The organism is Brevundimonas sp. TWP2-1 (assembly GCF_049897645.1).
GTDB lineage: Bacteria > Pseudomonadota > Alphaproteobacteria > Caulobacterales > Caulobacteraceae > Brevundimonas.
Map to the genome: position 1 here is coordinate 220,743 of NZ_JAFCWR010000002.1, position 113,550 is coordinate 334,292.

Consider the following 113,550-nt stretch of genomic DNA (forward strand, 5'->3'; position numbering starts at 1 on the left):
TCCGGTGAAGCGGACCAGCGATCAGCCGGTCTCGACCTTCTCCATCGACGTGGACACGGCCGCCTATTCGAACGTCCGCCGCTTCATCGACGAGGGGCGCACGCCGCCCAGGGACGCGGTGCGGGTGGAGGAACTGATCAACGCCTTCGACTACGACTACGCCCGGCCGACCGCGCAGAGCCGGCCGTTCGCCATCACCACGGCGGTCGCCGCCTCACCTTGGGCTGAGGGCCGGCAGATCGTGCATATCGGCCTGCAAGGCTATGAGCTGCCGGCCGGGGAGCAGCGGCCGCTGAACCTGACCTTCCTGGTCGATGTTTCGGGATCGATGGGGTCGGCCGACAAGCTGGACCTGGCTAAGAAGGCGATGAACCTGGCCATCGACCGGCTGCGGCCGCAGGACACCTTAGCCGTGACCTATTACGCGGAAGGCGCGGGCACGACTTTGCAGCCGACGCCGGGCGACCAGAAGCTGAAGATGCGCTGTGCGGTGGCCAGTCTGCGCGCCTCGGGCGGCACGGCCGGGGCCACCGGCATGACCAACGCCTATGACCAGGCCCAGGCCAGCTTCGCGCGCGACAAGGTCAACCGCATCCTGATGTTCACCGACGGCGACTTCAACGTCGGCGTCACCGACGACAAGCGGCTGGAGGACTATGTCGCCGACAAGCGCGGGACCGGCGTCTATCTGTCGGTATACGGCTTCGGGCGCGGCAACTATCAGGACGCGCGGATGCAGACCATCGCCCAGGCCGGCAATGGGGTGGCGGCCTATGTCGGGGATTTGCGCGATGCGCGCCGGCTGTTCGGCCCGGCCTTCGACAAGGGCGCCTTCCCCATCGCCGACGACGTCAAGATCCAGGTCGAGTTCAACCCCGCGCGCGTCGCCGAATGGCGTCTGATCGGATACGAAAACCGGCTGCTGAACGAGGAAGATTTCAACAACGACCGCATCGACGCGGGCGAGGTCGGATCGGGCGCCAGCGTCACGGCCCTGTATGAGATCACCCCCGTCGGCGGCCCGACCCAGGTTCCTGAGCGGCGTTATCCAGACAACCGGATCGGCGTGGGCGGCGGCGATCCGAACGGCGAGATCGGCTTCATCCAGGTGCGCTACAAACAGCCGGGCCAGAGCCAGTCGGAGCTGATCCAGCAGCCGCTGACCAATCACGCCTCAGGCCCTGTCGGCGCCCAGCCGCCGGAAGCGACGCGATGGGCCATCGCCGTCGCCGGTTTCGGACAGAAGCTGCGGGGCGATCCGTGGATGGCGGCCGACTATGGCTGGGATCGGATCGTCGATCAGGCGCAGGGGGCCAGGGGCGAGGATCCGTACGGCGACAGGGCCGAGTTCGTACAGATGGTCCGTGCGGCCGAGAGCCTGCCTTCGCTACGAACGCCCTGATCGGAACCGCTACGCTCGCGGCGGGTTTCCAGCGCAACGCTTCAACCAAGGAAACCCGCCATGAAGATCCGCGACGTGATGACCAAGGACGTGCATCTGGCCCGCCCCGCCGACACCATCCAAGATGTCGCCAGCCGCATGGCCAAGGGCGGCTTCGGCTTCGTGCCCGTCGCGGACGGCGACCAGCTGATCGGCACGATCACCGACCGCGACATCGTGGTGCGCGCTCTGGCGACCGGCGCGGCCTCCAGCGCGGCGGTGGTGGAGTTCATCACCCGCGATCCGCAGACGGTGCTCGACACCGACGACCTGAAGGTCGTGCTGGACCTTATGGGCGCCAAACAGATCCGCCGCGCGCCGGTGGTCGATAAGCATGGCCGCGTCGTCGGCGTGGTCTCGCTGGGCGACCTGTCCACGCGCGTGAAGGAGAAATACGCCGGCGAGGCGCTGGAAAGCATCTCGCGTTAAGACCTGCGTAACCGCGCCCCGACACCGGGCGTCAAGGATCGTCGTTCATCCTGTCCGTTGAAGTTCGGAGAGGTCTATGGCGCGCGCGCAGTTCCAGAAGGGTCAGAAGGTCTGGGTCGAATGCGTCGGCGCCTGGGCCTTCATCGAACAGGTCCAGCCCGTCTGGGCCAAGGGCTTCGACGAACCCGTGCGGGTCACCTATGACGTCGGGCTGGGGCGCGAGTTCACCGCCAGCGAGCTGATGCTGGCGATGGACGATCCGTCGGCGAAAGAGGGCGTGGGCGAATGGCGGCTGCTGCGGGCGCGCAACAAATGGCAGTTGCCCGAGGACTGCCTGCACCATCCCCACCCCGGCACCTATCCCGTCGTTGTAACCGACCGCGCGGACTGGGGCGGCTGGCGCGTGCCGGGCGCGGAATACGACCGCGACCCGCAGCAGATCGAGCTTCAGGCCCGGCTGATCGCCGCCGCGCCGCAGCTGATGCAGATCGCCCAGGGTTTGGTGGACATGGTGTCGGAGGCGCCCGACGACGCCCCGCCCGCTGTGCTGACCCTGGCCAGCCAGGCGCGCGATACGCTGCAAGGCGTGACGCGGGTTCTGGAGCCTGCGCCGGACCGCCTGTCAGCGCCGGTCACACCGGCTTAAAATACCGTTAAAAGCGCGCGCCAAGCCTCGACAGGAATCCGCGACGCAGCCTAGATTCCCCTCACAGCAGATTTGCCGGAGGGACGGGGCTTGCGCGACGAGGAGCGGCGGGAAAATCGGTCGGGGCGTCGCGCCTCCGACCGCGCCCCCGGCGCGCCCGCCTGGTTGCGCATTTCCGTGCTGGTCCTGGCCCTGATCGCCACCGGCTATGTGCTTCTGGCGTCACGCGAAATCACCAGACCGACGCGGGACGTCAGCCGGCTGGAAGCCGAGAACCTGACACTGAACACGCAGCTGGTCGCCAGCCAGACCGCCGTCCTGATCCAGTCCGCCGACGCCGGCCTCGCCGCCGGCCAGACGGTCATTCGCGCCGGTCGCCCGCCCATCGAAGTGGTCGAGGCCGCGCGACGGGTTGCGCCTCAGGTCGGGTTTTCGCTGATCGGTCCCGGCGAAACGGTTCAGGCGACCCAGGGAGAGGGCGCCGTCGTCGCGTCGTCGGCCAGCGTCGACAGGGTCCGGCTGGAGGCGCGGATCGACCCGGTCCTGCCCGCGTCCAGCGACGCGCGGATCGTCTCGGCGGCCGGGGTTGTGCTGGCCTCACGGCGCGCCGCCGAAGTCGGTCAGCCGATCCGGGCCTTGATCGGGGCCGACGCCGCTGCCCTGGCCGGCGATGGGGCGCCGCGCACCGTGACGGTCGGCGGCGAGACACGGATGGCGACCGCCGCCCGCACGACCGCAGACGGTCCCTATGTGGTCACCCTGTCCCAGGGCGACGCGACCTCCTTCTTCGACGATGCCTGGCTGGTGGGCGTGCCGCTGCTGCTGGGTCTGGTGGTCGTCGCCCTGTTCGTCCTCTACGGCTTTCGCCAGACCCGTCAGCACCGCGAGCGCATCGCCACCGAGAAGCGGTTCCGCATCGCGGTCGAGGCCGCGCGTTGCGGCGTATGGGAGTGGGACCTGAAGAAGGACGAGGTGTCCCTGTCCGACTATATGGCCGCGCTGCTGGGCTTCGAGCGCGGCGGGGTGACCTCGGCCGACGACGTGATCGCCCGCGTCCATCCGCGCTTCCAGGAAGACTTCCGCCACGCCCTGCGCCAGGCCGCCGCCTATGGCGCCTTCGAGATCACCTTTCCCGTGCCGGGCGCCGACGGGCGGGCGCGCTGGATCGATGCACGCGGGCAGGCGCGCGGCCCGCGAGGCGATGCGGGCTTCACAGCCATCTTGGGGGTCGCCCTGGACATCACCGAGGCCCGCCGCGCCAAGGCCGCCGCCCAGGCCGCCGAGAGCCGGCTGCGCGACGGGGTCGAAAGCATCTCCGACGCCTTCGTCCTGTTCGACCGCCAGGGCCGGCTGATCCTGTGGAATCAGGCGTTCGAGGACGCCTTCGGCTTCGAGCACGGGATCGTGCGGCGCGGGGCCTTGAAGGACGAGCTGAACCGCATCGCCGCCCTGGCCATCAAGGCCGAGCATAAACCCGCAGGGGGTCGCGCCGGTCTGCGCGAGGTCGAACTGCACGACGGGCGCTGGCTGCAGCTGTCCGAACGGTTCACCTCGGAAGGCGGCTCGGTCGTCACCGCCGCCGACATCACCGCCATCAAACGCCAAGAGGCCGAGCGCCGCCGCGCCGCCGACGACCTGCGCGTCACCGTCGATCAGTTGGAAGCCAGTCGTGAGACGCTGGCGCTGCTGGCCCGCAAATACGAGGTCGCCATGACCCGCGCCGAGGCCGCCAACCAGGCCAAGTCCGAATTCCTGGCGAACATGAGCCACGAGCTGCGCACGCCCCTGAACGCCATCAACGGCTTCTCGGAGATCATGGCCAGCGAGCTGTTCGGGCCGCTGAACGAGAAATACAAAGGCTATGCGGGCGACATCCTGAAGTCAGGCCAACACCTGCTCAGCCTGATCAACGACGTGCTGGACATGGCCAAGATCGAGGCCGGCAAGATGACCCTGCACTATGAGCCGGTGTCGCTGCGCGAGGTGTGCGAGGACGCGGTGCGCCTGATGCGCGGCAAGGTGCAGGAGGCGGGGCTGAAGATCTCGGTCGAGGGCGGCGACCTGCCCGACATCGAGGCCGATCATCGCGGGGTCAAACAGGTGCTGCTGAACCTGATCTCCAACGCCGTGAAGTTCACGCCCGACGGCGGGTCCATCACCCTGTCGCTGAACCGGTTCGCAGGCCCGGCGGGCGAGGACCGTATCCGCGTCGCCTGCGCCGACACCGGTATCGGCATCGCCCCCGACGACCTGGTGCGCCTGGCCCGCCCGTTCGAACAGGTCGAGGGCCAGCACTCCAAGACCACGCAAGGGACAGGCCTGGGTCTGGCCCTGACCAAGGCCCTGATCGAGATGCACGGCGGCCAGCTGACGATGGAAAGCGAACCGGGCGTCGGCACGGTGGTCAGCTTCGACCTGCCGGTGAAGCGGCCGGACCAGACGGTGCAGCCGATCCGGGCGGCGTTCGCGGCTTAGGGCGTTCGCCTGACCCGAACGCAGCCGTTTCGCATCATTCGCTCGTGATGAACGCCATTGCCGCCCCCATCTGCGGATCCCGACCCGAGGCGATGTCTTCGGCCGTCGTCTGAACCAAGACGTCGGGCTGGATCGCGGCGTCCGGCTGGGGCGTATCGGGGAAGCTGGCGATCAGCGGCAGGTCTATCTCGATGCCCGACGCCGGAAGCTTGAGGAAGAAGAAGGCGCCGCCGTTGATGCCGCGCCGATTGCCGCCGGTCGGCTGGCCGATCAGGGTGGCGGCGCCGCTCTGTTGCACAGCCTGGGCGAAGGCGAAGGTGGCGGAGCTGTTGGAGGCGTCGCAGAGGACCGCGACCGGTCCCGTGAAGCGCGTTCCGGCCGGTCGGATGACCGTGCCCTCCGCATCGTCGTCGTAGCGGGTCAGTCGATAGAAGCCGGGGCGTTCGGTGGAGGGTTGGGCCTGGTCGCCCCAGTCCAGGAAGCTGCGGTCCCAGGTGTGAAGATAGGGCCGGACCGACGCAGGGGCGCTGCGGTAGCGGGTCCAGCGCTGGTTGCGCGACACAGGCAGATCGCGGTCGATCAAACGGCTGAGGATGAGGGCGCCGCAGTCGAGGCCGCCCTCATTGCCGCGCAGATCGATGATCAGGCCTCGCGCCCGCTCTGAGCTCAAGGCGTCCACGGTCTCGCCCAGCCAGGCCTCCCAGGCGAAGGTCGAGTTGAACAGGGCCCAGCTCGGCATCGTCAGGCGGCGGAAGCCGTCGGGCAGGCTTTCCAGCGTCCAGGGATTGGCGTCGCCGGTCGGGCTGGCCGACGGCGCCAGGCGGGACTGCCGCTCCGCAAGGGTGAGCAGCGGCGCACGCACGATTCGTCCGTCCGCGAGGGTGAAGGCGGCCTCGTCCTTCAGCGGCAGGATGAGCGGCAGGTGGATGTCGAAGGTCTCGAAGCGGTCTTCGCCGCGAACCTCCATCAGATTGATCCGCTTGGCGTCGTTGCCGCCGTCGGCGCGAGCGAGCGGGACCAGTCGGGCCAGAAGCGTTTCGGTGGCGACGCCGTCGATGGCGCTGACGACAGTGCCACGCGGCAACGCGCTCGAAGTCGTGTGATCCTCGGTGATCACGATGCGGTCGTCGATCCAGCGAAAGCGGAAGGGCACGAGGGATCGGTCCGGATACATGGCCGCGACCATGGCGTCGTCGCCGTTATAAGGGCTGGGATAGGTGTGGCCGCAGCGGATCGAGGCGGTGACCCGCGTCAGCGCCAGGAACCGCTCACGAAAAGACCCAGGCGCCCGCCAGGTCTCGCCAAGCGCGTCGAGGCGCGTCGTGATCTCGGCCGGCGTGCTGTAGCGGTAGAGGCCCGGATGCATGGTCTCCCAGACCGCGCGCAGGATGGCGACATCGCCGCTCCAGTCGTCGGACCGGGACTGCGCCCAGGCCGGACAGGCCGAGGCGAGGGATAGGCCGGCGGACATCTGGAGCAGGCGGCGGCGGTTCAGCGACGGCATGGGATATCCTTGATCTCGATCGTGTCGAGGATGTGCGGCCTCACGCCTTTGCGCGCCTCAGATCATCGTCACACGACACAAAAACAGGATCTGAGACCTGTTGGCGGTACCGGGAGGGTGGCAGGCCATAGCGGGCCTGGAAGGCGCGGTTGAAACTGGCCTTGGAGGCGAAGCCCATCTCGAAGGCCAGGTCGAGCAGATCGGCGTCCGTGCGGGCCGCGAGCGCCTCAGCCACGCCCTCGGCCCTGAGACCATTGACGAAGACAGAGAAGTTGACGCCGAGCCCGAGGTTGATCGCTCGGGACAGCCGCCCGCTGTTGGTGCCCAGACACCGGGCCAGACGCGGCAAGGTCAGCGCCGGCTCGCGCCACCAGCCTTCGGCACGGGTGCGGGCTGCAAAGTCGGCGGCGATGGCGCCCCAGTCCGGCGCGACGCGCACGGGCTCGTCGGTCACCGGCGCATCTTCAGGGACGAACGTCTCGGGGAGGCCGGCGTGGCGCCAGCCCGAAACCCCGAGATAAAGGCCCAGTGCGCCGAGCGCGAAATACAGGCCGGCCTGTTGGAAATAGTCGATGCCGCCGGTCAGGGCGGACCAAAGCCAGAAACCGACCTCGACGAGGAGGCCGAGGACGATGGCGGCTCGCACTCGCCCAAGCCAGCGCGCGGAGAACAGGTCGTCGTCGCTGCGGGCGTCGGCCAAGCGACGGCGATAGTCCGTGAGCACCCGGCCGATGGCCCAGGCGTAGGCGCCGAGGCTGGCCATGGCGAGCACGTCGAGGACCGGGGCCGCCACCTCGCGGTGAACGCCTGTGTACCAGGCCCATTTAATGTCCAGCGGCAGGAGGAAGCAGGCCCCGAAATAGAGGAACTGCGCGAACGGCGGGGCCATGTGCCAGGCCATCCGGCGAGGCAAGCGACCGGCCTGTAGCGCATGGGCATAGGCGTAAAGCAGGGGGCCCAGAACCAGGGGGATTGCGAAGGGCGCGAAGGTCAGGCCGCGCCAGAGATCGTAGGCGCCCGCGAATCCGATGGCATAGGGGATCAGAAGGCCTGCAATGACCAAGAGGGCGCCGGCCAAAAGGCGGTTGGCCATCCGTCGCGTTGAGGCGGTGACGAGGGCGATGGCGAGGGCGGTGATCTGAACGGCGATTAGGCCGAGAAGCGCCGTTCGCCATCCGAAATCGAGTTGGAGTTGGTCCATCACCCGACGCTAGAAGCTGGCGCCGACGAGAGGAAGCCTACCTCGCGCGACTGACCCAACTGCGAAGAGCCTACATCAACTCCACGCCCATCGCGGTCGCTTCGCCGCCGCCGATGCAGAGGGCGGCCATGCCCTTGGTCTTGCCGTGGGCTTTCAGGGCGGACAGGAGGGTGGTCAGGACGCGGGCGCCGGAGGCGCCGAGCGGGTGGCCCAGGGCGCAGGCGCCGCCGTTGACGTTGATCTTGTCGTGGGGGATGCCGAGTTCCTGCATGGCGATCATCGGCACGATGGCGAAGGCCTCGTTGACCTCCCACAGATCGACGTCGTCGGCGCTCCAGCCCGCCTTCTTCAGCGCCTTCTGCAAGGCGAAGACCGGGGCGGTGGTGAACAGGCTGGGCTCCTGGGCGTGGGCGGCCTGGCTGACGACGCGGGCGACCGGCGTCAGGCCCAGGGCCTGGGCCGTCGACTGGCGCATCATCACCAGGGCGGCGGCCCCGTCCGAGATCGAGGCGGCCGAGGCGGCGGTGATGGTGCCGTCCTTGCCGAAGGCGGGCTTCAGGTTGGGGATCTTGGAGGGGTCGGACCTGGTCGGCTGTTCGTCGCGATCGACGATGACGGGGCCCTTGCGCGTCTTGACCTCGACCGAGGCGATCTCGGCGTCGAAGGCGCCTGAGTCCTGGGCGCGCTTGGCGCGGCCGGCGCTTTCGATGGCGTAGGCGTCCTGCTGCTCGCGGGTGAACTGATAGACCTTGGCCGTGTCCTCGGCGAACTGACCCATCAGCTTGCCGGGGGTGTAGGCGTCCTCAAGCCCGTCCAGATACATGCTGTCGGAAATGACGTCGTGGCCGATGCGCGCGCCACCCCGGTGCTTGGTCATCAGATACGGAGCGTTGGTCATGGACTCCATGCCGCCCGCCACGATCACGTCGGCGGACCCGGCGGCCAGGGCGTCATGGGCCATCATGGCCGCCTGCATGCCCGAGCCGCACATCTTGTTGATGGTGGTCGCCTCGGTCGTGACGGGAAGGCCCGCCCCCATCCCCGCCTGACGCGCCGGCGCCTGGCCCAGGCCGGCGGGCAGGACGCAGCCCATGATGATCTGCTCGACCTTGTTCGGGTCCAGCCCGGCGCGCTCCAGCGCCGCCTTGACCGCGACGGCGCCCAGGTCGGTGGACTTGGCGTCCGACAGCACGCCCTGGAAACCGCCCATCGGGGTTCTGGCGTAGGAGACGATGACGACGGGATCGGACATGGAGCGGTTCCTCTTGCTTGCGGCGACAGATAGCGATCCGCCCGATCAATTCAAAGCGTCAGGAGAAGTGCAGCCGCCGATACTTGCCCCGGAAATAGAGCAGCGGATCGCGTCGCGGTTCGAACCGCGCGCGCGTGACCCGGCCGATGATGACCAAGTGATCGCCGGCCTCGACGATCTGTTCGGTGCCGCATTCGAAACTGGCCAGGGCGCCCGACAGGATGGGCGCGCCGGTGTCCCAGGTCTCCCATGCCACGTCCTGGAACCGGTCGGCCTGGGACCGGGCGAAGACGCCGGAGGTCGGCTGCTGGCCGATGTGCAGGACGTTGATGGCGAAATGCTCGGCCTGACGGAAACGCTCCACGTTGGTGGACGAGCGGGCCAGGCAGAACAGGATCAGCGGCGGGTCCAGCGACACCGACGAAAAGGAGTTGGCGGTCAGGCCCACGGGCTGTCCGGCCTCGTCCAGGGTCGTCACCACCGTCACCCCGGTGGCGAAACAGCCCAGAGCGTCGCGCAGGGTGCGCGGGTCGGACCCGGCCTGATAGTGCAGGGCCTCGCGCGGGGCCTGGCGTTCGAGGAAGCCCAGCAGGGCGGCGTTCTCGGCCTCGACATCGGCGAACGTGTCGGCGCGCGAGATGATCTGCGTCGGCACGCCGGCCAGCAGGACCTCCACGTCGGGCGACAGCGCCCCCTGCCCTTCTGCGGCGACGATCACCACGCAACTGGCCAGGGCCGGGCCGGTGACGGCCAGGGCGGGGGCCACGACCGGCAAGGTCTCGTCCGCACAGACGATGGCCGGGCGCGACGGGATTTCGGTCAGCAGACGTCTGAGCGCCGCCGGGCCGTCCTCGGTCTTATCGAAATCGGCGGCCAGGACGACATGACGTCCCGCGTCGACCAGCGCCCGCACAGACCGCCGCCAGTCGCCTGACAGACGCTCGGGCGCGCCGATCAACAGGACGATGGGATCCTCCGGGTCGCCCCAGCTTTCGACGTCCAGGCCTCCGATCCGGGGCGGCGATGCGGTCATGGGGCGGGGCGGTCCGGTCAGTCGTGAAGCGAAGGGCGATCCCTAATAGGGGAAGTCCGGCGGCGGACGCCAGAGACGTCTCAGCCGCCGTAGCTCCTGCCGCCGCCGCCGAAGCCGCCGCGCGAGACGACGGTGGTGCGGCTTTGCACGCGGCTGGGCGCCTGACGCGCCACGTCGCCGTGCTCGCGCCCGTTCGTCAGGGTCTTGCCGGTGCGGTAGTCGCGGTAGGTGTAGCCGCCGCCGTAGCCGTTCGACAGCCGGCCTTCCCGGTCGCGATACAGCGGTCCGCCGCCGCGATAGCCGCCGCCGTTCAGCATTTGCCCGATGATGAATCCGGTCAGCAGGGGGGTAAAGAAGGAGCCGTTGCCGCCCTGATTGTTGGGCTGGCACTGGGATGGTCCCCACTGGCCTTCGCATTCCTCGCGCGTGGCGTATCGGGGCGCGGTCTTGGCGGCCTCTTCCTGGGCCTTGGTCTGGGCGGCGTCGCACTCGTTGTCGGGGATGTCGTTGGCGGCCTTGCACTCGTCCAGCGACTGATAGGCCAGGGTCGGCTCGGGCTCGGGCGGCGGGACGCGCTGGGGCGAACCGCAGGCGGCCAGGGAGAAGCTGGCCGTCGCCATCAGGCTGCTGACGTGCAGGACGCGCGAGCGCTTCAGCCGGCGCATCGTCTCGGTCTTGGGCAGATCTTTCGGATCGGTCATGGCGGTCACGACGTCATGCAGGCGGCGTTGAGAAGGCCGACGCAGATGGAGATGGAGGCCAGATAGACGGCCGCGGCGATCTCGCCCGCCTCAATGCGGACGACCAGATTGCGGAAGGCCATGCGGCTGATGGCGACGAAGACGACGATCTGGATGATCCCGGCCAGCAGGGCCCAGGCGGCGAACTCCATCAGGCTGACGGTGTGCGACAGGGCCGAGGCCAGGGGCAGGACATAGCCGATAAGCGCGCCGCCCAGGGCGATGGCGGCGGCGGTGTTGCCTTGCCGGATCAGCGTATGCTCGTGATACGGCGTGACCCACTGGTAGACCAGCTTGAAGGCCAGGGTGAAGGCGCCCGCCATGGCGAAGGCGATCAGGAAGGCGATCGCCCCCTGCTGAAAAATGAACCAGTCGAACATCTGTCTTGCCCCTCGGATTGCGCGCTCAGGCGCGGAACTCGGCCATTTCCAGTGGAATGCCGATCATGATTTCGTGCGTCGTCTCGCCGCCCTCGGGCTGCTGCTCCAGGGCGATCATCAGTTCGCGCCCGCCGCCCAGCTCGCGGGCATACAGCATGCAGGTCTGGAAGATCTTCGCATAGGGGGTGGTCGCGGCCCGGTCGTCCCAGATCGTCTCCCAAAGAGTGACCGGCGGCTGGACGGCGTCGCTCTCGGCGAACCAGAAGCGCGGATAGTCCGGCAACTCCTCGGCCGCGCCGTGGAAGACCGGCGCCGACAGCCGGTCGCGCCAGATGCGCCGTTCCCGCTCGCCCGGCGGATAGGCCGAGGTCCAGGGAATGAACAGGCTGAAGTCGTAGCTTTCCAGCCCCGCCTCGTCGTCGCTCATGGCCTGAAGCATGACGTGGTCGTCGGTGTAGAAGCGATGGACGAACTGACCGCTGTCCAGACTGACCAGCCCCTGCGCCGAGATGTCCAGCACGTCGCGATCCAGGACGAAATGGGTCTCGTCGCCCAGCCGGCGCCAGGCCAGCGGGTCCAGCGATACGGTGCGGCCCACGGTGATGTTGCGCACCGTCGCCAGCCGATTGGCGGGGGCGGCCTTCTCCGACGATCCGAAAAGCTTCTTGAACATGGGACGATCAGTATCCGGCCAGGCTCGGCTGGCTCAGCCGGGCCGCCGAGACATAGAACAGGCGGTCGCCGTCTTCCACGCCTGTTTCGGGCGACGGATTGAAGCGCGGCGTTTCGGCGCCGTGGGGTTGATGCGCCAAGAGGGTGGCGCGGTGATGCAAAAGCCGTTGCGTCAGGTCGCCGACCGACCGGCCCGCACCCGCCCATCTCAGACTGAACAGGGTCGCGCCGTCATCTAGATGGCTGGTCAGGGCGCTGATCACCTGGCTGGAGCCCGGATCGCGCGCGGCGCGGGCCAGCATTTCCGGCGCCGACGACAGAACGATCTCGACCCGAGGACAATGTTGCGCCAGCAAACGCGCGCTGTCGGCGTCATCGAAGAAACACACGATGTGCGCGGCGTCCGGCGCCATCGCCGAGACAGCCAGGGTCGCGGTCAGGGTGTCCGCATCGCTGCTGGCGTAGATCAATATGCGGCTGGCGTTCGCCGCACCGGCTCGCGCGAGGCCTGTTGTCGAGGTCAGGCTTTCCGTCTGGACATAGCGAATGCGCGGATCGACGTCCGCCACCGCCTGCCGCGTGAGCAGCACCAGGGTCTGGGACCGATTCAGCTCCGCACACAGTTCCTCGACCATCTTGGGCGTCCGGACGGGGTGATAGCCGACCAGCAGAATCGTATCGGTCATCTTCGAATAGTCTCCCTTGCCGGATCGCCGGATGCGCCAGATGTCTCCGATCCCGGCCAGAACCTTGGCCACGACGGTGGTGAAAGCTGCGATGGCCCCTGGAAAGATCCACAAGGCCGTGACCAGCCGCCCGCCGACGCCTTGCGGACTGATGTCGCCATAACCTACGGTGTAGGCCGTCGTCGCGTACCAGTAGAAGAACGTCAGCGGATCATGCAGCTCCGCCTCTCTTGCGATGGCGAGAAACAGCCACGACGAGACCGCGTGAAAGAGGATCAGGCCGATCAACATCCGCCAGTGCATGTCGGCCATGGCGTGGAACGCCCGGTCGAAAATCACGGCCAGCTTCATTCGCGGCAGCAGCATGCGTTCCCTCTTCAGGTCAGGATGAGCCCAGAGCCCTAGGCGAAGTCAAGCGTTCATGTTACGCGTTGCATGAAACATGCCCGTGACCGCCCCGCCCTCGTCAGCCGCCAATGATCGCATCCGTGCGTGGCGACAGGCGCGTCGCGAGGCGGGGCTGGTCAAGCTGGAGCTTTGGGTGCCCGAATCCGCCCGCGACGACGTGAAGGCCGCCGTGCGCGCCATCATCACCGATTCCACACGCGGCCCACAGCTTGCGAGCCAACCGCGCCGCCCCACTTCTCATTCCATCACCCCTGGAGACGACCACCACATGGACGCCGTGATCGAGACCCCCTGGACCGTGCCCGCCATCAAGTCGGCGCTGGACGGTTCCGCCCTGCTGCGCGAGGGCGAAATGACCGTGCGCGTGGTCGAGGGCGCCGAGCCCGTGTTGCTGGCGACCATGCACGAATACGGCGACCTGCCGGTCTATCTGAGCGTCGGCGGCGCCCAGATCGTCTGTTCGGTCCTGCTGTGGCCCGTCGCCGAACAGGCCGACCGCCACGCCTTCAACGAGTTTCTGCTGAAGGCCCAACGCGTGGTGCCCCTGTCCAACTTCGCCATCACCAACGTCGGCGGCGAAGACGTGTATGAGCTGATGGGCGAACTCTCTTGCAAGACGACGCTGCAGACCATCCTCATCGAACTGCGCACCCTGGCCGAGAATGCGATCGACGCCACCGAACTTCGTGAAACCTTAGGCGCCGACGCCGCCTGATCCGGAAGACCGACCATGTCCATGCTCAGAAAACTGTCCGCCCTGTTTCGGGGTTCGGCCCATGACGCGGCCCAAGGCGTCGTCGACGCCAATGCGCTGAAGATCCTCGACCAGGAAATCCGCGACGCCGACAATGCTCAAGGCAAGGCGCGCGACGACCTGGCCGGCCTGGTGGCGCGCCGCCGCATGGCCGAAAACGAGATGGCCAGCTTCCGCGACCAGATCGCCAAATACGAAAGCTCGGCCCGCTCGGCCATGAGCCAAGGCAAGACCGACCTGGCCCGCGAAGTCGCCGGCCGCATCGCCGAGCTGGAGGTCGAGATCACCAGCCGCGGCCCGCTGATCGAGGACATGAAGACGGCCGAAACGCGCCTGCGCACCGCCATCTCGGCGACCGACCAGAAGATCGAGACGCTTCGTCGCGAGATCGACATCGTCAAGGTCAACGATTCCGTCCAGAAGGCCCAGACCTCGGTCGCCCTGAACTCGGCCGGCGCCCAGTCGCGCATCGGCTCGGCGGCGGACAGCCTGCAACGCATCAAGCAGCGCCAGGCCATCCAGGAAGAAAAGCTGAACGCCAATCAGGCGCTGGAGGATCGCCGCACCGGCGCCGACCTGGACGCCAAGCTGCGCGAGGCCGGCATCCTGCCCGGCCATTCGTCGGCCGACGACGTCCTGGCGCGCCTGAGCCAGCCGGAGGTGACGGTGGTCACGCCGCGCATCGGGCAGTCCACGCCCGACAAGGACCCGGCCTGATCCATGGAGCGTCTGCGCTTCGATCCCCGCACCGACTGGGACGCCAAGGCCGAGGAACTGGGCTTCACCTGGCGCCATACCGATGGCAAACCCTATTGGGACGAGACGGCCGCCTACGCCTTCTCGCTGGCCGAGATCGAGGAGGGGATCGAGGCGCCGACCGAGGAACTGCACGGCCTGTGCCTGGAGCTGGTCGATGAAGCCGTTCAGTCCGAGCGGCTGATGGAGCAGCTCGATATTCCCGAGACCATGCGGGACTATGTGGCCGACAGCTGGAAGCGGGGCGATCCGTCCCTCTATGGCCGGTTCGACTTCGCCTACGACGGCACAGGCCCGGCCAAGCTGTACGAATACAACGCCGACACCCCGACCAGCATCTATGAGACGGCGGTGTTCCAGTGGCTGTGGCTGGAGGACCAGATCGCGGCCGGCGCCCTGCCCGCCAACGCGGATCAGTTCAACAGCCTGCACGAAAAGCTGGTGGATCGCTTCCGCGCCATCTTCCCGAACGGCGGTTTCGTCCATTTCGCTTCGGACGCCGAGTTCGTCGAGGACCGCCAGACGGTGCGCTTCCTCGAAGACCTGGCGCGTCAGGCCGGGCTGGACCCTCAGTTCGTCGCCATCGACCAGATCGGCCTGAACGCCGACGGCCGGTTCGTGGACCACGAGAACTGGATCATCCAGGCGATGTTCAAGCTGTATCCGTGGGAGCAGATGCTGCGCGACGAATACGCCGCCCCCCTGCCCACCGCCGACGTGACGGTGCTGGAACCGGCGTGGAAGAGCATCCTGTCCAACAAGGCCATCCTGCCCCTGTTGTGGGAGCGGCACGGGGGCCACCCCAACCTGCTGGAATCCTATTTCGAGGGCGATCCGGCCGAGAGCGCGCTGGGGTCGTCCTATGTCCGCAAGCCCCTGTTCTCGCGCGAGGGCGACAATGTCGAACTGATCGACCAAGGCCTCAGCGCAGCCGAGGTCGTGGACGGCGGCTATGGCGAGGGGCGCTACATCCGCCAGGCCCTGTGCGACCCGCCGCTGTTCGACGGCAACCACGTCATCGTCGGATCATGGGTGGTCGGGACGGAGCCGGCGGGGATCAGCCTGCGCGAAGACACGGGCCGGATCACCCGCAACACCTCGCGCTTCGTGCCGCACTTCATCCGGGGCTGAGGCGATCGGCGTCGTAGGCGGCAACTAACGGTGACGCTCGCCGTTACCGTGGCCTTACACAGACGCCCGAAAGCCGCATCCATGTCCCATATCCGCCTCGCCCTGGTCGCCACGACCGCCCTGACCCTCGCCGCCGGGGCCGCCGGGGCTCAGACGCAGTATCCCTCCACGACGCAGGACCGCCTCGGCGCCGTGGTCGGCGCGCTGTTCGGGGATCGGCTCGGCTTGTCGGCGATGGACCAGGCTTGGCTGCGCGGTGGACGCCCTTTGCGTGACGGCCAGAGCCAATTCTCGACCCAGGTGGACGCCAGCTTGAGAGCAGGCTCAGTGTCCAGCTCGGCCGCGACGCGGTTGCGGTCAGACTACACCGCCTTGGTCGATCTGGAGACCCGTTACGCTGCTGACGGCATCAATACTCAAGAGCGCGCGGACCTTAACGCCCGCTACACGGCCCTGACCCAGACATTGCAATCCGGCGCTTCGGGTTATGAAGAGACCGACACGGTCGCCCAGGGTCGCGCCGCCTTCAATGCGCGCGTGGACGCTGCCATGACCGCACGTCGCCTGACCCGCACCGAGGCTACCCGCCTGAAAACCGACTACCAGGCCCTGATCCAGATCGAGACCCGCTACAATTCGGACGGCGCGATCAACGCGACGGAACGCGCCGATCTGGACGCGCGCCTTGATGCGCTGGACCTGCGTGTCGGCGACGGCCCGACCGGCACGACGCCAGCCGCCAATCTGACGGCGCGCGCGCGACTGACGAACCTGGAGACGACCCTGACCGCCGCCGAGCGCTCTGGCGCCGTCATCCGCGCCGAGGCCGCAGACATCCGCGTCGAGGCCGGCGACCTTGCGCGCCTGGACGCCGCCTACGCCCGCTCCAGCCCGTCGGCCGACGACACGGCCTACCTCAGCCGCCGCATCGGCGAACTGGAAACGCGCGCACGCCGCTAAGAGCTGCCCCAACCCTACCGCTCCTTCAAAAGCGGCTGCTCGTTTTCAGCGCTACCAGTTCAGCTCCAGCCCCACCGAAAGTTGTCGGCCGGCGGAGCCGATCTGGAGCAGGCGGGCGGGGGTGCGTTCGTAGGCCAGGTCGCGGGTGTCGGTTAGATTGGTGGCGGCGATGGACAGGCGGGTGCGGGCGTCGATCCGGTAGGTGGCCTGGGCGTCCAGATAGCCGGCGGGCCCGACGATGAAGGCCGAGACGCCGCCGCCCTGCAGGTCGGCCTCGGAGCGGAAGGCGGATCGCCACGACCAGGACAGGTTCAGCGCGAATGGGCCGCGTTCCAGGTAGGGATTGATCGACCAGGCGAGGTCCGACACGCCGGTCAGACGCTCGCCGTCCGCCAGGCGGCTGTCGGTCAAGGTGGCGCTGGCCCAGACGCCCAGTCCGCCGCCCAGCCGGTGGTGAAGGCCCGCCTCCAGCCCGTCGATCCGGGCCTGGCCGACATTGCGCGGTCGCGACATCAGGACCGGCGCCTGGACCGCCGCGCCGGCTCGGGTCTCGAACGTCAGGGTCTCGATCGCCCAAGTCGCCTGGATGAAGTCGCGGATCGTCTTGTGGAACAGGGCCAGGCTGAAACTGGTCCGGCGGCCGGTGACCTCATAGGACAGATCCAGATTGGTCGAGACATAGGGCGTCAGTTCGGGGTTGCCGCCGATCCCGCTGAAGATCACGCCCGGTTCGGGGCTGTCGACGGCCGCCAGCCCGTATTGGTAGATGGCCGAGACCAGGACGCTGGCGGGCACCGTCGAGGCGCGCAAGTCGGCCAGGGATGGGCGGGTTATGGTGCGCGACGCCGCCAGGCGCACGACGGCGTCGTCCGCGATGTCGAGGGCCAGGTTCAGGCTGGGCAGCAGGATCGCATCCTCGCCATCGTGGGTCAGGGGCGTGACCTGCGCCACGCCGCCGACGCCAGCCATGCGCGCGCCCTCGACATGGGTGCGTGTCCCGACCAACCGGAGACCCGCGTTGCCGAAATAGGACAGGCCGCCCCCGCGCCCGTCGAAGTCCGCCCGGACATAGGCCGCGGCGACCCGCTCCTCGACGCCGTAGGAGTTCTGCAGGTCCGAGCCGGTCGGCGTCAGGTCGTCCGGTCGAAACACCACGTCGTCGCGTTCGCCGGGCAGGACGAAGGCGGCGCGCAGCCGGTCGAACGCCGGCGTGATCCACGGACCGGGACGCGCCGCGATCAGGTCGGAAAAAACGTCTCCCGGCGTGACGCCGTCATAGAGGGCGGCGATGTCGCCCTGGCCGGGGCGCAGGGCCGCGCGTCGGTCGCGGCGCTGATAGTCGCGGCTGCGCGCGCTGAACTGGCCGCCCATCTGAACGGCTGAAAACCGAAGGCCGCCCCAGGTTCGGTCCAGGGTGCGGCGGGCGTCCAGGACGGCGGTCACGTCCTCGTCGCGGGACTGGACCGCCCTGATGCTCAACTGAGCCAGAACCAGCCGGGAGGGATCAAGCAGGTCGAATTCGGTCGTCAGTCGGTCCGTTCGACGGGCGTCGGCGGCGCCCTCCAGATCGAAGGCGTAGGCGACGCCTTCCGGCGACTGGGCCGACAGTCGCTCCAGCGGCGTGTCGAGCACGGAACGGGCGCTGGAGACGCTGAGGCGCGGGGTCAGCCGCCAGTTCCCGCGCCGCAGTTCGGCGCCCAGCGAGGCAGCGACGTTCAGGTGCGACTGGTCCGAGAACTCGGTGTTGTTGTCGATGCGGCCGGCGTCGATCCGTCCCGCCGTGACGACCCCGTCCTGAACCCGCTGAATCGCGCCCGGCGTCGCCAGCCGCTCGCCTAGGCCAAACACGAGCCGGTCCTCACGTATGGCGTTGTCGAAGGTCGAGACCAGGGCGTCGAAGTCGAGGCGCAACGCGGGCGAAACCTGCCAGTCCGCGCCGACGAAGCCGCTGCGGCGGCGTCGATCCTCGCTTTCGACCGTGGTGCGCAGGTCGTTGGGAACCGCCAGGGTGCGGCCGTCCAAGACGATCTCTCCATAGCGCATGACCTGAAACCGATCATAGCGGACCGATCTCTGTTCCTGCGAAAGACCGGCGACCAGGCCGGCGGAACCGCTGGACGACACCCATCGTCCGCCTACGGACAGATCGGGGCTGATGCGTCCATCGCGCGTCGTGGTCTCGCCGCCCAGCCGCAGCGTCAGGAACGGATCGCCGTCCAAGCCGCCGGCCGTCTCGATGTCGATGTTGGAGCCGATGCCGCCCTCGGTCAGGTCCGCCGTCGCGGACTTGGTCAGGCGCGCGCCCGCCAGCAGGTCGACGGACAGGGCGCGAAACCGGAACTGCCGCCCGCTCTGGGTCGAGTTGCGGATGTTCTCGTTGAAGGCCACGGGCGCGCCGTTCAGTGTCACGGACTGGAACAGCGGCCCCAGACCCCGCACGCTGACGAACTGACCCTCGCCGACCTCGCGTTCGATGGCCACGCCCGGCACGCGCTGCAGTGCTTCGGCCAGATTGGCGGAGGGCAGGTCGCCCATCCGTTCGGACGACAGGCCGTCGGAGATGACGTCGGCGTCGCGCTTGCGTCGCAAGGCCTCGTCGATCCGGTCCGACAGGCGGCCGACGACCTCGACCGCTTCCAGTTCGGTCGTTTCGGGCGGGGGCGGCGCGGCCGGTCTGGCGGTCGGTCGGGCGGTCGGGGCGGCGACCCAGATGCGCACGCTCCGCGATCCGACGAAGCGATAGCGCAGGTCGGTCCCCTCCAGCATCCGCGCCAGGGCGGCGCGCCAGCTCATCCGTCCGTTGACTGGGCGCGTGCGCACGTCCCGGCCGGGCCGTTGGACAAAGGCCAGTTCGCACCCCGCCTCCAGGCACAGGCGCAAAAGCGCGGAGGAGGCGTCCTGGCCGGCGATGTCGAAGGTCTGAACGCGCGATGCAGACTGGGCCCAAGCCTGGTGTGCAAAGGCCGGCTGGGCGAGCGCCGAGATCACGGCGACGGTCGCAAATCCGCAGACGACGCGCCATGGCTTGCGTCGCACGCCGGCGGGCAGCGATGCAGCGAGCGGTTTCAAACAGCGAGCCTCGGGGAGATGTTCCGTGAAGCCCTTAGCGCAGTCCCATGACAGGTCTGCGATACGGCCGCCTCACTCCGCGCGGATCAGCCGACGGCCGTCTTCGTCCTGCACGATGCGGATCGGCAGCAGGGCCGCCATCCGGTCCTCCAGCGCATCCTCGCCCTCAAGCGGCAGGATCACCGTCACGCGCGTCCGGCCAAGCGCGGGATCGGCCAAGACCAGGGGATGGTCCGAGTAACGGGCGACGGCGGCGACCACGGCCGACAGGGGCGCATCCTGGAACACCAGACGACGCTTGCGCCAGGCCGTCGCCATCTCGACGTCGGCGGCGGTCTTGCGGATGCCCGGCTTGCCCGGCTGGAAGTCCGCGCGTTCGCCCGGCGACAGCGTAAGGGCGCCGTCCAGCGCACCTTTGGCCGTCGCGTCGCGCGTCCCGACCGCGACCCGCCCCTGCAACAGCGAGATCTGCGCACCGTCGCCGGTCAGGGCCGTGACGAAGCGCGTGCCGGTCACGATCACGCGGCGATCCCCAACCGCCACCTGGAAGGGTCGGGCGGTGTTGTGGGCCACCTCGAAATAGGCCGCGCCCCGCTCCAGCGTCGCACGGCGCGCGTCGTCGCCCAGGTTGACGCGGATGGCGGACCCGGCGTCCAGCGTCACCCGCGACCCGTCGTCCAGGGCGATGTCGGTGATCCGGCCGGGCGCCGCCTCATAGAGCCGACCCTGTTCGGCGCCTTTCAACATCGGGACCAGGACCACGGCGGCGGCGACCGCCGCCGCAGCGAGACCCGACGCCAGCAAGGGACGGCGCGTCGTCGACTTGCGCTTGGTGCGGCGCAGGGACGCCAGATCGCCGGCGAAGGCGCTGCGCAGGGGCTCCAGCGCGGCCTGGTCGGCCTTGGCCTGTTCATACTGACGCAGATGGTCGGGGTCGGCCTCCAGCCATGCCAGCAGCGCCGCCTGCTCGCGCGCGCCCGCGCCCGGCCGCGCCATGCGGGCCAGCCACGCCTCGGCCGTCCTTGGACGAGCGGCGATCAGGATGTTCAGGCGCTTCAGCATCAGCGTGGCGATTTCCTTTCACACGCGCGGTGCAGGTCGCTTTTGCGGCCTGCCTCAAAAAGCACAACGATCCAGCGGCGAGACACCTCAGTCGCCCCGCGATTTCTTCAGTTGACGGAGGGCTTCGGCGATATGTTTTTCGACCATGCTGACGGATACGCCCAGTCGTCCGGCGATTTGGCGATAGGTCAAAGCCTCGAACCGATGCAGCAGGAAGGCGTCGCGGGTCTTGGGCGGCAGGGCCCGGATCACGGCGGCGGCGGCGGCCAGGTCCTGGCGGCGGATCAGGCCTGTCTCGGCGTCAGGCGTCTCGCTGGCGATCGCGCGCGGGCCCTTGTCCAGGTCATGGATGTCATGGGCGCTGCGTCGGGCGGTCTCACGGCTGTCGGCCTTCCAGCGGTCGAGCTGGATGTTGCGGGCGATGACGAACAGCAGGGGGCGGGCGTCGGCGCTGTTCAGATCGTGGCCAGCGCGGTGGAAGCGCACGAAGGCCTCCTGAACCACGTCCTCGGCGTCGCCGGCGCCGCGGGTCTTGCGCAGCAGATAGGCGACCAGATCGGCCCGCAGACGGTTCACCTCGGCCTCAACGTCGGTGTCCGGCGCACGCGCAAAGACGCCCCCTCCTGAGAAGGAGGAGGCGTCACGGCGAGGCGAGCGCGCGGGGATCACGCGCTCGCCTGACAGTCAGGGCAGGGGTTCAGGTCCACGAACGGATCAGAACTCCATCCGCAGGCCCAGATTGATCCGGCGTCCCGACATTTCGTACATCGTGGGGAAGGACGGATCCATCGTGTAGCCCTTGGTCGCCTCGTCGGTGACGTTGATGCCTTCCAGGTTGATCTGGATGGCGTCGGTCACGCGATAGCTGGCCGACAGATCGACCTGGCCGTAACCCTCGCGCCAGATCGGATACATTTCGTAGCCGATGGCTTCGACGTATTTGTCCTTGAAGTTGTAGGACGCACGCGCCTGGAACCGGGCGTTCTCGTAGAAGAGGGTGACGTTGTAGGTGTTGTCGGCCAGGCCGACCGGCGGGGTGGGAATGCCCAGCTTCGACGTGCCGGTCAGCGAGCTGTCCAGAACGGTGTAGTTGGCGTTGATCCCGAACCCTTCCAGCGGCGCGTAGAACTGTCCGAACGGCACCACGGCGACCAGTTCGACCCCGCTGACCTCATAGGAGCCCGCCTCGTTGATCGGCTGGTAGACATCGAAGGTATAGACGCCGTCGATCGTGCCGTTGGCGTTGTATTTGGTCACGTTCGGCACGGTGCCCGTCAGGGCCTGACGCACCACGCCCTCGATTTCCTTCCAGAAGTACGAGACCGCCAGAAGGCCGCCGTCGCCCAGATATTGCTCCAGCCCGACTTCCCACTGTTTGGCGTAGGTCGGCTTCAGGTTGGGGTTGCCGTCGGTGAAGCGGAACGAGTTGAAGCTGGCCGTGCGCTTGTAGGCCAGATCGGTCAGGGCAGGGCGGATGAGGGTCTCGGACGCCGCTGCGCGGAACACCAGGCTGTCGGTCAGTTCGGCCGTGAGGTTCAGGCTGGGCAGCACCTTGTCATAGCCGCCGTCGCTGGAAATCGGGGCGGGGGTGAAGCCGGTCGTGCCGTTCGGGTTCTGGATCTGGTGATAGCCCGACGAGGTGATCGCGGTGTCGACATAGCGCGCCCCGCCGTTGACCGAGACCGGCACCGGACCGATGTCGAAGTTCAGGTCCGCCATGGCGTAGAGCGACAGGACCTTTTCCGAAACCTCGTAGTAGTCGCCGGGCGTGAACGGCGTGGAGAAGCCGTCGTAGCGGAAGGTGCGACGGGCATAGTCGTTCGACACCTGGCTCCAGGTCAGGTCGCGGATGCTGAAATCGCCGCCGGGCACCAGTTCGCCGATCGGCGTCAGTTCGCTTTGCGACATCGGACGGTTCAGATAGTCGACGCGGCCCGGTCCGGTGCCCTGGATGTTAAGGGCGCCGTACTGACGCTCCTTGGACTTGTCGGTATAGCGCGCGCCGAACTGGACGCTGGTCAGGGCCGGGAAGAAGTCCAGTCCCAGGTATTTGGTGAAGTCGATCTGGGCGGCGTATTTGTCGTCGGTGATCTGTTCCAGCGACGTCTCATAGGCTTCGAACAGATAGCTCTGAGGCGAGTTGTACATGTCGATCGAGGCGGGGTTGGCGCTCTGGATCGTCTCGCCGCCATCGGTGGTCCAGCGTGTCCGCGACGGCGCATAGGCGACGTGCTTCAGGTTCGAGTAGTCCAGCGTCTTCTCGGCGCCGGAATAGCCGGCCAGGGCGTGCAGCTTCCAGCTGTCGCCGCTCCAGTTCAGCTCAGTCCCGAACTGGCGATAGTCGGTCTCGTTGATCTGCTCCTTGCTGAGCATTTCGTGCTGGGTGGCGGTGTATGAAACGTCGCGCAGCACCACCATGCCGTAGTCGGCTAAAGTGGTCTTGTCGTACTCGTGGATCGTCTCCAGCGTCGAACGGCTGGAGGCCGAATAGGCGGCCGCATCATACTGGTCTTCGGTCGTCTCGTAGCGGCCGATCAGGGCGTCGAACGCCAGGCTGAAGTTGGCCGACGGCCGGTATTGCAGCGAAAGAGAGCCGCCCCACTGGTCCTGGGTGTTCAGATAGGCGCGGTCGCCGACCTTGTCCTGGAAGATGATGCGGTCGGTCTCGGCGGCGTTGGCGCGGTTCTGGACGATGACGCCGGCGTCGCGCGCCAGGACGGCCTGCGCCTGGGTTCCTCGCGTGCCGCTGGCGCTCAGGAAACGCGTCAGGGGACGGAAGTTGATGCCCGATTCCGAGTCCGTGCGGTTGGTCCGACGTGCGGTCGAGAAGGACACCAGCGCGCCCCAGTCGCCCCAGGTGTCGCTGGCCAGGAAGGACAGTTTCGGATCGGTCTTTTCCGAGATGGAGTTGTAGGCGCCCTCGACCGCCGCCACGACGCGACGCCCCTCGTAGTCGAACGGGCGGGCGGTCGAGATATTGACCGAACCGGCGATGCCGCCTTCCTCGTCCGCCGCGCGCGGGGACTTCTGGACCGTGACCTGCTGGATGATTTCCGAGGCGAAGATGTCGAACTCGACGTCGCGCCCGCCGCTGCCCGAGGCGGTCGCCAGACCGTTGATGGAGACGAAGGTGAACTCGCTGGGCAGGCCGCGCACCGACACGCGCTGGCCCAGGCCCCTGTTGCGTTCGATGGTCACGCCGGGGATGCGCTGCAGCGCCTCCGCCAGGTTCTGCTCGGGGAAGTTGGCGACGTCTGTGGCGACGATCGAGTCGGAGAAGCCGACCGTCTTGCGCTTGATGTCGACGGCCTCTTCCAGGCTGCGGCGATAGCTGCCGGTGACGATGATCTCGTCGACCTGGGACACATCCGCCTGAGCCGGGGCCTGAGCAGGGGCTTTCGTCGAGACTTGATCGGCCGTTTGCGCGAAGGCGGCGAACGGCGAGACGGCCGCGACGACCAGCGCCGTCGTGCCGAGAATTCGGTTCTTCATTTGGACTACCCCCAGAGAGCTTGACGCGTTTCACCCGCGAAACACGTCGACCGGCCCATGGCGTCACGCCGGCCGATCTACCGCCCTCAACGACGGCGTCACCCCGCCCCTCAGCGTGTGACAGCCGATTTCATCCAATGTTCACGGCGCTGTCGCGTTCGACCCCTCAGCCAGCCCCAAACCGGCCTTGGCGAGCGCCGCCTGCACCTCTGCGCGCGCCGCCTCCATGTCGCGGCGGAAAGTCTCCGAGCGCTGTTCGGCGCCATAGATGACCACGCCCGACAGGATGCCGGCCTCGGCGGCGCTGTAGCTGTGCGAGCCGCAGACGAAGCGGCTTTCGGCGAACTCGCGACCGCGCGCATACAGGGCGTCGGCGCGCTGGGGCGCCAGTTCGGCCAGGATCATGGCGATGTGCATGCCGTGCGCCGAATGGCCGGACGGATAGTCGGGATTGCCCGCCAGGTGATCGCTCTTGGCCTCGCAGATCGGCAGGTCCGTGCCGATGTAGGGGCGCTTGGTGCCCCAGTGTTCCTTGGCCACGCCGACCACCGACCGGTCGTTGCCCGACCGGTCCAGAAGGGCGGTCAGCACCGGGGCCTCTTCCTGCGTCAGGCGCACGCCCAGCGCCTGGGCGAAATGGTCGTATTTGTCGCCCGTGACGTCGCCGGTCGCCACGTCCCAGCGCGCCGTGCCCTGAAGCGCGCGGGTCTCGCGAAACACCCCGGCGTTGGCGATGTCGCGGGGCGAGCCCGGCTCGGGCGGCGGGGCCAGCACCGTCGTTAGGTCCGGTCGCTCCGCCGGCGCCAGATAGCCGCGCACGGGCGCCCCCGCGATCATCTCGACCGCCAGCCCGTCGCACCGCGCCGCCGCCCGCACCGGATTGCACGCCGCCGCCTGGGCGCCCGGCAGACGCACCTCATAGGTCGCAAAGCGCGGATCGGCCCAATAGTAGTCGGTCGAGACATACTGCGCCCCGCTGGCGAAGGCGGCGGTGCGGCGGCCGACGTCGGCGGCCCTGGCCTCGACCGTGTCGGCGTCGGCGCGGGTGCGCACGATGAAGCCTTGGCGCACGGCCGCCCGGATGCGATCCTGCTGGGCCACCGGATCGTTCAGCGTCAGATAGGCAGCGGCGGGGCTGGCCTCGTCGGTGTTGACGAACATCGCCCGGCCCTGAAGCGACGGACGGCCCGCCGCATAGGCCGCGACCTTCTCCGGCCCTTCGTCCAAAGCGAAGAAGACCTTGCCGCGGGCCTCGCCGACCGTCGGCCAGCCGCCGGCCAGCACGCCCTCGCGCAGGGTGGCGTGGCCGCCGCGCACCTGGTCCGGCGTGATCAGGCGACCGGCGTCGAACACGGCGCGGATCTCGGCGTCCAGCGCGTCCCAGGCCGCCGCGTCGAAGTCCATCGGCGCCACGCCGCCGGGCATCGAGGCCGAGCCCGTCTTGGCGTTCAGCATGATCAGGATCGGCGCATGATCGGGATGGGCGGCCGACCAGGCGCGGATCTGGGTCAGACAGGCCACGAAGGTCAGACAGGAACTGCGGAAATCCACGTCGGGCATATGCAGCACCTTCATCCCCGACCGCGCCATGGCGTCCTGGAAGCCCGCGCTCGTCGGCGCGCCCTGGCCTGCTCGGCCCAGGGCCGAGGCCGGACGCGCATAACGCCCGCCCTGGGGATCGTTCAGCACGTCGATCTCCAACTGACGCGCGCCGGCGTCCAGTTGTTCCGTCAACGGACGATGGGCGTAATCCAGCCCCATCGCGCGCGGATCGACCGCCGTCATCGCCGCCAGTTCCGCCTCGGGAATGGCCAGCTTGTAGCTGTTGTGAGTGCCGACCACGGCGATGTCGTTCATCCGCAACGACCGATCCATCCAGGCCCGCGCACAGGCGTCACCGCCCGCTGCGCCTACATCGGCGGCGGTCGGCTCGCAGGACGAGGCACCCAGAAGCAGGGCGATGACAAGAGCGCTCATGATCGATCTCCGGGAAGGACGCCGCTGGAAATCGCGCGTCCTTCAGACAACGACCGTGGACCACGCTTCCTCAACAACGGCGTGACAGGGCTCGAAGGGATGACGGCTCTTAGGCAGACCTGATGGCGGCGTGCGCAGCGGCTTCAGGGCGTGGCGAACCCGCCGTCCACCTGGAGGGTGGCGTCGGCGTTTTCGACAACAGCCAGCCGCGAAACCTCCAGTCCATGCTCCGCCTTGAGCGTCATCAGCCAGGGAAAGAGTTGCGCGCTCGTCGTTCGATCGGCCCGGAACCCCAGCCCGCCTGACGGGTCCATCCCAGTGGTGATGACCAAGCCGGCCGCCTCGGCGCTCTGCCGGACCAGGGGTTCGATGTCGGTCCGGGCCGTTTTTGCGACGGCGGCGTCCGGACTCTTCGGCAGACGCCTGACGCCCGCATCGACCTGCAACAAGGTCGTGCGCGCCTCGGCGCGCCGCTCGGCTGCGGCTTCGCGCCAGGCCCATGCGGGACGGACGACGAGCAACCACAGGAAAACCCCAGCAGCGATGAGCGCCATGACGGCGAGCATCTGCCGCTCGCGATCCGTACGCGACCACCACCAGCGCGTCGCCGGATCGAACAAGGCAGTCATAATGCGGCTCCGATCCGGATTTCGCTGACGATGCGCCCCGTGTCGTCGACCGTGCTGGCGTCCTCCATCACGAGGCCGGCGCTCGTCACAGCGCGTTTGAGCGTGTCGAGGTCCTGATAGGCGGAATAGCTTACGGTGGCCCGCACGCCGCCGTCTGGATCTGCAGCGAAACTGTCGAGTTCGGCGCCATCGACCCCCTCGACGGCGACATAAAGGGCCGCAGCGACGCCGGTGACGCCCCCCGCCGGGGCCGATGCGAGACGGGCCTCCAGGGCGGCCCTGGGATCGGGAGAGGCCGCCAGATCGGGCGCAGCACGCGTCAGGATCTGCCGGGTCTGGTTCTGCATACGGTTCGCCATGATGTCATCGCGCGCAGCCATGGCGAGGGTCAGGATCAATGGGGTCGCCAAGAGGATGACGGCCAGAGCCATCACCCGCTTCCAGTTTCCGCCCGCAGAAACACGGCGGCGCTCGATGAGGTTGATCGCCGGCCGCAGAGCCGCCTCGATCATCAGGCGCTCGATATCCTCAGGGTCGTCGACAATGACGAGCGACCAGCCTTCGGTCAGCAGTTCGACCATGTCGGGCTGGACGGTCGCCGCCAGACGCCGACCCCGCAGTGCGACATTGGGCGCAAACGACACCGCCACGATACTGTCTTCGGCTAGCGGCGCGGGAACGACGAGCGTGTCGGGCATAAGGACGTCGACGGCGACACCCAGCGCTTCGCAATAGTCCAGCCAGACCCGGCGCAAGGACGCATCGAATACGACCGCGATCCGATCCTCGCCCTCGACGGCTGCGCTCAGGGCGACCTCAAGGCTTTCCGAGGCCACGGCCAGTTGTTCCCGCAAGGCCCAAAGGACCGCCGTGCGCTTCTGAACGTCGCTCCCCGCCGGCACGTTCACCCCACGGACGAGCACATCGGCGCCGGGCGCAATGACGACCGTTCGCATGGCCAGGGGTTTCTCGACCGGATCGAGCGGCATCAGGCCGCGCTGCAAGACCGCGCCGTCCGGCGCAATCACCATGAACGGGGCGGGTTCCGAAGCCAGGCTCGGGATCAGGATCAGGCGGGTGGAGCTCATTCGTCGAGGGTCCAGCGTTGGATGACGGTTCGGGCCCCGCCCTCAGGCGGCGCGTAAAGCAGCGCGGTGCGGACGGCGCGAGAACCGCCGTAGTCGACATCGACGCGCAGATCGAAATAGCGGGTGAGAAGGCTCGTCTGCTCACGCGCCTGCGGGGAGGCCGCAGAGCCAAGCAGCGCCGGCTGGCTCCAGAAGGCGTCGACGCTTTGCCATCCGTTGCGAGGCCGCGCCTCGATCGCGGCGCGTGCGGCCGAAAGACCGATCTTGCCGTCCAGCAGCATCATCAGCAGAGGCGCCGCCTCCGGCTTCAGGGTGTTGACGTTGAGCACGCTGGGCCGAGCGACCGGCAGGGCGCAGACGAAAGGTCGCAGACGGCGGTAGGTTTCGGCGTCGAACCCGCGGATCGCGCGAAGCTCGCTGACCTCGGTCAGCATCACGCCGCCGGTTCGATAAGGGATGGCCGAACCGGCGTATGAGCCGTCTTCTGCGCCCGCCGCCCGGGTCGCCGGATCGACGTCCAGCCAGTCCACCAGACCGTCCGCCGCCGCAAGCGCCGCCCCTTCCGTCAAGCCCAGGCTTCGTCCAAGGGCGACGAACTGCGCGATCCCTGCGGGGCGCGCCGTCAGGTCCTCGCCCTGCCCCTCGACCACGCTGTTGAGGTTGAAGCAGTTCTGACCGTCGCGCACGACGGCGCTCAGGTTTCCTCCGTCGATCGGAAAGCTCAGGACGCGCCCGTCCCACTCAGGCTCCAGCGGCGTCCTGGTCGGTCCCATCGCGATGAGTTGGGTGATCTGGCGTAGCGCAAGCAGCTCGGCGCCGTCGGCGTACATCTGGGCCTGGGCCTGACCCTCGGCGTTCGTGGCGCGTCGGACCGAAAATCGCACGTCGTCCAGCACGGCGACGGCGACGACCGACATCACCGCGACCAGCAGCAGCACGGTCAGCAAGGCCATGCCTTCACGGCGTCCGGACGCCTTGGCTTTGCCCGACGCGGTCATCGGCCGCCCACCAGAAACAGCTGCTCGACCTCGCCCAGACCTTTGAGCGTCATCACCAGACGCACCGCGTCCGGCATCGGCTTGTCCGCGCTGGAGATAAAGGCCGGCGCCTCGACCCCGTCCCTGATGAAGCTGATCTTCAGACCCGAGACGCCGCGATAGAGCACCTGGGCCGATCCGACGCGCGCGCCGTCCAGCCGGGGCGCGACCCGTCGCTCCAGGCGGTCGTCGACAAGGCTGTACTCGACCCGCTGAAGCGAGGCGCGCGGCTGGTCGCCGGGATTGGACCAGCCGGCCCTCACCAGGATCAGGACCGGCGCGCCGGGCTGGGTCGCGCCGACGATGGGCTGCTGCTGCGGCCGCCCCGTCGTGCCCCGCGTCCGACGCGCGGTCGCCTGGCCGATATCCGACTTCAGCAGCGCCCGCATGCGCTGCAGGTCGCCGGTCCGGTCCGTTTCAGCCTTGATGGCGAAACGGTTGTCGATGGTCTGGGTCAGCACCGTCGCCCCTGCTGCGGCGATCAGGGCGAAGATCAGCAGCGAGATCATGACCTCGACGAGGCTGAAGCCGGCCCGTCCGGAAGCCCGCCTCATGAGGACCGCGCCCGGAAGGCCGTGCGGTCCGCCGCCTGCCCCTCGTCACTGGACACCCGGACCTCGACCCGCTGGATGTCGGCTACGTCGGTGGGCGCCACGGTCCGTGTCCAGCTCCAGTCCCGACCCGCCAGGTTCGTCCGCCCGTTCGACACGCCGTCGCTGAGCGAAGGTGCGATGACCGCCTCGACGACCAGATTGTCCGCCACGACGCCGCCGAGGGTGCGGCTCTCGACCCGCGCCGCCGAACGCGTGTTCTCTCCAGCCAGGTTCAACAGGGCCATGGCGGACAACCCGAAGACCGCCATGGCGACGAGCATCTCGACCAGGGTGAAGCCATCGCGCCGGGCGCGCCGATCAGTCATCGATCTTGACCTCTCCGGCGCCGTCCACGGTCACGGCCCGCGCCTGGCCCTCGCGTCTCAGGGTCAGTCGGTAGGGGTCGGCCACGCCTGTTGGATCGAAGACGACCAGCGCCGCCTCCTGACCCGGTTCGGCGACGGTGCCAGTTTCCCAAGGCACGGGTTTGAACGGCCCCTCCTGCAACCGTGTCCAAACCCGACCGTCGAAGGCCTGAAATCCATAGCCGGATGTCGTCGTCTCGACGGCGATCGGTCGGTTGGTCAGCACCGCCTCGTCCCGTGCGCTCGCCAACCGGGCGGCGAACCGCTCGGCCTCTGCGCCGACGGCGGGCCTCGGATCGGGGGCGACCATCACCACGGCGGCGCCCGCCATCGCGATGATGGCGACCGTCATCATCAGCTCGACCAGGGTGAAACCGGCGCGCGGCTTGCGACCTGGTCTAGCTCTGCCAGTTGCCAAGGTCCGCATCCTCACCCTCGCCGCCCTCCTTGCCGTCCGCGCCCCAGGAGAAGACGTCGAACTGACCGCCGTGCGTGCTCGGGCGCCGATATTGATAGTCCTGGCCCCAGGGATCCTTGGGCAGGCGGCGGACGTAGCCGCCTTCGCGGTAGCGCTCAGGCTGCGACAAGCCCTGGGGCGCCGCCACGAGGGCCTGCAGGCCCTGGGCGTTGTCCGGGAAGGTCAGATTGTCGAGCCGATAGGTTTCGATCGCCTGTTCGAGCGTCGAGATGTCGGCCCGGGCCTTTCCGACCATGGCCTTGCCCTGGGCCGGCAGGACATTGATGGCGACGACCGTCGCCAAAAGACCGATGATGACGATCACCACCATCAGTTCCACCAGGGTGAATCCGGCGCGTCGGCGGCGCTGCGTCTGTGTCTTGGTTTGGGTCATCTCAAGCAACTCCTCACCCCATCGCCAGGGTATTGATCTGAAGAATGGGCAGCAGGATCGACAGCACGATCAGGCAGACGATCCCGCCCATGATGACGATGATCGCCGGCTCCAGCAGGCTCAGCATCACGGCCGTAAATGTCGCGAACTCGCGCTCAAGATAGTCGGCCGCGCGGTCGAGCATGGGCTCCAGCCGCCCGCTGCTCTCGCCGGAGGCGGTCATGTAGACAAGAATGGGGGGGAAGACGTCGGCCCGGCGCATGGCGCTGGACAGACCGCCGCCTTCGCGCACCGTATCCGCCATCGTCTCGGTCGCGCGCCTCAGGGCCCGATTGGACACGGTGCGCGCCGTAATGGTCAGCCCCTCCAGAACCGGAAGCCCTGCGGCGATCATCGTCGACAGCGTCCGAGCCATCTTGGCGCCGTGCAGATCGCGGGTCAGTCGCCCGACCAGGGGCAATCGCAGTTGCAGGCGATCGACTGTCAGCCTGAAGCTTGGGTTTCGCCACATCGCGGCAAAACCGACCGCCCCGATGGCGATGACGAGCGCGAGCAGCCAGCTCCAGTTTTGCATCAGCTCCGACACGCCGATCACCAGGCGAGTCAGCAGCGGCAGGGTCTGCCCCATGCTGTCGAACTGATCGACGACCTTGGGAACGACGAAGGTCATCAGAGCCCCGATGACGCCCAGCGCGACGACGGCAAGGACGAGAGGATAGACCAGGGCTGTGATCACCTTGCCCCGAACCTGCTCGTCCAGTTCAAGCCTGTCGGCCAGGCGCTCAAGGATGGACTGAAGCGCGCCGGACGTTTCGCCCGCCGAAACCATCGCGCGATAGAGCGGTGGAAAGGCCCTGGGTTCCAAAGCCATCGCGTCCGACAGACGCCGTCCGCTCATCACCCCGCCGTGCACGGTCTCCAGGATCATTCGCACCATGGGCCGGTCCGCCTGAAGGGCGATGGTGCGCAAGGCCTCTTCAATGGGCGCGACCGAAACCAGGGTCGCCAGTTGCCGGGTCGTGAGCGCCAGAGCCTTCGAACTCAAACGCCCCGGCTTGCCCGAAGGCGCGCGATCGACACGAGACGCCGCGCCGGTCGAGGGCGCGATGTCCAAAGGGACAAGTCTTTTTCGACCCAGCGTCTTTCGGACGGCGGCGTCGTCCGGCGCCGCCACGGCGCCCGTGACGGTCCTGCCCTCTGCATCCACGGCCACATAGTCGAACAAGGCCATCAGGCCGCGACTCCCTGTGACGACATCGCGGGCTCAAGATGAGCGGCGTCCTGCTGCGTTTCCTGCCGGGCGACCCGCACGGCTTCCTCGACGGAGGTGACGCCGGTGACGACAAGTTCCCGGGCGCTCTGGCTCAGGGTGCGCCCTCCCCGCTCCGGCGACGCAAAGGCGATGGCGGCGATCGCTTCTTCTCCGGCCTCGGAGGCGATCAAACGGCGGACGCGATCATCCACGCGGATCAGCTCGTAGAGGCCCGTCCGTCCGACATAGCCCGTTTGATTGCATCGCGCGCAGCCGTGCGGACGCCAGACCGTCTGACCGATCGCAAGTCCCGCCAGTTTCGCGGTGGCGACATCCGCCGGCTCCGGGCGTCGGCACTCTTCGCATAGCCGTCGCACCAGCCGCTGGGCGACGATCAATCGTAGGGTCGAGGCCAACAGGAAGGGCTCCACGCCCATGTCGCGCAGGCGGGTGATGGCGCCCGCCGCATCGTTGGTGTGGACCGTGGTCAGGACCAGATGGCCCGTCAGGGCGGCCTGAACGGCGATGCTGGCGGTTTCGGCGTCGCGGATTTCACCCACCATGACGACGTCGGGATCCTGGCGCAGGATGGCGCGAAGCCCGGCGGCGAAGGTCATTCCCACCTTGGTGTTGACCTGGGTCTGGCCGACGCCGTCGATGGCATATTCGACCGGATCCTCGACGGTCAGAATGTTGCGGGTCGTGTCGTTGAGCAGGGTGAGACCGGCATAGAGACTGGTCGTCTTGCCCGAGCCGGTAGGTCCGGTCACCAGTATGATGCCGTTGGGCTCCGCCAGCGCTGCGCGGAAAGCCTCAAGCACCAGCGGGTCCATGCCCAGCCGGTTCAGATCAAGGTCGGCCTGCGCCTTGTCGAGGATCCGCAGCACCACGCGCTCTCCTCCCCGCGAGGGCAGGGTCGAGACGCGGACGTCCAACGTCTTGCCGCCGAGCGTCAGCGGAATTCTGCCATCCTGGGGCACACGTTTTTCGGCGATGTCCAACCGCGCCATGACCTTGATGCGTGACACCAGAAGCGGCGTGATGCGCGGGTTCAGACTCAGGGCCTCGCGCAGCACGCCGTCCACCCGCATGCGGATCGTCAGAGCGTTCTCGAACGGCTCCAGGTGGATGTCCGAGGCGCCCGCGCGCACCGCCTCGGCGATCACGCCGTTGATCAGCCGGATCACGGGCGCGTCGTCGGCGGTGTCCAGAAGATCGGCGGCGGCCGGCATGTCGTCGATCAGACTATCCAGTCCGCCCGGCATCCCCCTGCCCGGCAGACCCAGGTCATCGCCGTCGCCGGCCACCAGCGAGTCGCCCGCATAGACCTGCGACAGATGACGATCGAAAGTCGCCTGATCCATGTGTTCGATCTTGAGCGGACGCCCCAGCGCACGCCGGGCCTCGATAAGCCCCGCCGGGTCGGCGCCCTCCCTGAGACCGACCAGGGCGACGTCGCCGGCGTCGAGCAGGATCACGCCATTCCGCTTGGCGAACCCATAAGGCAGCGTCGGATTGACCCGAGTGATCATGGTCGCCCACCGGGCGGTGGAGCGCCATCCGCAACAGGCTGCAGGGGCGCCCCTGCGACCGAACCGACAGGCGCGGCCCCGACAGGGACATGTTCGGGCGGCGTCGCGCGCATATATTCGCGCAGCATTTCGTCCAGGCTCGGCTCAGCGCCTGGCGTGGCGGTCAGCTGCTGCTGGCGCATATAGCCCCAGCGGTCAGCGGCCAGCCTCTGGGCGTCGCTCTCCGACCTCACGATCGTCGGGCGGATGAAGATCATCAGATTGGTGCGGCCCCGCTGACGGCTGGTCGATCGGAAGAGAGCTCCGATCCCCGGCAAGTCGCCCAGTCCTGGGACCTTGTCGACCGACAGCCGATCATTCTGGTCGAGCAGGCCGCCCGCCACCGCAATGGCGCCGTCGTCGACGACCATCGTGTTCTCCAACTCACGCTTGTTGAGCACGAGATCGGACGAGGAGTTGGTCAGCACGCCGTTGATGCTCGACACCTCCTGACGCACATGCAGGGTGATCGAGCCGCCTGCATTGATCTGGGGGCGAACCGTCAGCTTGACGCCGATGTCCTGGCGCTGAGTGGTGCGGAAGGGGTTGGAGTTGCCGTCGAGCAGGGTCTCGCCGGTCGTGATCGGCACCTCCTGCCCCACCAGGATCGTGGCTTCCTCATTGTCCAGCGTCATCAGCGAAGGCGTCTGCAGCAGGTTGGACCCTTCGTCGGTCTTCGCCGCGTTGATGATGAAGCCGAACAGGCCGTCGCCGATACGGCCGCCGCCGCCGCCGACAAATCCGTTCGCGCCGAGCAGGCTGTTGAGCGCAAGCCTCTGCAGCTGATCGCGGATGGTCGCATCCTTTGGATCGTCCAGCTGCCCTGCGGCCGCGCCCCCTGCGATCGGCACCAGGGGCGTCGACCGGTTGGGATAGTTGGTCAGGCCCGCCGGATTGCCGTCCTCACCCGCCAGCACCCATTGGACGCCGAGCTCGCGCACCGCCGTGTCGCTCAGTTCGACCACGATCGCCTCAATCAGCACCTGCTGGCGACGGGCGTCGAGCTGACGGATCACCTCGGCAAGCATCCGTTGCGTATCGGCAGACGCCGAAATCACCAGGGCGTTGGCCCCGGGGAAGCGCGCGATCGTCGCCTTCTGGCCAGGCAAGACGGTCGTCGGCGCCGAAGCCGGAGCCTCGACAGGCGCCGTCTGACCGATCCCGCCAGACCCTCTTTGGCTCGCAGGCGTGGCGTTGGCGCTGGCCGCCGTCACCTGCTGGCCGACGATCTGCTGCAGAACCGGCAGCAACTGCTCCGCATTGGCGTGTTCGAGGAAGACGACCTTGACGTCGTCGGCCGATTGGGCGCGCCGGTCGAGGTCTTCGATCAGGGGGCGGATGCGCGCCACGGCGGCAGGGTCGCCACGCAAGATGACGGAGTTGGAGCTCTCGACGGGGGTCACGGACACCATGCCCTGCCCCGGCTGTCCGCCAGGCGGGGTGAGAACCGTCTGCAGAACGGCCGCGATCTCACGGGCGGAGGAGTTTTCCAGCGTCAGGACGTCGAAGCTGGCGCGGTCCACGTCGATGCGCGCGATCAGGGCGCGGATACGGGTCAGGTTGTCGGCGAAGTCCGCGACCACCACGCTGTTGCCGGCGGGATTGGGCAGGACCTGGCCCTGGGCGCCCACCAGCGGCCGAATGGTTTCCGCAGCCGAAGCTGCATCGATGTTGCGAAGCTGGAAGACTTCGGTCGAGAACCGCTCGGTCCCGACGGTCGACGGCCCCTGGGCCGCACCGGTCGCGGGACTGATGCGATAGGCGCCCGACCCCGTCGGCGTCACGACCAGGCCGTTTGCCCGCAGGGTCGACAGGAACACCTCGAACAACTCGGCCCGGCCAAGGGGTCTGTCGCTGGTCACCGTGACGGTCCCGGTCACCGCAGGATCGACGATGAAGGTGCGCCCGGTCATGCGGGCGACATCCTGAATGAAGGCGCGGATGTCGGCGCCCTGGACGTTCAGGGTTTGCCGGCCGGCGGACTGGGCCACAGCGGGCGCCGCCGTCAGCGGACCTTGCGCCAGCAAGATCGCCGAGAGAACGCCGGCAAGGAAGGTGGAACTGCGTCGGTTCACCGAGTTGTCCTTATGGTGGTCGTCTGCACTTGCCCGGCCCGTTCGAAACGGACCTCGGCATTGGCACTGTTGGCGAGTTGGCCCCGCAGGGCGGCGATCCGGTCGAGGCCGGTGAGTTCGTTGCCGTTGACGGACAAGATCACGTCGCCGGCCTGAAGACCTGCTGCGGCCAACTGGTCTCCGGAACCCGAGACGGTGAAACCCTTGATGGCCATGCCCTGCATCCGGGGACGCAAAGAGGCCTGGGCCATCAGTCTGGACGGATCGACGACGGCTGCCGGGACGGAGGGCGCGGACGCGGGCGCCGCAGGACCGACGACCTGCTCGCCCGGCGGCGGCGGAGGCGGAGGCGGCGCCCCGACCGGGATTTCGGAGAAGACCAGTCGGCTGACGGACAGGCCCCGCGCCAGGGTGACGTAGTCCTGCCCGACCTCCTTGAGCACCAGACCCGGCTCGACTTCCTCGCCGACACCCACGGAAACCTGACGCCCGTCGGCGAGGCCGATGATCGCCGACCCGTCGCCAGCGCCGCCGCTGCGCACGCCGAACAGGCGAAGCTGGGCCGTGTCCGCATTCGTCACATCCGCCAGGCTGCTCAGGCCGCCCGTGCGGAAGAAGGCGTCGAAACGCTGAAAGACGTTAAGGTCGGCCGGCTTTATCTGCGCCTGCGCAAGCGGCGCCATCGACGGCGCGTTCGGATCGACCACGATCCAGACCAGACGTCCGGCCTGAAGCAGCAGCAGGCCGATCAGGACAGCCTCGACCACCACCCGCAGATGCGCGGCGCGATCGGGACCGCGCACCGACTGCGCAGTCGCGGATGTCCATTGGCGGAGTTTAGAGATCACGTTTGCGCGCCCGACACTCGCCGTCGCGTCCAATGCGCGCGGCAAGATCACGCTCCTAGACCAATCGGCGTAAGGCGGCTTCACTGGTATGCGACAACCGCGAGAACCTCGCGTGACACTTGCGAGGTCTGCGGATGAAATGTCTTAAAAACGTCAGGGGTCGATACGGGATCGACCCCTGACAGGCTGTTCTAGAAGCGCGCGGTCAGGCTGACCGAGGCGCTGGATCCGAGATCGTAGTTGTTGATCCGTATCTTGCGGCCCTGTTCCTGATATTCGTCGTAGTCGGTGCCGAGGAGATTGCGCAGCTCGATAGCGAGACCCAGGTCCTGCCCGATCACGGTGAAGTCCTTGCGATACACCAGGTCGAGAAACACACCCGGATCCTGAATCAGATCCGGCTCGCCGGGACGGCCACGCGCCGAGGTGCGCTCGGAGACGTAGTTCACGATGATGGTCGCTTGCGACCTGGCCGCGTCATCTTCCCAACCGAACTGAAGATTGGCGACGTGGTCCGACTGGCCCTGCAGGCGGCTTCCATCGATGACATAGAAAGAGGCCGGTTGGGCGACGCCGAGGCTGGACTGGGTCGTGACGGTGTCGCCGTCTTCGACCTTAACCTCGGAGTTGGAGTAGGTGTAGTTGCCCGAGACCAGCCAACGCTTGCTGGCGATGAACGGCAGGCCGTTGTCGGGGAACTCCCAGAACTTCTTGGCCTCCAGTTCGACCCCTTTGACGATGGCCTTGGGGGCGTTGATGAAGGTCTGGGAAATGCTGGCGCCCTGATCGACGACGCTGGATTCAACCGGCTTGTCCAGATCCTTGTAGAACAGGCCGAACGTCACATACTGGTTGCGGGCGAAATACCACTCGTAGCGCGCATCCAGGTTCAGGAACTCGGTGTTCACCAGATAGGGGTTGCCGATGAAGGTCCTGTCGCTTTCGACGTCCGTATATTGCTGCGGCGCCAGTTCGCGGAACTGAGGCCGTCCGATGGTCTTGGACGCGCCGAACCGCAGTTGCATGTCCTCGGCGAAGTTCCAGGTCACCGTCGCCGCCGGCAGCACGTAGCTTTCGTCGATTTCGGTCGGAAGGAAGCCGGTCGCGGCGCCGAACAGGTCGAACGGATTGACGCTCTGCTTGCCGTCCTCGAAGCGGACGCCGAGGTTCAGGTTCACCAAGGGGATGACCTCGGCCTCGACCTGACCGTAGACCGCATTGACCCTCAGATTTGCATCATAGGCCGAGGCGCCGTTCGAGCCCGTGATTTCTTCCAGCTGCAGCGTGGAGCCAATGTTGAAATCCGAGAACAGATAATCGACGCGCGAAAGCTGCTGTTCGGGGGTCAGGCCGTTCGGGGCGATGAAGTGCAGGAGGCGCTGCTGCGACGAACGATCGTTGTCGCTGCTCGCCACGCCCAAGGTGAACTTGGCTTCGCGCGCTTCCGAGAGCGGCAGGGTGTAGCTGACGTCCGCGCCGCCCGAGACGATGGTGTCGTCCAGATTGCTGAACGAGATCCGGTTGGCCTGGAGATTGTGGATGATGTCGCCGGCCGCGTTCTTGCCGTAGCCGAACTGGGTCTCATACGGCGCGTCGCGCGATGTCTTGGCGTAGGCCGCACGCCAGGTGAAGTCCCAGGCGCCTGCCGTGTGATCGCCGGACAGCTGGGTCGTGAAGAGCTGACGGGCGAACCATTCCGTATAGTCGGTGCGGCGATAGGCGCCGCCGCCCAGATCGTCGAAACCAGCGACCGAGCGGGCTTCCTTGGTGACGTTTCGGACGTAGAAATTGGTCCACTTGATCTCGTTGTCGTCGTTCGCCAGGCTCAGAGAGCCGAACAGATTGAGACCGATGTTGTTCTCGTTGGAACGGAACACATAGTCGTCGGCCAGAACCAACTGACCGCTGTCGATCCGGCCGGATTGCCGCACGCCTTGGCGACCCTTCCAGCTGTTGTCGTATCCAGCGACGAAGACCGCGCCTAGGGAACCCCACGGGGTGTCCATTGCGTTTCCGCCGGTCAGGCTGAAGCCGAGGTTCGCCGGGGTTTGCTCCTTCTGGAGAAGACGCAGCGGAGCGTTTTCCAGCGACTGGCCGAGGGTCCTGAGTTGGGCCGCCGTATAGTTGGGGCCGGCCTGGATCCGGTTGCCCGACCTGAAGGCCAGGTCGATGCCGTCGGGAAGGCTGCGGGTGCCGTCGTCGAAGCCCGTAAAGTCGGTGCGCGATCCATAATAGATCAGGTTGTTGCGGCCGGTGAACTCCGTGTCGGCACCCACCGAAGCCTTCATCGTGAAGAAGGGCCGCGTCGGCGTCGACAGGGTCTGAAGGTCGATGACGCCGCCGCCGAATTCACCGGGGAAGCTGGCGGAATAGGTCTTCTGAACGGTGACGCCCTTGAGGATGTCCGACGGGAACAGGTCCAGCGGGATCACGCGTTGCAGCGGCTCGGGGCTGGGAAGCGGGGAACCGTTCAGCAGCGCCGAAGAATAGCGTTCGCCCAGACCGCGGACATAGACGAACCGGCCTTCGACGACCGACAGGCCGGTGACGCGGGTCAGGGCCGCTGCGGCGGTGGAATCGCCCGTTCGCTGCAGGTCCTCGGCCGTGAGGAAGGCGGCCACCTCGGGGCTGGCGCGGTTTGGTTCGGGGATGAAACGGCCGAGAACCACGATCTCATCGACGGTGGACGGCGTTTGATCGACGTCGGCCTGCGCCTGCGCCGCAGGGGTCTGCTCGACGGGAGCGGAGGGGTTTTCGGTTTGTGCGAATGCCACGCCAGGCGCGACCATCGCGCTTGTGGCTAGCAAGACCCCTGTCAGGGTCAGAGTAAGAGTCTTCATGATCTGCGCCTTGAAGGGGGTGTGACGAAAACAGGCGAAATGGGACGAGGACCCGACCGGGTCCCCGTCCGCCTTTTCGTCATCAGCAGGTCGAACCGGCCGCCAGGCCACAGGTCCAGCCGAGGTACCAGGTGTCGGCCGCGTTCCTGACGGCGCCGATGTAGGTGACCGAGGTGAAGAACGGATACAGCGCCGGTGCGTTGGCGGCCGTGACCGCCGTCTCGTTGGCGCCGTTGATGAAGCTCAGATTGGTATTCGCCATGGTCGCGCCCGCCGGAGCCGTCATCGTCGACGTGCCAGCCGCGGTGTTGTTGACGTTGGTGGCGTTGATGAAGACCGCCTCCGTCGCAGCGGCGTTCACGTTGCTGTCGTTTTCATAAGGACGCGAGCAGGCGAAGTAGACCGAGCGGAAGATCGGCGCGTTGGTCACCGTCTGCGCATCGTCGATGTCCAGGCAGGCCGCAGCCGAGGTCGTCGGATTGGTGAAGACCGAGTTGATGATCGACGGCGAGGTGCCGGTGTTCAGAGTGATGATCGCATCGGCGGCCACCGCGGCGTTGCGGCCCACGATCGTGAAGTTCGAGATCTTGGGCTGGGCGAAGTAGGTCGTGCCCGACGGCGCGGCCGACCATTCGAAACCACGGCTGCCGTTGGTCACGGCCGTCGGCCTCTGGGTGACGATGCCGAACTGCGCGCCGCCGCGCCAGCCGGTGTCGGTGTCCAGGCCGTCATCGTCCGCGCCGTTGATCACCAGATAGCTGAGGTTGACGTTGCCGCCGAAGATTTCGATGCCGTCGTCCGACGAGTTGTAGGACTGGAAGTGATCGACCGTGGTGCCCGAGCCGACGCCGGCCAGGGTCAGCGCTTGCAACTCGTTGTTCGGCGAGATTTCGAAGCCGGAATAGTTGACCTGAACATAGCGCAGGCGGCCCGAGTTATCGGCAGGGCTGTTGCCGCCGTAGTTGGCGCTGGTGCCTTCGATCTGACCGACGCAGGCTGCGTTCGGCGCCGTGACGCCCACCGGGCAGACGGCGGTCGGCGCGCGACCGGCGATGACCAGACCACCCCATTGCCCCTGCGACGACGCGGTCGTCGTGCCTTCGACGTTCTGCCGGCTCGTGAAGATGATCGGGCTGGTCGGGGTGCCTTCGGCGAAGATTTGCGACCCGCGATTGACCAGCAGATAGTCGGTTCCGCCCGAGGCGAAGATCTTGACGCCCGCTTCGACGGTCAGGATGCCCTGGGTCGAACCGGCGGTCGGAGCGGCGGCGTCAGGCCCCCGATCGGTGCCGACTTCGGTACGGCCGGAGATCGAATAGATGGTGCCCGCGCGCAACGGCACGGTCAGGGCGCCGAGGATTTGCTGGGGAAGCTGGCAGACGCGAAGGGTGCCGTTGGCGATCAGACCGACGTTGGCGAAGCCCGTGGGGCAATCTGTCGCCGGCGTGCCGTTGCCGGGAGCCGGGGTGGTCGGGCCGCCGCCACCGCCGTTGCCGCCGCCGAAGTCCCCTTCGCCAGGCGAAGCCACCTCGGCCGAGCCGCAGGCGGAGAGGGCGAGAACGCAGGTTCCAGCCAATAGAATGTTGTTCAAGCGAAGCATCGAGATCCCCTGGAAATGTGCACGGGCCACTGCGCATCAGTCTGACGCAGTCCAGCACCCCTTCCGCCGGGTCTATGCTTTTATTGTAATAGACTCATGACATCCGGACTTCTTATTGTTTAATTGTCTTCATGCGGACGGTTTTGGGATTTTTCCAAGCCGCATGATCGTTGGAAGTGTGCGGAATATTCTGCCAACATTAAGGAAGAGAGCAAATTTACTTAATCCGTAGCCTTTGCAATATTCATAAATTTGTAAAAATACACACTGACCAACCACAATCGGAGTGAACCTGAACGTGTCCCTTACGCCGAACTTTGGCGTGCCCCCGACCTGACCTGCGGATCAAAGCCACGTTCTGGGTGCAGAAAGGGTGGACGGGGTTGTCGCGGAAGGGCGAAAAAGCGTCGAAAAAGCGCGTCGAAGTGTACGTAAGCACCGTCAACCAACGCCCTGAAGTTGCATAAAAAAATGCCGTTAGAACAGGCGCGTAGACTGTCCGTGGCGCCGATGATGGAATGGAAAAATTTCTTATTTAATTCAGTTACTTACAAATCTTTGTGTGCATGATTTGCACAAAAAGGTCCTGTTTTCTTACGGGATCGCCCCGACCTAACCCGGCCGCTAAAGTCCCTCTTCGATCAATAAGAACTCCTCGCCAGAGGCATCCGCCTGAGATTTCGTCAGATCTGGAAAGCCCGCCTCAGTACCTTCTCGCGATAAACATCGTGTCACCGCTCCATGGCGCTGGGTTGACCTTGAAAAGGTTTGTCCAAGCTAAATGCGAAGAGCTAGCCAACGTTGGGAAGCGAGATGGAGGCGATGAGGCCGCCGTCCGAATGGTTGGCGAGCCGAACCGTGGCCCCCGAGGCTGCCGCCTGGGCGCGGGCGATGGTCAGGCCAATGCCGGTGCCCCGGCGCCCCGGCGTGGATACGGCGGTCCGTCGGACGAAGGGCTCGAAGAGTCTTTCATCATCAGGATCTGGCAGGCCGGGTCCCCGGTCGCGAACTTCGATCAAAACGCGGTCGCGTTGGACCGAACAGCGAAGTTCGGCTGCCTGTCCATAGGTGACGGCGTTGTCGATCAGATTGTTCAGCGCACGGGCGAGGGCGTTCGGCTTGACGCGGAGACTGCAACCGCATCCGCCGGCGAACCGGACATCGGCGCCGAACTCCGCGGCGTCTTCAGCCAGACTTTCGACGAGGGAGTCGATGTCCACTATCGACCAGGGCTCCGTCGTCTCGTGACTGCGGGCCAGGTCCAGGCCTTCGCTGACGAGGGACTGGGTCGCCATGACGTCGGCCACCAGGCGTGCTCGCAGGTCGTCGTCCTGGACGTGTTCGAGCCGGAGGCGCAGGCGCGTCAGGGGCGTCTGGAGATCGTGGCTGATCGCCGCCAGCAGCTGGGTGCGCTCACGCAGACCCGCGCGGACCCGAGCCTGCATGATGTTGAAAGTCGATAGCGCCGTCCGGACTTCGCTTGGCCCTCCCACGTGAGCGTCTTGGGCGTCGAGCGACTCAGCAAAGGCCGTCGCCGCGTCCGTCAGGCGTCGCAGGGGCAGGGTGACGAACCGGGCGACCAGAAGGGATAGGGCTGCGCTCGCCGCCAGCAGGATCAGCAAGTAGACGGGATTGCGGCTCGATTCGGTGGGCATGACCACCGGGGGCTGGAACATAGCGACCGTGCGCCGGGTGTCGCCCGGCGGCGTGAAGCTGACCAGCCAGCAGTCGAGCTTGAGTTCGAACCCGTCGCCCAGTTGTTCCGGCATCTGCCGCTGAAATCCCGGAGGCAGACAGGCCGCACTCGGCGCCGCTCCGCCTGTGGGCTTGTAACGCGCGCCCATGGCGGCGATCAGCTTGCGTTCCAACTCGGGATCGCGCTGAAACGGCGGCGCCTCATCATGCAGTCTGACGCCCGGATTGGTCTGAACCGAAGCCTTGCGCGCGACCTCCGTCGGCTGGGCCGTCCAGCGCTGCTGAATCTCTGTCGCACGGGCGACGAGTTGGTTCGTTCTCAGAACCTCGAAGTCCCGGCGTCTGGAGCCTTCGGCGAGGGCGAGGGAGAGCACCGCCGCTGCCGTGATGCCTATCGTCAAAAGCACGAAGGTGCGCCCACCGACCGAATCCAACACCCGCCACAGCGCGATCGCCGCCGCCTTGAGGCCCCTGATCACCCGAACACCACGTCCGCCGCCAACACATAGCCTTCGTTTCGGACAGTCAGGATCAGGTCGTCGCCCGGCCCCGCGAGCTTGGAGCGAAGGCGGCTGATCTGGAGGTCGATGGCCCGGTCCCCCGGCGTGACGATCCGGCGGTCGGACATCAGCAAGTCCTCACGGGACAGCACCGCGTGCGGATTGCGCACGAAACGATGCAACAGCCGGTATTCGGCGGACGACAGGATGACCAGCCGACCGTCGGAGGCGACCAGGCGTCTCTGGACCAGATCGAGGGTCCAGTCGCCGAACCGGGCGCTGCGCTTGTTCAATGACGGATCCGGCTCGTCGCCCCGTCGGCGCAGCAGGTTGCGGATTCTGGCCAGCAGTTCGCGCGGCTCGAAGGGCTTGGTGAGGTAGTCGTCGGCGCCCAGTTCAAGACCAAGCACACGGTCGATCGAGGCGTCCCGTGCCGTGACCATGATGATGGCCTCGGTTCGGCCCGCGTTCCGCATCTCCCGGCACAGGTCGACGCCGTCGCCATCGGGCAGGTTGAGGTCGAGGATCACCACGTCGAACGGCTTGACGGAGAGGGCGGCGCGAACGTCCGCGAGGCTGGCTGCGGCCTCGACGTCGAAGCCGGCCTGACGCAGCTGCTGGACAATGAGGTCACGGATGTCCGCGTCGTCATCGACGACCAGGACGGTGGCTGCGTGGGTGGGGGGTGCGGCCGGCATACCGTCGCTTTACGCGCGACGCAGGCCTTTGTCTGCCGGCGGCGGCGTGAGGACATCGTTTGATACACAACGATACAGCGCGACATTCGCTGACATCAATCAGCGAGAACCGACATGCAATCGCTCTGCAACGACATACGCTCCGGTGCGAGGAGACTTCATGCCTCGGCGATCCCCGCGCCGATCGGTCATCGGAGAGCCTCATGAATCCGTCGCCCTGGCGAACCTCCCCGGTTGCACGCGCCAGCGTCATCGGCTCAATCGCGGCCGCCCTTGTGCTGTCCGGCTGCGCCGACAAGGCTCCGCCGCCGCCGCCGACCCCCGAGGTGGGCTTCGTGACCTTGCAGACCCAGACCGTGACGTTGACGACCGAACTTGCCGGTCGGACCGCAGCGGTCAACGTCTCCGAGATCCGCCCACAGGTGAACGGCATCGTGCGCCGGCGTCTGTTCGAGGAAGGCGCCATGGTCCGTGCGGGCCAGGCGCTCTATGAAATCGACTCCCGCCTCTATAGCGCCTCCCGCAACCAGGCGGCCGCACAGCTGGCCAGCGCGCGCGCCCAACTGGCCGCCGCCGACGCCGAGGCCAGGCGCTACGAAGGCCTGACAGACATCGACGCCGTCAGCGGACAGGCGGCCGACAATGTCACCGCCACCGCCCGCCAGGCCCGGGCGGCTGTGGCCCAGCAGGAAGCGGCCTTGCGGACCGCCGAGATCAATCTGGGTTTCACCCGCATCACCGCCCCGATCAGCGGCCGGATCGGTCGCTCGCTGGTGACCCAGGGCGCGCTGGTGACCGCCAGTCAGGCAGACGCCCTGGCCGTCATCCAGTCCGTCGATCCCATGTATGTGGATGTCACCGAATCCAGCGCCCGCATCCTAGAGCTGCGTCAGCAGTTCGCCAGCGGGGGCCTGAGCGCGGCCAGCGCCAGTGTGACACTGGTTCTTGAGGACGGCTCCGAATATCCGCAGTCCGGCGTGATCGCCTTCACCGAACAGGTCGTCGACGAGGCCACCGGGTCGGTCACCATCCGCGCCCGCATCCCCAATCCGAACCGCCTGCTGTTGCCGGGGATGTTCGTTCGCGTCCGCCTCGGCGAAGGCGTCGTCCAGAACGGCATCCTCGCGCCCCAACAGGGCGTTACGCGGAGCACACGCGGCCAGGCGGCCGCCATGGTCCTGACCGCCGACAACAAGGTCGAGCAGCGCAACATCACTGCCGACAGGGCCATCGGCGACCAGTGGCTGGTCACCAGCGGCCTGAAGGCGGGCGACCGATTGATCGTCGAGGGCACGGCCAAGGTCCGACCTGGACAGGGCGTGAAGGCCACGGCAGTGACCCTGGGCGCCCGCGCCGCGACCACCACGCCGGCAGGGCGGTAGGCGATGATCAGCCGCTTCTTCATCGCACGCCCCATCTTCGCCTGGGTGCTGGCCATCGTCATTATGCTGGCGGGCACGGCCTCCATCTTTACCCTGCCGATCGCCCAGTATCCGGACGTCGCCCCGCCCACGATCAGCGTCAGCGCCAACTATCCCGGCGCCTCGGCCGAGACGCTCGAAAGCAGCGTGACCCAGGTGCTGGAGCAGCAACTGACCGGCCTGGACGGGATGCTCTATTTCTCGTCCAGCAGTTCCTCGGCCGGACAGGCGTCGATCACCGTCACCTTCTCCAAGGGAACGGACCCAGACACCGCCCAGGTCCAGGTCCAGAACAAGGTTCAGCAGGCGCTCAGCCGCCTCCCCTCCCAGGTCCAGCAGCAGGGTATTCAGGTCTCCAAGCGGAACTCGGACTTCCTGCTGATCGTGTCGCTCTACGACACCACGGACCAGAGAGGCGCTTCGGACACCGCCGACTATCTGGTCGCTAACTTCCAGGATCCGCTGGCCCGTGTGTCCGGTGTCGGCTCCAGCCAGGTGTTCGGCTCCCAGTACGCGATGCGCATCTGGCTGGATCCGTACAAGCTGCGCAGCGTCCAGCTGATGCCGTCCGACGTCACCGCCGCCATTCAGGCCCAGAACACAGAAGTCTCGGCGGGCCAGCTCGGCGCCGCGCCTTCAGCCGCCACCCAGCAGCTGAACGCAACCGTCACGGCGCGCTCTCGCCTGCAGACGGTCGATCAGTTCAAGGCCGTCATTCTGAAGACCCAGAGCAATGGCGCCATCGTGCGACTGGGCGACGTCGCCCGGGTCGAGATCGGCAGCGAATCCTATGGCACCAACGCCCGCCTGAACCGGCACCCGAGCGCCGGCATCGCCGTCCAGCTTGCACCCGACGCCGATGCGCTCGACACGGCCAAACTGGTCAAGGCCGAGGTGGCCCGTCTGTCGGCCGGTCTGCCTGACGGTTACGAGGTCGCCTATCCTCGCGACAGCACCGGCTTCATCGAACTGTCGATCCATGAGGTGGTGAAGACCCTGATCGAGGCGGTCATCCTCGTGGTCATCGTCATGTTCATCTTCCTGCAGAGCTGGCGCGCGACCCTGATCCCGGCGATCGCCGTGCCGGTTGTCTTGCTGGGCACCTTCGGCGTCCTCTACGCCTTCGGCTATTCGATCAACACCCTGACGCTGTTTGGCATGGTGCTGTCGATCGGCCTGCTGATCGACGACGCCATCGTGGTCGTGGAAAACGTCGAACGGCTGATGGCCGAGAAGGGGCTCTCGCCGCGCGCGGCCACGATCGAGTCGATGGACGAGATCAGCGGCGCCCTGATCGGCATCGGCCTGGTGATCTCGGCGGTGCTCCTGCCGATGGCCTTTTTCGGCGGCTCCACCGGCGTCATCTATCGCCAGTTTTCGGTCACCGTCATCTCGTCCATGCTCCTGTCGGTGCTGGTCGCCCTGGTGCTGTCGCCTGCCCTGTGCGCGACCCTTCTGAAGCCCAGCCATACCGATCCGCTGGAGAGAAAGGGCATTGGCGGCAGGTTCAATCGCTGGTTCGACACCACGACCAACCGCTATGTAAAGGGCACGCGATCAGTGATCGGGCGCAAGCTTGTCTTCCTGGGCGGCTACGCCGTCATCGCCCTGATCATGGCCCTTCTGTTCGTTCGCCTGCCGACCAGCTTCCTTCCGACGGAGGACCAGGGTCAGGCCATGATCCAGTGGACCTTGCCGGCCGGCGCGACCACGGCGCGATCCGAAGCGGTCGGCCGTCAGGTCGAGGATTACTTCCTGAATCAGGAAGCGGACTACACCCAGGCCGTCTTCGCCATCAACGGCTTCAGCTTCGGCGGCGCCGGCCAGAACGCCGGCCTGGGCTTCGCCTCCCTGAAGGATTTCGACGACCGCAAGGGCGAAGACGCCTCCGCCGACGCCGTGACCGGACGAGCCACCGCCGCCCTGAGCGGCGTTCGCGATGCCCAGATCTTCGCCCTGACCCCGCCGGCCATCTCGGGCCTTGGGCAGAGCAACGGCTTCACCTTCCAGCTGCTGAACACGGGCGGCCTGTCCGAGACCGAGTTCAAGGCGCGGCAGACGGCGCTGATCGCCGCAGCCAGCCAGGACCCCTTGCTCAGCGCCGTTCGCGCCTCGGCGCTTCCGGACACGCCGCAGCTGAAGATCGATCTGGACGAGACCAAGCTGTCGGTCCTGGGGCTGAGTTCCACCAATGTCGCCAACACCCTGAGCACCGCCTGGGGCGGGTCCTACGTCAACGATTTCGTCGATCGCGGCCGGGTCAAACGGGTCTATGTTCAGGGCGACGCCCAGTATCGCTCGGCGCCGGACGACCTCTACGCCTGGGGCGTGCGGGGAACCGACGGAGCGATGACGCCCTTCTCGGCCTTCGCCACGACCCGCTGGGACACCGGGCCCGCCAGCCTGGCGCGCTTCAACGGCCAGGGCTCCGCCGAAATCCAGGGCCAGGCCGCAGCCGGCGAAAGTTCGGGCGTCGCCATGACGCGCATGGCCGAACTTCAAGCAGAGCTTGAACCCGGCACCGGGTTCGCCTGGAGCGGCCTGTCCTATGAGGAACAGCAAAGCAGCGGCCAGGCGCCCTTGCTCTACGCCCTGTCGATCCTCGCGGTCTTCCTGTGCCTCGCCGCGCTCTACGAGAGCTGGTCTGTGCCTCTGGCGGTCATCCTCGCCGTGCCGCTGGGCATTCTCGGCGCTGTACTGGCGGTCACGGTGCGCGGGCTGGACAACAACGTCTATTTCCAGGTCGGCCTGCTGACGACCGTGGGGCTGACCGCCAAGAACGCCATCCTGATCGTGGAGTTCGCCGAGGCCAACTACCGCTCCGGCAAGGACGCCATGACCTCGGCGCTGGCCGCAGCGAAGATTCGCCTGCGGCCGATCCTGATGACCTCGATCGCCTTCATCGCCGGCTGCGTGCCTTTGGCCATCGCAACCGGAGCCGGCGCGGCCAGTCGCGTGGCCCTGGGGACGGCTGTGATCGGCGGCATGCTGACGGCGACCTTGCTGGCGATCTTCTATGTGCCGCTGGCCTTCGTACTGATCACGACAACGATGGAGCGGTTTTCGAAGACTCCCCGCGTCCATGACCGGCGTGGCGATGAGACAGGGCCTGACGTCGCCCGGCCCGAAGGAGCCCGATGATGAAACGCCTCCTCGTCGTCGCCGTCTCCCTCTCGGCCTTGTCAGCCTGCAACCTCGCGCCCGTCTATCAGCGACCGGATCCGGCGATCGTCCAGAGCTTCCCGACCGGCCCCGCCTATGGGCCGCGATCGGAGGCGCAGCTCACGGCCTCGTGGCGCAGCCTGTTTGACGACGCGCGTCTGCAGACGCTGGTCGGCCGGGCGGTGTCCGACAACCGCAGCCTGCGACAGTCGCTGGCCCAGGTCGAATCGGCGCGCGCCCTCTATCGCAGCCAGAGGGCGGCCCAACTGCCCTCGCTGAGCGGCGGACTGAGCTCCAGTTTCAACGGAGGCTCCGCCTCGGTCCAGGGCGACGAAAGTCATCAGGCCAGCCTGAACCTTGCCAGTTTCGAGATCGATCTGTTCGGCCGCCTGCGCAACGAGACGGCCGCCGCCTTCGAAAGCTATCTGGCCACCGAGGCCGGCGCCCGCTCCGCCCACGTGACCCTGGTCTCGGAAACCGCCAGCGCCTGGCTGGCCATGGCCGCCGATCAGGACCTGTTGCAGCTGGCGCAAGACACGGCGACCAGCGCCCGGCGGTCCCTGGACCTGACCCGGACGCTGAACGAACGCGGCCTCGTCAGCCGCCTGGACGTCGTGTCCGCCGAGCAGGTCCTGTCCCAGGCGGAGGCCGACGTGGCGGACTTCACGCGCCAGGTCGCCCAGGACCGGAACGCCCTGACCCTGCTGGCCGGCGGGCCGGTCGAGGACGCCCTTCTGCCCCCCTCGCTTATGGCGCTCGATCAGGCGATCGGCGTCCCCGCCGCAGGCCTGTCATCGGACGTGCTGCTGGATCGCCCCGATGTGTCCCAGGCCGAGCATCAGCTCCGAGCCGCCAATGCCGACATCGGCGCGGCCCGGGCCGCCCTGTTTCCGACCATCAGCCTGACCGCCCTAGCAGGCGTGATCAGCCCATCGCTAGCGGGCCTGTTCGACGACGGTGAGGACACCTGGACCGTGTCTCCTTCCGTCACCGCGCCGATCTTCTCGCCGACCGCCCGTGCGAACGTCGCCTATAGCGAGGCACAGCGGGATGCAGCGGCCGCCGGCTATCAGTTCGCGGTGCAGACGGCCTTCCGTGAGGTCGCCGACGCCTTGGCACGCGACGGCACGATCGACGCCCAGCGCGCCGCCCTGTCCGCCCAGGCCGCCTCGGCGACCGAAAGCCTGACCCTGAGCGAGGCGCGTTATCGGGCCGGGATCGACGACTATCTATCCACTCTGACGGCGCAGCGTTCAACCTATGCCGCCCGGCAGGCCGAGTTCGGCATCGTGCTAGAGGATCTGCTGAACCGGGTGACCCTGTATCAGGTGCTCGGCGGCGCGGCGGAGGATTGGGCGGCCGCGATGTCCGATCCCACTATGGCGTCGATCCCATGACAGAGACGCTGAATGCTCATAAGGGCCTGGCGTTTGACGCCCTGAGCTTTTCCCAGAGCGGATTCGAGATTCAGCCGCGTTTTCCCACGCCGTTTTTGGTCGCCCCGGTCAACGAGGCCGCCGAGCTGAAGCCGCACCTGTCACAGATCATCCTCGCCCATGCTTCGCGGATGTCCGGCGTGGCGAGAAGCAACGCGGGCGGGTGGCAATCGGATGCGGACTTCGCGGACTGGGGCGGTCCGGCGGCGGAGGTGCTGCTGACGGCCGCATGTCATCTGGCGACGCTGTTCACCGCCGTTGAAACCGACGACGGCCTTTTGGAGGGCGCGCCCGCCTGGCGGGTAAACGCCTGGGCCAACATCAACGAGCCGGGCGACGCCAATCGTCCGCACCATCATCCCGCCGCCTTCTGGTCCGGCGTCTATTGGGTCGACGACGGCGCTGAGGACGAGGACATTGAAGTGGGCGGCGAGTTCGAGATGCAGGACCCGCGAGGCGTCCTGCCGGCCTTCTACGCCCCCCGGCTCAGATATGCCGTGCCCGGCGGTCTGACCGCCGGTCGGGAGGATTTCTTCACCCCGCGCGCGGGCGTCCTGGTGATGTTTCCATCCTGGCTTGTCCACGCCGTCCGTCCCTACGCCGGCACGCGAAGGCGCATTTCCGTAGCCTTCAACCTGTCGGTTTGACCCCGTCGTCATCGTCACCCCTAGCCGCTGGAGTCCTTATGCGAATGGCCTTCCCCCACAGAGCCTCGGCAGTCCTCCCGCTTGTCGCCGCTCTCGCCGCCTGCGCCAGCGGGCCGCCTGAACCACAGATGGGCGCTGCGTCCCATCCTATACGCGCGACCTTTTTCGTAAGTCCGCACGGCGAACCGTTCGTGTCTGAAATGGGCCAGCCGTGGCCTTCGGCAGACTGGTTCATCGGCGCTGATGAGAACCTCGACGGCGAGGTGACGTTTCAGGAATTTGCGGCTGATGGGCAGCGTTGGTTCGGCCTGCTCGACCTCAACAGCGACGGCAACCTGAACCAGGGCGAACTCAGCGTCTATGAACAGTCCCTGCGCCAGGTCGGCGCCCAGTATGGCGGCCGCCCCGGACCGCGCGGCGCCGGACGCCCCGGCCTGCCCGGCAGGCCGCGCAGCGGGCCGCCCCAGGCAATGGCGCAACTGCAGGACCGGCCGGGCGGCGGTGGTCCGCCAGGCGGCGGCCCGCCGGGAGGCGGCCCTCCAGGGGGCGGGGCTCGCGCCGAACCTCGCTACCGCCCCGATGGCTATGGCGTCATCGCCGACGGCGGATTTTTCAATCTGCCCCAGCCCGTCAAGGCTGCTGACGTGAACCTCGACCAACGCGTCACGGCCGAGGAGTGGGCGACGATGATCGAGCGCAGGTTCATCGCCCTCGATACCGATCGCGACGGCAGGCTGATGCTGGAGACCCTGCCAAAGACCCCTCTTCAGGCCCAATCCGAACGGCGTCGTCATTGACGGTCTCGGCGCCCGGCCACGCCCGGGCGATCGTATTGCTCCCCCCAGTTTACCCCCCGGGGCTCCGGCCCCATTCCCCAGGAGACCACCATGCGTAAGATTCTCATCGGCCTGTCAGCCGCAGCACTGACTTTGGGCGGGTTCTCGCTTGCAGCTACCGATCTGCAAGCTCAGGCCAGACCCGAAGCCCGCGAGCAAAACCAGTCAGGGCGCGACCGTCACGATAACGGCCGTCAGAACGAGAGCCGTCAGAACGAAGGCCGCCGCGATACTCAATCGTCAAACTCTTCGCGCTACGGCAACTGGGACTCGCGTTGGGGCGCTCGCCCGGCGGCCCCGCCGAGCCACTTCTCCCGCACGTCCGACTGGTACCGGCACGTCCGGGCCTGCCAGCAACGCTACCGGAGCTACAACGCCCGCACGGACCGCTACGTCCCGCGTCAAGGGCAGACCGCGATCTGCCGCCTTTGATCAACTCGCCATGCCTGGGTGGGCAGTCCCAATATTTGTCTCACCCAGGCGTGGCGGCCTGTTTAGCGCATCAATAGACATCAAGTCACACACGCCAGCATCAAGAGATTGATACTTATAGGATATCCAATACACATCAGCTGAGTGTGCAAGATTTTGTGTAAGTTTGAGCGCGCAGTTATAGGGGCTCATGCTACGGTATCCGCCGTTCATGAGGCCCGCGACTGCGCGGGATTGGGTGAGAAGTCAGATGCCCTCCCATGGACTGCGATCGCGTGCGTGATGACCAGCTTGATGGCGCCGATGTTGATGCTCAGGGTCATCGGTCCAGCCCCCTCGTTGGCTCTGGCTTTGCCGAAATCGATGAAAAGCTGCCTATCAAGTTGGCCCTGTTTCTCTCACCCCAGCCGCGCCCTGAGCATCTTTAGTGTCGTCGCCTTCGACCGCCTCGGGGCCTTTCCGACCGCGCGACGTGGAGGTCAATGAGTTCGGCGAATGTCGTAATCCGCGACCCGAGAATCCCGCGGCGTCTCACCGCGATCGATTTGACGTTCTGCCTCGACCGCCCAGGCCTTGGCATCGTCGAACCGCAGGAAGGTCTGGCTCGCAACATGTCCCTTACGCCGAACTTGGGCGCGCCACCGACCAGACCTTTGCTTGCGGATCGAAGCCATGTTTTGGGTGCAAAAAGGGTGCAGTGAGTTGTCGTAGAAGGGCGAAAATCGTCGAAAAAGCGCGTAGAAGTGTCGCTGAGCACCGTCAACCAAATCCCTGAAGTTGCATAAATAAATGCCGTTAGAACAAGCGCGTAGACTGTCCGTGGCGCCGATGATGGACTGGACCGACCGGCATTGCCGGGCGTTTCACCGTGCGCTGACGACGCGGGCCTTGCTCTATACCGAGATGGTGACGGCGCCGGCGGTGTTGCATGGGGATCGCGAGCGGCTGTTGGGGTTCGATGCGCTGGAGCATCCGGTGGCGCTGCAACTGGGCGGGTCGGATCCGGCGCAGCTGGCCGAGGCGGCGAAGGTTGGGCAGGCGTTTGGTTATGACGAGATCAATCTGAACGTCGGATGCCCGTCCGACCGGGTCCAGTCGGGCAGGTTCGGCGCCTGTCTGATGCGCGAGCCGGAGCTGGTTGCGGACTGTATGGCGGCGATCCGCGAGGCGGTGAGCGTGCCCGCGACCGTCAAATGCCGCATCGGCGTGGACGATCAGGATCCGGCGGTCAGCCTGTTCGCCACGGTGGACGCCTGCGCCGCCGCAGGCGTGGAGGTCTTCATCGTCCATGCGCGCAAGGCCTGGCTGAAGGGTCTGTCGCCCAAGGAGAACCGCGACGTGCCGCCGCTGGACTATGATCTGGTGCGCCGGCTGAAGCGCGAGCGGTCGCATCTGAACATCTCGATCAACGGCGGCATCGCCTCCCTGGACGAGGCCGAGGCGCATCTGGACGACGCCGATGGGGTCAAGCTGGACGGGGTCATGCTGGGCCGCGCCGCCTATCACGAGCCGGCCATCCTGGGTCAGGCCGACCGTCGCCTGTATGGCGAAGCCGTCGCCGACACCGACGCCTTTGCGGCCCTGGATCGCTATCGGCCCTATATGGCCGCGCGCCTGGCCGAGGGGGTCGCCCTGCCCGCCATGGCGCGACACATGCTGGGCCTGATGCACGGTCGCCCCGGTGCGCGCGCCTTCCGGCGCATCCTGACGGTCGAGGCGATCCAGCCCGGCGCCGGGCTGGAAGTGCTGGACCGCGCCGTCGAGGCTGTGCGCGAGGCCGAGGCGCGTCGGGACACGCCACACGGAGAATGGGCGGCGTAACCCAATCTTCAGGGCCGTTCGTCAGGATAAGCGCGAACCCTCCCCTATTGGATACGCGCCATGAAAACCCTGCTCATCGCCGCCCTCGCTGCGGCAGTCCTGCCCGCGACCTCGGCTCTGGCCCAAGAGGACGGGCGTTTCGCGGTCGGCGCCCAGGTCGGCACGCCGGGCGTCGGTCTTCAGGCCCAGTTTTCCCTCAGCCCCGTCGTCGTGCTGCGTGGCGGCTATGACGTGCTGAACTGGGATCGCGACCAGACCTACAAGGGCATCGATTACGACGCCAAGATCGACTTCAAGTCGCCCGGCGCCTTCGTGGACGTCCATCCGTTCCGCAACGGGTTCCTGATCTCGGGCGGGGCCTATTTCGGAGATCGCAAGATCGATCTGGACGCCACGCCCACGGGTAACGTCGTCGTCGGCGGCGCGACCTTCACCCCGGCCCAGGTCGGGACGCTGACGGGGCGTATCGATCTTGAAAGCACTGCGCCCTTCGTCGGCTTGGGTTACGACAACACATTCACGCGCGGCGGTCGCGTAGGCTTCCGCATCCTGGCCGGCGCGGCCTTTGGAGATTCGCCCCAGGTCAATCTGGATGCGCGCGGCGGAACCCTGTCCAACGATCCGATCTTCCGCGCCCGGCTGGATCAGGAAGAGCAGGAAATTCAGTCCGAAGCCGACGATTACAAGGTCCTGCCCGTCGTCCAAGCAGGTCTGAACTTCAAGTTCTGACGACAAAACCCGTCCCCAGCTTGCTACGCTGGCGCGCAAGCTGGGGATGGATATATCATGAAAAACAAGGCATTAACTTAGAAACAAATCGTAACGCAAAGCGCGCTGAACGATTTGGCCGCTTTCTCGCCACAAGTTAACGCGACAAGGCGGGCGCCGGCGGCGTTGGGAGCCGGTGTCTCCTGAGCGAAACTCATGATCGGCGCTTCCGCTGCTATCGCCATGCTTTGGGCTGCCGTGTCGTCTGTGACGAGCGGGCCTGTCCCCTACAATGATGTCGTAGCGGCGGATGAAGTCAGGGTTAAAACCCCTGCCGCCACCGTCGGTTCCGCCGAAATCGAGACCGCTCTGAACGCCGAACAGACCGAGCTGATGGCCTCGGACCCCGACTGGCGCGCCTCCGCGCGCCTCTATCACGCAGGCGGCGGCGGCGCGACGGGCAACGATTCGCTCGGTTGCCGTCCGATCGCCATGCGCACCGTCGCGGTCGATCCCCGCGTCATTCCCCGCCGCACCAAACTGTTCATCCGCGAGACGGTCGGCCTGCGTCTGGCCGACGGCACCATCCATGACGGCTACTGGTATGCGTCCGACACCGGCGGCGCGATCAAGGGCCAGAAGGTCGATCTCTACACCGGCCACGGCCGCGGCTCGATGGCCCAGGCGCAGCGTCTGAACATGCGCACCCTGACCATCGCCGACGCCGGCCGCTTCGACGGCTGCCCCCCCGCCTGGACCACCGCTTCCAACTGATCGGTCCAATCATGAAAAACGCCGGCGCCCTCACGGTCGCCGGCGTTTTCGTTTCTGGTGCTGACCAGGATCAGTCCATCTCGGACACTTCCAGCGTCGATTGCACCATCGAGTCGTTGTAGGTGCCGACCCAGATGTCGTAGCGGCCGCTCTGCGGATTGGTGATCGTGACCTTGGGATCCAGGTCGCCGCCGCTGTCGTCGTCGCAATAGAAGCGGCCGTTCGGCGTATTGATCAGCAGGGTGGTGTCCTCTTCCGCCCGCACGCGGAACGTCAGGTCGGAATCGCCTGGCTCGAAGAAGATCTGGATGTCCGGCGCCGCGCTGACCGAGCCTTCGCACCCCGACTTGGCGGCCGAGGCGGGCGCCGAGCCGCCGGCCAGGATCGACTTGATCCAGGGATCGGGCGTGAAGCCGCCGCGCAGATTGGCCGTGCCGTAGTTGGGCTCCAGGCTGATGTCCGGGCCGCTGCCCGCATCGTCGCCATCCATGCCGACGCGCTCTGTGACCGACAGGGTCGAATCGACCATGCTGTCGCCATAGGTTCCGACCCAGATGTCGTAACGGCCGCTTTGGGGGCCGTCGATCGTGACCTCGGGGTCCAGATCGCCGCCGCTGTCGTCGTCGCAATACCAGTCGCCGCCCGGCGTGTTGACCAACAGCGTCGTATCCTCCGACGCCACGGCCTTGAACGTCAGGTCCAGCGCGCCCGCCTCATAGGTGACCTGAAAATCGGGCGCGGCGCTGACATTGCCCTCGCAGCCGGACTTGGCGCGAGAGGCCGGGATCGAGCCGCCGGCGCGTATGGCCTTGGTGTAGGGATCGGGCTCGAACCCGGCCGAGAGGTCGACCGTGCCGTAGTTGGGATCCAGGTTGAAATCGGGCCTGGCTTCGCCCTTCTGCGCTAGGCTGACGCCCGGCGCGAACAGGACCGAGGCGGCGGCGACGATGGCGATGGATTTCATGAGCGCTCCCTCCAGCAGCGGCGAACCGCCGCAGGGGCCAGACTAGTCGGTTTCAGATAACCGCGCAGCTTGAAATGCGGATCAGAAGCGACGCTTGCCCGACACTGTCTCGAAGAACAGGCGGAAGTCGCCCATCAGGCTCCACAGCGGATATTTGAACGTGGCGGGCCTGTTCTTCTCGAAGAAGAAATGCCCCACCCAGGCGAAGCCGTATCCGATCAACGGCATGGCCAGCAGCCACCAGGGATTCCACGTCACAAGGAAGACCCCGAACGCCAGGATCACCAGTCCGGTGCCTACGACGTGGATGCGCCGGCACGTCCGGTTGGAATGTTCGTGGATGTAATAGGGATAGAAGGCCTCGAACGAGGCGTATCGTTCTTGGGGTGCCGACGGCTTGCTCATGGGCGAAAGGTGCGCCGGCAAGGCATAGGTGGCAAGAGCACACCCATTCCGCTCATCCCCGCGAAAGCGGGGACCCAGTGTTTTGGGCGCTTCGGCGCAAACGCTACGCGGCGGCGCCTATCCCGGACATCGTGCCACGCAAAAGAACTGGGTCCCCGCTTTCGCGGGGATGAGCGGAGTTTTTCCGGTCAGCCCTTCGGCTTGCCCTTGAAGCCGTCCTTCTTGAAGTTCGGCTTGCCCTGGAAGGCCTTCTTGGCGAACGGCTTGTCGGCCGCGGCGTTCGAGCGCGGGTTGCCGCCGCCGTCGGCCTTGGGCGCCCAAGGCTTCTTGAACGCGGGACGGGCGTCGCCGCCGTCGGCGCGCTTGTAGGGGGTCTTCTTGAAGGGACGGTCGCCCTCGTCGCGGTTCGGCTTGCCAGAGAAGCGGCCGGCCTTCATCGAACCCGGCGTCGGGGCTTCCGACGGCGTGATCTTCACCTCATCCTTGGACGCGGCGACGGCTTCGCGGAAGGCCTTCTCGTGGGTCTTGGCGACCTCGAACCGTGTCTCGTCAGGGAAGGTGCGGATGGCGCCGATCTGGGGCTTGGTGATGCCGCCGATGCGGCAGATCAGCGGGATCAGCCATTTGGGGTCGGCGTTCTTGTTGCGGCCGACGTCCAGGCGGAACCAGACCACGTCGTCCGAACCCAGGCGGTCGCCGGGCCAAGGCTGGGCGGCCGTGCCGTCTTCGTTGCGCACGGTGCGCTCGCGCTTGACGGGGCTGCGGTCGGAGCCCGGATCGGACAGTTCTTCCGGCGCCGGCTGCTCCTTGCGCAACAGGCGCACCAGGGCGGCGGCGATCTCGTCGGGCGTGCGCTCGGCGATCATCCGCTTGGCGACGATCATGTCCTCGTCGGAGACCTCGGCCTCGAAGAACTCGGGCGACAGCAGACGGCCTTCGTCGGCCTTGCGGATTTCGTCGAAGGTCGGCGCGCCGGACCAGACGGCGTCGATCCCGGCGTCATCCATCAGACGCTCGGCCTTGCGGCGGCGCGAGTGCGGCACCAGCATCACGGAGACGCCCTTCTTGCCCGCCCGCCCCGTCCGGCCCGAACGGTGCAGCAGGCCGGCGCGGTTCATCGGCAGTTCGGCGTGGATGACCAGGCCCAGGTCGGGCAGGTCCAGACCGCGCGCGGCCACGTCGGTGGCGACGCAGACGCGGGCGCGGCCGTCACGCAGCGCCTGCAGGGCGTCGGTGCGTTCGCGCTGGCCCATTTCGCCCGACAGCGACACGGTCGAGAAGCCGCGCTCCAGCAGCGAGGCCTGAAGGTGGCGCACGCTGTCCCGCGTCGAGCAGAAGACCATGGCGCGCGGCATCTCGAACCAGCGCAGGGTGTTGACCACCGCATGTTCGATCTCGTTGGGGGCGATGCGATAGGCGCGGTATTCGATGTCGGCGTGCTGGCGCGACTTGTCGGTCGCGTCGATCCGCACAGCGTCCTTCTGGTAGCGCTTGGCCAGGGTGACGATCTCGCGCGCGATGGTGGCGGAGAACAGCAGGGTGCGGCGTTCGGCCGGCGCCTGGTCCAGGATGTGCTCCAGGTCCTCGCGGAAGCCCATGTCCAGCATCTCGTCGGCCTCGTCCAGGACGGCGACCTTCAGCTCCGACAGGTCCAGGTTGCCCCGGTCGATGTGGTCCTTCAGGCGGCCGGGCGTGCCGACGACGATGTGGACGCCGAAGCTCAAGGCGCGGGCTTCGCGGCGCGCATCCATGCCGCCGACGCAGGTGGCGATCTTGGCGCCGGAGTCGGCGTACAGCCAAGTCAGCTCGGCCGCGACCTGCATGGCCAGTTCCCGCGTGGGCGCGATGGCCAGGCACAGGGGCGCGCCGCCGGGGCCGAAGATCGGCTTGTCACCCAGCAGGGTCGGGGCGGCAGCCAGGCCGAAGGCGACGGTCTTGCCCGAGCCCGTCTGCGCCGAGACCAGCAGGTCGCGTTCGGCGTATTCGACTTCCAGGACGGCGGCCTGAACCGGGGTGGGTTCGGCATAGCCCTTGTTGACGAGGGCGCGGTCGAGCGCGGGATGGACGGCGGGAAAGGGCATAGGGAACCTGGGCAAACGGACAAGGGCGGTCGCCGAAACGACCGCGCCCGGCCGAGGTCAGACCTCAGGCCGGGCGAATGATGGCGCTCTATACACGAAAAAGGGCGCAAGCGGGGCGGAAAACGGCGTTCACCCTGTTCCTTCAGGCGACGTTGACCTGAAAGACGCAGTCTGGAGACCGAACGCACCTCGTCTGGACCTTAGCCATGCAAGCCCTGTCTATCGCCGCCGCCGGAATGACCAGCGCCCAGAACCGGTTCGACAACAGCGCGCGCCGCACCGCGACCGCGCCGCTGGATAACCTCGCCGAGGAAACCGTCGAACGCATCCAGGCCAAGACCGCCTTCAGCGCCAACGCCGCCGTCGCCCGCACGGCCAACGACATGACCGGAACCCTGCTGGACATGCTGGCCTGAGATTGACACTTCTTAGGCGCCCGCCTTCTCCGGCAGGTTGAAGAAACCCACGAACCGGTCGAACACGGCCCGGTCGCCAGTCAGGGTCATCATCCCGTCCACTTCGAACGCAGCCGGCGGAACCTTGCCATAGACGCAGGCGGCGACCAGCGGCGGCTGGGTCGTCAGCACGACATCGGCGGCGTCGGTCGCGTCGCGGCGCGTCGTGATGACCCCGCCTTCGATGCGAACGACGAAGGGCTCGTCGCCGAAGATAAAGCCCACACACATGGCCGCATCGCCGGCCAGGGCCGAGTCGAACATCGTCTCGAACGACTGCATGATCGACACCGCGCTGAGCGGCAGGGTCGGGTCGTGCATCGGCGAGCGCGCCGCCCAGCCGCCCAGCACCATGAAGACCGGCTTGATCTCGTAACCCCAGTCCGTCAGCTCATAGACCTGGACCGAGGCGGGCGGCGGCAGCTTCCTGCGCCGCAGAATGCCCGACGCCTCCAGCCCCTCCAGCCGCTGGGTCAGCACATTGGCCGAGATGCCGTGCAGATCCTTTCTCAAATCTCCGAACCGGCGCGGGCCCATCATCAGTTCGCGGATGACCAGCAGCGCCCAGCGCTCGCCGATCAGATCCAGCCCATGCGCCGCGCCACAGGCGTCGTAATATTTGCGTCCGGCCTTTTCGGTTACTTTTTCTAACTTCATGGTTGACTATCATAATCATCGAGGGCAGGTTTCGCAAACGAACAAGGATGAGGAAACGCCGTGTCCCAGCTGATTTTCATCAACCTGCCCGTCGCCGACCTGTCCAAATCCATCGCCTTCTACGAAGCCGTCGGCGCGACGAAGAACCCGAAATTCAGCGACGACACGGCCGCCTGCATGGTCGTGTCGGACGTGATCCACGTCATGCTGCTGACCCACGACAAATGGCGCACCTTCACCGACCGCCAGATCCCCGACGCCCACGTCTCGGCCCAGGTCATGCTGTGCCTGTCGCGTGACAGCCGTGACGCGGTCGATACGGTCGTCGATCAGGCCGGCGGCGCAGGCGGTGTGATCGATCCCAACGCGACCCAGGATTACGGCTTCATGTACGGCCGCAGCTACGCCGATCCCGACGGCCATATCTGGGAAGTCATGTGGATGGACCAAGCCGCCGTCGCCGCCGGCCCCGAAGCCTTCGCCGCCGACGCCACTGCAGCGTGATGGCCGATCCCCGCGAACTCAGCATCAGCCGCCTGATCAAGGCCTCGCCGGAAACGGTCTGGAAGATCTACACCCAGCGCACCGGCGAATGGTTCTGCTCCCGCCCGTGGACTACCCCGGTCGTCGATTGGGACCTGCGCGTCGGCGGACGGGCAAACATCGAACTGGCCTCGCCGGAGGGCGAGCGGTACCCCTATTCCGGCGTCTTTCTGGAGGTCGTGCCGGGCCGCAAGCTGGTCTCGACCGGCGCCTTCACCGAGGGCTGGGTGCCACAGGCCGGCGACAGGAACTTCGTGCGCATCGATACCTTCGAACCCGAGGCCGGCGGCACGCGCTACACAGCCACGGCCCGCCACTGGGACGAAAAGGCCGCCGAGACCCACAAGACCATGGGCTTCGAACAGGGCTGGGGCGCCGTGGCCGATCAGCTCGCCGCCCTTGCAGAGGGAGACGCGTGATGGCCGACAAGATCGTCCCCTGCCTGTGGTTCGACGGCGACGCGGAGGCGGCGATCGCCTTCTACGTCTCCCTCCTGCCCGACAGCCGCGTGACGGCCGTCAATCGCTCGCCCGTCGATACGCCGTCCGGTCCGGCCGGCTCGGTCCTGACGGTCCAGTTCGTGCTCGCCGGCCAGGCCTATCTGGCGCTGAACGGCGGCCCGGCCTTCCGCTTCACCGAGGCCGTCTCTTTCATGGTGATGACCGAGGATCAGGCCGAGACCGACCGCCTGTGGGACGCCCTGATCGCGGATGGCGGCAGCGAGAACGATTGCGGCTGGCTGAAGGATCGCTGGGGCCTGTCGTGGCAGATCACGCCGCGCCGCCTGATGGACCTGACGACCGATCCCGATCCGGCGCGCGCAGCCGCCGCCATGCAGGCCATGATGACCATGCGAAAGATCGACATCGCGGCGCTGGACCGCGCCGTCACCGACCTCTGAACCCAAACCAAGGAGACGACAGATGACCTATGTGACCGGCTTCCTGACCCCCGTGAAGACCGAGGACAAGGCGCGCTACGTCAAGTCCGCCGAGGCCTCCTGGCCCCTGTTCCAGAAATACGGCGCCCTGTCCCAGGTCGAGACCTGGGGCGAGGACGTGCCCGACGGCAAGCTGACCAGCTTTCCCATGGCGGTGAAGCTGGAGGACGGCGAGGTGGTCGTCTTCTCCTGGGTGACCTGGCCCGACCGCGCTGCGGCCGACGCCTGTTTCGGCAAGATGCAGGACGACCCCGACTTTGCGAACATGGACATGCCCTTCGACGGCAAGCGCATGATGTGGGGCGGTTTCGACGTCGTCTTCGACGGCAAGGCCTGACGCAGGCCCTGACGTAGGGCGGCCATGTCCGAACCCAAATCCTCCCGACGCATTGTCATGGATCGAGGAGAAACGACATGGCCGCCCGCCCCACCTGGCAAGGACATCTGAAGCTGTCGCTGGTCACCTGTCCGGTGGCCCTCTACACGGCGACGACCAGCACCAATGACGTGCGGTTTCACCTGATCAACCCCGACACCAACAACCGCATCCGCATGGTGCCGACCGACCCCGACACCGGCCCGGTCGAGCGCAGCGATCTGGTGCGCGGCTATGAGGTGTCCAAGGACGAATACGTCCTGTTCGACGACGCCGACTTCGACAAGGTGAAGCTGGAAAGCACCAAGACCATCTCCATCGACAAGTTCGTCGACGATACCGAGATCGACCGGCTGTACTGGGACGATCCCTTCTTCGTGGTTCCCGAAAAGGGCGCCGGCGTCGAAGCCTTCGCCGTCATCCGCGACGCCATGAAGAAACAGGGTAAGGTCGCCCTCGGCTGTTTGGTCCTGCGCGGCAAGGAACGTCAGCTGGCGCTGGAAGTCCGGGGCAAGGGCCTGATCGCCTACACATTGCGCGCCCATGACGAGGTGCGCGATTCCGACGACTATTTCGACGACATCCCCACCGTGAAGGCCGACCCCGACATGGTCGAGATCGCCGCCCGCATCATCGGCCAGAAGGAGGCGGACTTCGATCCGTCCGACTTCAAGGACGGCTACGACGACGCCCTGCGCGCCATGATCAAGACCAAGTCCAAGGGCGGCAAGGGCGTGGTCGATGTCGCCGAACCGGACGACACCAACGTCATCGACCTGATGGCGGCGCTGCGCAACAGCCTGAAGGGTTCGGCGACGGGGGCGAAGAAGCCCGCCGCCAAGAAGGCGCCGGCGAAGAAGGCTTCTGCAAAGAAGCCGGCAGCGAAGAAAAAGGCCGCCGCCTGACTATTTCGAACTGACCCCCATCGCCTTCAACGCGGGCTTCAGGCTAACCGCCGAGGCGCGGAAATCGGCCCACGGATCGGGCTTCTTCAGCAGGGCCTCATAGGTCCACAGGTTGAACGCGGCCGGGTCCAGCCCCGCTCTCACCTGCCCCCACGACAGCGGATAGGCGATGCCCGCCCCCGGCCGCGCGCGCGGCGACCAGGGCGCGACCGCCGTCGCCATCCGCCCGTTGCGCAGATAGTCGATGAAGATCTTTCCGCCCCGCGCCTTCTTGGCCAGGGTGGTGGTGAACCGGTCCGGCGCCTCGGCGCGGATGGCCTCGGCCACCGCCTTGGCGAAGGCCTTGTTTTGATCCCAGGTCACGCGCGAGCGGGTATCGGTCTTGATGGGCGCGACGACGTGCAGCCCCTTGCCCCCGGTCGTCTTGACGAAGGCCGCCAGGCCCAGCCCCTCGATTTTCGCCTTCACCACCTTCGCGGCGGCGATCACGTCGCCGAAATCCAGCCCCTCGTCGGGATCCAGGTCGAAGGTGATCTGGTCCGGGACCTCCGGCGCGCCGGGCGCACAGCCCCAGGGATGCAACTCCAGCCCGCCAGACTGGGCGATGGCGACCAGGCCGCCCGCATCGACGGCGGCGACGTAAGGGGTGCGCGCCTTGACGTCGATCAGCTTCAGGCGCGGGTTCGACCCCGCCATGGCGTGGCGCTGGAAGAAGGTCTCGCCGCCGATCCCCTCGGGCGCCCGAATGATCGAGGTCGGCCGGTCCGCCACATGGGGCAGGATTCGCTCGGCCGCCGCCTCATAATAGCGCGCCAGGTCCGCCTTGGTGATCGCCGGCCGGTCGCCGACGGCGGGCCACAGCACCTTGTCGGGACTGGAGATCGTCACCCCCGCCACCACCACCTTGCCGGGCTTGCCGGCCGACCGCACCGTCGTCGTCGCCTTCTTGTCGGCCTCGCCCATCTCCGTCGGAGGCTGCGGCGCCTGCGTCACCTCGGCGGCCGTCTTGTCCTCGCGCAGGCCCTTGAACGCCGCCTGCCTCAGCGAACCGGATTCGGTGTATCCGCCATGCTCGACCTCGGCGACCAGCACCGGCTTGACCCAGTGGATGTCCTTGGCGGCCTTGGGCGCGCCCGCGCCGGAAAAGGGCGACCTGTCCGCCGCCACCCCCTTCAGCGCCGGGACCAGCGTCTTGGTGACCGCCTCGCCATAGCCGGTCCCGACCCGGCCGAGATAGCGCAGGCCGCTCTTTTCCCTGACCCCGACCAGCAGAGACCGGAACCGCGTCCCGCCCTGCGACGACCAGCCGCCGATCACCACCTCGTCGCGCCCCCGGCATTTGGACTTCAGCCAGGTCGAGGACCGCCCGGCGTGATAGGGCGCATCCAGCTTTTTCGAGATCACCCCTTCCAGATCCATCCGACAGGCGCTCTCCAGCACCGCCTGCCCGGTCGAGGCGAAATGCTCGACGTAGCGCAGCCGCGTTGCGCCCGACTTACCGATCCGGTCCACATAGGCCTGCAGCCGCGCCTTGCGATGCGACAGCGGCAGCTTACGCAGATCCTCCGCCCCCTCGAACAACAGGTCGAAGGCGAAATAGACCAGCCCCCCCGTCTTTTCGTCCGAGATTGCGGCCTGCAACGCCCCGAAGTCCGGCATGTGATCGTCGTCCAGCGCGCACAGCTCCCCATCGATCACCGCATCGGGCCAGGTCGCGGCGTCCGCCGCCAGGTCCGGGAACCGGTCGCTCCAGTCCAGACCCTTGCGCGTCCGCAAGACCGCCCGACCGCCCCCGACGCCGATCTGGATGCGGTATCCGTCGAACTTGATCTCGTGCGCCCACCCCGTCCCGCCCGGCGGATGGTCGGTCACCTTGCACAGTTGGATCGGCACGAAGGCCGGCGGCTTGCTGGCCTTCGCCGCCGCCTTTGATGGCTTGGGCTTGGCCGGCCCTTTACGCCCCGTCGGCTTGGACGCCGTCCATTCCTTCGTCCCGTCCGCGATCTCGGCCAGCGACCGCCCGGTCGTCACCGAAGCATCGATCTCGGCCAGGGCGTCCCCCTCCCCCGCCACCGCGAAGTCGTCCTTCTCCTTCAGCAGCAGCCAGTTGTTTCTCTTGGACGGCTTGCCCCGGTCGCTCTTCAACCGGATCAGCGCCCATTTTCCCTTCAGCCTTTCGCCGTGAAGGATCATCTTGATCTGGCCCTTGGCCCAGGCCGCCTCCAGGTCCGGCTCCTGCGACTCCCAGGTGCCGACGTCCCACATCTGCACCGTGCCGGCGCCATAGTTGCCGTCGGGGATCGTGCCCTCGAACGAGCCGTAATCCAGCGGATGGTCCTCGACCTCGACCGCCAGCCGCTTGACCGCCGTGTCGCGCGAAGGCGCCTTGGTCACGGCCCAGGATTTCAGCACCCCGTCCGCCTCGATGCGGAAATCATAATGCAGCCGCGTCGCCGCGTGACGCTGGATCAGATAGCGAAAGCCGCCCTTGGCCCGGCCGCCCTTGGCGCCCTTCGGCTCGGGCGTCTCGCCAAACCGGCGCTTGGCCTGATAGGTCTTCAGTTCACCGCGCATAGGGGCGTAATCCGCCTCAGGCGAAACCGTTGCGCTTGTCCGGTTTCGGCCAGGATATCCAGCGGCTGAGTTGGACCGGCCAATCCATCAGCGCAGTTCAGAATAAGGTTCATCACAGCGATCACAACGAGGCCACCGAGAACACGACGGAGCCGTGCCGGCTCGGCAAAGGCTTATGGCCTGCGGCGGCGAAGCCTTAAATCGATCAGCGGCCTGGACATAGAGTTGCGAGCCGACGCGCGTTCGATTCCGTCGTGTACGCCGTGACTTCGTCGTGCCCATTGTGATGAACGCCTTCCAGGCCACATCAACTCAAGCGCCGATTACTCTAGCGACAGAAGCGCGTGTCCGTCGCCTCCAGATGCAGGTGGTCGTAGTGGACGGCGTTGTAATCGGGGCTCAGCGTGGTGCCGAAGATGCGGCAGGCGTCGTCGCGGATGCGGCGCAGGAAGCGCGCCTCGGCCGTGTCGCCGTTCCAGCCGTTGGTCACCGTGATGCGCCGCCCGTCCCTCAGCCGCACCCCGGCGAAGTCCAGCGCCGCCGCCTGGGAATGGGCGCTGACGCGGTTCGAGCCGACGCCGTTGTTCACGTTGCGACAGGCATAGGCGCCCATGTGATCGATCTGGACCACGTCCGAGCCCAGGATCTCGCGCGCCGCCGGCTCCAGTGATTGCCGACGCCAGATGCTCAGGGCCAGCGCCGTCTGGCAGGTCATCTGCACATCCCCCGGCGCCATCCGCGCCACCGTGCCCAGGTCTGCGCCCAGCACCCCGCCCTGGCTCAGGCCGCAGGTCGCGGTGTTCTGACGATCCGGCACGGGGCTGAACCGCACCCGCGCGGCGTTCAGCTCGGCTAAACATCGCCCCAGGTCCCGCCCCTCGCGCACCACCGCGCCTTGCGTCCCCCCATCGATGGCCCGATCCACCAGCCCCCCGACCAGGGGCGCCTCGGTGCGCGACGGATAGGGTGACGGCCGCAACGGCTCGGGCGGCCGCCGCACGCAGCCGCTCAGGATTAGCACGACGCTGAGGGCGATCAGGAAGGGTGAGGCGCGGGACACGGCAAACATCGCCAGGACGCTTATCTGATTCCCTGATCGCGCGCGGTCACGAGGCGGAGAGCCATCTACCGCCGATCTTCAGCCGCGCCCTTGGCCCGGCACCGGTCCGAGCAGAACCGCACCTGCGCCCAGTCCCGCGCCCACTTCTTGCGCCACGCGAACGGCAGGCCGCAGGCGGCGCAGACCTTCTGCGGCAGATCGGCCTTGGCGGGCGCCGTGCCGAGGTTGACGTGCTTTCGGCCCATGTCGTTCCACAATGAAAAAGGGCGGCCCCGTCGGAGCCGCCCCTGATCATATCAGCTGTCCAGGAAGGACCGCAGTTTGCGCGACCGGCTCGGGTGTTTCAGCTTGCGAAGCGCCTTGGCCTCGATCTGACGGATCCGTTCGCGGGTGACCGAGAACTGCTGGCCGACTTCTTCCAGGGTGTGGTCGGTGTTCATGCCGATGCCGAAACGCATCCGCAGGACCCGCTCCTCGCGCGGCGTCAGCGAGGCCAGCACGCGGGTGGTGGTCTCGCGCAGGTTCGACTGAATGGCCGCATCGATGGGCAGGATGGCGTTCTTGTCCTCGATGAAGTCGCCCAGGTGGCTGTCTTCCTCGTCGCCGATGGGCGTTTCGAGGCTGATCGGCTCCTTGGCGATCTTCAGGACCTTGCGCACCTTCTCCAGAGGCATGGCCAGCTTTTCGGCCAGTTCTTCCGGGGTCGGCTCGCGGCCGATCTCGTGCAGCATCTGGCGGCTGGTGCGGACGATCTTGTTGATCGTCTCGATCATGTGCACCGGGATGCGGATGGTCCGCGCCTGGTCGGCGATAGAGCGAGTGATCGCCTGACGGATCCACCAGGTGGCGTAGGTCGAGAACTTGTAGCCGCGGCGATATTCGAACTTATCGACGGCCTTCATCAGGCCGATGTTGCCTTCCTGGATCAGATCCAGGAACTGCAGGCCGCGGTTGGTGTATTTCTTGGCGATGGAAATGACGAGGCGCAGGTTGGCTTCGACCATTTCCTTCTTGGCCTGGCGGGCTTCGCGCTCGCCCTTCTGGACCGTCTGTACGATGCGGCGATAGTCGTCGATCGGCAAGCCGGCTTCCAGGGCCACGGCGGCGACGTCGGCGCGAATGGTGGCGATCTGGGTGGCTTCGTTGTCGCTGAACTTGGTCCAGCGCACGCCTTGGTCCTTGATCCGCTCGGTCCAGGTCGGATCCAGTTCGGCGCCGAAATAGGCCTTGAGGAACTCGGGACGCGAGATGCCGTAGCTGTCGGCCAACCGCAGCAGACGGCCTTCCAGACCGATCAGGCGCTTGTTGATCGCATAAAGCTGCTCGACCAGCGCCTCGATGCGGTTGTTGTTCAGCTTCATCGTCTTCAGACGGTCCGAGATGGACAGCGTCAGGGCGCGATAGGCCTTCTCGTCCTTAGCGCTCAGCACCTCGCCCTTCAGACGGGTCTGGACCAGCTTGTCCTGCAACGCCCGGAACGCGCCGAAGTCGGCGGCGATCAGGTTCAGGACCTCCATCACCCCATCGCGCAGCTCGGCTTCCAGCGCCGAGATCGACATGCCGCCGCCGTCGTCGAAATCGTCGTCGTCATCGTCGTCGTCGGTTTCCGGCTTGGCCTCGGCCGCCGGTTTTTCCTCGGTTTCTTCTTCCGCCTCAGCCTCGGGCTGAACAGCGCCGGGCAGGGACGAGGGGTTCAGCACGCCATAGGTGGCGTCGAGGTCGATGACCTCGCGCAGCAGGATGCGGTTGTTCTCAAGCTCGTCGCGCCAGACCATGATGGCCTCGAAGGTCAGGGCGCTTTCGCACAGACCCGAGATCATGGCGTCGCGGCCGGCTTCGATCCGCTTGGCGATGGCGATTTCGCCCTCGCGGCTCAGCAGTTCGACCGAGCCCATTTCGCGCAAATACATCCGCACCGGATCGTCGGTGCGGTCATAGGCGGCCTTGGCGGGCGCTTCGGCGACGGCGGTGCCGGCGGCGGCGGCGACGTCGGTGGACTGCTGCTCCTGCGCGTCCTCCTCGGCCTCGACGACGTTGACGCCCATCTCGGACAACATGGCCAGGGTATCTTCAATGGCGTCGGGCGTGACTTCTTCGGACGGCAGAACCTTGTTCAGCTCTTCCATCGTCACATAGCCACGGGCCTTGGCCTGTTTGATGAACTTCTTGACGCCGGCGTCGGTCAGATCGAGCAGGGGCCCATCGGTCGAAGCCTCGGTTTCCTGCGTCTCGGTCTGTGCGTTCATAGTCAGTCTGTCTCCAGCCGGAGGGGGTGATCAATCCGCCCCGACGAAAAATACAATGCCTGGCGGGCCGTAAGGTTACGAGCCCGCGCTGTCTTCCCAAATCGTCCCGGCTTTGATCGCACGGCGAAGCGCATCCCGCTCGGCCTTAAGCCGGCGAAACGCCTCATCCTGCCCAGGCACATCACGTGCATGGGCCAAGGCGTCCTCCAACGCGGCTACGCGTGTTGAAGCGTCGAACGCCTGCGACCATCGGATCCTTGCCTCGGCGAGGGGCGCATTTGCGGCCAGGAAAGGCGCGCCGGACTTTGCCGCCGCCTTCTCGACCTCGCGCACTAAGGCATCATGACCCGATTGCGCCAGATGGCGTCGCAGGGCGGCAGAGTCAAGGCTATGTCCCGACAGACGCAGGCGAACCAGCTCCTGGGCCAGGCCATCCAGTCCCTTGTCGCCGAAACCGTGGGCTGCGATCTCCTCCAGATGGTCGTCCATCCGTTCGGGATCGTCGATGGCGCCGTGGGCCAGGGCCGCGGGCACCGGCTCGATGGCGCGGAACAACGACTGCATCGCCTGCGCCCCTTCCGCCGTCTGACCCAGCTTGGGCGGCGGGCCGAAACCGCGCCTGCCCTGCCCCGGCGTCCAGGGCGCACGTTGAGGGCTGCGCGGGAACAGGGCGTCGAAACGGTCGAACAGGTCGCGGCGGTACTGTTCGGCTAAATCCTTGTCCTGAATGGCCGAGGCGGTGTTGCGCAGCCGCGCCTTGAAGCCGGCCTTGCGTTCCGGCGTGTCCAGCGGTTCCAGATCCTGTTCGCGGCGGAACAGCACCTCAGCGAATCCATGCGTGTCGGCCAGGGCCTGGCGCAGCGCCGGGGCGCCCTTGTCGCGCAGAATGTCGTCGGGGTCCTGCCCGGCGCCCAGCAGTGCGAACCGGAACGACCGCCCGGCCTTCAGCAGCGGCAACGACCGTTCGATGGCGCGATAGGCGGCGCGCAGCCCCGCCGCGTCCCCGTCGAAACACAGCACCGGCTCATGGCTGACGCGCCACAGCCGTTCCATCTGCTCTTCCGTCAGGGCCGTGCCCATCGGCGCCACGGCCGGCAGGCCCGCGCGCTGGCAGGCGATGACGTCCATATAGCCTTCGACCACGATGATGGCCTGGTCGTTCTTGCTCTCCGCCCCCAGGATCCGCCGCGCCTCGGGCAGGCCGTAGAGCGTCGCGCCCTTGTGAAAGAGCGGGCTCTCGGGGCCGTTCAGATATTTGGCCCGGTCGTCGGGATTCATCGCGCGGCCGCCGAAGCTGACGATCCGCCCCCGCGCATCCAGGATGGGGAACATCAGCCGGTCGCGGAACCGGTCATACGGTTGGCCGCCGCTTTCCGGCGAGATCAGCATCCCGGCCTCGACCAGTTCAGCGGGCTTGGCGCCGCGCTGGATCAGGGCCTGTTTCAGCCCCTCGCGATCATTGGGCGCATAGCCCAGGCCGAACCGCTCCCACTGATCCTCGGGCAGGCCGCGTTTTTCGAGATATTCGCGCGCCGCCTTGCCCGGCGTGCGGCGCAGATTGGCGGCGAACCATTTCTGGGCCAGATCCATCCAGTCCGACAGGCCCGCGCGCTTCTGCTCGCGCTCGGCCTCCTTTGGGTCCTCGGCGGGCAGTTGCATGCCCGCCTCGCCGGCCAGCCGCTGCACCGCCTCGACGAAGCTCAACCGCTCGGTCTCCTGCAGGAACGAGATGATGTCGCCGTGTTTTCCGGAAGAAAAATCGTGGAAGAACCCCTTGTCGTCGTTGACGAAAAACGACGGCGACTTCTCTTTCGAGAAGGGCGACAGGCCGACGTATTCCCGGCCCTGACGTTTCAGCTTCACCGTCCGCCCGATCACGTCGGACGGCCGAAGGCGGGCCTTCAGTTCATCGATGAATCTTTCGTCGAAACGCACCCGCGATCCTTAAGCCTTGCGGCGCTTCACGTCGACGATCTGGCACGTCGATGATCGGAGAACGATCAGGCGGCTCGTCCGGGCATCCCCCGATATCCGAACGAACCGCCGCATCGCAGAAGGCGTAAACCTTGGCGTCCCCCAACGCCTTGGCTAACGAAGTCCTAACGCCTCGCGGACCGGCATCTGAAGTCAGGACCGGCGTTCTGTCGAGGGGGCTACCGGTTTCCATCGACGGATCGTGGCGAGACTGTGTCTTTTGCGCCGCGCGCCGTTCGCCTCAGGGGCGACCGAAGGGCACGACCTTGTTGGCGCCGTCGTGCCCGATATCGGCGGTTCCGAGGAAGGGTATGCCCGACCTCAGGCACCAGTAGCGAACGATCTCCTCGGGAGTCTGTCCGAAATCGGGATCGTTTGGCGTGACATCCGAAACACGCCCCAGGCGAATCCCGGCCACACGGCGAATGCTGGCCTGGCTGGTCAAATGAAACATCATCCGGTCGATCCGGTAGGCGGCCTCAGAAACCTCCTCCAGCATCAGGACGTGACCGGACAGATCCGGCTCCAGCGCCGTGCCGGTCAGCTCATTCAGAATGGTCAGATTGAAGGCGACGGCCGGTCGCGGATCGGTCGCCAGAGACGGCTCGATCCAGTCGGTCCGCCCGGTGGTCAGCCAGGACAGGGCGCCCTTCGCCGTCGCGTCGTCGCGCACCGAATCCGACGCCATCGGCCCGTGCGCCAAATGTTCGAACCCGGCCTTGTACATCCCGGCCAGCAGGCTGCCGGCATCGGAATAGCCCATGTAGCGCTTCTTGCGCGCCACAGCGTCCAGGCGCGGAATCACCGCGTCGGCGATGCGGCACGAGCCATAGCCGCCGCGTGCGAACCAGATGGCGTCGATGCGCGGGTCGTTGGCGAACTCGACGAAGGCGTCGGCCCGCGCCCGGTCGTCGCCGGCGAAATGGCCGTGTTTCAGGAAGCAGGCGGGGTGAAACACCACCGCCACGTCGCGGTCGGGATGGTTCTGCGCCATCCAGACCTCGACCGCCTCGGCGCGTTCTTTCGAAAACCGCGAACTGGCGCAGACGACGCCGATCTTGAAGCTATTGGTCGCCACGCGCGCCTTCTTCGTCGTTTTTGCGATCCCCACTGGCGGACCGGCCCGATCCCCTGTTCTAAGGGGGCATGAACCAAGACGCCTCCTATTTCTTCTGCGGCATCGGCGGGTCGGGCATGCTGCCCCTGGCCATGATCGTCCAGGCGCGCGGCGCCGCGATCGAAGGCTCCGACCGTGCGCTGGATCAGGGCCGCACGCCCGAGAAGTTCGACTGGCTGCGCGCCCACGGCGTGACCCTGCACCCCCAGGACGGTTCAGGCGTCACCCGCGCGGATCAGACCGTGATCACCACCGGCGCCATCGAGGACACCGTGCCTGACATCGGGGCAGCCAGACGCGCCGGCGCGACCATCAAGACCCGGCCCCAGCTGCTCAGCGAAATCTTCAACGCCGCCCCGACCTCGGTCGGCGTGGCGGGCACCAGCGGCAAGTCCACCATCACCGGCATGATCGCCTGGATTCTGCATCAAACGGGCCGCCAACCCACCGTCATGAACGGGGCGGTGATGAAGAACTTCGCCGACGCCGATCATCCGTTCGCCAGCGCCCTGATCGGCGGACCCGACCTGTTCGTGTCCGAGGTGGACGAGAGCGACGGCTCCATCGCCGGCTACGACCCGACGGTCGCCGTCGTTTCCAACATCTCGCTGGACCACAAGTCGATGGAGGAGCTGCGCGACCTGTTCGGCGGCTTCACCGCGCGCGCGACGACGGCCGTGCTGAACCTGGACAATCCCGAGACGGCGGCCCTGGCCCAAGAATTGGCCCAGACCCTGCCCGCCGGCAAGGCCATCACCTTCGGCCTGGGCGAGGAGAAGGCCGACCTGTCCGCCCACGATCTTCAGCCGCTGCCGACGGGCATGAAGTTCCGCCTGATCGAGGGCTGGAGTGAGCACGACGTCATCCTGAACGTCCCTGGCGCCCACAATGTCGCCAATGCCCTGGCGGCGCTGGGCGCCACCCGGGCGCTGGGCGTGCCGACCAGCGAGGCGGTCAAGGCGCTGGAGACCTTCGCCGGCATCCGTCGCCGCATGGAGGTGGTAGGGACGGCGGGCGACATCACCGTCATCGACGACTTCGCCCACAACCCCGACAAGATCGCCGCCACGCTGAAGACCCTGCACGCCTTCGACGGGCGCCTGCTGATCCTGTTCCAGCCGCACGGGTTCGGCCCGCTGAAGCTGATGAAGTCGGAGTTTGTCGAAGGTTTCGCCGGCCTGATGCGTGAGGACGACGTGCTGCTGATGGCCGAGCCGGTCTATTACGGCGGCACCACCGACCGCAGCGTCGGGTCCGAGGACATCGCCTCCGGCGTCCGCGCCGCCGGGCGTCGGGCCGAGGCGCTTGCGACGCGCGCCGCGTGCGGCGACCGGATCGTGGAGATCGCTCAACCGGGAGACCGGATCATCGTCATGGGCGCGCGCGACGACACCCTGTCCAGCTTCGCGGCGGAACTGCTGAAACGACTACGGAAATAGCCGCTCATCCCGGCGAAAGCCGGGACCCAGTCCTTTCGCGAGGCAGTATGTCGGGGATCGACAGCCGCGACACAGGTCACGTCTAGGCGCCCAAAACACTGGGTCCCGGCTTTCGCCGGGATGAGCGGAAAAGTTAGTAGACGTCGCGCCGATACCGCCCGTCTTCCAGCATCGTCAGCACCACATCCGCGCCCAGCGCATTCTCTAACGCCGTATGGACGCCCTGCGACATGCCCTCCAGACTGCCGCAGACATAAATCGCAGCCCCGCGCGCGACCCAATCGCGCAGGTCGTCAGACGCCGCCGCGACCAAATCCTGCACATACCGTCCGTCGCCCAGATCGCGTGAGAAGCATCGGTCCAGCCGGCGCAGCACGCCCGAAGCCATCCAACCCTGCAACTCCGCATCGAAGAAGGCGTCGTGCGCCTGCGTGCGCTCGCCGAACAACAGCCAGGCCCCGCCCGCCGCCGTACGCGCCTTCAGGTGCGCCCTCAGCCCGGCGATCCCCGTGCCGTTGCCGATCAGGATCATCGGCGTCTCGTCCGCCGGGCCGTGGAAGCTGCGGTTGGTGCGCAACCGCATACCGATCTCTCCGCCGAGCGCCAGGTCTTGGGTCAGCCAGCCCGAGGCCAGGCCCGGCGCGCCGTCGGGATGGCGCATCAGACGGATCAGGAACTCGACCCGGCCGTCAGACGGCAGGGAGGCGATGGAATATTCACGCGAGCCCGGCGTGACGCCGTCCCGCTCGGGCAGGCCGACCTCGGCGATGTCGCCGGCCGACCAGTCGGGCGCCGCGCCCACGGATTCGAACGCCAGATGATACGCCTCGCCGCCCGGACTGCCGGGATTGACCAGGGTCCGTTCGACCAGCCGCCAGGGGTCGTAGGCCGGCGGGGTCCAGTCGGGGGCGGTGACGCTGCCGGTGATCTGGTTCAGCTGGTGCTGCCAGTGGCGGATGGCGCCGGCCTCGCCATTATCGACCTCGACCGTGTCGAACAGGGCCTGCGCGCCCGACCGCCTCAGCCAACCGTCCACCGCATGGCCGAAGGCGCAGAACTGGTCGTAGCTGCGGTCGCCAAGCGCCAGCAGGCCGAACCGCAGCCCTGACAAATCCGCCGTCTCGCCCATGGCTTTGCGCACGAACCGGGCCGCGCTGTCGGGCGGATCGCCCTCGCCCGTCGTGGACACGATCAGCAGCGCGCTGTCCGTCGCCTTCAGGGTCTGCACGTCCAGATCGGCGAAGGACAGCACCCGCGCGCCCACGCCGCCGTCGCTCAAGGCGCGCGCCGTCATCCAGGCCAGCTCCTCGGCGAAGCCTGTCTGGCTGGCGAAGGCGATCAGCACCGCCTGGGCCTCGCCCGCCCCGGTCCCAGCGCCCGCAAAGGCGTCGGAGCGCGCACGCGCCGCCGCCCTGGCCCGGCGTTCGCGCCAGACGATGACGGCGATCAGGGCCAGCCAAAGCACGAACGCCCCGACCGCCCACAGCCAGCGCTGTGGATCGGCTGTCACCCCGGCCGATCTCCGTCGGGGTCGTCCATCATTGCGGCGAAGGCCGGCGTCATCCGCTCGACCGGTCCGCGCTCGGTGCGCTCGACGAAGTGGGCGATCAGGCCCACGGCCTCGGCATATTCCGGCCCCTCGAAAGGCCCCATGACCGTCAGAGCGGTGGCGTAGGCGTCGGCCATCATGGCCGAGGCGTGCAGCACCGTGACCGAGCTCAGATTGTTGCTGACCGGACGGCCGGTAGAGCCGTCGATGGTGTGGGGATACAGCCGGCCGTCATGCCGGAACGCCCGGCGATAATCGCCGCTGGTCGCCACGGCCAAGTCGAACAGGGCCGCCACAGTGTGAGGCGCAGGCGAACCCTCGACCCGTTCGATCTCGACCCACCAGGGTTGGGCGTCCGGCTTGACGCCGCGCCCCTTCAACTCGCCGCCGACCTCGATCAGATGCGAGGTCGCGCCCATCGCCGTCAGTCGGTCGGACACGCGGTCCACCGCATGGCCCTTGGCGATACCGGAGAAATCGAGCTTCATGCCGCCCATCTGCATCACGCCGCGCGCATCGGGATTCAGCCGCAGCTTCTGCCAGCCTGACACGGCCATGGCCGCCGTTATCTCTTCGTCGGACGGCACCGGCAGCAGGGCCGAGCGTGGTCCAGGCGGGCCGAAACCCCACAAATCGACCAGGGCGCCCAGGGTCGGATCGACCGCCCCGTTCGTTTCGTCGCCTAGGGTCATCGCCGCATCCAGCAGAGCCCAGAACGGCGGCGACACCGCCCAGAACCCGGCCGGCGCAGTGTTGAACCGGCTGATCTCGCTGGACGGCTCCCACGGGCTGAACAGGGCGACGACGGCCGTCAGTTCCTGTTCGATCGCGTCCTGGATTTCCGCCTCGCCCACGCCCGGCGGCGCGATCACCCGCGCGCTCCAGGTCGTGCCCATGGTCTCGCCGCCCAGCGCACGGATCAGGTCGCTGGGCGGACGGGGCGGCGCGCCTTCGATGACGGGCACCAGAACCCGGTTATCGGCGCGGTCGGCCAGCGGGCTGGCGTCGCCGAGATTGACCGTGGGCGGAGCGGCGCGGGAACCGCGCGAGAAGGGTGTGTCTGACATACCCTTCGCTTAGGGCAGGACTTCCATCGCCGCCACATAGCTGGCGTTGGAACCGAGCGTTTCGCCCTGACCTTCGGTGCGGACCGAGGCGTTCAGCCAGTACATGCCTGCTTCCGGCCAGGTCACGGTGAAGGCGCCGTCGGCGCCGGTCGTAACGGTCGATTCCTCGGGATTGTCGCGATAGCGCAGGCCGCCGCGCGCCACGGTGACCTCCAGGCCCGACGCCGGCTGGCCGTTGTTCAGCAGCTTGAAGGTTGCGGGCTCGCCGACGACCAGGTCGTTGGGGTGGGTCACGGGAACCAGCTCAAGCCCTTCGCCGGTTGTCTTGAAGACGGTGTCGGTCGGGTTGTTCAGGGTGACGAAGGTCTCGATGCGGCTGGCGGTGCGGGTCGCCTGCACGTCGGTCGCGCCCTGCGGCAGGCCCGCAGGATATTCGGCCGCCGCGCCGCGCCAGCGCTTCTGCTCGCCATTGAGCTTGTAGCTGGCCATGACGCCGCCCATGACATTGGCGATCTTGTAGGTGCCGTTCTGCGTAAGGTGGGCGTCGAAGGTCGAGCGATAGCGGCCCTGCATGGCGTTCTCGGGCTGAACCGCCGAGCCGTCCGGCGCAGTGATGGCCAGGCCGGTCAGGCGCATGGCGGCGTGATCGGGGTTAAACACCTGGTTCGACATGCCGGCGTCGAAACCAACCCAGGCGTCCGTGCCCGACAGGGTCGTGGCGGTCGGCGCCAGCCAGGCGCGGTGAGCCTGGGCGGCCATCGGGGCGGCCAAGGCTGCGGCCAGCGTGAGGAGAGCGATCGTCTTCTTCATGGGTCTGTTCCTTAGCGAGAGACGGCGACGCGCACGGCGCCCAGTTCGGTGGAGCCGGTTCCGGCGCCGGTGTTGGCCGCGCCCCAGCGGAAGGGCACGCGCACGACCTCGCGGCCGCCCAGTTCACGGGCCGCCTCGACGACGATGTTGTACTGACCGGGTTGCAGACCGCGCAGGCGGGCGGCTGGCACGGTGACGGTCTGGCGACCCGGCGCGCGCGTGGCGCCCGAGACGCCGTCGGCCGGCAGGGTCATGGCCCGGCCACCCTTGCGCCACCAGGTGCGCAGGTCTTTCAGCCAGTCCTTGCCGTCGCCCTCGTTGTTGCGGGTCTGTTGGTACCAGATCGCCAGAGTCCGCTCGGCCGACTGGTCCGGCTTCTCGATCCACACGGCGACATAGGGGCGGTGATAGGAGGCGGTGTTCAGGCGCGGAATCTCGACCGACACCGTCAGGTCGGCGGCCATGGCGGGCGCTGCGGCGGCGGCGAGACCGACTGTGGTGATGACGATGGGGAGCAGGCGCATCGGAAAACTCGTCAGTGAATGAAGATCAGGGCGATGACGACGGGGATCAGCAGGCCCAGCGCCGCCAGCGGCCAGGTCGAGGGCCGACCCTTGGCGTGCAGGAACATCAGGCCCAGCCCCGTCAGGGCGAAGATGGTGCAGGCGACGGCGAAGACGTCGATGAACCAGAACCAGACCGAGCCGGCGTTGCGGCCCTTGTGCAGGTCGTTGAGGTAGGCGATCCAGCCACGGGTGGTCTTCTCGTGCAGGGCGGCGCCGTTCGAACGGTCGATGGTCACCCATCCGTCGCCGCCGGGCATGGCCAGGGCGACATAGACCTCTTCCGGCGTCGTCTCGGTCGGCTTGCCGGCGATCTCGACCTTCATCGCCTCGGACGCCCATCGCGCGACGGCGTCGGGGACGGGATCGGTCGTTTCCTGCGGGAAGGCCGCGAGCCGCGCCAGTAGGGGCGCCGGCAGGGTCGCGGTCTGTTCGACCGTGACCGGATTTCCGGGGATCGAGGCCGCGTGGTTCAGGGTGATGCCGGTGACGGCGAACAGGATCATGCCCACCAGGCTGACCGCCGCCGAAATCCAGTGCCAGCTATGGAGCTGCTTCAGCCAGAACGACCGCGCGCCGTTCAGCGCCGCCTTGGGTTTGGGGCCCTTGGCTGCCGTTTCGGCCTGACGCTGTGTGGCGAGTTCGGTCACGCCGTCGCTGTGCCATTGTTGCGAACGGGTTGCAATAGCATTCAGCAGCGCCGCGACACCTTGCGCCTCAGACCTCGGCCCAGCGACGCAGCAGATTGTGATAGACGCCCGTCAGTTCGATCACCGCCTGATCCTTCGGTCCCTTGTCCAGCCCGACCCGCTGGGTGGCGATGTCCAGACGGAACAGCATCTCGCGGTCGGCGTCGTCGCGCACCAGGCTCTGCATCCACATGAAGGACGACACCCGCGCGCCGCGCGTCACCGGCGTGACGCTGTGCAGGCTCTTGGACGGATAAAGCACCAGGTCGCCTGCCGGCAGCTTGATCGACTGCGACCCGTACATCTCCTCGATGATCAGTTCGCCGCCGTCGTAATCCTCGGGCTCGGACAGGAACAGGGTCGCCGACAGGTCGCTGCGGATGCGCAGGGCCCCGCCCCCGCGCGCCTGGCGGATGGCGTTGTCCACATGCAGGCCGAACTCGCCCCCGCCCTCATAGCGATTGAACAGGGGCGGGAAGATCGTGTGCGGCAGGGCCGCCGCCACGAACATTGGATTGGCGTTCAACGCCTGGACGACCAGGGCCGAAACCTCTTTCGCCACCTCCGAATCCTCGGGCAGTTGCAGGTTCTTCTTCGCCGTCGCCGACTGATGGCCCGAGGTGGCGTTGCCGTCCGCCCAGGGACCGGCGTCCAGCCGCGCGCGCAGGGCCTTGACCTCGGCCTTGGAGAAGACTTCCGGGATCTGCAGCAGCACGACGGCCTCGCTCAGAGAAAAGGCAACGGCCCCGCGGGGGATCGCGGGGCCGTCAGGATAGGCTGCGTAGGCGGCCTTTAGAAGCGCAGGTTCAGGGCCAGGATGGCTTGCCGACCCGCCGCCACATCGGCGTGGTGAACGCCATTGGTGCGGATGATGTAGTCCTCGTCCGCGACGTTCTTAACGTTCAACTGAAGCGTCGCCCGATCGGTCAGGTCATAGGTGGCGAAGGCGTCCACACGGGTCCATTCCGGCGCATAGACACGGTTGGCGCCACCGCCTGCGCCGCCCTGGTTCCCGCCCAGCGACTCGGACGTGTAATAGACGCCGCCGCCGATCGTCAGCCTGGGCAGCAGGCGATAGGTGGTGAACAGGCTTGCGCTGTGTTCGGGCGTATTGGCCAGCGGCAGCCCCTGCAGCGGATTGACGCTGGAGACCGGGGGCGTGCCAGACACGACCACGGCCGCCTTGGTCAGTTCGGAGTCCATGTAGGTATAGCCGCCGAACACGGTCCACTCGCGGGTGATATTGCCCGAAACGCCCAGTTCGATGCCCTTGACCTCGACCTCGCCCTCCTGACGGAAGACGTTGGGCTCGACCAGGATCAGCGCATTCTTGCGCGTCAGGTGGAAGGCCGCGGCCGACAGGGCCAGACGGTCGTGGAAGACATTGGCCTTGGCGCCGATCTCGAAGCTTTCGGTGTCTTCGGGGTCCAGGACGACATTGGCGACACCATCGACGGTGCCCGTGCCGCCCGAGGCGTTCTGGTCGCCGGCCGAAATGGTCGGCGGCGTCGAGGAGGTGGACCAGGACGCATAGACGCTGCTGCTCGCCGTCGGCTTGAAGACCAGGCCCGCCTGATAGTTGGTGAACTCCCAGGTCTGTTCCGGCACGGCGGTATAGCCCGCGACGTTCCAAACGCCTGCGGTGGATGATGGAGAACCCAACACGGCGTTCACGCCCTTGACCGAATATTGGTCCCAGCGAACGCCCAGGTTCAGGATCAGACGCTCGTTCAGGGTAATGCTGTCGTTCGCATAGACGCCGACGGCCTCGGTCGTGTTCGAACTGGTCGGGCCGCGATTGATCACGCCAGTCCAGACGTCGTCGGGATTGGGATTATAGACCTGGGTGCAATCTCCCGCGCCCGAAGCGCCGGCGGCGGTCGGATAGGATCCGCTGATGGTCGTCAGGCCTGTCGGGCAGATCGAGCCGGAGGTCGTGTAAGTCGAATAGGTCGCGTTCTTGTTGTGCTCGCGCGACAGTTCGACGCCGACGTCATAGTTGTGTTTGATCGAGCCCGTGGCGAACTGGCCGAAGACGTCCGTCACATTGGCCAGGGTGGTGACCGGGTTCCAGCGGGTCTTGGTCCCCCGCTTCATCCAGTAGGTCCCGTCGGCCGCACGACCGACATAGCCGCCGTCGCCGGGGTTGGTGACGATGTAGTCGTTCAGCGTCCGCGAGAAGCGGCTGACGTTACGGATCGTGGCGAAATCGTTGAGGCGGTGCTCGGCCCGGAAGGTGAAGGTATCCACCTCATTGGTCAGATAGTCGCGCGCCTTGAGGCCGTAGAAGCTGTCGTAAGGCACATCCAGAACGCCGCTGTCGGTCGTGCGCGACTGGATTTTCGTGAACAGCGGAATGCCGTAGTCGGGCATCTGATCGCTGGTGAGATGGTAGTAGCTGAAGACCATCGAGGACGGCGTGCCGAGACCGGCGCCCAGGCTGATGGCGGCGCCCCACTTGTCATAATCGACGGCGTCGCGGCCGGGCACGTCGCCCTGGGCGCCCATCAGATTGATCCGCAGGGCTGCGGTCTCGCCCAGAAGCATGTTCGTATCGACCGTGCCGCGCAAATAGCCGTCCGTGCCGGCGCCGGCGCTGACATTGGTGAAGGCGTTCAGCTTGGGCGACTTGGACCCAAGGTTGATGCTGCCGCCGCCCGAGCCGCGACCCGAATAGACCGCATCCGGTCCCTTGATGACCTCGACCTGCTCCAGGTTGAAGACCTCGCGTTGCTGGCCGCCGGTGTCGCGGATGCCGTCCACGAAGATGTTGTTGCCCGACGACTGGCCCCGGATGAACGGACGGTCGGCCAGCGGCTGGCCGCCCTCGCCCGCTCCGAAGGTAATGCCCGGCGAGTTCGACAGCAGGTCCTGCAGCGACGAGGCCGAGGTCTGTTCGATGATGGCCTGGGGGATGATGGTGACCGAACGCGGCGTGTCGACCAGGGGCGCAACGAACTCCGGGCTGACCGGAGCCGGCTTTTTGATCTGACCGTTCACGTCGATCGTGCCCAGGTTGGCGGGCTGTTGCTGGTCCGCCGTGACGACCACGCCGTCCTCGGCGATCACGTCAGCGGCCAGAGCCGGGGCGGAAACCAGCATGCCGGCGGCGCTGGAGGCGAACAGAAGCGCCCGGAGGGAGGCGGCGCGGGAGTCGGACATAGTCTTGCGACCTTTTGGTCTGATTTTGCGATGCGGTCGCAATAACCAGCTTCAATATGTCGCACAAGGGAAATTGCGAACAAATCGCAATCTTAATCAGCCGACGACGGTCATCGTCCTCGGGGCCGGCGTCTTGTCCAGGTCCAGCCAGGTCGGATCGGGCATGGCCTTGTGAGCGGAGGCCAGGGCCTCGGACCAGCGACGGCCCAGGTCGCGGAAATAGGGATCGTCGACGTCGATGCGCCGCTCCATCCCCGTCAGTTGGTCGCGCGGCATCACGATCAGGTCCAGCGGCGGCCCAACGGCGATGTTCGAACGAATGGTCGAATCGAACGAGATCAGCCCCAGCTTCACCGCCTCCGACAGCGAGGTCGAACTGTGCAGGGCGCGGTCCAGAATGGGCTTGCCATATTTCAGTTCGCCGATCTGCAGATAGGGGGTGTCCGGCCCGCACTCGATGAAGTTGCCCTGACCGTAGATCAGATACAGGCCCATCTTGCCGCCCGCGATCTGGCCGCCCAGCAGCATGGAGGCGTTGACGTTCAGCGCATCGGCCGTCGGCGAGCACGGGGTGTTGATGGTGGCGCGCACCATAGCCATGGCATGGCCTAGGATCTGGGCGGCGCGGAACAGGGTCGGGGCGGTCTCCAGCGTTTCCAGATCGACCGAGTCGGGCAGCTTCACCCCCGCCGCCGCCATGGCCAGCGCCGTCTGGGTCACCGACAGATTGCCCGCCGTCGCCACCGCCAGCAGCCGCTCGCCCGCCGACTTGTAGATGTGCAGCTTGCGGTAGGACGAGATGTTGTCCACGCCCGCATTGGTGCGCGTGTCGGCGATCATCGCCAACCCTTCGTCCACCAGCATGCCTACGCAATAGGTCACTTCGCTCTATCCGCTCCCCGCGTTGCGAATCCGATGACGCTAACAGATTCGCGCGTCATGCCTATCAGGGCCATCCGCGCGACTGCAGTTGTTGTTGGGTCTGTTGCACGGGCCGCACATTCAGGGCGACCGTCAGGGTCTCATGACCCCCTCCATAGCTGGTTCCCCGGATCGGCGTGGCCCCGCGCGCGTCCAGACCGACGGCGACACGGACATAGTGTTCGGTCGGGCTGATGCCGTTGGCCGGATCGAACCCGACCCAGCCCAGGTTCTCGACCCAGGCCTCTGCCCAGGCGTGGGCGGCGTCCTGGTCGTGCTGGCCGTCCTGGCGGCTGAGATGGCCCGAGACATAGCGGGCGGGAACCCCCATCCGGCGCGCCGCCGCGATGAAGATCTGGGCGTGGTCCTGACAGACGCCGCGTTTCTGGGCGAAAGCCTCGGCGGCGGTGTGGCTGGCCGAGGTCGAGCCGACCTCGAACGCCACATCCTGCTTCAGCGCGCCCATCAGGGCGTGCATCCGGCCCAGCGTCGCGCCTTCGGGAATCGAGCGGGCGAAGTCGTCGATGGCGGCATCCGGCTTGGTCATCGGCGTCTCGCGCAGGAAGACGATGGGCGACAGACGCTCGGCCTGGCCTCGCACCACGCCCCCCGTGTTCACCGTCGCCACCTCGCCCGTGACCCGGATGGTCAGGGCGTCGGTCGGCCGCTCTGTATAGAGGCTGTGGACCACATTGCCGAAGGCGTCCTCGCTGCGACGCAGGCGGGCGTCCACGTCGGTCTCGATGCGCCAGTCGCGCACCTGCTGCCCCTCGCACGAGCGCGGCGTCAGTCGCAGCATCTGCACGATGAACCGCGCCGGGCGGGCGTAGGCATAGCGGGTGGAGTGGTCGATCCGGATCCGCATGTCAGACCAGATACTGTTCTTGGACGGCCGCAGCCAGGGCGTTGTTCTGGTTCAGGAAACCCTGAATGTACTCGTGTAGGCCGGACTGGAAGATGTCCTCGATCTTGGCCTCGTTGAACTGGGTCAGCCGATTGGAGGCCAGTCGCTGGGCCGGGCCACGCCGCCCATAGTCGGTCGCCAGCCGCTCCAGATAGCTGACGATCATTCCCTGGCACGACGCCAGCGAACGCGGCATCTGGCGGTTCAGCACCAGCAGATCCGCCACCAGCCAAGGCCGCACGCTCTCGCGGTAAACCCAGCGATAGGCGGTCAGGGCGGAGACCTCGCGCAACAGGGTGGTCCACTGGAAATAGTCCAGCTGTCCGCCCACCCGTTCGCCGGGCGGCAGCAGCAGGTGATACTTCACGTCCAGCAGGCGCGCGGTGTTGTCGGCCCGCTCGATCGCCATCCCCAGCCGCAGGAACCAGTAGGCGTCATTGCGCAGCATGGTCCGCGACGAGGCGCCCTCGACCGCCAGGGACGTCGATTTCACGAAGTCGAGGAAGTTGGTGAAGTCGTCGCGCTTGGTCGGTTCGCCCAGTTCGTTCAGGCCGTTCCAGGCGCCGTTGATCGCCTCCCACAGCTCGATCGTCAGGGCGGTTCGCACCGAGCGCGCATTGGTCCGCGCCTTGGTGATGCAGGCCTTGATCGAGGTCGAGTTGTCGTAGCCGAAGGCCAGATATTCGCGGACCGACTTCTCCGAGATCGTCCGACCCGAGGCGTCGAACCCGCTCTTGACCCCCGACGAGGCGATGGCGCCCGCCCAGGCCGTGACGGTGGCCTGATCCTTGGCCGGCAGGGCGGCCAGGCGAATGGCGGCCTCCAGAATGCGCGCGAGGAAGTCCGCCCGCTCCATATAGCGGCCGGTCCAGTAAAGGCTGTCTGCGGTGCGTGAAAGCATCAGTTGTCCAGCACCCAGGTGTCCTTGGTTCCGCCGCCCTGGCTGGAGTTCACCACCAGCGACCCCTCTTTCAGCGCGACCCGCGTCAGGCCGCCGGGCGCGACGCGCACCCCGGCCGGACTGGACAGGACGAACGGCCGTAGATCGACGTGGCGGGGCGACAAGGCGCCGCCGTTCAGCGTCGGCGCCGTCGACAGGCTCAGCGTCGGCTGGGCGATGAAGTCGTCGGGATCGGCGATCAGCTTGGCGCGGAAGGCCTCGATCTCGGCCTTGGTCGAGGTCGGTCCGACCAGCATGCCATAGCCGCCCGATCCGCCCACTTCCTTGACCACCAGTTCCGGCAGCTTATCCAGCACCTCTTTCAGCGCGTCCGCCTCGCGGCAGCGCCAGGTCGGGACGTTCTGCAGGATCGCATCCTCGCCGGTGAAGAAGCGGATGATCTCGGGCATATAGGTATAGACGGCCTTGTCGTCGGCCACGCCCGTCCCGATCGCATTGGCCAGGGTCACCCGTCCGGCGAAATAGGCCGACATCAACCCAGGCACCCCGACCGTCGAGTTCGGCATGAAGGTCAGCGGATCGATGAAGTCGTCGTCGATGCGGCGATAGATGACGTCGACCCGCTTCGGCCCCTCGGTCGTGCGCATGAAGACCGTGTCGTCGTTGACGAACAGGTCCGTGCCCTGGACCAGCTCGACCCCCAGCTTGTCGGCCAGAAAGCTGTGCTCATAGTAGGCCGAGTTGAACGGTCCCGGCGTCAGGACGACGATGGTCGGATCGGCCCCTGCCCCTGTCGGTGCGGAGGCCTGCAACGACCGCAGCAGCATGTCGGTATAGATTTCGACCGGTCGCACCGCATGTTCCGCGAACAGGTCGGGGAACAGCCGCATCATCATCTCGCGGTTCTCCAGCATGTAGGAGACCCCCGACGGCGTGCGGCAGTTGTCTTCCAGCACGTAGAAACCGTCCTCGCCTGTGCGCACCAGATCGACGCCCGAGATATGGCACCAGACATCGCCCGGCGGCCGGCGGCCCTGCATCTCGGGTCGATAGTGCGGATTGGTCAGGATCAGGTCGGCCGGGACGATGCCCGCCTTGATGCATTCCTGCGCCCCATAGATGTCCTTCAGGAAGGCGTTGATGGCGGTGACCCGCTGCTTCAACCCCTTTTCCAGCCCGCTCCATTCGTCCGCCCCGATGATGCGCGGCACCACGTCGAAGGGGATCAGGCGTTCGTTGGATTCCTCGTCGCCATAGACAGCGAACGTCACGCCCATACGGCGGAAGAACAGCTCCGCCTGGCGCGAGCGCGCCTGCAGCAGATCGGCCGGCGCGTTTTCCAGCCACGCCGCCAGGGTCTTATAGCTGTCGCGGATCGCACCTGATCCGCCGCCGGTCATTTCGTCGAAAGCTCTCGTCATTCGCCCCCGCCGCGTTGAGATCGCAGCTTGAACGTCCCCAAACGAAAAGCGCAACAGTTTTGTTGCACTGCGGCGACGCTCACCTCCCCGTTCGCGAAGGCGAACGGGGAGGACAGGTCGCGCCAGCGACCAGGAGGGGGCGACTCGGTATCTGAATATTTTAGGAGGTCGCCTTCGCCGTCGGAGTCGCCCTGTCCTGACCGCTTCGCGGTCTGTCCTCCCCATGCGCCTTCGCGCATGGGGAGGTGACAATCAGGCCGCCACAGCCTTCATCGAAATCGCCGGATCGGCCAGCTTTTCCAGATGGACCGGCGTCGCCTTCCCGATCAACTGCTTGCCGGCCATGAACTCCGGCGGCGCATTGACCGCCTCGACGCAGACAATCCTGTCGCCGTTCAGGTGAAACACCGCAAAGCCCGACGCCGATGGATCGCCGCGCACCACCTGCCGGTCCGCATCGAACGGCAGGCCGGCGATCTGCAGCTTGAAATCGTACTGATCGGACCAGAACCACGGCACCTCGGGCGTCGGCCCGGCCCGTCCGACGATGGCGGCGGCCGCCTGTTTGGCCTGCTCCAGCGCATTGGGCACGCTCTCCAGCCTATGATGCACCCCGCCATGAACCGGGATCGGCCGGCGCGTCATGTCGCCGACGGCGAAGATGGCCGGATCGCTGGTCCGCGCCTGATCATCCACCACCACCCCATCGTCGCAGCGCAAACCCGCCGACCGCGCCAGGCTTTCGCAGGCCAGGGCGCCGACCCCGACCAGCACCGCATCCGCGCGCACCACTGATCCGCCCGCGAGGGTCACGCCGTCGTGGGCCACGGCGACCACCTCGGCCCCGGTCAGGATCTCGACCCCGTGCGCCCGGTGCTGGGCGGTGAAGAAGGCCGACAGGGTCTCCGACGCCACCCGCGCCAGCACGCGCGGCGCGCGCTCGATCACCACCGCCTCGGCGCCCAGGGCCCGGGCAGAGGCCGCCGCCTCCAAGCCGACATAGCCGCCGCCGACCACCGCCAGCCGCTTGCCCGGCCCCAGCACGGCCTTCAGCCGTTCCGCGTCCTTCAGCGTCCGCAGCTCCAGCAGTTCGGGATGATCCCCGCCCGGCACAGGCAGTTTCCGCGCCGTCGACCCCGTCGCCAGCACCAAAACGTCATAGATCTCGCTCGACCCGTCATGGAAGGCGACCGTCTTCGCCTCCGGATCCACCGACACGGCGACCGTCGAGGGCCGGAAGTCGATGTTCTGCTCGGCGTAGAAGCTCAGCGGCCGCAGCAGCAGGGCCTCCAGATCCGCTTCACCCTTCAGCCAGGCCTTGGACAAGGGCGGCCGTTGATACGGCGGCGCATCCTCCTCGCCCACCAGCACGATCGGCCCCTCATGGCCGTACTGCCGCAGAAACGCCGCGACGGAGCCGCCGGCATGTCCGGCGCCGATGATCAGGATCTTGGTCATGAGAGGGATGTAGAGTGGCGAGTGGCGAGTGGCGAGTGGCGAGTGGCGAGTGGCGAGTGGCGGATCGGTGAAGAGTGCTAGTGAGCAAGAGGTGAGCCAGACAAGTCCCGCTCACTTCTCGCTCACCCCTTGCTCACGCCCAGCTCACTAAACGCCCCTTGACCGTTCCACTGTTACAGCATAGTGGAACGCGCATGACGACCCCGCCCGCCCGCGACGCCCTCCATGACGCCCTGCTGTCGATGCAGACGCGCGCGGAGATCGACGCCTTCCTCGCCGACCTCTGCACCCCGGCGGAACTGCGCGCCTTCACCGAGCGCTGGCAGGTGGCGCGCCTGCTCGACGCCGGCGGCAAATCCTATCGCGAGATCGCGGCCGAGGCTCACGCCAGCCCCACCACCGTCGTCCGCGTCGCCCGTTATCTCAAAGACATGCCGCACCAGGGCTACCGCATCGCCCTGGACCGCCTGAAGAACACGAACTGAGTATCCGAACATGAGCACTGTCCAGGGCCGGCTTCGCATCGCCGTCCAGAAATCCGGCCGTCTGGCCGACCGCAGCCTCGACCTGATCCGCGACGCGGGTCTGAAATGGGTCAAGGGCCACAACGACCTGCTGTATCGGGTCGAGAACTATCCGATCGATCTGCTGCGCGTCCGCGACGACGACATCCCCACCTTCGTGGCCGACGGCGTCTGCGACCTGGGGATCGTCGGCGAGAATGTGCTGGAGGAAGGCCGCAACGGCGGCGCCAATGCGTCTGTCGTCATGCCCTTGGGCTTCGGCCGCTGCACCCTGAAGATCGCCACCCCTCCGACCCTGGCCTATGACGGCCCGGCCTCGCTGGACGGGCTGCGTATCGCCACGTCGTATCCGAAGATCCTGCGCCGCTTCCTGGACGAGCGTGGGGTCAAGGCCGAGATCGTCGTCATGCGCGGCGCCGTCGAGGTGGCGCCCCGGCTGAAGCTGGCCGCCGCAATCTGCGACCTGGTCTCGACCGGCGCGACGCTGGAGGCCAACGGCCTGGGCGCCGAGGACACGGTGCTGGAAAGCCAGGCCGTCCTGATCCAGTCCCCGGTCGCCCCTGAGCCCGGCCTGCAGCACCTTCTGGACAGCGTCATCGAGCGGATGTCCGGCGTCGTGTCCTCGCAAGGCGCCAAATACGTCATGCTGAACGCGCCGCGCGCCTCGCTGGACCAGATCACCGCCATCCTGCCCGGCGCCGGCTCGCCCACCGTCATGCCCCTGATGGGCCGCGACGACGCCGTCGCCGTCCACGCCGTCTGCCAGGAGGCCGTCTTCTGGGAGACGCTGGAGAAGCTGAAGGCCGCCGGCGCCTCGGCCATCCTGGTCCTGCCCATCGAGAAAATGATGTGATGAAGCTGATCGACTGGTCTTCCCTCGACGCCGCCGGCAAGACGGCGGCCCTCGCTCGCCCGGCCCAGCGCACGGCCGGCGACGTAACCGACGTGGTCCGCGCCATCCTGGACGACGTGCGCCAGCGGGGCGGCGCGGCCGTCACCGACTGGTGCCTGAAGCTGGACAAGGCGCCGCCCCGCCGCATCGCCATCACGCCTGAGGCTGTGGCCGAGGCGCGCAACGCCCTGGCCCCCGGCGACGTCCGCGCCCTGCGCATGGCGGCCGAGAATGTCCGCGTCTTCCACCAGGCGACCAAGCCGGAAGACACCCCCTTCATCGAGACCACCCCCGGCGTGCGCTCCAAACTGGCCTGGCGTCCCATCGCCTCGGCCGGTCTCTACATCCCCGGCGGCACCGCCCCCCTGTTCTCGTCCCTGCTGATGCTGGCTATCCCGGCCGGCGTCGCGGGCGTGGGCCAGCGCGTCGCCGTCACCCCGCCCGACAAGAACGGCGGCGTCCACCCCGCCATGATCCTGGCCGCCGCCGAGGCGGGTCTCGACGCCATCTGGCTGATGGGCGGCGCCCAAGCCATCGCCGCCCTGACCTTCGGTGTCGAGCTGGAGGACGGAACTATCCCCGCCTGTGACAAGCTGTTCGGTCCCGGCAACGCCTATGTCGCCGAGGCCAAGAAACAGGCCTCCGCCCTCCCCGGCGGTCCCGCCGTCGACATGCCCGCCGGCCCGTCCGAACTGATGGTCATCGTCGACCGCGACGCCGCCCCCGAGATCGCCGCCGCCGACCTGCTCAGCCAGGCCGAGCACGACGCCGACGCCCAGGTCATCCTGGTCTCCACCAGCCGCGCCACCATCGACTACATCCTGTCGGAGGTTGAGACCCAGGTCGCGACCCTTCCGCGCGAAGCCATCGCCCGCGCCTCGCTGAACGAGGCCCGCGCCATCCTGGTCCGCGATCTCGACGCCGCCGCAGAGGTCGCTAACCTCTATGGCCCCGAACACCTGGCGATCCAGATCGACGACCCCGAGCCCCTGGTGGACTCCATCAAGGCCGCCGGCGCCGTCTTCGTCGGGCGTTTCGCGGCCGAGACCCTGGGCGACTACGCCGCCGGCCCCAGCCACGTCCTGCCGACCGACGGCGGCGCCCGCACCCTGGGCGGCGTCACCACCGCCAGCTTCATGACCACCATGTCGGTCCAACTGGTCTCCGAGGCCGGCGCCCGCGCCCTGGCCCCCATCGCCGCCCGCCTGGCCCGGATGGAGGGCCTGGAAGCCCACGCCCGCGCCGCCGATCTGAGGGCCGAAGGATGACCCTGCCCGCCCCCTATCCCCCGCTGGTCTCCGGCGGCGAGGGCCTGGACCGCTATCCCGGCGAGCCTGCCGACCTCGCCGCCCGCATGGCCGCGATCTACGCCGTGCCCGCCGACCAGGTCCTGCCGGTGCGCGGCCTGACCCACGGGCTGGAGCTGGCCTATCGCCTCGCCGCCCGCGACGGCGGTTCGGTCGAGGCGCCCAAGGCCGAGCCCTATGACAGTCTCGCCGCCATCTATCCGGCCAAGGGCGAACCCGCAGTCGTGGTCATCCGCGCCCTCGGCTCGCCCGAGGCCGTCGCCGAAATGGCCGCCCGCGTCGCCCCCGCCCTGCTGGTGGTGGACGAGGGCCTGATCGAGTTCTCCGACAGCGTCTCCGCCGCCACCGTCGTCGCCGATCAGCCGAACCTGGTCGTGCTGCGCAGCCTGTCCCTGGCCTATGGTTTAGCTGGCGCCCGCGTCGGCGCCGCCATCGCCCAGGCCCCGACCCTGGCCCGCCTGGCCTCGGTGCTCGAGCCCTACGCCCTGCCCGAACCCCTGTTGCGGTTGGCGCAACAGGCGCTGGACCCGTCGCGGATGATCGAGACCGCCGAGCGGATCGCCTCGGTCCGACGCGAGCGCGAGCGGATCACCCGCGAACTGGGCCGCCAGATGCCGGTCGAGCCCGGCGTCGGCCCCATCGTCATGGCCCGCCCGGAAGACCCCGCCGCCGCCCTGGCCGCACTGACGACCTATGGCGTCGCGGCCGACCTGTCCGGCGAGCGCCTGCGCCTGCCGGTCTCGATCAAGCCCGAGGTCAACGACCGGCTGCTGGCCGCCTTCGGCCTGACGCCCGCCAAGCGCCGCCCGGCCCGCGTCGGCCAGGCCGTGCGCGATACGAAAGAGACCCGCATCGTCTGCGCCGTCGATCTGGACGCCCCCGGCCCCATCAAGATCGAGACCGGCGTCGGCTTCTTCGACCATATGCTGGAGCAGATCGCGGCCCACGGCGGCTTCTCCCTGCGCCTCCAGTGCGAGGGCGACCTGCACACCGACCCCCACCACACGATTGAGGACAGCGCCATCGCCCTGGGCCAGGCGCTGAAACAGGCGCTGGGCGAAAGGAAGGGCATCGCCCGCTACGGCTTCGTCCTGCCGATGGACGAGGCCAACGCCACCGTCTCCATCGACCTGTCCGGTCGTCCCTATCCTCTGTTCGAGGGCACGTTCGACACCCCCTTCATCGGCGACTACCGCACCGACCTGACGGCCCACGTCTTCCGCTCGCTGGCCGAGGCCATGGGCGCCGCCGTCCACATCTCGGTCACGGGCCAGGACGACCACCACAAGACCGAGGCCGTCTACAAGGCCTTCGGTCGCGCCCTGCGCCAGGCCATCCGGGTCGAGGGCGATGCGGTGCCGTCCACCAAGGGGGTGCTGTGATGAGCGCACGCGCATTCCTTTTCCCCTTGGGGGAGAAGGTGGGCCCGAAGGGCTCGGATGAGGGGGCTCTGTCCGCCCCACTGACGGCAAGAGTGGGTCTGCATCCGGCAGCCCCCTCATCCGTCTCGCTCCGCGAGCCACCTTCTCCCCCGAGGGGAGAAGGCTGATGGAAGTCGCCGTCATCGCCTATGGCGCCGGCAACGTCGCCTCGGTCCAGTTCGCGCTGGAACGGCTGGGCGCCACCGTGCGCCTGACCGACGATCCCGCTGTGATCGCAGAGGCCGAACGGGTCATCCTGCCCGGCGTCGGCGCCGCCGGCTACGCCATGAGCCGCCTGTCCGAACTGGGCCTGATCGAGCCGATCCGCGCCTTCCCCCGCCCCCTGCTGGGCGTGTGCCTGGGCCAGCAACTGCTGTTCGTAACCAGCCAAGAGGGCGAGGGCGTCGATCTGCTGGGCTTCATCCCCGGCGCCGTGTCCCGGCTCGAGCCGGCGGGCGCCCTGCCCGTGCCGCACATGGGCTGGAGCCGCCTGACGCGCGACCATGACGACCCGCTGCTGGACGGGGTCGCCGACGGGGCCTACGCCTATTTCGTCCACGGCTTCGTCTGTCCCGACGGCCCAGCGACCCTGGCCCGCGCCGACTATGGCGGCGCCGTTCCGGCCATGGTGCGATCCGCAAACCGCTGGGGCTGCCAGTTTCACCCCGAACGCTCGGCCGAGGCCGGGGCGACCATCCTCAAGAACTTCCTGGGCATCTCATGCTGATCTATCCCGCCATCGACCTGAAGGACGGCGTCTGCGTGCGCCTGATGCACGGCAAGTTCGACCAGGTGACCCAGTATGACGAACAACCGGCCGCCCGGCTGACCGCCTTCACGACCGAGGGCGCGCAGTGGATCCACATCGTCGATCTGGACGGCGCCGAGGCGGGCGAGGCGCGTCAGCACGGCCTGATCGGCGAACTGACCCAGGCCATCGACGTCAAGATCCAGTCGGGCGGCGGGGTCCGCGGCGCCAATGACGTGGCCAAGCTGCTGGACGCGGGCGTGTCGCGCGTCGTCGTCGGCTCCCTGGCCGTGACCCAGCCCAACGACGTCGCCGCCTGGCTCAAGGGCTTCGGCGTCGAACACATCACCCTGGCCCTGGACGTCAAGATCGAGAATGGCGTGCCCGTCCCGGCCCTGAAAGGCTGGACTCAGTCGTCGGGCGTGACCCTGTGGGAGGCGCTGGATCGCTATCCCAAGGGGACGGCCAAACACCTGCTGGTCACGGACGTCGGCCGCGACGGCGCAATGACCGGCCCGAACCTGGACCTGTTGGCGGAAATCCGTCAGCGCCGTCCTGACCTGGTGCTCCAGGCCTCGGGCGGGGTCTCGTCGCTGGACGACATCGCGGCGGTCAAGGCCCTGGGCTGTCACGGGGTCATCGTCGGCCGCGCCCTCTACGAAGGCCGCTTCACCCTACCCGAAGCCATCGCAGCGGCCAAGCGGTCGTGACAGCGCGGCGCATCATCCCCTGCCTGGACGTCAAGGACGGCCGGGTGGTCAAGGGCGTGAAGTTCGTCGGCCATACCGATATGGGCGACGCGGCGGAGCTGGCCGCCCGCTATCGCGATGCGGGTGCCGACGAGCTGGTCTTCTACGACATCACCGCCAGTCCCGAGGGCCGAACCCTGGACTATGGCTGGATCAAGGACATCGCCCGGCTGCTGGACATCCCCTTCTGCGTCGCCGGCGGCATCCGCACCGTCGAACAGGCCGCACGCTGCCTCGACCACGGGGCGGACAAGGTGTCGATCAACTCCCCCGCCCTGGAACGTCCCGAACTGATCGCCGAAATGGCCGCGCGACTTGGTAGCCAGTGTGTCGTCGTCGGCGTCGATAGCCGTCTGGAGGACGGCGAATGGGTGGTCCACAAATACACCGGCGATCCCGACGCCCGCCGCCACGCCGGCAAACGCACGCTGGACTGGCTGGATGAGGCGCAGGGCCTGGGCGCCGGCGAGATCGTGCTGAACTGCATCGACCAGGACGGGGTTCGCAAAGGCTATGACATCGAACAGCTGTCCGCCGCCCGCGCACGCCTGACCATCCCCCTGATCGCCTCGGGCGGCGCCGGCGCGCCCGAGCATTTCAAGGACGTGTTCGAAAAGGCCGACGTTTCCGGCGCACTCGCCGCCAGCGTCTTCCACACCGGCGCCATCGCCATTCCCGACCTCAAGCGATACCTGGCCGACCAAGGCCTGGAGATGCGGATATGACCCTCGACCCCAACACCATCGATTTCGAAAAAGGGAATGGCCTGGTTCCCGTGGTGGTGCAGGACGCCGCCACGCTTCAGGTGCTGACCCTGGCCTATATGGACCGCGCGGCCCTGGACGAGACCCTCGCGTCCGGCGAGGCCACCTTCTTCTCGCGCTCGCGCGGGGGGCGGTGGAGGAAGGGCGAGACCTCGGGCGACCGGCTGCATGTCGTCGGCATAACGCCCGACTGCGACAACGACGCCTTGGTCCTGTCGGTGAACCCGGTCGGCAACGCCTGCCACCTGAACCGGACCAGCTGTTTCGGCGAGGCCGATGCGCCGGGCGTGGGCCGCATCGCCCGGCTGGAGCAGACCATCGCCGTTCGCGCCGCCGCCGATCCGTCCGAAAGCTGGACCGCCAAACTGATCGCCCAGGGGCCCAAACGCATCGCCCAAAAGGTCGGTGAAGAAGGCGTAGAGACCGCTCTGGCCGGCGTCGCAGGCCCGGACGAGGAACTCGCCAGCGAGGCTGCGGATTTGATCTATCACCTGCTCGTTCTTCTCCATGCCCGTAACATGGTGTTTCAGGACGTGCTGGACGTGTTGGCCTCACGCGCGGAAGCGGCCAAAGACAGCGGCTAGGCCGTAAAGGCATGCGTCCCGACAAATGGGATCATCGAGGGACAAGACATGGCGGCTCTCATTCTGTTCGGCGGCGGCGGCGATCTGGCGATGCGCATGCTTCTGCCGTCGCTGTATTTCCTCGAACACGACGGCCTGCTGCCTGAAGGACTGAAGATCATCGGCGCCGCCCGCTCGGAAGAGAGCGCCGACGACTATATCGTCAAGGTGCATGAGGCCGTGAAGGCGCGCGCCGAGGCCGACCAGGCCTGGGACGAAACCAGCTGGTCCAGGATGAAGGCTCGTCTGGACTATCTGGCCGTGGACGCCACCTCGCCCGACAGCCTGAAGCCCCTGAAGGACAAGGTCGGCGACGGCGAGGTCACCTCCTTCCTGGCCGTCTCCCCCTCGCTCTACGCCCGCATCGTCACGGCGATGAAGGCGGCGGGCCTGGCGGACAAGAACTGCCGCATCGTGCTGGAAAAACCGGTCGGGCGCGACCTGAAGTCCTTCCTGGAAATCGACGACGCCGTGGCCCACGCCTTCAGCGAAGACCAGGTGTTCCGTATCGACCATTATCTGGGCAAGGAGACGGTCCAGAACCTGATCGCCCTGCGGTTCGGCAACACGATCTTCGAGCCCCTGTGGAACAACCTGTCCATCGATCACGTCCAGATCACGATCGGCGAGACGGTGGGGGTCGGCGACCGCTGGCCCTACTATGACGAATATGGCGCCCTGCGCGACATGCTGCAGAACCACATGCTGCAGCTGCTGTGTCTGGTGGCGATGGAGCCGCCCAGCGATCTGGACCCGGACTCGGTGCGCAACGAGAAGGTCAAGGTGCTGCGGTCTCTGCGTCCCGTCACGGTGGACGAGGCCGAGCGCGTCACCGTGCGCGGCCAGTATGTGGCGGGCGTCTCAGAGGGCAAGCCGGCCAAGGGCTATGACGAGGAGCGCGGAGCGGATTCCGACACCGAGACCTTCGTCGCCGTGCGCGCCGACATCGACAACTGGCGCTGGGCCGGCGTGCCCTTCTTCATGCGGACCGGCAAGCGCCTGCCCGAGAAGCGCACCGAGATCGTCATCCAGTTCAAGCCGCTGCCCCACTCGATCTTCGACCGCGACGACCGCGGAGAGGTGCAGGCCAACCGCATGATCATCGAGCTGCAGCCCGAGGAAGACATCTCGCTGACGGTGATGAACAAGCGCCCCGGCCTGGATCGCCGGATGCAGCTTCAGCCGATCAAGATGAGCCTGTCGTGGGGTGTCCCAAATTCGGGGGATAGCAAGTCCGCCGCCCCGCCGCGCCGCCGCATCGCCTATGAGCGGCTGCTGTTGGATGCGATGGCGGGAGACTCGACGCTGTTCGTGCGACGCGACGAGGCCGAGCAGGCCTGGAAATGGGTGGATGAGGTGTCCGAAGCCTGGGCCGAATCCGGCCTGAAGCCCGACGACTATGTCGCCGGAACCTGGGGGCCCGACAGCGCCGACATGCTGATGATGCGGACCGGCCGCGACTGGAACACGACCGATGCGTGAAGCTGTTACGTCACCCTCTCCCGCCGGGAGAGGGCTTGAGCCTCCGAGAGCGCAGCGATCGGCAAGGCGAAAGGGTGAGGGTCTCGCTCCTTCATTCGGCGTGAGCCGCGCCCCTCTCCGTGCGACGGCTTACGCCGACGGCGAGACCCGACCCTCATCCGTCCGCTTCGCGGCCACCTTCTCCCAACGTGAGAAGGGATTTGTTCTCGGCGGAGCCGTTCAATGACCCACCCCATCGAAGCCTTCCCCACCGTCGACGCCTGGGCCGAGGCCATCGCCGCGCGACTGGCCGAGACCCTGGGCGCCGCCGTGCGCGACAATGGTCGCGCCCTGTTCGCCGGCCCCGGCGGTTCGACGCCCGCGCCGGTCTATCGCCGTCTCTCCGCGACCGACCTGGACTGGTCCAAGATCGCCGTCACCCTGGTGGACGAGCGCTATGTCCCCGAGACCTCGCCGGAATCGAACGCCCGCCTGATCCGCGACGTGCTGTTGCAGGATAAGGCGGCTACGGCGCGCTTCATCCCGCTCTACACGCCCGAGGTCACGGTGGACCGCGCGGGCATCGTCGCGGCCAAGGCGCTGGCCGATGCGGGCGGTCGTTTCGACGCGGTCCTTCTCGGTATGGGGGAGGATGGCCATATCTGCTCCATGTTCCCCAACAGCCCGACGCTGAAGACCCTGCTGACCCCGACGCTGAATCCCACCGTCCTGGGCGTGCCCCACGGCCGCGACGGCGCCGCGCCGACCATCGAGCGCCTGTCGATCAACCTGGCCTATCTGATGTCGGCGGGGCGCGTGATCCTGGGCCTGAAGGGCGAGGCCAAGCGTCGCGTCTTCGAGGAACAGGCCCAGGGCGATCCCAAGATTCAGCCCATCGCCGCCCTGATCGCCGCAGGCGTCCCCCTCGAAGTTCTGTATACGGAAGACAGCTGACATGACCCTGCACCCCACGGTCGCCGCGGTCACCGCCCGAATCGTCGAGAAGAGCCGCGAGACCCGCGCCGACTATATCCGTCGCATGGACGCCGCCCGTGACAGCGGCACCGGCCGCGCCAAGCTGAGCTGCGCCAACTGGGCCCACGCCTTCGCCGGCCAGACCATCGCCGACAAGCTGACGGCCATGGACGGGTCCAAGCCCAACCTCGGCATAGTCACCGCCTATAACGACATGCTGTCGGCCCACCAGCCGTTCGAGCGCTTCCCCGGCGTGGTGCGCGAGGCCGTGCGTCAGGTCGGCGCCACGGCCCAGGTCGCCGGCGGCACCCCCGCCATGTGCGATGGCGTCACCCAGGGCCGCCCCGGCATGGAGCTGTCGCTGTTCAGCCGCGACGTCATCGCCATGTCCACCGGCGTGGCCCTGACGCACGACGCCTTCGACGCCGCCCTGATGCTGGGCGTCTGCGACAAGATCGTGCCCGGCCTGTTCATGGGGGCCCTGGCCTTCGGCCATCTGCCCGTCGTCTTCGCCCCCGCCGGCCCCATGCCTTCGGGCATTCCGAACGCGGAGAAGGCCCGCGTCCGCGCCGAATATGCGCAGAACAAGGTGGACCGCCACACCCTGCTGGAAAGCGAGATCGGCAGCTATCATTCGCCCGGCACCTGCACCTTCTATGGCACGGCCAATTCCAACCAGATGATGATGGAGCTGGGCGGACTGCACATGCCGTCCACCGCCTTCGTCCATCCCGACACCGGCCTGCGCGACGCCCTGACGGCGGCGGCGGCCAAGCGCGCGGTCGAACTGGCCCGCAGCGGCGAATGCCGCATGGCTGATGTCATCAGCGAAAAATCCATCGTCAACATGATCGTGGCGCTTCTGGCCACCGGCGGTTCGACCAACCACGCCATCCACCTGGTCGCCATGGCGCGGGCGGCGGGTGTGCTGATCGACTGGACCGACATGGACGAACTGTCGTCGGTCACCCCGCTTCTGGCCCGCGTCTATCCCAATGGCTCGGCCGATGTGAACGCCTTCCAGGCCGCCGGCGGCGTCGCCTTCGTGGCTCGCGAACTGGCGCAGGCCGGGCATATCCACTCGGATGTCACCACCATCATGGGTCAGGGCATCGAGGCCTATTTCCAGGAACCGTCGATGGTGGACGGCCAGTTGGTCTGGCGCGACGGGGTCAAGGAAAGCCTCGATCTCGACATCCTGCGCCCCGCCTCAAACCCCTTCGACAAGGAGGGCGGTCTGCGCCTGGTCCAGGGCGACTTGGGCCGCGCGGTCATCAAGATCTCGGCGGTCAAGCCCGAGAACCGCATCGTCGAGGCCCCCGCCGCCGTCTTCGAGACCCAGGAAGACGCGCTGCAAGCCTTCAAGGACGGCAAGCTTTACCGCGACGTCGTGGTGGTCCTGCGCTTCCAGGGGCCCAAGGCCAACGGCATGCCCGAATTGCACAGCCTGTCTCCCGCCCTGTCGATCATCCAGGACAAGGGGTTCAAAGTCGCCTTCGTCACCGACGGCCGCATGTCGGGCGCCAGCGGCAAGACCCCCGCCGCCATTCACATGTCGCCCGAAGCCCTCGCCGGCGGCCCGTTGGCCCATGTGCAGGACGGCGACATCATCCGCTTGGACGCCGAGGCCGGAGTCCTGACCACCGTCGGGATCGCCGACCTGACCGCCCGTCCCCTCGCCGCCCGATCCGCCGCCAACGCCGAGGGCTCTTCCTGGGGCTATGGCCGCGAACTGTTCGGCGCCTTCCGCCATGTGGTCACCACGGCCGAACAGGGGGCGACCGTCTGTTTCGCCGTGCCGACCGGCTCTCGCGGTCATGACGACACGCCGCCCAACCCCAACTTCGTCGACCGGACCGTGGACGCCTGATCCACCGAACCGCGCGCAGGAAACGCCTGAAATGAATGACAAGACCCTCCTCGTCGGCGATGTCGGCGGCACCAACGCCCGCTTCGCCGTGGCCCGGATGATCGACGGCAAGCCCGTGCTGGATCACCACGAGAGCTTTCCCGCCGAGACCTATCCGACCTTCCTGGAGGGCGTCGCCGCATTCGTGGACGGCTGCGACGTCAAGCCGACGGGCGGCGTCATCGCCGTCGCCGGCCCGGTCACCGACGGCGCCATCGACCTGACCAACTCGCCCTGGGCGGTGTCCGAGACCGAGCTTCAGACCCTGGGCCTGAAGCCGGTCAAGCTGATCAACGACTTCGAGGCCCTAGCCTGGGGCGCGCCCATCGTGCCGGAAGACCAGCTGGAAAGTTTGGGCGGACCGGTGGACGGCGATCCGCATTCGACGGTGGCCGTGTTGGGGCCCGGCACCGGCTTCGGCGTCGCCGCCCTGGTGCGCGACGCCCACGGCAAGGAAATGGCCATGCCGTCCGAGGGCGGCCACGCCTGCTTCCCCCCCGGCGATCCCGTCGAGGACGAGATCCTGCGCATCCTGCGCCGCCGCTATGATCGGGTCTCCATCGAACGCCTGATCTGCGGCCCCGGCCTGTTGAACATGCACAGGGCCTTGGCCGAGATCGACGGTCGCGAGACCCATATCGACGATCCGGCCCAGATCACCGAGACGGCGATGAAGGATCCCAACAGCCCGTGCGGCGCCACACTGGCCCGCTTCTGCGCCATCCTGGGCGCCGTGGCCGGCGACATCGCCCTGACCACCGGGGCGCGTGGCGGCGTCTATATCGCCGGCGGCATCGTCCCGCGCATCCTGCCCTTCATCAAGGCCAGCCCCTTCCGCCAGCGGTTCGAGCGCAAGGGCCGGTTCAAGGACTATATGGCCGATATTCCGACCAAGGTGATCATGCACAAACACGCCGCCCTGCTGGGTGCGGCGCGCGTCGCCTTCGCCCAATCCGAAGACTGAAAAACTTGGGCGATCACGAAAATCTCACGGCAGCGTGAACCGAACCGGCGCCGTGGCGTTTTCGAGTTTCCACCTAGGAGAGGAAACTCAAATGAAAAAGTTCGCCATCGCCGCCGCTTCGGTCTTCATGCTCGCCGGCGTCGCCGCCTGCGGTGAAAGCGCCGCCGACAAGGCCGCTGAAAAGCAGGCCGACGCCATCGAAGCGACGGGTGAAGCCCGCGCCGACCAACTGGAAGCCCAGGCCGCTGCGACCTCGAACGAGGCCCAGGAAACGGCTCTGAACGCTCAGGCCGATCAGGTCGAGAAGAACGCCGACCGCAAGGCCGACATGGTCGAGCAGCAAGCTGGCAACGCCGACGGCGGCATGACCACCAACAACACGCCATCGACCCAGTAAGATTTGGCGATACAGTAAATCCGTTTACGGATGGATCAGCCCCCGTCGTTCGCGACGGGGGCTTTTTCGTGCGTGATGGGTCAGTCGATGCAGAGGGTCGGACCGGCCTTGCCGTCTTCGACCGGGGTGTTGCAGCCGAAGCGGTCGCTGGTGGCCTGACAGACGCCAGTCGTCGCCGCGCCCGGCGCGACGCCGGTGTTGCCTTCGACGCGGCAGTCGCCCTGGCACTGGTCGCCGTCGGTGCAGCGCTTGCCGGCGTCGGCGTAAGAGATCACGCACTGCCAGGACTGCATCCGTCCGACCTGTTTCATCGTGCCGCCGCGCGTGGCGCAGGCCGAGGCGTCGGCGCTCTGCATCGGGGCGTCGGAGCCGGCGCTCGTCGTGGTCTGAGGCGAGCAGGCGGCGGCCAGTAGGGCGACGGCGGCGATGAGGGAAACGCGGATCATGAGATCTGTCCTTTGGTGAAACCTGACCAGACGTCGTCGTAGTCGAGCTGCATCTGCGGTGATTCGGACGCCCATTTCGTGACGCGGATCGGCATGCGCGTCTCGAACATGAAGGCCAGGGTGTTTTCGATCTTGTGCGGCTTCAACTCCGCCTTGACCGCGCCGTCGTAGCTGGCCTGGTCGGGACCATGGCCGCTCATCCGGTTGTGCAGGGACGCGCCGCCCGGTGCGAAGCCTCCGGCCTTGGCGTCATAGGCGCCGGTCACCAGCCCCATGAATTCGCTCATGACGTTGCGGTGGAACCACGGCGGCCGGAACGTATGCTCGGCCACCATCCAGCGCGGCGGGAAGATGACGAAGTCGATATTGGCCGTGCCCGGCGTCTCGGACGGGCTGGTCAGGACGGTGAAGATCGACGGGTCCGGGTGGTCGTAGCTGACGGTGTTGATCGTGTTGAACCGCGCCGTGTCATAGCGACAGGGGGCCAGATTGCCGTGCCAGGCCACCACATCCAGCGGGCTGTGGTCGAAGGTCGTGGCCCACAGGCGGCCGCCGTATTTCTGAACGCACTGGGTAGGGCGATCGACGTCCTCGAACGCCGCGACGGGGGTTTCGAAGTCGCGCGGGTTGGCCAGGCCGTTCGAGCCGATGGGGCCGAGGTCCGGCAGGCGGAACGGACTGCCGTAGTTTTCACAGACATAGCCGCGAACGGGGCCGTCGATTTCGACGCGGAAGCGGACGCCGCGCGGGATCAGGACCACATGGCCGGGTTCGGCCTCGATCACCCCCATCTCGGTGACGAACCGATGCGCGCCTTCTTGCGGCACGATCAGCAGCTCGCCGTCGGCATCGTAGAAGACCCGGTCGGTCATCGAACGGTTGGCGACATAGAGGTGGATGCCCGCCCCAACCCCAGCATCCGGCTCGCCATTGCCGCCATAGGTCGTTAGTCCCTCGACCCAGTCGGTAGGCGCCTGCGGCATCGGCAGCGGGTCCCAGCGCATACGGTTGGGGTTTGACGGCGTCTCGTCGAACGGACCGGATCGCACCATCCCCTGATCGAAGGCCGTATACGGCCCGTGCTGGGCCGAGGGGCGCAGACGGTACAGCCAGCTGCGCCGGTTCTCGGCGCGCGGGGCTGTGAAGGCCGTGCCGGACAGCTGTTCGGCGTACAGGCCCATCGGCGTCTTCTGCGGCGAGTTCTGGCCCACCGGCAGGGCGCCAGGCGCGGCCTCGGTCGCGAAATGATTGCCGAAGCCGGTCTGATAGGCGGGCGCGTTGGATCGCGTCATGTCGTGTCTCCCTATGGCGCCGGTTTAGCCGTCCGTTGGACCAGCGTCACCCTTTTGCGGCGAGGCAACAGCTTGGCCGTTCGCGCGTTGACAGCCGCCAGGGAGCTGCACCGCCATGACCTATCTGACCCGCGCCGTCTTCGGCTTCGCCAGTCTTCTGCTGCTGCTTTCGGCTATGGCCCTGATCGGGTTTGGCGTGAAGGATGCGGTGGAAGGGATCGGACGCCCGGATCAGTCCGGCGCCGACGCCGTGCTGGACATGCTGGGCTATGTCATCGTCGCCATCGCCGTCTTCGACGTGGCCAAATACATCTTCGAGGACGAGGTGCGGCGCGGCAACGAGCGGCGCAGTGCGGCCGAGGCCCGGCGCAGCCTGACGAAGTTCCTGTCCACCATCGTCATCGCCCTATTCCTGGAGGCGCTGGTGGTGGTGTTCAAGACGGCGCGCGAGGACGTGGCCCTCCTGCTCTATCCCTCCGCTCTGCTGATCGCCGCCGTCCTGGTGCTGGTGGGCCTGGGCGCCTTCCAGCGTTTCTCGGCCACAGTCGAGGAGAAGGTCGGCGACGACGACGAGGCGGAAGAGCGCAAGGACGAGGTCAAGCGCAAGGCGGACGCCCGGAAGTCCTAAGCCTGTTTCGGCAAGAAGGGCGAGAAGGTGATGACGGTGAAGGTGTCGCGCACGTGGGGCCGCGTCTGGACCTGTTTGGTCACGAAGGTCCCGATGTCGGCGTCGCGCGGCAGATTGAACTTGGCCAGCAGGTCGTGCTGGCCCGAGGTCGAATAGACCTCCGAGACGTTCTCGACATTGTCCACGATGTCGGCCGCCACCTCGTTGGCGTAGCCCAGCTCGCATTTGATGAAGACGAAGATGGCGGTCATCATGGCGGATCAGTCCTCTGGTTCGAGGGCGTTCCTAGCGGATGACGACGTGCCGGGTAAGCCGCAAGACACAGACGCCGTGCTGGAGGCGCAATACAACAACCGCGCCCTGGTCCCCGACCACCCCGCCGTCATGGCGCGCTGGAAGGCGGGATCGGAGGCCGCGCGGGCAGCCCATCCGCCCGAAATCCTGCAATACGGCCCCGGCGAGCGCGAGCGGATCGACTGGTTCGACGCAGGGAAAGGTGCGCCTGTCGTGGTCTTCATCCACGGCGGATATTGGCAGGCGCTGGACGCCGGCTGGTTCAGCTTCGTCGCCCCGCCCCTGCTGGCCCACGGCGTCAGCGTCGCCATCCCGACCTATGACCTGGCCCCGGCTGTGCGGCTGGGCCGGATCGTCGATCAGATGCGCGCCGCCGTCGATCTGATCCATGACCGCACCGGCGCCCATCCGGTCGTCAGCGGCCATTCGGCGGGCGGGCATATGGCGGCCTGCCTGCTGGCGGACGGTCGCGCCTCGGCCGCCGTCTCCATCTCGGGCGTGTTCGACCTGGAGCCGCTGATCCCGACCTCGCTGAACGCCGCCCTGGACCTGACCCCCGCCGAGGCGCGCGCCCTCTCGCCGATCCACTGGGCCGCGCCCGCCGGCGGCGTCCTGGACTGCATCGTCGGCGGGGCCGAGAGCGACGCCTTCCGACACCAAAGCGAGGCCATGGCCGCGCGATGGGCCGTTCAAGGCGCCGAGACGCGGTTCGAGGCCTTGCCGGGCCTGAACCATTTCACGGTGCTGGACCCGCTGTTCGATGCGAACAGCGCACTCATCCGTCGTTTGGCCGATCTGGCGCACGGTCGCTAACGCGGTTTGACTTGACCTTGCGACCGCGACATCGGAGGTCGGACGCGAAACCTATCGCAGAGGAAATCGTCCATGGCTCATGATCGCGTCAGCGTGCTTCAGGCGCTTCAGACCCAGGGCGTGTGCCCGGTCTTCTACCACCCCGACGCCGAGGTCAGCTTGAACGTCATTCGCGCCTGCGCGCGCGGCGGGGCTCCGGTGGTCGAGTTCACCAATCGCGGCGACTTCGCCTGCGACCTGTTCGGCGAGATCAATCGCGAACTGATCAGGACCGACCCGGACGTCGTCCTGGGCATCGGTTCGGTCGTCGATGCAGGCACGGCGTCGCTTTATCTGAACCGGGGTGCGCGCTTCGTGGTCAGCCCCTGCCTGATCCCCGACGTGGCCAAGGTCTGCAACCGTCGCATGGTCGCCTATTTCCCCGGCTGCGGCTCGGTGACCGACATCGGCGAGGCGCACGAGCTGGGCTGCGACATCGTCAAACTGTTCCCCGGTTCGTCGGTCGGCGGCCCGGACTTCGTCAAGGCGGTCAAGGGACCGATGCCCTGGGTCAAGATCATGCCGACAGGCGGCGTCGATCCCGACGAGGCCTCCATCGCCAAATGGTTCGGCGCCGGCATCGTGGCGGCGGGCATGGGTTCGAAACTGGTGACCGACGAAGCCGTCAAGTCAGGCGACTGGGCCGCCATCGAGGCCAAGGTCCGCGCAACGGTGGACGCCGTGGCGGCGTTCCGGGCGTCCAAGAAAGGCTGATCTGTCAGGCCGTCAGCGGGACGGACTTTGGTCCCGCTGACGATCGTTTCGTTCGCCGTGCACGATGGCGCGGCGGGCGTCGCCCTTGCGTTGCAGGATCGGCGTCAGGGCCTTGCGTTCGTCAGGCGTCAGCGTGCCCAGCACGGCGACCGCCCCGTTTTCCAGCCGCGTGCGGCCGCGCATCTCCGCAGCCCGGGATTGGTCCAGCAGGCTCTGAACGCGGGCCGCGTCCAGCGTCGGTTGACCGGCCACGTCGATGGCCTCACGCCGCGCCGCCCGAGCCGCCTCGAAATCAGGCCGCGCCGCCAGCGCCGATTCTCGTAGAGCGGTGCGCACGCGGTCTTGAACGGCGGGGTCCAGATCGGCCAGCACCTCGGCCAGCGGACCTTCGCGACCGGGACGCCTCTGATCCTCGATCTTGCGTTCGATCCTGTCGCGATTGACCACATAGGTGACGGCGCCCGCGACGGCGAACACGTTCAGCGCCACCGACACAGCCAGGGCGATCTTCAGGGTCTTCGACGTCATCCCAGAACCTCGGTGTCGTCCACGCCGGTCAGCGAGGATTGATAGAGCACCGCATCGGCCCGCGCGTCAGCGGTCAGATGGGTGGTCAGGCCGACCCCGGCGACCACGCCCGCGCAGGCGGCGGCGGCCCATCCAGCCCCCAGATACCAGACCCCCCGCCCCAGCCGGCCACGCGCCTTAGGCTTGGGCGCAGCGGCCAGAATGCGCGCGGTCAGGGCGGCGGACGGAGCCGGCGCCGGCGCGGCGTTCAGCAGGGCGTCCAGCGTCGCCGCCTCGTTCAGCACCGCCTTCAGCGACGGATCGGCCGCCAGCAGGCTTTCGGCGAAGGCGCGCTCGGACGCGGGCCACCGACGCAGGTCGGCGCCGTAAGCGTCCGCCAGTTCGTGCAACCGTTCCGCCTTCATCGTCCGTCTCCTCTACCCGCCCTCGGCGACCCGGCCGGAGCCATGTCCGAAAGGGCCTGACGCAATGCGCGACGACCGCGCGACAACAAACTCTCCAGCGCCTCGACGCTGATCTCCATCAGGGCGGCCGCCTCGATATTGGACAGCTCCTGATAATGGCACAGGACGATGGCCTCGCGCTGACGGTCCGGCAGCCGTTTCAGCGCCGCATCGACCCGCACGCCTGTCTCGGCCGCCAGCAGCCCCCGATCCGGCGCCGGGCCCTCGTCGGGGCGATCCGGCGGCGCATCCGTCGGGATTTCGCGCCGTCGTCTCAGCCGGTCGTAGCAGAGGTTCAGCGCCACCCGGTGCAGCCAGGTGTCGAACCTGGCCTTGCCGGGCGCCCATTTCGGGGCCTGACGCCAGGCCTTGAGCATGGCTTCCTGGGCCACGTCCTCGGCCTCGGCCGCGTCGCCCAGCATCCGCTGGGCCAGGGCCAGGATGCGCGGCAGCTTGCGCGAGACGAGCGTCTGCGCCGCCGCCGGGTCGCCCTGACCCACCCGGCGCACCAGATCCTCGTCGGGATCGACGATCGCGACCAAACCTGCCTCTTTCGCTGCTGACGAAAGGGACCGGTTCGCTCATGACGGCCGACCCCGACACCGTTCTTACTCCGAAGCCGGGGCGGGGGAAGCCGGTTGTTGCGCCGGACGGGCTGCGCGGCGTTCCGCACGCTGGGCCTGACGCTCCGCACGATGGGCGGTCATGGCCGTGCGGCGCTCGTCGGCCGAGATCACGCCGTCGCGGTTGCCGTCGATCTTGTCGAAGCGTTCGCCCAGCTTGGCGGCGACGTCGGAGATCACCACCGGACCGCGTTCGCGGCCGGGGGCACGCCCTTCGGCGCCCGGACGACCGGGACCGCGCATGGCGTGACGCGGGCCGCCGCGATGACCCTCACGATTGCCGGCGCGTTCGGCGCGCGGGCCGCGATCAGGGCGCGCAGCATGGCCGGCGTCGAACTCGGCGCGGCTGATGGAGCCGTCGCCGTTGGCGTCCAGCTTGGCGAAGCGGGCGTCGGCGCGTTCGGCCTGGCGGGCCTGCATGCCGGCCTGACGTTCCTCGACGCTGACCGTGCCGTCACGGTTCGCATCCAGCGCGGTCAGGCGAGCCACGCGCGTATCGACGTACTCGGCGCGCGTCATCTGGCGGTTCGCTTCCCCGCGCGCCTGATACGGAGCGGGTGCGCCAGCGGGGGGAACCTGTGCGGTCGCCACGCCGGCGACGGCGGCCAGCGCGATGACGCTCAGGCCGGTCAGAAAGGTCTTTCTCATCTCGATCATCTCCATGGACCGCATGGCGCGACCCTTTGACATTGCCCTGTCAGGAGATTGAACGCGGCGTCTCCGAATCTCCGTCGCGACCCTCTTTTTCGAGTCTGGCCGGCACCGCCCTTTCGAACGCCTTGCGCGCCCGCGCCCGCAGATCGGTCAATTCTGTCTTCAGGGCCTCGAAGTCCTGAGCCCCCGCCGCCTCGGCCAGACGCAGCTGGAAGACGGACGGCTCGGCCTCCGGATCGACCCGCCCCTCGAAGGCGGCGGCCAGCAGGTGGGCCAGCCGCTGCTGCACCCGCCAGGCCTCGGCCAGGACCGGGTCGTCGTGCAGGGCCTCCAGCGTCGATAGGGTCAGCGGTTCGCCGATGGCGGCGGCCTGCAGCTGACGGAACTGGGCCGCGAACTCGGCGTCCACCTGTCCGCCCGGAGACAGTTTCATATCCCAGAAGCCGTGGGGGCGCCGCTCGCGATCCATCAACGCACGCATCTTCCTGACATCGGCGGCGATATCGACGCCGGGGCGCGGACGTCGCAGCGCGGCCTCGATGGCGGCCGAGACCTGGGCGCCGAACTTGGCATCGCTGGCCCAGACCACGCGGGCGCGGGTCAGGACCATGAACTCCCAGGTCTCGGCCTCGCGGGCGTAATAGGCGTCGAAGGCCTTCAGCCGCACCGAGACCGGCCCCTTGGAGCCGGTGGGTCGCAGCCGCATATCGACCTCATACAGCCCGCCCTCGGCCGTATGCGCCGACAGGGCCGCGATCAGCCGCTGGGTGAAGCGGGCGTAGAAGACATCGGCGGTCCAGCCCTTGATCGCGGACACGGCGTCCGGCGGCGCCTCGTACAGGGTCATCAGGTCCAGGTCGGACCCGGCCGTCATCTCGCGCGAGCCGGCCTTGCCCAGGGCCACCACCGCCACCGCGCCGGGCAAGGCGCCGCCCAGCCGTTCCGTCTCGGCCAAGGCCGCCGGCGACAGGGTCAGCATGGCGGCGTCCGCCAGGGCGGCATAGGCGCGACCCGCCGCCTCCGGCCCCGCGCGTCCGGTCATGGCGTGGATGCCGATGCGGAACATCTGTTCGCGGTGCAGGCGGCGCACGGCGTTCATGGCGCCTTCGAAATCCTCGGTCTCGCCGGCTTCGCGCAAGATCTGCTCTGTCAGGCCGGTCTCGGCGGACAGGTCGGCCAGGAAGCGGGCGTCCAGCACCCCGTCCAGAGCCGCCGGTTGCCGCCCCAGGGTCCGGGCCAGGCGCGGCGCAAAGGCCATGACGCCCAGCACCATCTCGAACAGCTTGGGCTGATTCAGGAACAGGGCCTGGACCTGGACCCCCGCCGCCAGGCCCGAGAAGAAGGTGGCGAAACGCCGAAACGCGTCGTCCGGCGCGCCGGAGCGGGCCAGAGCCTCAAGCAGGCGCGGGGCCAGGCGGGTGAACAGTTCACGCCCCCGCGCCGTCCGCGTCGCGGGGATGCGGCCGTGGTGCCAGCTGCGGATGGTGTCGGCGACGGAGGGCGCCTCGGAAAAGCCCATGCGACGCAGGGTCTCCAGGGTCTCGGGGTCGTTTTCGACCCCGGTGAAGACCAGGCTGCCATAGCTGGAATCCAGATCCTCGCCGCCCTCGAACAGCTCGCCGTAGCGGGTGTTGACCCGGACCAGCAGGGCCTCGACATGGGCATCGAAGGCCGCCAGATCGCCGGAACCGGCCAGCGCGGCGACGGCGGCGCGGCGTTCGCGGTCCTCGGGCAGGCGGTGGGTCTGCTCGTCGTCCAGCATCTGCACCCGGTGCTCCAGCCCGCGCAGTTCGACATAGGCGGCCGACAGTTCCTCGCAGACCGCCTGGGGGATGTGGTCGGCGTCGGCCAGCGCCTTCAGCGCCTCAAGCGTGCGCTGTTTGCGCAAGCCCGGATCGCGCCCGCCCAGGATCAGTTGCTGGGTCTGGGCGTAGAATTCGATCTCGCGGATGCCGCCGCGTCCCAGCTTCAGATTGGCCCCGGCGGCGTGCAGCCCCTCGCCCGTCTTGTGGACGTGGATCTGTTTCTTGATCGACTGGATGTCGAGCACGGCGGCGTAATCCAGGCTGCGCCGCCAGATGAAGGGGATCATGGCCTTCAGGAACCGGCCCGCCGCCCGCATGTCGCCCAGCACCGGCCGCGCCTTGATGAAGGCCGCCCGCTCCCAGTTCTGGCCGACGCTCTCGTAATAGGCCAGGGCCATCGGTCCCACGACCACCGGCGGGGTCGAGGAGGGGTCGGGCCGCAGCCGCAGATCGACGCGAAAGACATAGCCGTCGGCGGTCCGTTCGGTCAGCAGGGTGGCGATCCCCTTGCCGACGCGATTGGCGAAATCCTGCATCTCCTCGCCCTCGCGCAGGGCCAGGACCATCAGGCGCGGCTCGAAGAAGAGGGAGATGTCGATGTCGGAGGAATAGTTCAGCTCATTGGCGCCGTGCTTGCCCATGGCCAGGCCGAACAGACCGGGGATCGGCCCGCGCGGATCACCGGGCGGCGACACCAGCCGGCCGCGCGCCCTCTGTTCGGCGGCGACGGCGCGCAGGGCGGCGCGGCACGAGGCGTCGGCGAACCTCGACAGGGCGTCGGTGACCTGATCCAGATCCCAGACGCCGCCCAGATCGGCCAGGGCGGTCAGCAGATGCAGGTCGGCCTTCAGCACCCGCAGCGGGGCGCGGACCTCATCCGGCTCGGCGTCCAGCGCATCGGTGTCGCGGATGATTCCCGCGAGGCTGGCGGCGGGATCCTGTTCCAGCAGGCGTCGCAGATGGGCCGGTCGGCGGCGCATCAGGCCGGCGAGATAGTGAGAGGCGCCGGCGACCGGGGCCAGAGCGGGCCAGGCGGCGTCCAGGGCAGCGCGCCAGCCGTCGGCGTCGGCGGCCTCGATCAGGCTTTCCAGCAGGCGGTCGGCGGCGACGGCGCTGGCCACAGGACCGGCGGGGCGGAGGGATTGAAACAGGGGCTGGGACTTGGACTCGGCCATTCAAATCTTCCGCTCATCCCCGCGAAAGCGGGGACCCAGTGCCTTCGATCGGCACAGCCGTTGGACCACGATCCAAGACACAGCCACAAGCCCGAGCGCCCAAAGAACTAGGTCCCCGCTTTCGCGGGGATGAGCGGAAATGAAGGGTTCAGGCTGAAACTGAAGCAGGCGGCAGCACCAACGCCACCCTCAGCCCCGGCCCGAAATCGCCATAGGCGCCCGGCCCCTCGTCCAGCACTACCCGGCCGCCGTGCGCCTCGGCCACCGCTGTCACCAGCGACAGGCCCAGGCCCGAGCCGGGCTCTGTGCGGCTGTTGTCCAGGCGGACGAACCGCTGGACCACCCGTTCGCGATCCTCCTCCGGCACGCCCGGTCCGGTGTCGGTGACGGAATATTCGATCTCGCCCGACGACCGCCGCCGCGCGCGCAGCTTCACCGCCCCGCCGGCCGGCGTATATTTGATGGCGTTGTCGATCAGATTGGCCAGGGCCTGGGCCAGGAACGGCTGGTTGCCCTCGATCATCAGGCCGCGCTCGACCTCGGACGAGAAGTCGATCGCCTTGTCCTCGGCCGCCGGCTCGTACAGTTCGGCCATGTCGGCGGCGAGGTCGGCGGCGTCCATCAGCCTGGGGTCCGGCGCGCCACCAGCTTGCAGACGCGCGATGGCCAGGACGGTGTTGAAGGTCTTCAGCAGGTGGTCGGCCTCGTCCAGGGCGATGCCCAGGGCCTCCACCCCGTCGATCTTGCCCGCCTCGGCGTCGATCAGGGCCACCTCCAGCTTGGCCCGCATTCGCGTCAGCGGCGAGCGCAGATCATGGGCGATGGCGTCGCCGGCGTGGCGGATCGAGGACATGGACGCCTCAAGCCGATCCAGCATGGTGTTCAGCCCCTGGCCCAACTCGTCCAGTTCGTCGCCGGTGTTGCGGACGGGGGCGCGGACCTTGAGGTCGCCCTCCTGCACCGCCTGCACGACCTGGTTCAGCCCGGCCATCGACTTCTCCACCCGCCGGCTGATGTAGAGACCGCCCGCCAGGCCCAGCAGCATCACCAGCGCCATGGCGCCCCAAAGGGCCTGGGTCAGGCGGGCCAGATACTCCTCGATGTCGCCGATGTCCTGCCCAACGAACAGATGCTCGCCCCCCGACAGGGTGGTGATCACCCCGATGGAGCGCCGACGCTGGACCTTGCCTTGCGCATCCGTGTCGGTCAGGCGGAAGCTCTCCCAGTCGCTGGCGCCGGCCGGCAGGCTGAGGTCGATGTCGATGGGCGATTCGGTGATGTTTCCGGTGATCGTCTTTCCGGCTGCGTCGGTCAGCAGATACAGATACGGCCCGCCCCGGATCGACCGCTCGACCAGCGCCTGGTTCAGGGCGTCGATGCCGCGCGTGCCGTGGATCGCCGTCAGGGCGCCCAGCTCGATCTCCACATCCGCCTTGGCCCGCCCCTGAGCCTCCGACGCCGAGGCGAAATAGACATAGGCCAGGATCGCCCCCGCCGCCGCCACGAACAGCGCCAGGAACAGCAGCGTCAGACGAAAGGGCGTGCGGCGAAGGAGGGAAGGAAGGCGCATGGGTTAGGAGAAATCTTCTCCCTCCCCCTGCGGGGGAGGGTGGTCGCCGCGCAGCGGTGACCGGGTGGGGCGGGCAAGGCAACGCCCACGCACATCTTCAATGACCTGGGCTAACTGATCCCGGACCATGAGATTGTCATAGCGCAAGGTGATCAGCCCCTCTCTGGCAAAGACCGCGTCACGCACGCGATCTTGCCGGGCGCGGTCTTCGTAGAGATGAGACCCGCCGTCCACTTCCACGATCACTCCTCGGGCCCAACAAAAGAAATCTAGGTAGTAGCCCCGCAAGGGAGCCTGTCGGCGAAAATGCAAACCCTGCGTTCTGAGTTCGCGCAAGGCGACCCAGAGGCGAGCTTCCGACGGGGTGAGCGCCTTTCGCATCGCGCGGGCTCTAGCGATGATCGCCATGTCGCCTTGCCCTCCCCACCCGGCCGCTACGCGGCCACCCTCCCCCGAGGGGGAGGGAGAACTTCCTGCGCCCTACGCCTCCAACCGATATCCCGCCCCGCGCACGGTCTGCAGCATCGCCCGGTCGAAACCCTTGTCGATCTTGGAGCGCAGGCGGCTGATGTGGACGTCGATGACGTTGGTCTGGGGGTCGAAATGATATTCCCAGACCTTCTCCAACAGCATGGTGCGGGTCACCGACTGGCCGGCGTGGCGCATCAGGAACTCCAGCAGCTGGAACTCGCGCGGCTGAAGATCGATCTCGGCGGTTCCGCGATGAACCGTGCGGGCGATCAGGTTCATTTCCAAGTCGCCGACCTTCAGCACGGTCTGGACGCCGCCGGTCTCGCGACGGCGCGCCAGGGCCTCGACCCGCGCGATCAGTTCGGCGAAGGCGTAGGGCTTGACCAGATAGTCGTCGGCGCCCGCTTTCAGGCCCGTGACCCGGTCCTCGACCTCGCCCAGGGCCGACAGGAACAGGACCGGCGTCTGATCGCCGCCCTTGCGCACCGTCTCGACCATGCCGACGCCGTCCAGGCGCGGCATCATCCGGTCCACCACATAAACGTCGTAGCCGCCCTTTTGCGACTCCAGCAGCCCAAAGGCGCCGTCCACGGCATGGGTCACCTCATGTCCGGCTTCGGACAGGCCCCGCACCATGGCGGTCGCCGCCTCGGCGTCATCCTCGACCACTAGAATCCGCATCAAACCCCTCCCGGAATCAAAATCGCCGCCGATGGTAGCGCATCGGCGGCGATAGAGTGAGTTAAGGCTTGGTCAGAATGCCGATCATTCGCCGCTGGACAGCGGCAGCACGATCGACCGGTTGCCGTCTGGTGCGCGCAGCAGCAGCAGAATACCTGGACGATTGGCGGCTTTGGCCGCAGCGACCGCAGCTTCCAGTTCTGCCGGCGTAGTCACCGCTCGGTTGTTGGCGCGCAGGATGACCACGCCTGCCGGCATTCCAAGCCCCGCTGCCTTCGAACCGCGAGCCACATCCGTTACGACCACGCCGTTGATGTCGGCCGGCACGGAGTAGCGTTGGCGAAGGGCATCGGACATCGGGACAACCCGCATGCCTTCGACCACAGCGCCGGAAGGCGAGTTAGGCGTTGACGGCGACTCGTCGCCATCTTGAGAACCAACTTGAAGCTCAGCTTCTGCCGGACGACGGGCTGCGCGAACATTTACAGTCTGGCGGCGACCGTCTCGCAGGATGTCCAGACGCAGATTGTCGCCAACCTTCGCCGCCCCTACGCGCCGGGTAAGTTCAGTGTTGTTGGTCACCACTTGACCATCCACAGCAGTCACGATGTCGCCAATCTGCATGCCCGCGCGTGCTGCAGGGCCGCCAGGCGTCACATCACCAACGTAGGCTCCCTTTTGACCTTGGGTCAGACCTAATGCGCCGACCAAGTCCGGTGTGACGGTCTGAATCTGGACGCCAAGATAGCCGCGCTCGATAGTTTCGCCCCGCATGAGTTGCGATGTGATGCGCTTGGCGACCTCGGCGGGAATGGCAAATCCGATGCCGACCGATCCGCCGGTGGGGGACAAAATGACGGAGTTAACCCCGATGACGCGACCGTGGATGTCAAAGGTCGGGCCGCCCGAGTTGCCCCGGTTGATGGCGGCATCGATCTGAAGGAAGTCCGTATAGGGGCTTTCGGCGCCGCCGATGTCGCGCGCCTTGGCCGAGACTATGCCGGCCGTGGCTGTGCCGCCTAGGCCGAACGGATTGCCAATGGCGATGACCCAATCGCCGACGCGAGGCTCGGCCGTCTCTTCGAAGCTGACGTATTTGAAATCATTGCCCTCGACCTTGATCACGGCGAGGTCAGTGGCTTCGTCGCGGCCGATCAGGCGGGCCGGCAGTTCGCGGCCGTCCGACATCTTGACCTTGATCTCGGTCGCGTCGGCGACGACGTGATTGTTGGTGACGATGAAGCCGTCCTGCGAGATGAAGAAGCCCGAGCCGGCGCCCTGGGTCGTCTGCGGCTCGTCACCACCCTGACCGCCACGGCCCTGCGGCGGCACGAACTGGAACGGCAGGCCGGGGATGGTGAAGGCGCCGCCCTGGGGCTGGTCGACCTTGACCGTCACGTCGATCTGCACGACGGCCGGCGAGACCTGATCGAAGATGGTCGCGAAACTGCTGGGCGCGCCCGGCGGGGGCGTGAAGCTGTCGCCGTTGGCCGGGACCGGGGTGATGCGGTTGACCGCCTGCGGCTCCGCATGCGCGCCGGGCCAGTTGATGACGCCGCCGGCAGTCGCCGCCGCCGCCAGGGTCAGGCCGGCTGCGGCCCCGAGAATGAACTCCTTGCGCTTCAGCATCGTGGTCCTTGCGATCCTCTGTCCAGCGCCATGCGGGCGCCGGTTTCGCGATTGATATAGGCCGGACGGCGCTTATGCCAATCCCAGCCGCCGATCGTTGATCTCGACTAGCGCCCGTCGTGAGGCGAGGTTGCGTCAGGATCGCGGCGAAGCTTCTCATTTCGCAGAACTTCGTCCAGCCGCGCTTCTTCTTCGGCCGTCAGGGGCGCGGCCTCGACCGGCCGGCGGCGCGCGCGCAGCATCAGGACGGCGATCGCCAGAAGCACCAGGGCGAACGGCCCGAACCACAAGAGCCAGGTGCCTGCCCGCACCGGCGGAGTGAACAGGACATAGTCGCCAAAGCGCCGCACCAGGTCGTCGCGCACCGCCTGGTCCGAGGCTCCGGCCGCAATCTCCTCGCGGATCAGGCGGCGCATGTCGCCGGCCACTCCAGCCGGACTGTCGGCGATGGCCTCGTGCTGGCAGACGACGCAGCGGACGTCCCTGAACAGGGCCTGGGCGCGGGCTTCCTGGGACGCATCGGTCAGGGGCCGGTCGGGCGCGGCGGGCGGCTCGGCCGCCGTCAGCATCACTGCCATGATGGGCGCGGCCAGCAGAGTCGCCAGCCGTTTCATGCCGTCTTGCGCCGTCGCGGGCCGACGCCGACCCGCAGCCGCCGATCCATCAGGGACAGGACGCCGCCCAGCGCCATGATCATCGGCCCCAGGAAAATCAGTCGCGCCCACGGGTTCCAATACAGACGCACGACCCAGGCCGGCTGTTCAGGACTGCCCGCCCGCTCGCCGATCACGACATAGACGTCGTCCAGCCCCCGGAAATCCAGCCCGACCTCGGTGGTGGTCTGACCGCCGGCGGGGAAGAAGCGGCGCTCGGCCGTGACCGT

At 67.4% G+C, this 113,550-nt stretch carries 104 protein-coding genes (2 of these 104 running past the window's edge); 40 read left to right on the forward strand and 64 right to left on the reverse strand.

Annotated elements, in window-relative coordinates:
* The 4 genes from ACP7BH_RS11320 to ACP7BH_RS11335 form a co-directional block, all read left to right on the forward strand.
* A protein-coding gene (locus tag ACP7BH_RS11320) for a vWA domain-containing protein (protein WP_425985227.1) crosses the window boundary here: on the forward strand, nucleotides 1-1,402 show its 3' portion. 398 nt of this gene lie to the left of the window's left edge; 1,402 of the gene's 1,800 nt are visible here — the last part of the coding sequence; its start codon lies beyond the left edge, outside the window; its stop codon occupies nucleotides 1,400-1,402.
* Nucleotides 1,403-1,462: 60 nt separating this feature from the next.
* Nucleotides 1,463-1,870 (forward strand): CBS domain-containing protein, encoded by a 408-nt coding sequence (locus tag ACP7BH_RS11325; protein ID WP_409713765.1) that lies wholly within the window; start codon nucleotides 1,463-1,465, stop codon nucleotides 1,868-1,870.
* 76 nt (nucleotides 1,871-1,946) lie between these two features.
* A complete protein-coding gene (locus ACP7BH_RS11330; protein WP_425985230.1) occupies nucleotides 1,947-2,516 on the forward strand; it encodes a hypothetical protein in 570 nt (189 codons plus the stop codon).
* Nucleotides 2,517-2,606: 90 nt separating this feature from the next.
* Complete coding sequence (locus ACP7BH_RS11335) at nucleotides 2,607-4,991, forward strand: PAS domain-containing sensor histidine kinase (RefSeq protein WP_425985233.1); 2,385 nt, start codon at nucleotides 2,607-2,609, stop codon at nucleotides 4,989-4,991.
* A gap of 34 nt (nucleotides 4,992-5,025) precedes the next feature.
* On the opposite strand, the gene ACP7BH_RS11340 is transcribed toward ACP7BH_RS11335, so the two are convergent.
* The 8 genes from ACP7BH_RS11340 to ACP7BH_RS11375 all read right to left on the reverse strand — a co-directional run bounded on the left by ACP7BH_RS11340 (nucleotide 5,026) and on the right by ACP7BH_RS11375 (nucleotide 12,825).
* A complete protein-coding gene (locus ACP7BH_RS11340) occupies nucleotides 5,026-6,495 on the reverse strand; it encodes a S41 family peptidase (protein WP_425985236.1) in 1,470 nt (489 codons plus the stop codon).
* Between the two features lie 40 nt (nucleotides 6,496-6,535).
* Entirely contained in the window at nucleotides 6,536-7,696 is a 1,161-nt protein-coding gene (locus ACP7BH_RS11345) for a helix-turn-helix domain-containing protein (protein WP_425985239.1), read from the reverse strand.
* 70 nt (nucleotides 7,697-7,766) lie between these two features.
* Complete coding sequence (locus tag ACP7BH_RS11350) at nucleotides 7,767-8,948, reverse strand: acetyl-CoA C-acyltransferase (RefSeq protein WP_425985242.1); 1,182 nt, start codon at nucleotides 8,946-8,948, stop codon at nucleotides 7,767-7,769.
* 58 nt (nucleotides 8,949-9,006) lie between these two features.
* Complete coding sequence (locus tag ACP7BH_RS11355) at nucleotides 9,007-9,981, reverse strand: flavin reductase family protein (RefSeq protein ID WP_425985245.1); 975 nt, start codon at nucleotides 9,979-9,981, stop codon at nucleotides 9,007-9,009.
* 80 nt (nucleotides 9,982-10,061) lie between these two features.
* Nucleotides 10,062-10,682: a DUF1190 domain-containing protein gene (locus tag ACP7BH_RS11360; protein ID WP_425985248.1), complete on the reverse strand. Its 621-nt coding sequence runs from the start codon at nucleotides 10,680-10,682 to the stop codon at nucleotides 10,062-10,064.
* Between the two features lie 5 nt (nucleotides 10,683-10,687).
* Nucleotides 10,688-11,101 carry a DUF350 domain-containing protein gene (locus ACP7BH_RS11365; RefSeq protein ID WP_409713789.1) on the reverse strand — a complete coding sequence of 138 codons (414 nt, stop codon included), beginning with the start codon at nucleotides 11,099-11,101 and terminating at the stop codon, nucleotides 10,688-10,690.
* A gap of 25 nt (nucleotides 11,102-11,126) precedes the next feature.
* Entirely contained in the window at nucleotides 11,127-11,774 is a 648-nt protein-coding gene (locus ACP7BH_RS11370) for a DUF2491 family protein (protein WP_425985251.1), read from the reverse strand.
* A 7-nt stretch (nucleotides 11,775-11,781) separates the two neighbouring features.
* Complete coding sequence (locus ACP7BH_RS11375; RefSeq protein WP_425985254.1) at nucleotides 11,782-12,825, reverse strand: potassium channel family protein; 1,044 nt, start codon at nucleotides 12,823-12,825, stop codon at nucleotides 11,782-11,784.
* A 76-nt stretch (nucleotides 12,826-12,901) separates the two neighbouring features.
* Here ACP7BH_RS11375 and ACP7BH_RS11380 point away from each other — a divergent pair, with 76 nt between their 5' ends.
* From ACP7BH_RS11380 to ACP7BH_RS11395, 4 genes are all read left to right on the forward strand, one after another.
* Nucleotides 12,902-13,582, forward strand: a complete 681-nt coding sequence (locus ACP7BH_RS11380; RefSeq protein ID WP_425985257.1) for a YjfI family protein — start codon at nucleotides 12,902-12,904, stop codon at nucleotides 13,580-13,582.
* Between the two features lie 15 nt (nucleotides 13,583-13,597).
* On the forward strand, nucleotides 13,598-14,338 hold the full coding sequence (locus ACP7BH_RS11385) for a PspA/IM30 family protein (protein WP_425985260.1): 741 nt from the start codon (nucleotides 13,598-13,600) through the stop codon (nucleotides 14,336-14,338).
* A gap of 3 nt (nucleotides 14,339-14,341) precedes the next feature.
* On the forward strand, nucleotides 14,342-15,508 hold the full coding sequence (locus ACP7BH_RS11390) for a glutathionylspermidine synthase family protein (protein ID WP_425985263.1): 1,167 nt from the start codon (nucleotides 14,342-14,344) through the stop codon (nucleotides 15,506-15,508).
* Between the two features lie 81 nt (nucleotides 15,509-15,589).
* The gene (locus tag ACP7BH_RS11395) at nucleotides 15,590-16,468 is read left to right on the forward strand and encodes a hypothetical protein (protein WP_425985266.1); all 879 of its coding nucleotides are present in this window, start codon (nucleotides 15,590-15,592) and stop codon (nucleotides 16,466-16,468) included.
* A gap of 51 nt (nucleotides 16,469-16,519) precedes the next feature.
* Here ACP7BH_RS11395 and ACP7BH_RS11400 read toward each other — a convergent pair whose 3' ends face one another.
* The 20 genes from ACP7BH_RS11400 to ACP7BH_RS11495 form a co-directional block, all read right to left on the reverse strand.
* The gene (locus ACP7BH_RS11400) at nucleotides 16,520-19,537 is read right to left on the reverse strand and encodes a TonB-dependent receptor (protein WP_425985269.1); all 3,018 of its coding nucleotides are present in this window, start codon (nucleotides 19,535-19,537) and stop codon (nucleotides 16,520-16,522) included.
* Nucleotides 19,538-19,609: 72 nt separating this feature from the next.
* On the reverse strand, nucleotides 19,610-20,599 hold the full coding sequence (locus tag ACP7BH_RS11405) for a FecR family protein (RefSeq protein ID WP_425985272.1): 990 nt from the start codon (nucleotides 20,597-20,599) through the stop codon (nucleotides 19,610-19,612).
* Nucleotides 20,600-20,686: 87 nt separating this feature from the next.
* Nucleotides 20,687-21,175, reverse strand: coding sequence for an RNA polymerase sigma factor (locus ACP7BH_RS11410; protein WP_425985275.1), 489 nt, complete (start codon nucleotides 21,173-21,175; stop codon nucleotides 20,687-20,689).
* Nucleotides 21,176-21,313: 138 nt separating this feature from the next.
* Nucleotides 21,314-24,091, reverse strand: coding sequence for a TonB-dependent receptor (locus ACP7BH_RS11415; RefSeq protein WP_425985278.1), 2,778 nt, complete (start codon nucleotides 24,089-24,091; stop codon nucleotides 21,314-21,316).
* A 141-nt stretch (nucleotides 24,092-24,232) separates the two neighbouring features.
* Nucleotides 24,233-26,068, reverse strand: coding sequence for a Ca2+-dependent phosphoinositide-specific phospholipase C (locus ACP7BH_RS11420; protein ID WP_425985281.1), 1,836 nt, complete (start codon nucleotides 26,066-26,068; stop codon nucleotides 24,233-24,235).
* 143 nt (nucleotides 26,069-26,211) lie between these two features.
* A complete protein-coding gene (gene gspM, locus ACP7BH_RS11425; protein WP_425985283.1) occupies nucleotides 26,212-26,697 on the reverse strand; it encodes a type II secretion system protein GspM in 486 nt (161 codons plus the stop codon).
* The gene (gene gspL / locus ACP7BH_RS11430) at nucleotides 26,694-27,785 is read right to left on the reverse strand and encodes a type II secretion system protein GspL (protein ID WP_425985286.1); all 1,092 of its coding nucleotides are present in this window, start codon (nucleotides 27,783-27,785) and stop codon (nucleotides 26,694-26,696) included. The genes gspM and gspL overlap by 4 nt, the downstream gene beginning before the upstream one ends.
* Entirely contained in the window at nucleotides 27,782-28,738 is a 957-nt protein-coding gene (gspK, locus tag ACP7BH_RS11435) for a type II secretion system minor pseudopilin GspK (RefSeq protein ID WP_425985289.1), read from the reverse strand. Before gspK ends, gspL begins: the two co-directional genes overlap by 4 nt.
* 41 nt (nucleotides 28,739-28,779) lie before the next feature.
* Nucleotides 28,780-29,376 (reverse strand): type II secretion system minor pseudopilin GspJ, encoded by a 597-nt coding sequence (gene gspJ, locus ACP7BH_RS11440; protein ID WP_425985292.1) that lies wholly within the window; start codon nucleotides 29,374-29,376, stop codon nucleotides 28,780-28,782.
* A complete protein-coding gene (gene gspI / locus ACP7BH_RS11445; RefSeq protein ID WP_425985295.1) occupies nucleotides 29,373-29,741 on the reverse strand; it encodes a type II secretion system minor pseudopilin GspI in 369 nt (122 codons plus the stop codon). The genes gspJ and gspI overlap by 4 nt, the downstream gene beginning before the upstream one ends.
* Entirely contained in the window at nucleotides 29,734-30,198 is a 465-nt protein-coding gene (locus ACP7BH_RS11450; protein ID WP_425985298.1) for a GspH/FimT family pseudopilin, read from the reverse strand. The genes gspI and ACP7BH_RS11450 overlap by 8 nt, the downstream gene beginning before the upstream one ends.
* A complete protein-coding gene (gspG, locus tag ACP7BH_RS11455) occupies nucleotides 30,179-30,631 on the reverse strand; it encodes a type II secretion system major pseudopilin GspG (RefSeq protein ID WP_354039833.1) in 453 nt (150 codons plus the stop codon). Before gspG ends, ACP7BH_RS11450 begins: the two co-directional genes overlap by 20 nt.
* Before the next feature lie 13 nt (nucleotides 30,632-30,644).
* Nucleotides 30,645-31,862, reverse strand: a complete 1,218-nt coding sequence (gspF, locus tag ACP7BH_RS11460; protein WP_425985301.1) for a type II secretion system inner membrane protein GspF — start codon at nucleotides 31,860-31,862, stop codon at nucleotides 30,645-30,647.
* Entirely contained in the window at nucleotides 31,862-33,415 is a 1,554-nt protein-coding gene (gene gspE / locus ACP7BH_RS11465) for a type II secretion system ATPase GspE (RefSeq protein ID WP_425985304.1), read from the reverse strand. The genes gspF and gspE overlap by 1 nt, the downstream gene beginning before the upstream one ends.
* Nucleotides 33,412-35,529, reverse strand: a complete 2,118-nt coding sequence (gene gspD / locus ACP7BH_RS11470; protein ID WP_425985307.1) for a type II secretion system secretin GspD — start codon at nucleotides 35,527-35,529, stop codon at nucleotides 33,412-33,414. Before gspD ends, gspE begins: the two co-directional genes overlap by 4 nt.
* The gene (locus ACP7BH_RS11475; protein ID WP_425985309.1) at nucleotides 35,526-36,332 is read right to left on the reverse strand and encodes a type II secretion system protein N; all 807 of its coding nucleotides are present in this window, start codon (nucleotides 36,330-36,332) and stop codon (nucleotides 35,526-35,528) included. Before ACP7BH_RS11475 ends, gspD begins: the two co-directional genes overlap by 4 nt.
* A 236-nt stretch (nucleotides 36,333-36,568) precedes the next feature.
* Nucleotides 36,569-39,217 (reverse strand): TonB-dependent receptor domain-containing protein, encoded by a 2,649-nt coding sequence (locus tag ACP7BH_RS11480; protein ID WP_425985312.1) that lies wholly within the window; start codon nucleotides 39,215-39,217, stop codon nucleotides 36,569-36,571.
* Between the two features lie 82 nt (nucleotides 39,218-39,299).
* Nucleotides 39,300-40,817 (reverse strand): hypothetical protein, encoded by a 1,518-nt coding sequence (locus tag ACP7BH_RS11485; RefSeq protein WP_425985315.1) that lies wholly within the window; start codon nucleotides 40,815-40,817, stop codon nucleotides 39,300-39,302.
* Between the two features lie 791 nt (nucleotides 40,818-41,608).
* Entirely contained in the window at nucleotides 41,609-42,991 is a 1,383-nt protein-coding gene (locus tag ACP7BH_RS11490) for an ATP-binding protein (RefSeq protein WP_425985318.1), read from the reverse strand.
* Nucleotides 42,988-43,710: a response regulator transcription factor gene (locus ACP7BH_RS11495; RefSeq protein WP_425985320.1), complete on the reverse strand. Its 723-nt coding sequence runs from the start codon at nucleotides 43,708-43,710 to the stop codon at nucleotides 42,988-42,990. The genes ACP7BH_RS11490 and ACP7BH_RS11495 overlap by 4 nt, the downstream gene beginning before the upstream one ends.
* 203 nt (nucleotides 43,711-43,913) lie before the next feature.
* Here ACP7BH_RS11495 and ACP7BH_RS11500 point away from each other — a divergent pair, with 203 nt between their 5' ends.
* The 9 genes from ACP7BH_RS11500 to ACP7BH_RS11540 all read left to right on the forward strand — a co-directional run bounded on the left by ACP7BH_RS11500 (nucleotide 43,914) and on the right by ACP7BH_RS11540 (nucleotide 54,947).
* A complete protein-coding gene (locus ACP7BH_RS11500) occupies nucleotides 43,914-45,092 on the forward strand; it encodes an efflux RND transporter periplasmic adaptor subunit (protein ID WP_425985322.1) in 1,179 nt (392 codons plus the stop codon).
* Between the two features lie 3 nt (nucleotides 45,093-45,095).
* Nucleotides 45,096-48,272: an efflux RND transporter permease subunit gene (locus ACP7BH_RS11505; protein WP_425985324.1), complete on the forward strand. Its 3,177-nt coding sequence runs from the start codon at nucleotides 45,096-45,098 to the stop codon at nucleotides 48,270-48,272.
* Nucleotides 48,272-49,690 (forward strand): efflux transporter outer membrane subunit, encoded by a 1,419-nt coding sequence (locus ACP7BH_RS11510; RefSeq protein WP_425985326.1) that lies wholly within the window; start codon nucleotides 48,272-48,274, stop codon nucleotides 49,688-49,690. The genes ACP7BH_RS11505 and ACP7BH_RS11510 overlap by 1 nt, the downstream gene beginning before the upstream one ends.
* A complete protein-coding gene (locus ACP7BH_RS11515) occupies nucleotides 49,687-50,376 on the forward strand; it encodes a TIGR02466 family protein (RefSeq protein ID WP_425985328.1) in 690 nt (229 codons plus the stop codon). The genes ACP7BH_RS11510 and ACP7BH_RS11515 overlap by 4 nt, the downstream gene beginning before the upstream one ends.
* Before the next feature lie 191 nt (nucleotides 50,377-50,567).
* Nucleotides 50,568-51,173, forward strand: coding sequence for a hypothetical protein (locus tag ACP7BH_RS11520; RefSeq protein WP_425985330.1), 606 nt, complete (start codon nucleotides 50,568-50,570; stop codon nucleotides 51,171-51,173).
* Between the two features lie 90 nt (nucleotides 51,174-51,263).
* On the forward strand, nucleotides 51,264-51,644 hold the full coding sequence (locus ACP7BH_RS11525; protein ID WP_425985331.1) for a BA14K family protein: 381 nt from the start codon (nucleotides 51,264-51,266) through the stop codon (nucleotides 51,642-51,644).
* Between the two features lie 789 nt (nucleotides 51,645-52,433).
* On the forward strand, nucleotides 52,434-53,465 hold the full coding sequence (gene dusA, locus ACP7BH_RS11530; protein WP_425985333.1) for a tRNA dihydrouridine(20/20a) synthase DusA: 1,032 nt from the start codon (nucleotides 52,434-52,436) through the stop codon (nucleotides 53,463-53,465).
* Between the two features lie 60 nt (nucleotides 53,466-53,525).
* The gene (locus ACP7BH_RS11535) at nucleotides 53,526-54,194 is read left to right on the forward strand and encodes a hypothetical protein (RefSeq protein WP_425985335.1); all 669 of its coding nucleotides are present in this window, start codon (nucleotides 53,526-53,528) and stop codon (nucleotides 54,192-54,194) included.
* A gap of 195 nt (nucleotides 54,195-54,389) precedes the next feature.
* Complete coding sequence (locus ACP7BH_RS11540; protein WP_425985337.1) at nucleotides 54,390-54,947, forward strand: 3D domain-containing protein; 558 nt, start codon at nucleotides 54,390-54,392, stop codon at nucleotides 54,945-54,947.
* Nucleotides 54,948-55,017: 70 nt separating this feature from the next.
* Here ACP7BH_RS11540 and ACP7BH_RS11545 read toward each other — a convergent pair whose 3' ends face one another.
* From ACP7BH_RS11545 to ACP7BH_RS11555, 3 genes are all read right to left on the reverse strand, one after another.
* Nucleotides 55,018-55,911 carry a hypothetical protein gene (locus ACP7BH_RS11545; protein WP_425985339.1) on the reverse strand — a complete coding sequence of 298 codons (894 nt, stop codon included), beginning with the start codon at nucleotides 55,909-55,911 and terminating at the stop codon, nucleotides 55,018-55,020.
* A gap of 81 nt (nucleotides 55,912-55,992) precedes the next feature.
* A complete protein-coding gene (locus ACP7BH_RS11550; RefSeq protein WP_425985342.1) occupies nucleotides 55,993-56,316 on the reverse strand; it encodes an Mpo1-like protein in 324 nt (107 codons plus the stop codon).
* Nucleotides 56,317-56,504: 188 nt separating this feature from the next.
* Nucleotides 56,505-58,397 carry a DEAD/DEAH box helicase gene (locus tag ACP7BH_RS11555; RefSeq protein ID WP_425985344.1) on the reverse strand — a complete coding sequence of 631 codons (1,893 nt, stop codon included), beginning with the start codon at nucleotides 58,395-58,397 and terminating at the stop codon, nucleotides 56,505-56,507.
* Between the two features lie 206 nt (nucleotides 58,398-58,603).
* On the opposite strand from ACP7BH_RS11555, the gene ACP7BH_RS11560 reads away from it, so the two are divergent.
* Nucleotides 58,604-58,813 (forward strand): flagellar basal body rod C-terminal domain-containing protein, encoded by a 210-nt coding sequence (locus ACP7BH_RS11560; RefSeq protein WP_425985346.1) that lies wholly within the window; start codon nucleotides 58,604-58,606, stop codon nucleotides 58,811-58,813.
* Nucleotides 58,814-58,825: 12 nt separating this feature from the next.
* Here ACP7BH_RS11560 and ACP7BH_RS11565 read toward each other — a convergent pair whose 3' ends face one another.
* The gene (locus ACP7BH_RS11565) at nucleotides 58,826-59,509 is read right to left on the reverse strand and encodes a winged helix-turn-helix transcriptional regulator (RefSeq protein WP_425985348.1); all 684 of its coding nucleotides are present in this window, start codon (nucleotides 59,507-59,509) and stop codon (nucleotides 58,826-58,828) included.
* A gap of 60 nt (nucleotides 59,510-59,569) precedes the next feature.
* On the opposite strand from ACP7BH_RS11565, the gene ACP7BH_RS11570 reads away from it, so the two are divergent.
* From ACP7BH_RS11570 to ACP7BH_RS11590, 5 genes are all read left to right on the forward strand, one after another.
* Nucleotides 59,570-60,013, forward strand: a complete 444-nt coding sequence (locus ACP7BH_RS11570) for a VOC family protein (RefSeq protein ID WP_425985350.1) — start codon at nucleotides 59,570-59,572, stop codon at nucleotides 60,011-60,013.
* Nucleotides 60,013-60,471: an SRPBCC family protein gene (locus ACP7BH_RS11575; RefSeq protein WP_425985352.1), complete on the forward strand. Its 459-nt coding sequence runs from the start codon at nucleotides 60,013-60,015 to the stop codon at nucleotides 60,469-60,471. The genes ACP7BH_RS11570 and ACP7BH_RS11575 overlap by 1 nt, the downstream gene beginning before the upstream one ends.
* Nucleotides 60,471-60,953: a VOC family protein gene (locus ACP7BH_RS11580; protein WP_425985353.1), complete on the forward strand. Its 483-nt coding sequence runs from the start codon at nucleotides 60,471-60,473 to the stop codon at nucleotides 60,951-60,953. The genes ACP7BH_RS11575 and ACP7BH_RS11580 overlap by 1 nt, the downstream gene beginning before the upstream one ends.
* 22 nt (nucleotides 60,954-60,975) lie before the next feature.
* The gene (locus ACP7BH_RS11585) at nucleotides 60,976-61,329 is read left to right on the forward strand and encodes a DUF1428 domain-containing protein (RefSeq protein WP_425985355.1); all 354 of its coding nucleotides are present in this window, start codon (nucleotides 60,976-60,978) and stop codon (nucleotides 61,327-61,329) included.
* A gap of 77 nt (nucleotides 61,330-61,406) precedes the next feature.
* A complete protein-coding gene (locus ACP7BH_RS11590) occupies nucleotides 61,407-62,273 on the forward strand; it encodes a Ku protein (protein ID WP_425985357.1) in 867 nt (288 codons plus the stop codon).
* On the opposite strand, the gene ligD is transcribed toward ACP7BH_RS11590, so the two are convergent.
* The 6 genes from ligD to ACP7BH_RS11620 form a co-directional block, all read right to left on the reverse strand.
* Nucleotides 62,274-64,847, reverse strand: a complete 2,574-nt coding sequence (gene ligD, locus ACP7BH_RS11595; protein ID WP_425985359.1) for a DNA ligase D — start codon at nucleotides 64,845-64,847, stop codon at nucleotides 62,274-62,276.
* A gap of 328 nt (nucleotides 64,848-65,175) precedes the next feature.
* Nucleotides 65,176-65,907 carry an extensin family protein gene (locus tag ACP7BH_RS11600; protein WP_425985361.1) on the reverse strand — a complete coding sequence of 244 codons (732 nt, stop codon included), beginning with the start codon at nucleotides 65,905-65,907 and terminating at the stop codon, nucleotides 65,176-65,178.
* A 65-nt stretch (nucleotides 65,908-65,972) separates the two neighbouring features.
* Nucleotides 65,973-66,152: a DUF2256 domain-containing protein gene (locus tag ACP7BH_RS11605; protein ID WP_425985363.1), complete on the reverse strand. Its 180-nt coding sequence runs from the start codon at nucleotides 66,150-66,152 to the stop codon at nucleotides 65,973-65,975.
* Nucleotides 66,153-66,203: 51 nt separating this feature from the next.
* Nucleotides 66,204-68,153, reverse strand: a complete 1,950-nt coding sequence (rpoD, locus tag ACP7BH_RS11610) for an RNA polymerase sigma factor RpoD (RefSeq protein ID WP_425985365.1) — start codon at nucleotides 68,151-68,153, stop codon at nucleotides 66,204-66,206.
* Nucleotides 68,154-68,228: 75 nt separating this feature from the next.
* Nucleotides 68,229-70,088: a DNA primase gene (gene dnaG, locus ACP7BH_RS11615; protein WP_425985367.1), complete on the reverse strand. Its 1,860-nt coding sequence runs from the start codon at nucleotides 70,086-70,088 to the stop codon at nucleotides 68,229-68,231.
* 280 nt (nucleotides 70,089-70,368) lie between these two features.
* Nucleotides 70,369-71,205 carry an LD-carboxypeptidase gene (locus ACP7BH_RS11620; RefSeq protein WP_425985369.1) on the reverse strand — a complete coding sequence of 279 codons (837 nt, stop codon included), beginning with the start codon at nucleotides 71,203-71,205 and terminating at the stop codon, nucleotides 70,369-70,371.
* Nucleotides 71,206-71,273: 68 nt separating this feature from the next.
* On the opposite strand from ACP7BH_RS11620, the gene ACP7BH_RS11625 reads away from it, so the two are divergent.
* Complete coding sequence (locus ACP7BH_RS11625) at nucleotides 71,274-72,683, forward strand: UDP-N-acetylmuramate--L-alanine ligase (protein ID WP_425985371.1); 1,410 nt, start codon at nucleotides 71,274-71,276, stop codon at nucleotides 72,681-72,683.
* A 133-nt stretch (nucleotides 72,684-72,816) separates the two neighbouring features.
* Here the strand turns inward: ACP7BH_RS11625 and ACP7BH_RS11630 are convergent, their stop codons facing one another.
* From ACP7BH_RS11630 to ACP7BH_RS11685, 12 genes are all read right to left on the reverse strand, one after another.
* Nucleotides 72,817-74,193: a sulfite reductase subunit alpha gene (locus tag ACP7BH_RS11630; RefSeq protein ID WP_425985373.1), complete on the reverse strand. Its 1,377-nt coding sequence runs from the start codon at nucleotides 74,191-74,193 to the stop codon at nucleotides 72,817-72,819.
* Nucleotides 74,190-75,299 (reverse strand): FAD:protein FMN transferase, encoded by a 1,110-nt coding sequence (locus ACP7BH_RS11635; protein WP_425985375.1) that lies wholly within the window; start codon nucleotides 75,297-75,299, stop codon nucleotides 74,190-74,192. The genes ACP7BH_RS11630 and ACP7BH_RS11635 overlap by 4 nt, the downstream gene beginning before the upstream one ends.
* 9 nt (nucleotides 75,300-75,308) lie before the next feature.
* On the reverse strand, nucleotides 75,309-76,109 hold the full coding sequence (locus ACP7BH_RS11640) for a DUF4198 domain-containing protein (protein ID WP_425985377.1): 801 nt from the start codon (nucleotides 76,107-76,109) through the stop codon (nucleotides 75,309-75,311).
* Between the two features lie 11 nt (nucleotides 76,110-76,120).
* A complete protein-coding gene (locus ACP7BH_RS11645) occupies nucleotides 76,121-76,633 on the reverse strand; it encodes a DUF2271 domain-containing protein (protein WP_135193661.1) in 513 nt (170 codons plus the stop codon).
* 11 nt (nucleotides 76,634-76,644) lie between these two features.
* A complete protein-coding gene (locus ACP7BH_RS11650; RefSeq protein WP_425985378.1) occupies nucleotides 76,645-77,322 on the reverse strand; it encodes a PepSY-associated TM helix domain-containing protein in 678 nt (225 codons plus the stop codon).
* A 67-nt stretch (nucleotides 77,323-77,389) separates the two neighbouring features.
* Nucleotides 77,390-78,076, reverse strand: a complete 687-nt coding sequence (locus ACP7BH_RS11655) for a Fe2+-dependent dioxygenase (RefSeq protein ID WP_425985380.1) — start codon at nucleotides 78,074-78,076, stop codon at nucleotides 77,390-77,392.
* 77 nt (nucleotides 78,077-78,153) lie between these two features.
* Nucleotides 78,154-80,523: a TonB-dependent receptor gene (locus tag ACP7BH_RS11660; protein WP_425985382.1), complete on the reverse strand. Its 2,370-nt coding sequence runs from the start codon at nucleotides 80,521-80,523 to the stop codon at nucleotides 78,154-78,156.
* A gap of 96 nt (nucleotides 80,524-80,619) precedes the next feature.
* Nucleotides 80,620-81,405 carry a peptidase gene (locus ACP7BH_RS11665; RefSeq protein WP_425985383.1) on the reverse strand — a complete coding sequence of 262 codons (786 nt, stop codon included), beginning with the start codon at nucleotides 81,403-81,405 and terminating at the stop codon, nucleotides 80,620-80,622.
* A gap of 64 nt (nucleotides 81,406-81,469) precedes the next feature.
* Nucleotides 81,470-82,309, reverse strand: a complete 840-nt coding sequence (locus ACP7BH_RS11670) for a transglutaminase family protein (protein WP_409713971.1) — start codon at nucleotides 82,307-82,309, stop codon at nucleotides 81,470-81,472.
* A gap of 1 nt (nucleotide 82,310) precedes the next feature.
* Complete coding sequence (locus ACP7BH_RS11675) at nucleotides 82,311-83,249, reverse strand: alpha-E domain-containing protein (RefSeq protein ID WP_135193667.1); 939 nt, start codon at nucleotides 83,247-83,249, stop codon at nucleotides 82,311-82,313.
* Complete coding sequence (locus ACP7BH_RS11680) at nucleotides 83,249-84,670, reverse strand: circularly permuted type 2 ATP-grasp protein (RefSeq protein WP_409713974.1); 1,422 nt, start codon at nucleotides 84,668-84,670, stop codon at nucleotides 83,249-83,251. Before ACP7BH_RS11680 ends, ACP7BH_RS11675 begins: the two co-directional genes overlap by 1 nt.
* A gap of 252 nt (nucleotides 84,671-84,922) precedes the next feature.
* Nucleotides 84,923-86,128 (reverse strand): NAD(P)/FAD-dependent oxidoreductase, encoded by a 1,206-nt coding sequence (locus ACP7BH_RS11685; protein ID WP_425985385.1) that lies wholly within the window; start codon nucleotides 86,126-86,128, stop codon nucleotides 84,923-84,925.
* A gap of 194 nt (nucleotides 86,129-86,322) precedes the next feature.
* Between ACP7BH_RS11685 and ACP7BH_RS11690 the strand changes: the two genes are divergently transcribed.
* The 13 genes from ACP7BH_RS11690 (at nucleotide 86,323) to ACP7BH_RS11750 (ending at nucleotide 98,862) form a co-directional block, all read left to right on the forward strand.
* Nucleotides 86,323-86,613: a YerC/YecD family TrpR-related protein gene (locus tag ACP7BH_RS11690; RefSeq protein WP_425985387.1), complete on the forward strand. Its 291-nt coding sequence runs from the start codon at nucleotides 86,323-86,325 to the stop codon at nucleotides 86,611-86,613.
* A gap of 10 nt (nucleotides 86,614-86,623) precedes the next feature.
* The gene (gene hisG, locus ACP7BH_RS11695; protein ID WP_425985389.1) at nucleotides 86,624-87,505 is read left to right on the forward strand and encodes an ATP phosphoribosyltransferase; all 882 of its coding nucleotides are present in this window, start codon (nucleotides 86,624-86,626) and stop codon (nucleotides 87,503-87,505) included.
* Nucleotides 87,505-88,812 carry a histidinol dehydrogenase gene (gene hisD / locus ACP7BH_RS11700; RefSeq protein WP_425985391.1) on the forward strand — a complete coding sequence of 436 codons (1,308 nt, stop codon included), beginning with the start codon at nucleotides 87,505-87,507 and terminating at the stop codon, nucleotides 88,810-88,812. Before hisG ends, hisD begins: the two co-directional genes overlap by 1 nt.
* Nucleotides 88,809-90,233, forward strand: coding sequence for an imidazoleglycerol-phosphate dehydratase HisB (gene hisB / locus ACP7BH_RS11705; RefSeq protein WP_425985393.1), 1,425 nt, complete (start codon nucleotides 88,809-88,811; stop codon nucleotides 90,231-90,233). The genes hisD and hisB overlap by 4 nt, the downstream gene beginning before the upstream one ends.
* Before the next feature lie 166 nt (nucleotides 90,234-90,399).
* Complete coding sequence (gene hisH / locus ACP7BH_RS11710; RefSeq protein WP_425985395.1) at nucleotides 90,400-90,999, forward strand: imidazole glycerol phosphate synthase subunit HisH; 600 nt, start codon at nucleotides 90,400-90,402, stop codon at nucleotides 90,997-90,999.
* Complete coding sequence (gene hisA, locus ACP7BH_RS11715) at nucleotides 90,993-91,730, forward strand: 1-(5-phosphoribosyl)-5-[(5-phosphoribosylamino)methylideneamino]imidazole-4-carboxamide isomerase (protein ID WP_425985397.1); 738 nt, start codon at nucleotides 90,993-90,995, stop codon at nucleotides 91,728-91,730. Before hisH ends, hisA begins: the two co-directional genes overlap by 7 nt.
* On the forward strand, nucleotides 91,727-92,494 hold the full coding sequence (hisF, locus tag ACP7BH_RS11720; RefSeq protein ID WP_425985399.1) for an imidazole glycerol phosphate synthase subunit HisF: 768 nt from the start codon (nucleotides 91,727-91,729) through the stop codon (nucleotides 92,492-92,494). Before hisA ends, hisF begins: the two co-directional genes overlap by 4 nt.
* Nucleotides 92,491-93,117, forward strand: a complete 627-nt coding sequence (gene hisIE / locus ACP7BH_RS11725) for a bifunctional phosphoribosyl-AMP cyclohydrolase/phosphoribosyl-ATP diphosphatase HisIE (protein WP_425985401.1) — start codon at nucleotides 92,491-92,493, stop codon at nucleotides 93,115-93,117. Before hisF ends, hisIE begins: the two co-directional genes overlap by 4 nt.
* A gap of 48 nt (nucleotides 93,118-93,165) precedes the next feature.
* On the forward strand, nucleotides 93,166-94,638 hold the full coding sequence (gene zwf / locus ACP7BH_RS11730; RefSeq protein WP_425985403.1) for a glucose-6-phosphate dehydrogenase: 1,473 nt from the start codon (nucleotides 93,166-93,168) through the stop codon (nucleotides 94,636-94,638).
* A gap of 222 nt (nucleotides 94,639-94,860) precedes the next feature.
* Entirely contained in the window at nucleotides 94,861-95,571 is a 711-nt protein-coding gene (pgl, locus tag ACP7BH_RS11735) for a 6-phosphogluconolactonase (protein WP_425985405.1), read from the forward strand.
* 1 nt (nucleotide 95,572) lies between these two features.
* On the forward strand, nucleotides 95,573-97,462 hold the full coding sequence (gene edd, locus ACP7BH_RS11740) for a phosphogluconate dehydratase (RefSeq protein WP_425985407.1): 1,890 nt from the start codon (nucleotides 95,573-95,575) through the stop codon (nucleotides 97,460-97,462).
* A 31-nt stretch (nucleotides 97,463-97,493) separates the two neighbouring features.
* Complete coding sequence (gene glk, locus ACP7BH_RS11745; RefSeq protein ID WP_409719491.1) at nucleotides 97,494-98,465, forward strand: glucokinase; 972 nt, start codon at nucleotides 97,494-97,496, stop codon at nucleotides 98,463-98,465.
* 91 nt (nucleotides 98,466-98,556) lie between these two features.
* On the forward strand, nucleotides 98,557-98,862 hold the full coding sequence (locus ACP7BH_RS11750; RefSeq protein WP_135193682.1) for a hypothetical protein: 306 nt from the start codon (nucleotides 98,557-98,559) through the stop codon (nucleotides 98,860-98,862).
* Nucleotides 98,863-98,942: 80 nt separating this feature from the next.
* Here the strand turns inward: ACP7BH_RS11750 and ACP7BH_RS11755 are convergent, their stop codons facing one another.
* Together ACP7BH_RS11755 and hmgA are read right to left on the reverse strand one after the other, a co-directional pair.
* Nucleotides 98,943-99,308 (reverse strand): hypothetical protein, encoded by a 366-nt coding sequence (locus ACP7BH_RS11755; RefSeq protein ID WP_425985410.1) that lies wholly within the window; start codon nucleotides 99,306-99,308, stop codon nucleotides 98,943-98,945.
* Complete coding sequence (gene hmgA / locus ACP7BH_RS11760) at nucleotides 99,305-100,600, reverse strand: homogentisate 1,2-dioxygenase (RefSeq protein ID WP_425985412.1); 1,296 nt, start codon at nucleotides 100,598-100,600, stop codon at nucleotides 99,305-99,307. Before hmgA ends, ACP7BH_RS11755 begins: the two co-directional genes overlap by 4 nt.
* A 115-nt stretch (nucleotides 100,601-100,715) precedes the next feature.
* On the opposite strand from hmgA, the gene ACP7BH_RS11765 reads away from it, so the two are divergent.
* Nucleotides 100,716-101,228: a GNAT family acetyltransferase gene (locus ACP7BH_RS11765; protein ID WP_425985414.1), complete on the forward strand. Its 513-nt coding sequence runs from the start codon at nucleotides 100,716-100,718 to the stop codon at nucleotides 101,226-101,228.
* On the opposite strand, the gene ACP7BH_RS11770 is transcribed toward ACP7BH_RS11765, so the two are convergent.
* Nucleotides 101,225-101,482 carry an Lrp/AsnC ligand binding domain-containing protein gene (locus tag ACP7BH_RS11770; RefSeq protein ID WP_135193685.1) on the reverse strand — a complete coding sequence of 86 codons (258 nt, stop codon included), beginning with the start codon at nucleotides 101,480-101,482 and terminating at the stop codon, nucleotides 101,225-101,227. The two genes, ACP7BH_RS11765 and ACP7BH_RS11770, sit on opposite strands and share 4 nt — an antisense overlap.
* On the opposite strand from ACP7BH_RS11770, the gene ACP7BH_RS11775 reads away from it, so the two are divergent.
* Entirely contained in the window at nucleotides 101,469-102,335 is an 867-nt protein-coding gene (locus tag ACP7BH_RS11775) for an alpha/beta hydrolase (protein ID WP_425985416.1), read from the forward strand. The genes ACP7BH_RS11770 and ACP7BH_RS11775 overlap by 14 nt on opposite strands.
* A 72-nt stretch (nucleotides 102,336-102,407) precedes the next feature.
* Nucleotides 102,408-103,088: a bifunctional 4-hydroxy-2-oxoglutarate aldolase/2-dehydro-3-deoxy-phosphogluconate aldolase gene (locus ACP7BH_RS11780; RefSeq protein WP_425985418.1), complete on the forward strand. Its 681-nt coding sequence runs from the start codon at nucleotides 102,408-102,410 to the stop codon at nucleotides 103,086-103,088.
* Nucleotides 103,089-103,100: 12 nt separating this feature from the next.
* On the opposite strand, the gene ACP7BH_RS11785 is transcribed toward ACP7BH_RS11780, so the two are convergent.
* The 11 genes from ACP7BH_RS11785 to ACP7BH_RS11835 all read right to left on the reverse strand — a co-directional run.
* The gene (locus tag ACP7BH_RS11785; RefSeq protein ID WP_425985420.1) at nucleotides 103,101-103,616 is read right to left on the reverse strand and encodes a periplasmic heavy metal sensor; all 516 of its coding nucleotides are present in this window, start codon (nucleotides 103,614-103,616) and stop codon (nucleotides 103,101-103,103) included.
* Nucleotides 103,613-104,020 (reverse strand): hypothetical protein, encoded by a 408-nt coding sequence (locus ACP7BH_RS11790; RefSeq protein WP_425985421.1) that lies wholly within the window; start codon nucleotides 104,018-104,020, stop codon nucleotides 103,613-103,615. Before ACP7BH_RS11790 ends, ACP7BH_RS11785 begins: the two co-directional genes overlap by 4 nt.
* Nucleotides 104,017-104,601, reverse strand: coding sequence for an RNA polymerase sigma factor (locus ACP7BH_RS11795; protein ID WP_425985423.1), 585 nt, complete (start codon nucleotides 104,599-104,601; stop codon nucleotides 104,017-104,019). The genes ACP7BH_RS11790 and ACP7BH_RS11795 overlap by 4 nt, the downstream gene beginning before the upstream one ends.
* A gap of 66 nt (nucleotides 104,602-104,667) precedes the next feature.
* Nucleotides 104,668-105,330: an EF-hand domain-containing protein gene (locus ACP7BH_RS11800; protein ID WP_425985425.1), complete on the reverse strand. Its 663-nt coding sequence runs from the start codon at nucleotides 105,328-105,330 to the stop codon at nucleotides 104,668-104,670.
* A 49-nt stretch (nucleotides 105,331-105,379) separates the two neighbouring features.
* The gene (locus ACP7BH_RS11805; protein WP_425985428.1) at nucleotides 105,380-108,316 is read right to left on the reverse strand and encodes a bifunctional [glutamine synthetase] adenylyltransferase/[glutamine synthetase]-adenylyl-L-tyrosine phosphorylase; all 2,937 of its coding nucleotides are present in this window, start codon (nucleotides 108,314-108,316) and stop codon (nucleotides 105,380-105,382) included.
* A gap of 148 nt (nucleotides 108,317-108,464) precedes the next feature.
* Nucleotides 108,465-109,886: an ATP-binding protein gene (locus ACP7BH_RS11810; protein WP_425985430.1), complete on the reverse strand. Its 1,422-nt coding sequence runs from the start codon at nucleotides 109,884-109,886 to the stop codon at nucleotides 108,465-108,467.
* Between the two features lie 3 nt (nucleotides 109,887-109,889).
* A complete protein-coding gene (locus ACP7BH_RS11815; RefSeq protein ID WP_425985431.1) occupies nucleotides 109,890-110,294 on the reverse strand; it encodes an endonuclease domain-containing protein in 405 nt (134 codons plus the stop codon).
* A 72-nt stretch (nucleotides 110,295-110,366) separates the two neighbouring features.
* Nucleotides 110,367-111,038, reverse strand: coding sequence for a response regulator transcription factor (locus ACP7BH_RS11820; protein WP_425985433.1), 672 nt, complete (start codon nucleotides 111,036-111,038; stop codon nucleotides 110,367-110,369).
* A gap of 84 nt (nucleotides 111,039-111,122) precedes the next feature.
* On the reverse strand, nucleotides 111,123-112,667 hold the full coding sequence (locus tag ACP7BH_RS11825) for a Do family serine endopeptidase (protein ID WP_425985435.1): 1,545 nt from the start codon (nucleotides 112,665-112,667) through the stop codon (nucleotides 111,123-111,125).
* Between the two features lie 107 nt (nucleotides 112,668-112,774).
* Nucleotides 112,775-113,281 carry a cytochrome c-type biogenesis protein gene (locus ACP7BH_RS11830; RefSeq protein WP_425985437.1) on the reverse strand — a complete coding sequence of 169 codons (507 nt, stop codon included), beginning with the start codon at nucleotides 113,279-113,281 and terminating at the stop codon, nucleotides 112,775-112,777.
* Nucleotides 113,278-113,550, reverse strand: partial view of a heme lyase CcmF/NrfE family subunit gene (locus ACP7BH_RS11835; RefSeq protein ID WP_425985439.1) — the 3' portion only. Its footprint extends 1,716 nt past the window's final position; 273 of the gene's 1,989 nt are visible here — the last part of the coding sequence; the start codon falls outside the window, past its right edge — the gene reads right to left on this strand; it ends in the stop codon at nucleotides 113,278-113,280. Before ACP7BH_RS11835 ends, ACP7BH_RS11830 begins: the two co-directional genes overlap by 4 nt.

Bases quoted from the DNA above. Each gene is read 5' to 3' on its own strand.
- ACP7BH_RS11325 (WP_409713765.1), top strand. From the start codon at position 1,463: ATGAAGATCCGCGACGTGATGACCAAGGACGTGCATCTGGCCCGCCCC.
- ACP7BH_RS11330 (WP_425985230.1), top strand. From the start codon at position 1,947: ATGGCGCGCGCGCAGTTCCAGAAGGGTCAGAAGGTCTGGGTCGAATGC.
- ACP7BH_RS11340 (WP_425985236.1), bottom strand. From the start codon at position 6,495: ATGCCGTCGCTGAACCGCCGCCGCCTGCTCCAGATGTCCGCCGGCCTA.
- ACP7BH_RS11345 (WP_425985239.1), bottom strand. From the start codon at position 7,696: ATGGACCAACTCCAACTCGATTTCGGATGGCGAACGGCGCTTCTCGGC.
- ACP7BH_RS11350 (WP_425985242.1), bottom strand. From the start codon at position 8,948: ATGTCCGATCCCGTCGTCATCGTCTCCTACGCCAGAACCCCGATGGGC.
- ACP7BH_RS11355 (WP_425985245.1), bottom strand. From the start codon at position 9,981: ATGACCGCATCGCCGCCCCGGATCGGAGGCCTGGACGTCGAAAGCTGG.
- ACP7BH_RS11360 (WP_425985248.1), bottom strand. From the start codon at position 10,682: ATGACCGATCCGAAAGATCTGCCCAAGACCGAGACGATGCGCCGGCTG.
- ACP7BH_RS11365 (WP_409713789.1), bottom strand. From the start codon at position 11,101: ATGTTCGACTGGTTCATTTTTCAGCAGGGGGCGATCGCCTTCCTGATC.
- ACP7BH_RS11370 (WP_425985251.1), bottom strand. From the start codon at position 11,774: ATGTTCAAGAAGCTTTTCGGATCGTCGGAGAAGGCCGCCCCCGCCAAT.
- ACP7BH_RS11375 (WP_425985254.1), bottom strand. From the start codon at position 12,825: ATGCTGCTGCCGCGAATGAAGCTGGCCGTGATTTTCGACCGGGCGTTC.
- ACP7BH_RS11380 (WP_425985257.1), top strand. From the start codon at position 12,902: ATGCCCGTGACCGCCCCGCCCTCGTCAGCCGCCAATGATCGCATCCGT.
- ACP7BH_RS11385 (WP_425985260.1), top strand. From the start codon at position 13,598: ATGTCCATGCTCAGAAAACTGTCCGCCCTGTTTCGGGGTTCGGCCCAT.
- ACP7BH_RS11390 (WP_425985263.1), top strand. From the start codon at position 14,342: ATGGAGCGTCTGCGCTTCGATCCCCGCACCGACTGGGACGCCAAGGCC.
- ACP7BH_RS11395 (WP_425985266.1), top strand. From the start codon at position 15,590: ATGTCCCATATCCGCCTCGCCCTGGTCGCCACGACCGCCCTGACCCTC.
- ACP7BH_RS11405 (WP_425985272.1), bottom strand. From the start codon at position 20,599: ATGCTGAAGCGCCTGAACATCCTGATCGCCGCTCGTCCAAGGACGGCC.
- ACP7BH_RS11415 (WP_425985278.1), bottom strand. From the start codon at position 24,091: ATGAAGAACCGAATTCTCGGCACGACGGCGCTGGTCGTCGCGGCCGTC.
- ACP7BH_RS11420 (WP_425985281.1), bottom strand. From the start codon at position 26,068: ATGAGCGCTCTTGTCATCGCCCTGCTTCTGGGTGCCTCGTCCTGCGAG.
- gspM (WP_425985283.1), bottom strand. From the start codon at position 26,697: ATGACTGCCTTGTTCGATCCGGCGACGCGCTGGTGGTGGTCGCGTACG.
- gspL (WP_425985286.1), bottom strand. From the start codon at position 27,785: ATGAGCTCCACCCGCCTGATCCTGATCCCGAGCCTGGCTTCGGAACCC.
- gspK (WP_425985289.1), bottom strand. From the start codon at position 28,738: ATGGCCTTGCTGACCGTGCTGCTGCTGGTCGCGGTGATGTCGGTCGTC.
- gspJ (WP_425985292.1), bottom strand. From the start codon at position 29,376: ATGAGGCGGGCTTCCGGACGGGCCGGCTTCAGCCTCGTCGAGGTCATG.
- gspI (WP_425985295.1), bottom strand. From the start codon at position 29,741: ATGACTGATCGGCGCGCCCGGCGCGATGGCTTCACCCTGGTCGAGATG.
- gspG (WP_354039833.1), bottom strand. From the start codon at position 30,631: ATGACCCAAACCAAGACACAGACGCAGCGCCGCCGACGCGCCGGATTC.
- gspF (WP_425985301.1), bottom strand. From the start codon at position 31,862: ATGGCCTTGTTCGACTATGTGGCCGTGGATGCAGAGGGCAGGACCGTC.
- gspE (WP_425985304.1), bottom strand. From the start codon at position 33,415: ATGATCACTCGGGTCAATCCGACGCTGCCTTATGGGTTCGCCAAGCGG.
- ACP7BH_RS11480 (WP_425985312.1), bottom strand. From the start codon at position 39,217: ATGAAGACTCTTACTCTGACCCTGACAGGGGTCTTGCTAGCCACAAGC.
- ACP7BH_RS11485 (WP_425985315.1), bottom strand. From the start codon at position 40,817: ATGCTTCGCTTGAACAACATTCTATTGGCTGGAACCTGCGTTCTCGCC.
- ACP7BH_RS11495 (WP_425985320.1), bottom strand. From the start codon at position 43,710: ATGCCGGCCGCACCCCCCACCCACGCAGCCACCGTCCTGGTCGTCGAT.
- ACP7BH_RS11500 (WP_425985322.1), top strand. From the start codon at position 43,914: ATGAATCCGTCGCCCTGGCGAACCTCCCCGGTTGCACGCGCCAGCGTC.
- ACP7BH_RS11505 (WP_425985324.1), top strand. From the start codon at position 45,096: ATGATCAGCCGCTTCTTCATCGCACGCCCCATCTTCGCCTGGGTGCTG.
- ACP7BH_RS11510 (WP_425985326.1), top strand. From the start codon at position 48,272: ATGAAACGCCTCCTCGTCGTCGCCGTCTCCCTCTCGGCCTTGTCAGCC.
- ACP7BH_RS11515 (WP_425985328.1), top strand. From the start codon at position 49,687: ATGACAGAGACGCTGAATGCTCATAAGGGCCTGGCGTTTGACGCCCTG.
- ACP7BH_RS11525 (WP_425985331.1), top strand. From the start codon at position 51,264: ATGCGTAAGATTCTCATCGGCCTGTCAGCCGCAGCACTGACTTTGGGC.
- dusA (WP_425985333.1), top strand. From the start codon at position 52,434: ATGCCGTTAGAACAAGCGCGTAGACTGTCCGTGGCGCCGATGATGGAC.
- ACP7BH_RS11535 (WP_425985335.1), top strand. From the start codon at position 53,526: ATGAAAACCCTGCTCATCGCCGCCCTCGCTGCGGCAGTCCTGCCCGCG.
- ACP7BH_RS11540 (WP_425985337.1), top strand. From the start codon at position 54,390: ATGATCGGCGCTTCCGCTGCTATCGCCATGCTTTGGGCTGCCGTGTCG.
- ACP7BH_RS11545 (WP_425985339.1), bottom strand. From the start codon at position 55,911: ATGAAATCCATCGCCATCGTCGCCGCCGCCTCGGTCCTGTTCGCGCCG.
- ACP7BH_RS11550 (WP_425985342.1), bottom strand. From the start codon at position 56,316: ATGAGCAAGCCGTCGGCACCCCAAGAACGATACGCCTCGTTCGAGGCC.
- ACP7BH_RS11555 (WP_425985344.1), bottom strand. From the start codon at position 58,397: ATGCCCTTTCCCGCCGTCCATCCCGCGCTCGACCGCGCCCTCGTCAAC.
- ACP7BH_RS11560 (WP_425985346.1), top strand. From the start codon at position 58,604: ATGCAAGCCCTGTCTATCGCCGCCGCCGGAATGACCAGCGCCCAGAAC.
- ACP7BH_RS11565 (WP_425985348.1), bottom strand. From the start codon at position 59,509: ATGAAGTTAGAAAAAGTAACCGAAAAGGCCGGACGCAAATATTACGAC.
- ACP7BH_RS11575 (WP_425985352.1), top strand. From the start codon at position 60,013: ATGGCCGATCCCCGCGAACTCAGCATCAGCCGCCTGATCAAGGCCTCG.
- ACP7BH_RS11580 (WP_425985353.1), top strand. From the start codon at position 60,471: ATGGCCGACAAGATCGTCCCCTGCCTGTGGTTCGACGGCGACGCGGAG.
- ACP7BH_RS11585 (WP_425985355.1), top strand. From the start codon at position 60,976: ATGACCTATGTGACCGGCTTCCTGACCCCCGTGAAGACCGAGGACAAG.
- ACP7BH_RS11590 (WP_425985357.1), top strand. From the start codon at position 61,407: ATGGCCGCCCGCCCCACCTGGCAAGGACATCTGAAGCTGTCGCTGGTC.
- ligD (WP_425985359.1), bottom strand. From the start codon at position 64,847: ATGCGCGGTGAACTGAAGACCTATCAGGCCAAGCGCCGGTTTGGCGAG.
- ACP7BH_RS11605 (WP_425985363.1), bottom strand. From the start codon at position 66,152: ATGGGCCGAAAGCACGTCAACCTCGGCACGGCGCCCGCCAAGGCCGAT.
- rpoD (WP_425985365.1), bottom strand. From the start codon at position 68,153: ATGAACGCACAGACCGAGACGCAGGAAACCGAGGCTTCGACCGATGGG.
- ACP7BH_RS11625 (WP_425985371.1), top strand. From the start codon at position 71,274: ATGAACCAAGACGCCTCCTATTTCTTCTGCGGCATCGGCGGGTCGGGC.
- ACP7BH_RS11635 (WP_425985375.1), bottom strand. From the start codon at position 75,299: ATGTCAGACACACCCTTCTCGCGCGGTTCCCGCGCCGCTCCGCCCACG.
- ACP7BH_RS11640 (WP_425985377.1), bottom strand. From the start codon at position 76,109: ATGAAGAAGACGATCGCTCTCCTCACGCTGGCCGCAGCCTTGGCCGCC.
- ACP7BH_RS11645 (WP_135193661.1), bottom strand. From the start codon at position 76,633: ATGCGCCTGCTCCCCATCGTCATCACCACAGTCGGTCTCGCCGCCGCC.
- ACP7BH_RS11660 (WP_425985382.1), bottom strand. From the start codon at position 80,523: ATGTCCGACTCCCGCGCCGCCTCCCTCCGGGCGCTTCTGTTCGCCTCC.
- ACP7BH_RS11670 (WP_409713971.1), bottom strand. From the start codon at position 82,309: ATGCGGATCCGGATCGACCACTCCACCCGCTATGCCTACGCCCGCCCG.
- ACP7BH_RS11675 (WP_135193667.1), bottom strand. From the start codon at position 83,249: ATGCTTTCACGCACCGCAGACAGCCTTTACTGGACCGGCCGCTATATG.
- ACP7BH_RS11680 (WP_409713974.1), bottom strand. From the start codon at position 84,670: ATGACGAGAGCTTTCGACGAAATGACCGGCGGCGGATCAGGTGCGATC.
- ACP7BH_RS11685 (WP_425985385.1), bottom strand. From the start codon at position 86,128: ATGACCAAGATCCTGATCATCGGCGCCGGACATGCCGGCGGCTCCGTC.
- ACP7BH_RS11690 (WP_425985387.1), top strand. From the start codon at position 86,323: ATGACGACCCCGCCCGCCCGCGACGCCCTCCATGACGCCCTGCTGTCG.
- hisG (WP_425985389.1), top strand. From the start codon at position 86,624: ATGAGCACTGTCCAGGGCCGGCTTCGCATCGCCGTCCAGAAATCCGGC.
- hisD (WP_425985391.1), top strand. From the start codon at position 87,505: ATGAAGCTGATCGACTGGTCTTCCCTCGACGCCGCCGGCAAGACGGCG.
- hisB (WP_425985393.1), top strand. From the start codon at position 88,809: ATGACCCTGCCCGCCCCCTATCCCCCGCTGGTCTCCGGCGGCGAGGGC.
- hisH (WP_425985395.1), top strand. From the start codon at position 90,400: ATGGAAGTCGCCGTCATCGCCTATGGCGCCGGCAACGTCGCCTCGGTC.
- hisA (WP_425985397.1), top strand. From the start codon at position 90,993: ATGCTGATCTATCCCGCCATCGACCTGAAGGACGGCGTCTGCGTGCGC.
- hisIE (WP_425985401.1), top strand. From the start codon at position 92,491: ATGACCCTCGACCCCAACACCATCGATTTCGAAAAAGGGAATGGCCTG.
- zwf (WP_425985403.1), top strand. From the start codon at position 93,166: ATGGCGGCTCTCATTCTGTTCGGCGGCGGCGGCGATCTGGCGATGCGC.
- pgl (WP_425985405.1), top strand. From the start codon at position 94,861: ATGACCCACCCCATCGAAGCCTTCCCCACCGTCGACGCCTGGGCCGAG.
- edd (WP_425985407.1), top strand. From the start codon at position 95,573: ATGACCCTGCACCCCACGGTCGCCGCGGTCACCGCCCGAATCGTCGAG.
- glk (WP_409719491.1), top strand. From the start codon at position 97,494: ATGAATGACAAGACCCTCCTCGTCGGCGATGTCGGCGGCACCAACGCC.
- ACP7BH_RS11750 (WP_135193682.1), top strand. From the start codon at position 98,557: ATGAAAAAGTTCGCCATCGCCGCCGCTTCGGTCTTCATGCTCGCCGGC.
- ACP7BH_RS11755 (WP_425985410.1), bottom strand. From the start codon at position 99,308: ATGATCCGCGTTTCCCTCATCGCCGCCGTCGCCCTACTGGCCGCCGCC.
- hmgA (WP_425985412.1), bottom strand. From the start codon at position 100,600: ATGACGCGATCCAACGCGCCCGCCTATCAGACCGGCTTCGGCAATCAT.
- ACP7BH_RS11765 (WP_425985414.1), top strand. From the start codon at position 100,716: ATGACCTATCTGACCCGCGCCGTCTTCGGCTTCGCCAGTCTTCTGCTG.
- ACP7BH_RS11775 (WP_425985416.1), top strand. From the start codon at position 101,469: ATGGCGGTCATCATGGCGGATCAGTCCTCTGGTTCGAGGGCGTTCCTA.
- ACP7BH_RS11770 (WP_135193685.1), bottom strand. From the start codon at position 101,482: ATGATGACCGCCATCTTCGTCTTCATCAAATGCGAGCTGGGCTACGCC.
- ACP7BH_RS11780 (WP_425985418.1), top strand. From the start codon at position 102,408: ATGGCTCATGATCGCGTCAGCGTGCTTCAGGCGCTTCAGACCCAGGGC.
- ACP7BH_RS11785 (WP_425985420.1), bottom strand. From the start codon at position 103,616: ATGACGTCGAAGACCCTGAAGATCGCCCTGGCTGTGTCGGTGGCGCTG.
- ACP7BH_RS11790 (WP_425985421.1), bottom strand. From the start codon at position 104,020: ATGAAGGCGGAACGGTTGCACGAACTGGCGGACGCTTACGGCGCCGAC.
- ACP7BH_RS11800 (WP_425985425.1), bottom strand. From the start codon at position 105,330: ATGAGAAAGACCTTTCTGACCGGCCTGAGCGTCATCGCGCTGGCCGCC.
- ACP7BH_RS11805 (WP_425985428.1), bottom strand. From the start codon at position 108,316: ATGGCCGAGTCCAAGTCCCAGCCCCTGTTTCAATCCCTCCGCCCCGCC.
- ACP7BH_RS11810 (WP_425985430.1), bottom strand. From the start codon at position 109,886: ATGCGCCTTCCTTCCCTCCTTCGCCGCACGCCCTTTCGTCTGACGCTG.
- ACP7BH_RS11815 (WP_425985431.1), bottom strand. From the start codon at position 110,294: ATGGCGATCATCGCTAGAGCCCGCGCGATGCGAAAGGCGCTCACCCCG.
- ACP7BH_RS11820 (WP_425985433.1), bottom strand. From the start codon at position 111,038: ATGCGGATTCTAGTGGTCGAGGATGACGCCGAGGCGGCGACCGCCATG.
- ACP7BH_RS11825 (WP_425985435.1), bottom strand. From the start codon at position 112,667: ATGCTGAAGCGCAAGGAGTTCATTCTCGGGGCCGCAGCCGGCCTGACC.
- ACP7BH_RS11830 (WP_425985437.1), bottom strand. From the start codon at position 113,281: ATGAAACGGCTGGCGACTCTGCTGGCCGCGCCCATCATGGCAGTGATG.